The 115,343-nt window shown below is 49.4% G+C and carries 96 protein-coding genes, 1 tRNA gene, 1 other RNA gene and 1 pseudogene (2 of these 99 cut by a window edge); 44 read left to right on the top strand and 55 right to left on the bottom strand.

Annotation, left to right across the window (positions count from 1 at the left end; translation table 11 throughout):
* The 5 genes from ACJJIQ_RS16535 to ACJJIQ_RS16515 all read right to left on the bottom strand — a co-directional run.
* On the bottom strand, nucleotides 1-1,023 hold the 5' portion of the coding sequence (locus ACJJIQ_RS16535; RefSeq protein ID WP_445362463.1) for a tyrosine-type recombinase/integrase. Its footprint begins 207 nt before the window's first position; 1,023 of the gene's 1,230 nt are visible here — the first part of the coding sequence; it begins with the start codon at nucleotides 1,021-1,023; its stop codon lies beyond the left edge, outside the window.
* A 234-nt stretch (nucleotides 1,024-1,257) separates the two neighbouring features.
* Nucleotides 1,258-1,647: a transfer-messenger RNA gene (ssrA, locus tag ACJJIQ_RS16530) on the bottom strand.
* A 172-nt stretch (nucleotides 1,648-1,819) separates the two neighbouring features.
* Nucleotides 1,820-3,166, bottom strand: coding sequence for a sodium-dependent transporter (locus tag ACJJIQ_RS16525; RefSeq protein ID WP_445362462.1), 1,347 nt, complete (start codon nucleotides 3,164-3,166; stop codon nucleotides 1,820-1,822).
* A gap of 40 nt (nucleotides 3,167-3,206) precedes the next feature.
* Nucleotides 3,207-3,686, bottom strand: coding sequence for an SsrA-binding protein SmpB (gene smpB, locus ACJJIQ_RS16520; protein ID WP_282931304.1), 480 nt, complete (start codon nucleotides 3,684-3,686; stop codon nucleotides 3,207-3,209).
* 15 nt (nucleotides 3,687-3,701) lie between these two features.
* Nucleotides 3,702-5,120: a sodium-dependent transporter gene (locus tag ACJJIQ_RS16515; protein ID WP_413663281.1), complete on the bottom strand. Its 1,419-nt coding sequence runs from the start codon at nucleotides 5,118-5,120 to the stop codon at nucleotides 3,702-3,704.
* 190 nt (nucleotides 5,121-5,310) lie between these two features.
* On the opposite strand from ACJJIQ_RS16515, the gene ACJJIQ_RS16510 reads away from it, so the two are divergent.
* Nucleotides 5,311-5,751: a type II toxin-antitoxin system RatA family toxin gene (locus ACJJIQ_RS16510; protein ID WP_445362461.1), complete on the top strand. Its 441-nt coding sequence runs from the start codon at nucleotides 5,311-5,313 to the stop codon at nucleotides 5,749-5,751.
* Entirely contained in the window at nucleotides 5,748-6,101 is a 354-nt protein-coding gene (locus tag ACJJIQ_RS16505; protein ID WP_413663279.1) for an RnfH family protein, read from the top strand. Before ACJJIQ_RS16510 ends, ACJJIQ_RS16505 begins: the two co-directional genes overlap by 4 nt.
* Here ACJJIQ_RS16505 and ACJJIQ_RS16500 read toward each other — a convergent pair.
* Nucleotides 6,098-6,442, bottom strand: coding sequence for an outer membrane protein assembly factor BamE (locus ACJJIQ_RS16500; RefSeq protein WP_413663278.1), 345 nt, complete (start codon nucleotides 6,440-6,442; stop codon nucleotides 6,098-6,100). The two genes, ACJJIQ_RS16505 and ACJJIQ_RS16500, sit on opposite strands and share 4 nt — an antisense overlap.
* A gap of 278 nt (nucleotides 6,443-6,720) precedes the next feature.
* Here ACJJIQ_RS16500 and fur point away from each other — a divergent pair, with 278 nt between their 5' ends.
* Complete coding sequence (fur, locus tag ACJJIQ_RS16495; protein WP_282931309.1) at nucleotides 6,721-7,131, top strand: ferric iron uptake transcriptional regulator; 411 nt, start codon at nucleotides 6,721-6,723, stop codon at nucleotides 7,129-7,131.
* Between the two features lie 50 nt (nucleotides 7,132-7,181).
* On the opposite strand, the gene ACJJIQ_RS16490 is transcribed toward fur, so the two are convergent.
* Both ACJJIQ_RS16490 and recN read right to left on the bottom strand, forming a co-directional pair.
* Complete coding sequence (locus ACJJIQ_RS16490; protein ID WP_413663277.1) at nucleotides 7,182-7,781, bottom strand: 1-acyl-sn-glycerol-3-phosphate acyltransferase; 600 nt, start codon at nucleotides 7,779-7,781, stop codon at nucleotides 7,182-7,184.
* A 280-nt stretch (nucleotides 7,782-8,061) separates the two neighbouring features.
* Nucleotides 8,062-9,729 carry a DNA repair protein RecN gene (gene recN / locus ACJJIQ_RS16485; protein WP_444915566.1) on the bottom strand — a complete coding sequence of 556 codons (1,668 nt, stop codon included), beginning with the start codon at nucleotides 9,727-9,729 and terminating at the stop codon, nucleotides 8,062-8,064.
* Between the two features lie 228 nt (nucleotides 9,730-9,957).
* Here recN and grpE point away from each other — a divergent pair, with 228 nt between their 5' ends.
* From grpE to dnaJ, 3 genes are all read left to right on the top strand, one after another.
* Nucleotides 9,958-10,578 carry a nucleotide exchange factor GrpE gene (gene grpE / locus ACJJIQ_RS16480; protein WP_282931312.1) on the top strand — a complete coding sequence of 207 codons (621 nt, stop codon included), beginning with the start codon at nucleotides 9,958-9,960 and terminating at the stop codon, nucleotides 10,576-10,578.
* 123 nt (nucleotides 10,579-10,701) lie between these two features.
* Nucleotides 10,702-12,648 carry a molecular chaperone DnaK gene (gene dnaK, locus ACJJIQ_RS16475; protein WP_282931313.1) on the top strand — a complete coding sequence of 649 codons (1,947 nt, stop codon included), beginning with the start codon at nucleotides 10,702-10,704 and terminating at the stop codon, nucleotides 12,646-12,648.
* A 228-nt stretch (nucleotides 12,649-12,876) separates the two neighbouring features.
* Nucleotides 12,877-14,001 (top strand): molecular chaperone DnaJ, encoded by a 1,125-nt coding sequence (dnaJ, locus tag ACJJIQ_RS16470; protein ID WP_282931314.1) that lies wholly within the window; start codon nucleotides 12,877-12,879, stop codon nucleotides 13,999-14,001.
* 125 nt (nucleotides 14,002-14,126) lie between these two features.
* Here dnaJ and ACJJIQ_RS16465 read toward each other — a convergent pair whose 3' ends face one another.
* Nucleotides 14,127-14,576, bottom strand: a complete 450-nt coding sequence (locus ACJJIQ_RS16465) for a hypothetical protein (protein ID WP_282931315.1) — start codon at nucleotides 14,574-14,576, stop codon at nucleotides 14,127-14,129.
* A gap of 232 nt (nucleotides 14,577-14,808) precedes the next feature.
* Between ACJJIQ_RS16465 and dapB the strand changes: the two genes are divergently transcribed.
* The 7 genes and pseudogenes from dapB to greA all read left to right on the top strand — a co-directional run bounded on the left by dapB (nucleotide 14,809) and on the right by greA (nucleotide 23,298).
* Nucleotides 14,809-15,624, top strand: coding sequence for a 4-hydroxy-tetrahydrodipicolinate reductase (gene dapB, locus ACJJIQ_RS16460; protein ID WP_444891981.1), 816 nt, complete (start codon nucleotides 14,809-14,811; stop codon nucleotides 15,622-15,624).
* Between the two features lie 224 nt (nucleotides 15,625-15,848).
* Nucleotides 15,849-16,133: pseudogene (locus tag ACJJIQ_RS16455) on the top strand (ATP-dependent zinc protease family protein); the annotation flags it as partial.
* 129 nt (nucleotides 16,134-16,262) lie between these two features.
* The gene (gene rimK, locus ACJJIQ_RS16450) at nucleotides 16,263-17,171 is read left to right on the top strand and encodes a 30S ribosomal protein S6--L-glutamate ligase (RefSeq protein WP_413665891.1); all 909 of its coding nucleotides are present in this window, start codon (nucleotides 16,263-16,265) and stop codon (nucleotides 17,169-17,171) included.
* A gap of 168 nt (nucleotides 17,172-17,339) precedes the next feature.
* On the top strand, nucleotides 17,340-17,915 hold the full coding sequence (locus tag ACJJIQ_RS16445) for a YfiR family protein (RefSeq protein ID WP_413663272.1): 576 nt from the start codon (nucleotides 17,340-17,342) through the stop codon (nucleotides 17,913-17,915).
* Between the two features lie 330 nt (nucleotides 17,916-18,245).
* The gene (gene carA, locus ACJJIQ_RS16440; protein WP_282931318.1) at nucleotides 18,246-19,394 is read left to right on the top strand and encodes a glutamine-hydrolyzing carbamoyl-phosphate synthase small subunit; all 1,149 of its coding nucleotides are present in this window, start codon (nucleotides 18,246-18,248) and stop codon (nucleotides 19,392-19,394) included.
* A gap of 112 nt (nucleotides 19,395-19,506) precedes the next feature.
* Nucleotides 19,507-22,734, top strand: a complete 3,228-nt coding sequence (gene carB, locus ACJJIQ_RS16435; protein WP_282931319.1) for a carbamoyl-phosphate synthase large subunit — start codon at nucleotides 19,507-19,509, stop codon at nucleotides 22,732-22,734.
* 87 nt (nucleotides 22,735-22,821) lie between these two features.
* A complete protein-coding gene (gene greA / locus ACJJIQ_RS16430) occupies nucleotides 22,822-23,298 on the top strand; it encodes a transcription elongation factor GreA (protein ID WP_444918152.1) in 477 nt (158 codons plus the stop codon).
* 50 nt (nucleotides 23,299-23,348) lie between these two features.
* On the opposite strand, the gene ACJJIQ_RS16425 is transcribed toward greA, so the two are convergent.
* From ACJJIQ_RS16425 to ACJJIQ_RS16370, 12 genes are all read right to left on the bottom strand, one after another.
* On the bottom strand, nucleotides 23,349-24,224 hold the full coding sequence (locus ACJJIQ_RS16425) for a hypothetical protein (RefSeq protein WP_413663268.1): 876 nt from the start codon (nucleotides 24,222-24,224) through the stop codon (nucleotides 23,349-23,351).
* A gap of 447 nt (nucleotides 24,225-24,671) precedes the next feature.
* A complete protein-coding gene (locus tag ACJJIQ_RS16420; protein WP_445362460.1) occupies nucleotides 24,672-25,553 on the bottom strand; it encodes a hypothetical protein in 882 nt (293 codons plus the stop codon).
* A 295-nt stretch (nucleotides 25,554-25,848) separates the two neighbouring features.
* The gene (locus tag ACJJIQ_RS16415; RefSeq protein WP_445362459.1) at nucleotides 25,849-26,739 is read right to left on the bottom strand and encodes a hypothetical protein; all 891 of its coding nucleotides are present in this window, start codon (nucleotides 26,737-26,739) and stop codon (nucleotides 25,849-25,851) included.
* A 306-nt stretch (nucleotides 26,740-27,045) separates the two neighbouring features.
* The gene (locus ACJJIQ_RS16410) at nucleotides 27,046-27,930 is read right to left on the bottom strand and encodes a hypothetical protein (RefSeq protein ID WP_445362458.1); all 885 of its coding nucleotides are present in this window, start codon (nucleotides 27,928-27,930) and stop codon (nucleotides 27,046-27,048) included.
* Nucleotides 27,931-28,341: 411 nt separating this feature from the next.
* The gene (locus ACJJIQ_RS16405) at nucleotides 28,342-29,223 is read right to left on the bottom strand and encodes a hypothetical protein (RefSeq protein WP_445362457.1); all 882 of its coding nucleotides are present in this window, start codon (nucleotides 29,221-29,223) and stop codon (nucleotides 28,342-28,344) included.
* Nucleotides 29,224-29,467: 244 nt separating this feature from the next.
* Nucleotides 29,468-30,487, bottom strand: a complete 1,020-nt coding sequence (locus ACJJIQ_RS16400) for a hypothetical protein (protein ID WP_445362456.1) — start codon at nucleotides 30,485-30,487, stop codon at nucleotides 29,468-29,470.
* A 449-nt stretch (nucleotides 30,488-30,936) separates the two neighbouring features.
* The gene (locus tag ACJJIQ_RS16395; protein ID WP_445362455.1) at nucleotides 30,937-31,959 is read right to left on the bottom strand and encodes a hypothetical protein; all 1,023 of its coding nucleotides are present in this window, start codon (nucleotides 31,957-31,959) and stop codon (nucleotides 30,937-30,939) included.
* 468 nt (nucleotides 31,960-32,427) lie between these two features.
* Complete coding sequence (locus ACJJIQ_RS16390) at nucleotides 32,428-32,970, bottom strand: hypothetical protein (protein ID WP_444958607.1); 543 nt, start codon at nucleotides 32,968-32,970, stop codon at nucleotides 32,428-32,430.
* A gap of 59 nt (nucleotides 32,971-33,029) precedes the next feature.
* Nucleotides 33,030-33,902 (bottom strand): CsgG/HfaB family protein, encoded by an 873-nt coding sequence (locus ACJJIQ_RS16385; RefSeq protein WP_413663259.1) that lies wholly within the window; start codon nucleotides 33,900-33,902, stop codon nucleotides 33,030-33,032.
* Nucleotides 33,903-33,934: 32 nt separating this feature from the next.
* Nucleotides 33,935-34,354, bottom strand: coding sequence for a curli assembly protein CsgF (locus ACJJIQ_RS16380; RefSeq protein ID WP_413663258.1), 420 nt, complete (start codon nucleotides 34,352-34,354; stop codon nucleotides 33,935-33,937).
* Nucleotides 34,354-34,782 carry a CsgE family curli-type amyloid fiber assembly protein gene (locus ACJJIQ_RS16375; protein WP_413663257.1) on the bottom strand — a complete coding sequence of 143 codons (429 nt, stop codon included), beginning with the start codon at nucleotides 34,780-34,782 and terminating at the stop codon, nucleotides 34,354-34,356. Before ACJJIQ_RS16375 ends, ACJJIQ_RS16380 begins: the two co-directional genes overlap by 1 nt.
* The gene (locus tag ACJJIQ_RS16370) at nucleotides 34,779-35,210 is read right to left on the bottom strand and encodes a response regulator transcription factor (protein ID WP_282931332.1); all 432 of its coding nucleotides are present in this window, start codon (nucleotides 35,208-35,210) and stop codon (nucleotides 34,779-34,781) included. The genes ACJJIQ_RS16375 and ACJJIQ_RS16370 overlap by 4 nt, the downstream gene beginning before the upstream one ends.
* An 873-nt stretch (nucleotides 35,211-36,083) precedes the next feature.
* Here ACJJIQ_RS16370 and ACJJIQ_RS16365 point away from each other — a divergent pair.
* The 3 genes from ACJJIQ_RS16365 (at nucleotide 36,084) to ACJJIQ_RS16355 (ending at nucleotide 39,441) form a co-directional block, all read left to right on the top strand.
* Complete coding sequence (locus tag ACJJIQ_RS16365; protein ID WP_445362454.1) at nucleotides 36,084-37,526, top strand: hypothetical protein; 1,443 nt, start codon at nucleotides 36,084-36,086, stop codon at nucleotides 37,524-37,526.
* Nucleotides 37,527-37,689: 163 nt separating this feature from the next.
* On the top strand, nucleotides 37,690-38,481 hold the full coding sequence (locus tag ACJJIQ_RS16360; protein ID WP_445362453.1) for a glycerophosphodiester phosphodiesterase family protein: 792 nt from the start codon (nucleotides 37,690-37,692) through the stop codon (nucleotides 38,479-38,481).
* A 57-nt stretch (nucleotides 38,482-38,538) separates the two neighbouring features.
* Nucleotides 38,539-39,441, top strand: coding sequence for an MBL fold metallo-hydrolase (locus ACJJIQ_RS16355; protein ID WP_444896145.1), 903 nt, complete (start codon nucleotides 38,539-38,541; stop codon nucleotides 39,439-39,441).
* Nucleotides 39,442-39,505: 64 nt separating this feature from the next.
* Here ACJJIQ_RS16355 and ACJJIQ_RS16350 read toward each other — a convergent pair whose 3' ends face one another.
* Both ACJJIQ_RS16350 and ACJJIQ_RS16345 read right to left on the bottom strand, forming a co-directional pair.
* On the bottom strand, nucleotides 39,506-42,625 hold the full coding sequence (locus tag ACJJIQ_RS16350; RefSeq protein ID WP_445362452.1) for an efflux RND transporter permease subunit: 3,120 nt from the start codon (nucleotides 42,623-42,625) through the stop codon (nucleotides 39,506-39,508).
* A gap of 120 nt (nucleotides 42,626-42,745) precedes the next feature.
* Nucleotides 42,746-43,864, bottom strand: a complete 1,119-nt coding sequence (locus ACJJIQ_RS16345) for an efflux RND transporter periplasmic adaptor subunit (RefSeq protein ID WP_444896147.1) — start codon at nucleotides 43,862-43,864, stop codon at nucleotides 42,746-42,748.
* 134 nt (nucleotides 43,865-43,998) lie between these two features.
* On the opposite strand from ACJJIQ_RS16345, the gene ACJJIQ_RS16340 reads away from it, so the two are divergent.
* On the top strand, nucleotides 43,999-44,631 hold the full coding sequence (locus ACJJIQ_RS16340) for a TetR/AcrR family transcriptional regulator (protein WP_413663250.1): 633 nt from the start codon (nucleotides 43,999-44,001) through the stop codon (nucleotides 44,629-44,631).
* Here ACJJIQ_RS16340 and ACJJIQ_RS16335 read toward each other — a convergent pair.
* From ACJJIQ_RS16335 to ACJJIQ_RS16315, 5 genes are all read right to left on the bottom strand, one after another.
* Nucleotides 44,612-45,076 (bottom strand): GFA family protein, encoded by a 465-nt coding sequence (locus ACJJIQ_RS16335; protein ID WP_445362451.1) that lies wholly within the window; start codon nucleotides 45,074-45,076, stop codon nucleotides 44,612-44,614. The two genes, ACJJIQ_RS16340 and ACJJIQ_RS16335, sit on opposite strands and share 20 nt — an antisense overlap.
* Nucleotides 45,077-45,134: 58 nt before the next feature.
* Complete coding sequence (locus ACJJIQ_RS16330) at nucleotides 45,135-45,896, bottom strand: ABC transporter permease (protein ID WP_413663248.1); 762 nt, start codon at nucleotides 45,894-45,896, stop codon at nucleotides 45,135-45,137.
* Nucleotides 45,893-46,858, bottom strand: coding sequence for an ABC transporter ATP-binding protein (locus tag ACJJIQ_RS16325; RefSeq protein ID WP_413663247.1), 966 nt, complete (start codon nucleotides 46,856-46,858; stop codon nucleotides 45,893-45,895). Before ACJJIQ_RS16325 ends, ACJJIQ_RS16330 begins: the two co-directional genes overlap by 4 nt.
* A 92-nt stretch (nucleotides 46,859-46,950) precedes the next feature.
* Complete coding sequence (locus tag ACJJIQ_RS16320; protein ID WP_445362450.1) at nucleotides 46,951-48,174, bottom strand: MFS transporter; 1,224 nt, start codon at nucleotides 48,172-48,174, stop codon at nucleotides 46,951-46,953.
* An 18-nt stretch (nucleotides 48,175-48,192) separates the two neighbouring features.
* Complete coding sequence (locus ACJJIQ_RS16315) at nucleotides 48,193-48,348, bottom strand: hypothetical protein (protein WP_445362449.1); 156 nt, start codon at nucleotides 48,346-48,348, stop codon at nucleotides 48,193-48,195.
* Nucleotides 48,349-48,432: 84 nt separating this feature from the next.
* Between ACJJIQ_RS16315 and soxR the strand changes: the two genes are divergently transcribed.
* Complete coding sequence (gene soxR, locus ACJJIQ_RS16310) at nucleotides 48,433-48,921, top strand: redox-sensitive transcriptional activator SoxR (RefSeq protein WP_282931344.1); 489 nt, start codon at nucleotides 48,433-48,435, stop codon at nucleotides 48,919-48,921.
* Between the two features lie 92 nt (nucleotides 48,922-49,013).
* On the opposite strand, the gene ACJJIQ_RS16305 is transcribed toward soxR, so the two are convergent.
* From ACJJIQ_RS16305 to ACJJIQ_RS16295, 3 genes are all read right to left on the bottom strand, one after another.
* Nucleotides 49,014-49,739, bottom strand: a complete 726-nt coding sequence (locus tag ACJJIQ_RS16305) for a dienelactone hydrolase family protein (protein ID WP_444915587.1) — start codon at nucleotides 49,737-49,739, stop codon at nucleotides 49,014-49,016.
* Between the two features lie 80 nt (nucleotides 49,740-49,819).
* Complete coding sequence (locus ACJJIQ_RS16300; RefSeq protein ID WP_282931346.1) at nucleotides 49,820-50,233, bottom strand: VOC family protein; 414 nt, start codon at nucleotides 50,231-50,233, stop codon at nucleotides 49,820-49,822.
* Between the two features lie 82 nt (nucleotides 50,234-50,315).
* Nucleotides 50,316-50,918: a LysE family translocator gene (locus tag ACJJIQ_RS16295; RefSeq protein ID WP_445362448.1), complete on the bottom strand. Its 603-nt coding sequence runs from the start codon at nucleotides 50,916-50,918 to the stop codon at nucleotides 50,316-50,318.
* 375 nt (nucleotides 50,919-51,293) lie between these two features.
* On the opposite strand from ACJJIQ_RS16295, the gene ACJJIQ_RS16290 reads away from it, so the two are divergent.
* Entirely contained in the window at nucleotides 51,294-52,226 is a 933-nt protein-coding gene (locus ACJJIQ_RS16290; protein ID WP_445362447.1) for a LysR family transcriptional regulator, read from the top strand.
* 99 nt (nucleotides 52,227-52,325) lie between these two features.
* Here the strand turns inward: ACJJIQ_RS16290 and ACJJIQ_RS16285 are convergent, their stop codons facing one another.
* The 7 genes from ACJJIQ_RS16285 to ACJJIQ_RS16255 form a co-directional block, all read right to left on the bottom strand.
* Complete coding sequence (locus tag ACJJIQ_RS16285) at nucleotides 52,326-55,088, bottom strand: nitrate reductase (RefSeq protein WP_445362446.1); 2,763 nt, start codon at nucleotides 55,086-55,088, stop codon at nucleotides 52,326-52,328.
* Complete coding sequence (gene nirD / locus ACJJIQ_RS16280; RefSeq protein WP_282931350.1) at nucleotides 55,088-55,534, bottom strand: nitrite reductase small subunit NirD; 447 nt, start codon at nucleotides 55,532-55,534, stop codon at nucleotides 55,088-55,090. The genes ACJJIQ_RS16285 and nirD overlap by 1 nt, the downstream gene beginning before the upstream one ends.
* Before the next feature lie 87 nt (nucleotides 55,535-55,621).
* Entirely contained in the window at nucleotides 55,622-58,159 is a 2,538-nt protein-coding gene (gene nirB / locus ACJJIQ_RS16275; RefSeq protein WP_445362445.1) for a nitrite reductase large subunit NirB, read from the bottom strand.
* Between the two features lie 270 nt (nucleotides 58,160-58,429).
* Nucleotides 58,430-60,211 (bottom strand): bifunctional protein-serine/threonine kinase/phosphatase, encoded by a 1,782-nt coding sequence (locus ACJJIQ_RS16270; protein ID WP_445362444.1) that lies wholly within the window; start codon nucleotides 60,209-60,211, stop codon nucleotides 58,430-58,432.
* Nucleotides 60,201-61,664, bottom strand: a complete 1,464-nt coding sequence (locus tag ACJJIQ_RS16265; protein ID WP_444940816.1) for a NarK family nitrate/nitrite MFS transporter — start codon at nucleotides 61,662-61,664, stop codon at nucleotides 60,201-60,203. The genes ACJJIQ_RS16270 and ACJJIQ_RS16265 overlap by 11 nt, the downstream gene beginning before the upstream one ends.
* A gap of 180 nt (nucleotides 61,665-61,844) precedes the next feature.
* The gene (locus ACJJIQ_RS16260) at nucleotides 61,845-62,909 is read right to left on the bottom strand and encodes a CmpA/NrtA family ABC transporter substrate-binding protein (RefSeq protein ID WP_445362443.1); all 1,065 of its coding nucleotides are present in this window, start codon (nucleotides 62,907-62,909) and stop codon (nucleotides 61,845-61,847) included.
* 7 nt (nucleotides 62,910-62,916) lie between these two features.
* Nucleotides 62,917-63,504, bottom strand: coding sequence for an ANTAR domain-containing response regulator (locus tag ACJJIQ_RS16255; RefSeq protein ID WP_444907338.1), 588 nt, complete (start codon nucleotides 63,502-63,504; stop codon nucleotides 62,917-62,919).
* A gap of 774 nt (nucleotides 63,505-64,278) precedes the next feature.
* Here ACJJIQ_RS16255 and ACJJIQ_RS16250 point away from each other — a divergent pair.
* From ACJJIQ_RS16250 to ACJJIQ_RS16235, 4 genes are all read left to right on the top strand, one after another.
* Entirely contained in the window at nucleotides 64,279-65,826 is a 1,548-nt protein-coding gene (locus ACJJIQ_RS16250; protein WP_445362442.1) for a Re/Si-specific NAD(P)(+) transhydrogenase subunit alpha, read from the top strand.
* 15 nt (nucleotides 65,827-65,841) lie between these two features.
* Nucleotides 65,842-67,233, top strand: coding sequence for a Re/Si-specific NAD(P)(+) transhydrogenase subunit beta (pntB, locus tag ACJJIQ_RS16245; protein ID WP_413663233.1), 1,392 nt, complete (start codon nucleotides 65,842-65,844; stop codon nucleotides 67,231-67,233).
* A gap of 213 nt (nucleotides 67,234-67,446) precedes the next feature.
* Complete coding sequence (locus tag ACJJIQ_RS16240; RefSeq protein ID WP_445362441.1) at nucleotides 67,447-69,054, top strand: S41 family peptidase; 1,608 nt, start codon at nucleotides 67,447-67,449, stop codon at nucleotides 69,052-69,054.
* A 1-nt stretch (nucleotide 69,055) separates the two neighbouring features.
* Nucleotides 69,056-69,430 carry a hypothetical protein gene (locus ACJJIQ_RS16235; RefSeq protein WP_413663231.1) on the top strand — a complete coding sequence of 125 codons (375 nt, stop codon included), beginning with the start codon at nucleotides 69,056-69,058 and terminating at the stop codon, nucleotides 69,428-69,430.
* 34 nt (nucleotides 69,431-69,464) lie between these two features.
* On the opposite strand, the gene yhbY is transcribed toward ACJJIQ_RS16235, so the two are convergent.
* On the bottom strand, nucleotides 69,465-69,767 hold the full coding sequence (yhbY, locus tag ACJJIQ_RS16230; RefSeq protein WP_413663230.1) for a ribosome assembly RNA-binding protein YhbY: 303 nt from the start codon (nucleotides 69,765-69,767) through the stop codon (nucleotides 69,465-69,467).
* Nucleotides 69,768-69,910: 143 nt separating this feature from the next.
* Between yhbY and rlmE the strand changes: the two genes are divergently transcribed.
* The 15 genes from rlmE (at nucleotide 69,911) to cas6e (ending at nucleotide 87,703) form a co-directional block, all read left to right on the top strand.
* A complete protein-coding gene (gene rlmE / locus ACJJIQ_RS16225; protein WP_108734402.1) occupies nucleotides 69,911-70,531 on the top strand; it encodes a 23S rRNA (uridine(2552)-2'-O)-methyltransferase RlmE in 621 nt (206 codons plus the stop codon).
* Between the two features lie 187 nt (nucleotides 70,532-70,718).
* Nucleotides 70,719-72,638: an ATP-dependent zinc metalloprotease FtsH gene (ftsH, locus tag ACJJIQ_RS16220; protein ID WP_444896163.1), complete on the top strand. Its 1,920-nt coding sequence runs from the start codon at nucleotides 70,719-70,721 to the stop codon at nucleotides 72,636-72,638.
* A 90-nt stretch (nucleotides 72,639-72,728) separates the two neighbouring features.
* A complete protein-coding gene (gene folP / locus ACJJIQ_RS16215; protein ID WP_444915602.1) occupies nucleotides 72,729-73,574 on the top strand; it encodes a dihydropteroate synthase in 846 nt (281 codons plus the stop codon).
* Nucleotides 73,575-73,668: 94 nt separating this feature from the next.
* Nucleotides 73,669-75,021, top strand: a complete 1,353-nt coding sequence (gene glmM, locus ACJJIQ_RS16210; protein ID WP_282931361.1) for a phosphoglucosamine mutase — start codon at nucleotides 73,669-73,671, stop codon at nucleotides 75,019-75,021.
* Nucleotides 75,022-75,140: 119 nt separating this feature from the next.
* Entirely contained in the window at nucleotides 75,141-75,875 is a 735-nt protein-coding gene (gene tpiA, locus ACJJIQ_RS16205) for a triose-phosphate isomerase (protein ID WP_444896166.1), read from the top strand.
* A gap of 70 nt (nucleotides 75,876-75,945) precedes the next feature.
* Nucleotides 75,946-76,380: a preprotein translocase subunit SecG gene (gene secG / locus ACJJIQ_RS16200; protein WP_445362440.1), complete on the top strand. Its 435-nt coding sequence runs from the start codon at nucleotides 75,946-75,948 to the stop codon at nucleotides 76,378-76,380.
* Between the two features lie 9 nt (nucleotides 76,381-76,389).
* Nucleotides 76,390-76,475: transfer RNA gene (locus tag ACJJIQ_RS16195), tRNA-Leu, on the top strand.
* A 1,392-nt stretch (nucleotides 76,476-77,867) separates the two neighbouring features.
* Complete coding sequence (locus ACJJIQ_RS16190; RefSeq protein ID WP_445362439.1) at nucleotides 77,868-80,033, top strand: hypothetical protein; 2,166 nt, start codon at nucleotides 77,868-77,870, stop codon at nucleotides 80,031-80,033.
* The gene (locus ACJJIQ_RS16185) at nucleotides 80,023-80,319 is read left to right on the top strand and encodes a hypothetical protein (protein ID WP_444915604.1); all 297 of its coding nucleotides are present in this window, start codon (nucleotides 80,023-80,025) and stop codon (nucleotides 80,317-80,319) included. Before ACJJIQ_RS16190 ends, ACJJIQ_RS16185 begins: the two co-directional genes overlap by 11 nt.
* Before the next feature lie 1,111 nt (nucleotides 80,320-81,430).
* Complete coding sequence (locus tag ACJJIQ_RS16180) at nucleotides 81,431-81,976, top strand: hypothetical protein (RefSeq protein WP_445362438.1); 546 nt, start codon at nucleotides 81,431-81,433, stop codon at nucleotides 81,974-81,976.
* 787 nt (nucleotides 81,977-82,763) lie between these two features.
* Nucleotides 82,764-84,317 (top strand): type I-E CRISPR-associated protein Cse1/CasA, encoded by a 1,554-nt coding sequence (casA, locus tag ACJJIQ_RS16175; RefSeq protein WP_445362437.1) that lies wholly within the window; start codon nucleotides 82,764-82,766, stop codon nucleotides 84,315-84,317.
* Entirely contained in the window at nucleotides 84,317-84,895 is a 579-nt protein-coding gene (gene casB, locus ACJJIQ_RS16170) for a type I-E CRISPR-associated protein Cse2/CasB (RefSeq protein ID WP_444934097.1), read from the top strand. Before casA ends, casB begins: the two co-directional genes overlap by 1 nt.
* Nucleotides 84,896-85,078: 183 nt before the next feature.
* Entirely contained in the window at nucleotides 85,079-86,155 is a 1,077-nt protein-coding gene (cas7e, locus tag ACJJIQ_RS16165; RefSeq protein ID WP_445362436.1) for a type I-E CRISPR-associated protein Cas7/Cse4/CasC, read from the top strand.
* A gap of 8 nt (nucleotides 86,156-86,163) precedes the next feature.
* Nucleotides 86,164-86,922: a type I-E CRISPR-associated protein Cas5/CasD gene (gene cas5e, locus ACJJIQ_RS16160; RefSeq protein WP_445362435.1), complete on the top strand. Its 759-nt coding sequence runs from the start codon at nucleotides 86,164-86,166 to the stop codon at nucleotides 86,920-86,922.
* A 10-nt stretch (nucleotides 86,923-86,932) separates the two neighbouring features.
* Nucleotides 86,933-87,703 carry a type I-E CRISPR-associated protein Cas6/Cse3/CasE gene (gene cas6e, locus ACJJIQ_RS16155; protein WP_413663212.1) on the top strand — a complete coding sequence of 257 codons (771 nt, stop codon included), beginning with the start codon at nucleotides 86,933-86,935 and terminating at the stop codon, nucleotides 87,701-87,703.
* Nucleotides 87,704-88,486: 783 nt separating this feature from the next.
* Here cas6e and ACJJIQ_RS16150 read toward each other — a convergent pair.
* The 3 genes from ACJJIQ_RS16150 to ACJJIQ_RS16140 form a co-directional block, all read right to left on the bottom strand.
* Nucleotides 88,487-89,845 carry a hypothetical protein gene (locus tag ACJJIQ_RS16150; RefSeq protein WP_445362434.1) on the bottom strand — a complete coding sequence of 453 codons (1,359 nt, stop codon included), beginning with the start codon at nucleotides 89,843-89,845 and terminating at the stop codon, nucleotides 88,487-88,489.
* A gap of 343 nt (nucleotides 89,846-90,188) precedes the next feature.
* Nucleotides 90,189-90,692: an endonuclease V gene (locus tag ACJJIQ_RS16145; protein WP_413663210.1), complete on the bottom strand. Its 504-nt coding sequence runs from the start codon at nucleotides 90,690-90,692 to the stop codon at nucleotides 90,189-90,191.
* A 43-nt stretch (nucleotides 90,693-90,735) separates the two neighbouring features.
* Nucleotides 90,736-91,470 (bottom strand): tetratricopeptide repeat protein, encoded by a 735-nt coding sequence (locus ACJJIQ_RS16140; RefSeq protein ID WP_445362433.1) that lies wholly within the window; start codon nucleotides 91,468-91,470, stop codon nucleotides 90,736-90,738.
* Between the two features lie 236 nt (nucleotides 91,471-91,706).
* Here ACJJIQ_RS16140 and cueO point away from each other — a divergent pair, with 236 nt between their 5' ends.
* Nucleotides 91,707-93,278, top strand: coding sequence for a multicopper oxidase CueO (cueO, locus tag ACJJIQ_RS16135; protein WP_444925822.1), 1,572 nt, complete (start codon nucleotides 91,707-91,709; stop codon nucleotides 93,276-93,278).
* A 2-nt stretch (nucleotides 93,279-93,280) separates the two neighbouring features.
* On the opposite strand, the gene ACJJIQ_RS16130 is transcribed toward cueO, so the two are convergent.
* A complete protein-coding gene (locus ACJJIQ_RS16130; protein ID WP_445362432.1) occupies nucleotides 93,281-93,733 on the bottom strand; it encodes a helix-turn-helix domain-containing protein in 453 nt (150 codons plus the stop codon).
* Between the two features lie 76 nt (nucleotides 93,734-93,809).
* Here ACJJIQ_RS16130 and ACJJIQ_RS16125 point away from each other — a divergent pair, with 76 nt between their 5' ends.
* Together ACJJIQ_RS16125 and ACJJIQ_RS16120 are read left to right on the top strand one after the other, a co-directional pair.
* Complete coding sequence (locus ACJJIQ_RS16125) at nucleotides 93,810-95,267, top strand: MFS transporter (protein ID WP_445362431.1); 1,458 nt, start codon at nucleotides 93,810-93,812, stop codon at nucleotides 95,265-95,267.
* A 281-nt stretch (nucleotides 95,268-95,548) separates the two neighbouring features.
* A complete protein-coding gene (locus ACJJIQ_RS16120) occupies nucleotides 95,549-96,076 on the top strand; it encodes a hypothetical protein (protein ID WP_445362430.1) in 528 nt (175 codons plus the stop codon).
* Between the two features lie 164 nt (nucleotides 96,077-96,240).
* Here the strand turns inward: ACJJIQ_RS16120 and ACJJIQ_RS16115 are convergent, their stop codons facing one another.
* Entirely contained in the window at nucleotides 96,241-97,146 is a 906-nt protein-coding gene (locus tag ACJJIQ_RS16115; RefSeq protein ID WP_445362429.1) for a hypothetical protein, read from the bottom strand.
* A gap of 944 nt (nucleotides 97,147-98,090) precedes the next feature.
* On the opposite strand from ACJJIQ_RS16115, the gene ACJJIQ_RS16110 reads away from it, so the two are divergent.
* Nucleotides 98,091-100,526 carry a glycoside hydrolase family 19 protein gene (locus ACJJIQ_RS16110; protein WP_445362428.1) on the top strand — a complete coding sequence of 812 codons (2,436 nt, stop codon included), beginning with the start codon at nucleotides 98,091-98,093 and terminating at the stop codon, nucleotides 100,524-100,526.
* A 147-nt stretch (nucleotides 100,527-100,673) separates the two neighbouring features.
* Here the strand turns inward: ACJJIQ_RS16110 and ACJJIQ_RS16105 are convergent, their stop codons facing one another.
* From ACJJIQ_RS16105 to ACJJIQ_RS16090, 4 genes are all read right to left on the bottom strand, one after another.
* Nucleotides 100,674-101,489 (bottom strand): NosD domain-containing protein, encoded by an 816-nt coding sequence (locus ACJJIQ_RS16105; protein WP_445362427.1) that lies wholly within the window; start codon nucleotides 101,487-101,489, stop codon nucleotides 100,674-100,676.
* Nucleotides 101,490-101,869: 380 nt separating this feature from the next.
* The gene (locus ACJJIQ_RS16100; RefSeq protein ID WP_444937286.1) at nucleotides 101,870-103,093 is read right to left on the bottom strand and encodes a hypothetical protein; all 1,224 of its coding nucleotides are present in this window, start codon (nucleotides 103,091-103,093) and stop codon (nucleotides 101,870-101,872) included.
* 235 nt (nucleotides 103,094-103,328) lie between these two features.
* Nucleotides 103,329-103,526, bottom strand: coding sequence for a hypothetical protein (locus ACJJIQ_RS16095; RefSeq protein ID WP_444937287.1), 198 nt, complete (start codon nucleotides 103,524-103,526; stop codon nucleotides 103,329-103,331).
* A gap of 128 nt (nucleotides 103,527-103,654) precedes the next feature.
* Entirely contained in the window at nucleotides 103,655-105,013 is a 1,359-nt protein-coding gene (locus ACJJIQ_RS16090) for a hypothetical protein (RefSeq protein ID WP_444937288.1), read from the bottom strand.
* Between the two features lie 1,799 nt (nucleotides 105,014-106,812).
* Here ACJJIQ_RS16090 and ACJJIQ_RS16085 point away from each other — a divergent pair.
* Nucleotides 106,813-107,652, top strand: a complete 840-nt coding sequence (locus ACJJIQ_RS16085) for a right-handed parallel beta-helix repeat-containing protein (RefSeq protein WP_413663199.1) — start codon at nucleotides 106,813-106,815, stop codon at nucleotides 107,650-107,652.
* A 543-nt stretch (nucleotides 107,653-108,195) separates the two neighbouring features.
* On the opposite strand, the gene ACJJIQ_RS16080 is transcribed toward ACJJIQ_RS16085, so the two are convergent.
* From ACJJIQ_RS16080 to ACJJIQ_RS16065, 4 genes are all read right to left on the bottom strand, one after another.
* Nucleotides 108,196-108,495: a cysteine peptidase family C39 domain-containing protein gene (locus ACJJIQ_RS16080; protein WP_413663198.1), complete on the bottom strand. Its 300-nt coding sequence runs from the start codon at nucleotides 108,493-108,495 to the stop codon at nucleotides 108,196-108,198.
* Between the two features lie 501 nt (nucleotides 108,496-108,996).
* Complete coding sequence (locus tag ACJJIQ_RS16075; RefSeq protein WP_445362426.1) at nucleotides 108,997-110,091, bottom strand: hypothetical protein; 1,095 nt, start codon at nucleotides 110,089-110,091, stop codon at nucleotides 108,997-108,999.
* A 156-nt stretch (nucleotides 110,092-110,247) separates the two neighbouring features.
* Nucleotides 110,248-110,337 carry a hypothetical protein gene (locus tag ACJJIQ_RS16070; protein WP_445362425.1) on the bottom strand — a complete coding sequence of 30 codons (90 nt, stop codon included), beginning with the start codon at nucleotides 110,335-110,337 and terminating at the stop codon, nucleotides 110,248-110,250.
* Nucleotides 110,338-111,339: 1,002 nt separating this feature from the next.
* Nucleotides 111,340-111,453, bottom strand: a complete 114-nt coding sequence (locus ACJJIQ_RS16065) for a hypothetical protein (RefSeq protein WP_445364823.1) — start codon at nucleotides 111,451-111,453, stop codon at nucleotides 111,340-111,342.
* Between the two features lie 80 nt (nucleotides 111,454-111,533).
* Between ACJJIQ_RS16065 and ACJJIQ_RS16060 the strand changes: the two genes are divergently transcribed.
* Complete coding sequence (locus ACJJIQ_RS16060) at nucleotides 111,534-112,514, top strand: IS630 family transposase (RefSeq protein ID WP_445362424.1); 981 nt, start codon at nucleotides 111,534-111,536, stop codon at nucleotides 112,512-112,514.
* Here ACJJIQ_RS16060 and ACJJIQ_RS16055 read toward each other — a convergent pair.
* From ACJJIQ_RS16055 to ACJJIQ_RS16045, 3 genes are all read right to left on the bottom strand, one after another.
* A complete protein-coding gene (locus ACJJIQ_RS16055; RefSeq protein WP_445362423.1) occupies nucleotides 112,458-113,282 on the bottom strand; it encodes a hypothetical protein in 825 nt (274 codons plus the stop codon). The two genes, ACJJIQ_RS16060 and ACJJIQ_RS16055, sit on opposite strands and share 57 nt — an antisense overlap.
* Before the next feature lie 73 nt (nucleotides 113,283-113,355).
* Nucleotides 113,356-113,727, bottom strand: a complete 372-nt coding sequence (locus ACJJIQ_RS16050) for a hypothetical protein (protein WP_445362422.1) — start codon at nucleotides 113,725-113,727, stop codon at nucleotides 113,356-113,358.
* A gap of 1,138 nt (nucleotides 113,728-114,865) precedes the next feature.
* On the bottom strand, nucleotides 114,866-115,343 hold the 3' portion of the coding sequence (locus ACJJIQ_RS16045) for an autotransporter outer membrane beta-barrel domain-containing protein (RefSeq protein ID WP_445362421.1). It continues 827 nt past the right edge of the window; 478 of the gene's 1,305 nt are visible here — the last part of the coding sequence; the start codon falls outside the window, past its right edge; its stop codon occupies nucleotides 114,866-114,868.

Genomic DNA, 115,343 nt, shown 5'->3' with positions numbered 1-115,343 from the left:
CAGGGTGCGAGCCATAGCGCGGAAGCCGTGGGCGGTCATGGTTTCATTGTCATAGCCCAGTGACCTGAGTGCGGTTCTCACGCCGTTATCGGAGAGTGGACGGCTTTGCCCTCTGGCTGAGGGGAAGACATATTTGCCACGGCCGGTGAGTGGCTCCAGCTCCCGCAGTATTGCCAGCGACTGTTCTGCAAGAGGGATAATGTGTGGCTGGCCCATTTTCATTTTTTCGCTGGGGAGTTCTATTTGCCTAGCATCCCAATTAATTTCGGCCCACTCCAGTTTGCGCAGCTCTCCAGGGCGGCAGAATAGGAGGGGGGACAGTTTTAGGGCTGCTCTTACTACGGGGGTGCCTTGGTATTCATCTATAGCAGTTAGTAGGCGCCCAACTTCAGCAGGGTCGGTAATGGCTGCCAGGTGTTTTTTCTTGGTGGGGGTGAGTGCGCCGGTCAGGTCTGTGGTGGGGTCGCGGTCGGCCCTTCCGGTGGCCACGGCAAAGCGGAACACTTGGCTGGCTACCCGCTTTACCCGGTGGGCTGTCTCCAGGGTGCCCCGGCTTTCAATACGACGCAGACAGCGCAGCACTTCCGGTGGGGCTATCTCGGAGATAGGGCGCTTGCCCAAATAGGGTTTTAGGTCACGCTCTAAAGCGAGGGTGGCGCGGTCCTTTGATGAGTTGGATAGGTGTGCCATCTTGGCGGCGAACCATTCATCACTAACAGCGGCGAAGCTGTTGCGATTGGCTTCCAGGTTGGATTCTCGACGGACGCGCTTTACATCGCGTGGGTCTATACCTTGGGCAACATATTCCTTAGCCTCCCTGGCTGCCTCACGGGCTTTAGCAAGGCTGACCGATGGGTACACCCCCAGCGCCAGGTCACAGCGTTTTTCATGTAAGCGAAAGCGGAATATCCAGCGCTTGGTGCCGTTGGGCTTTATCTCCAAGTAGAGGCCCTTGCTATCACTCTCCAGGTATTTCTTGTCTCTGGGCTTGAGGGCTTTAGCTTTGGTATCTGAAAGAGGCACGCTCTTGTCTCCCTGCGACTATCTGAGGGCGACGGGTCAACCCCGCGTACTTCCTTGCCCTCCGGCAATTTGGTGGGGTCAGTGGCGCAAATCTGCTCGACCCCACAATTAACCCCACCAAAAATGGCTGGATTTGGTGGGTTTGAGTTAGATTAACTGGGATTGGTCAGATAAGCAAAAACCCCGGAAACACTAGGTTTGCGGGGCTTTCGTGGGCTGTCTGAGACAGCAATTTGGTGGAGATGGCGGGAGTCGAACCCGCGTCCGTCAGCACTCTGCCAGAGGCTCTACATGCTTAGCTCCGTCTATTGATTTAACCCATTACAGCCCGGCGGTCAGGACGTATAGGGCGATCCCGAAATTTGTTTAACCGCTTACCCACGGGTATGGCTTGCGGCGATCCAGTTCTGTATAACAGTCTACAGCGCGATACTGGAACCTTGCTGAAGACTGCTAAGGGACGAACCCTTAGTTAGCGCTTCACAAGCTGCTTACGCAGCGAGTTGGGCACCGTAGTTGTCGTCGTTGGCAACTAATAAAATACAGCTTTGGATTTACGAGATTCGCTGCCATCTCGGCATGCACCCAAGGTTTCGTAACCGGCGTCGAATCCAAGTCATCCCCGATAAGAAACACTCATGTGTGTCACCTAAGTATACCTCAAAATTCACGTTAGCAATAAATTTTATGTAATTGGCATTTGAGCGATCAGAGTCGCTTTAGTCAGGCGCTTTGAGGGAGGGCTTAGGTGGGAAGGGAGTTCCCGGCGGTGAGGTACCGCCGGGGGGAGATCAGTTTAGCGAATGGACTGTACGAAAGCGGTCAGGATTAGCAGTGGGCAGACGATGCGCACGTACCAGGGCCAGATCTTCCAGAACAGGGTGTTTTCGATATCTTCATGGCCTTTCTTGAGTTCGCTCAGCAGCTGGTCGCGGCGCCAGATCCAGCCGGCAAAGATACACAGGGCAATACCGAGCAGGGGCTGGCCGTATTCAGTACTGATACTGACTGCCAGTCCGAAGAGGGCGTCGAAGTTGTAGATGATGCCGCAGCTCACGCCAAAGATGATCAGGCCAACGATCGGGGTGGCTATGCGGCGGGGGATATTCAGGTTCTCGATAGAGAATGCCACCGGCACTTCCAGCATGGAAATGGAGGAGGTGAGGGAGGCGATAACCATCAGTGCGAAGAAGGCGATGGCGACGAATATCCCGGCTTCACCCATGGTGTCGAACAGTGCTGGCAGCACTTGCAGGATCAGGCTCGGGCCGGCGATCAGGGAACCGTCGGCAGAGAAGATCTGGGTACCGGCCTCCTGAGCTACGTACATGGCGGGCAGGATCAGCAAGCCCGCTGTGAAGGCGATGCCCACATCAATCAGGGTTACCAGGGCGCCGAGGCGCGGCAGGCTTTCCTGCTGACTCAGGTAGGAGCCGTAAATCAGCATGGTGCCTACACCCAGAGATAGGGAGAAGAAGGCCTGGCCCATGGCGGAAATTAGCAGATCCGGGGTGAAGTGGTCGAAATTGGGCATCAGGTACACTTCCAGGCCGGTCAGGGCGCCGGGCTGGGTGAGTACGTAGCAGATCAACAGCAATAACAGGATGATCAGCGATGGCATCAACAGGGTGGACCAGCGCTCGATCCCCTTTTCAACACCACTGGCGATAATCAGCATGGTAAGACCACTGAAGATGGCAGTCATAATCATATTGCGATCGGTGCTGTTGCCGGCCAACCACTGGGCCGCCTCTTGGGCGCCGAGCAGGCTGGCGAAAGGTTGGGCCAGGTGGGCCACCATCCAGCCCGCCACAATGGCGTAGAAGCTCAGGATCAGGGAGGCCACCAGGATACCGCCGAAGCCGGTCAGGCCTCCGAAAAAGCGGCTGATGGGCCCGTTGGAAATGGAGCGCAGCGCCTGCACCATATTGCGGCGCGCGTGGCGGCCGATGGTGAGTTCGGCCATCAGGGCCGGATAGGCGAGCGCAAAGGCTAGAAATAAGTAGGCGACTACAAAGGCGGCGCCGCCGTTGCTGGCGGCCTTGGTTGGAAAGCCCCAAATATTGCCGAGACCAACGGCGGAACCCGCCGCGGCCATCAAAAAGCCAATATTCGAGCTGAACTGTCCTCGCGGTGCACTCATGGTAAATCCCGTAATTATTCTTCTAATAGTTCACTGTGCACTATTTGTGCGCCGAGCGCATTAGGCGCTGCTTTTCGCGGTTCCAATCGCGCTTCTTCTCAGTCTCGCGTTTGTCATGGCTCGCCTTACCTTTGGCAAGGCAGACTTCGCACTTCACCAGATGCCCTTTCCAGTACATGGCTGTTGCAACCACGGTGTGGCCCTTCTGCTCAACAGCGGCGATCAGCTTGGAAAGTTCGCGCTTGGTGAGCAGCAGGCGACGGGTGCGGTCGGGCTCGGTAACAAAGTGGGTGGAGGCGCTGGGTAGCGGCTGGATGTTGGCACCCAGCAGCCAGGCTTCACCGTTTTTGAAAATGACATAGCTGTCGGTCAGTTGGGCTTTGCCCTCCCGACAGCTTTTGACTTCCCAGCCTTTCATCTCAACGCCCGCCTCAAACTTTTCTTCAATGAAATAGTCGTGGCGGGCCTTCTTGTTGAGGGCGATGGTATTGGATGTTTGTGCTTTCTTTTTCTTGGCCATGAAAACTACGAGTGACTATATAAAACTGTGTCCAAAAAACTTCAGGGCCACGGTATTGATAAAGATAAGCAGCAGTATCAATGGGATAAAAGTGCCCAGGGAGAAGTTAACGTATTTTTGCGAAAACGAGCCTGCAAAGTTGCTGTCACCTTCTTGCAGCTCTTTATCAAAATTGGATTTCTTCCATTTGTAGATCACGAACAGACATACCAGCAGACCGTTTAAAGGCAGGATGGTGTCGTAGAAGATGATCTCCACCAAATCGAAGAACGACTTGTTTGCGCCGGCCAGTTGTACAAACTCTGTAAACCAAGTGGCCATACCGAATGATACGGCGCAAGCGATGGCCAGTACAAATTGAACTGCCGCAACGATGTAGATAGCCTTCTTACGCTCCATGTTGCGCTCGTCGCGCAGGGTGGCGATAGGCACCTCAATAATGGAAACCAGGGAAGTAATGGCGGCAACCAGTACCAGGAAGAAGAAGATGGCCGCTACGGCGCTGGCGCCCATGTAGCCGATTCCGTCTTGCAAAGCGAGGAATATCTTCGGCAGGAACAGGAAGATCATACCGGCGGATGAGTCGCTCAGCTCTGTCGGATCAATCTGCGGGTTAAAGTGGAAAATACTCGGCAAAATCAGCAGGCCAGCAGTAAAGGCTACCAATGTGTCAGTAATCGCTACGGCACGGGAAGAACCGGGAATGGAGTCCTTCTTCTTCATATAGGAACCGTAGGTAATCATGATGCCCATTCCCAGAGACAGGGAGAAGAAGGCCTGGGCCATGGCTTTACTGATTACGTTGCCGTCAATTTTGCTGAAGTCGGGTACCAGGTAGTACTGCAAACCGAGGGCGGCGTTATCCAGGGTCAGTACAAAGAACACCAGTCCCAATAACATTACAAACAGCATGGGCATCAGTGTTTTTGCGGCACGCTCGATACCGTCTTTAACACCCATAGCGAGAATGGCATTGATGATCAGCATCAGGACAACCAGGTAAATAAATACCGTGGGTGTATTGATAAAGTGGATAAAGAAATCCGGGGTGGCGAGCTTATCCAAGTTGCCGGAGAAGATTTCTACCAGGTACCCCATTACCCATACGGTGACCACCAGATAAAAAACCGCGATCATAAATGGCGTGATCAGGGCCAGCCAGCCGGGAATACTCCACAGCGTGGAGCCCTTGGATATCTGCCGATAGGCACCGACGGGGTCTTTATCTGAACGGCGTCCCATAGCGAGTTCGGCCATCATCACCGGCAGGCAGATCAGAAATACGAAGAGAGCGTAGACCAGTAAGAAGGCGCCGCCCCCGCTCTTGGTGGCTGCTACAGGGAATGCGACCAGGTTGCCAATACCGACGGCGGAACCTGCTGCGGCCAGGATAAAGCCCAGCCTTGACCCAAAATGCTCTCTCACTGCGGTCATAAGTACTCTCGCTATTATTTTTTGAATGCGTGTAGTTTTTGTTACTGCGGCTGGGGCTAAGTGTGGCCCACCGGTAAAAAATGCGATTGTTGCAGGAATTGTCTTGCTTGAGTAGCGCCGACTGGCAAAATTAGCCGTTCAACGGTAATCCCAGGTAATTTTGCCTGATGGACTGGGTTAGACAGTAGGAATGACTGAAATAGAACGCAGTGCGCTGGTGATGTACAGCGCGGAACAAATGTTTGATCTGGTCAACGATGTGGCCAGTTACCCACAATTTTTACCCGGCTGTCGTGCTGCGGAGATTATCCACAGCGATGACACGACTTTAGAGGCGCGCCTGGATTTGTCGCGCGCGGGTATAAAGCAGAGCTTTGTGACCCGCAATCAGCTGGTGCGTCCCAAGTCGATGACGCTCAGGCTGGTGGATGGTCCTTTCGAGCAGTTCGAGGGACTGTGGGAATTTACTCGACTGGCTGAAAATGCCTGTAAAGTGAGTTTTACCCTTTCATTTTCGATGAAAAATCGATTGATCGCGGCGGCTGCGGGAAAAATTTTCAGTGGCCTGGCCAACCAGATGGTCGCGGTTATGTGTGAGCGCGCGGAAGAAGTTTACGGGAAACCCCAATGACAGAAGAGAAAACAATCTCGGTGGAGGTGGTGTACGCACTGCCCCACGAACAGCGATTAATGCGTTTGTTAGTGTCTGAGGGTACCACTGCGCGGGAGGCGCTAATTCGCTCGGGAATTCCCAAGGAGTATCCCGAAGTTGATCCGGATACGGCAAAGATGGGTATTTTTGCCCAGGTGCTGGGGAGTAAGGGGCTACCGCCGGCAGAAAGTTATGTCCTGCAACCCGGGGACCGGGTTGAGGTGTATCGCCCCTTGATCGCCGATCCCAAAGAGGCGCGCAAGCAGCGCGCCGAGAAAGCCAAGCGTATGGCTGAGAAGAAGAAAGGCGCCGAGGGGACTTCCGCTTAGGGCCAGCCTGTGGGCTGCCAGTCGCCGCTGGTGGCTACCAGGGAGTCTTCATCAAAGTAAACGCTAAAGGTCTTTTGGGTGATATTGCCTTTCTTATCGCGAAGGCGATTGACGTAATCCCAGCGGTTGGGGTTGTAAGTATCTTCCAGCAGCGGAGTGCCCAGAACAAACTGTACCTGGCGTCGCGTCATCCCTGGCTTTAGCTGATCCACCATCTCCTGGGTAATGATATTGCCCTGCTGCACCTCAATACGGTGTACACCGGGGAATTTTACGAGTGTGCAAGCTCCCAGCAAGCTGCACAGGAAGGCGATAGTGAGAAATCTCAGACTAGGCGGCATTCATTGCTCCATTATTCGGTTTCAAACGGCAGCGCTCACGCTGATTTCTTACAAACAGTCAGTTTAGTCTCAAGTGGAGAAAAAAAGTTCCTCCACCCACCAGTTCTGCCCTAAGTGAGCAGTACGGGGTTTCTCTGACTCCGTAGGGCATGGGATAATACCTGAAGAGTTGGCTCGCTGACAGACGGGACTCCAGGGTCGGAATCCTTTATAAATGGCCGCTGTGGGTTTGGGCAACTTCGGATAACTTTTAAAATCCTGCCGGGAAATATTGATACATGTCGAACGAAAACCAGGAATTGCGCAAGGCTGGCCTCAAGGTCACTCTGCCGCGGGTGAAAATTCTGCAATTGCTCGAAAGCACTAGTGAGCAGCATTTGAGTGCTGAGGATGTCTATAAGCTGTTGCTGGAGGCGGGAGAGGATGTCGGCCTAGCTACTGTGTACCGGGTATTGACCCAGTTTGAGAGCGCGGGCCTGGTAGTGCGCCACAACTTCGATGGCGGCCACTCCGTATTCGAGCTGGACCGTGGCGATCACCACGATCACATGGTGTGCACGGATACTGGTAAGGTTATCGAGTTCCACAATGAAGAGATTGAGGAGCTACAGCGCCAGATCGCTGAAGAGCACGGCTATGAGCTGACTGGCCACAGCCTGGTTCTGTATGTGACAGAAAAAGAGAAGTGATTCTTCCGGGTGCGGTATTCACCGCACCCTTCAAATGCTTACGCTGGGTGTTACGACTGGCAGGGTGGGGTGTAAAGCTCTGGGAACTTGCCAATTTTATCCGCGTAAAATTCCTTGAGCTTCAACAGCTCGGCTTCCAGGTTTTCACTGAATTGCGCTATCGGGCCGATACCCACTTCTTTTTTGGGGAAGCTGATATAGCCAAGTACTACCGGAACCCTGGCGTTGCGGGCGATATGGTAAAAGCCGGTCTTCCAGCGTTCCGCCAAACCGCGAGTGCCTTCGGGGGGAATAGCGATAACCAGTTCTTTGCGCAGTTTGAACTGCCTGGCAGTGGCATCCACCAGGTTGTTGGCTTTGCTACGGTCTACGGCGATACCGCCGAACCAGCGCATGGGGCCACCCAGCGGGAAGGTAAACAGCTTGTCTTTGCCCATCCACTGCGGGGTCATCTTCAGTTTGAGTGCGGCGAGAATAAAGTAATAGCCATCCCAGTTAGTGGTATGGGGGGCGCCGATCAATACGTACTGCTTTAGTTTGAGAGACTGCTCGTCAGCTTTGACACGCCAGCCGTGCAACTTCAGTAGCACCCGTGCAACCAAGCGGAGGATTGGGGTGACAATAGGGGTGTTGAAAATCGTTCTCTGCATAACCTCGGCCGGGACTACTCATACATCGAAAAATAAGCCGCCAAGTATATGGTGACTTTACCTGCCGCTCCCAGTCATATTTGTGCGTTTGTCCTAAATCGGCACATATATCCGACGAAAGGGGTGGTTTACCGGATTGTGTGGCGGTCATTTATTGATCTACGGTATAAGATTGCCTACCAAAATGCACCATTTTTGCCCTTTGGTGACATTTGGCGTCGGAATCGTATAGAGGAAGTGGGGCTGACTCCATAGCCAGCCTGAGAGAGGGGGTGGAGAGTTAAATTCTCTCCAGCATTTCCTCGGCATGAGCCAAGGATTGGGCGGTGGGGGCGCCGCCGAGCATGCGCGCCACTTCTTCGCGGCGCTCGCCGTTGGTGAGTTCGCGCAGTGCCACAAAAACACTTTCGCCATCGCTGTGTTTCTCCACCAAGTATTGGCGGTGGGCTCGCGCCGCTACCTGGGCCAAGTGGGTCACACAGATTACCTGGCCGCTGCGGCCATTGCGGGTTTCTCCCAGTTGACGCAGCAGGCGGCCCACCACATCACCGGTGGCACCGCCGATACCCACATCCACCTCGTCGAATACCAGGGTGGGGGTGCGGGAGGTTTGCGCAGTTACCACCTGGATTGCCAGACTGACCCGGGAGAGTTCACCGCCGGAGGCAATCTTGCCCAGGGGGCGAGGCGGTTGGCCCGGGTTGGTGGAAATTAATATCTCCGCTTCTTCCAGTCCCTGGCTATTGGGCGTATCCAGCTCTTGTAGTGATAGCTCTACTCGAGCGTGAGGCATGGCCAGGTCGGCCAGCTGGCCGTTCACGGCCTCCGCCAGTGAAGCTGCCGCTTTACTGCGCAGTTTGCTGAGTTTGCCGGCCACTTTTCTGTACTGCTTTTCCAGTTGTTCACAATCTGCGGCAAGGCGCTCCAGGGCATCTGGGCTGCCGATATCGTCCAGCTCTGCCTGTAACTGTTGCTGCAGAGCCGGCAGCTCCTGCGGTTGGACTCGGTGTTTGCGCGCAGCCTGGTAGATGGCGCTGAGCCTGTCTTCAACTTCGGAGAGTCGCTCAGGGTCCATCTCGAAGCGATCGATATGTCGGGAGAGGGTGGCTGCGGCCTCATCCACCTGGATGCGCGCACTGTCGAGCATCTGCGCCACCTCTACTAAGGCCGGAGCCTGTCCGGGCATGGAGGACAGCAGTTGCAGGGCGCGGTGCAGTTGTTCGGCGATATCGCCTTCACCGCCGGAAAGGAAAGCGGCCAGCTGGTAGCTGCCACTGAGGATTTCCCCCGCATTGGCCAGCTGTTGCTGTTCGCTCTCGAGGGACTCTATTTCCCCTTCGCTCAAGCCAAGTTGATCCAGTTCCTTAAGCTGGTATTCCAGCAAGTGGCGGCGGGCTTCGGCTTCCTCGGCGCTGTCGGCCAGGGTGCGATAACGGCGATAGTGATCCCGCCAGGTTTTGAAGCGGCTGCGAGTCTCTGCGGCGAGTTCCTGGGCCTGGGCGTATTCATCCAGCAGGCGCAGGTGCGTTTCTTTCTTCAGCAGGGATTGGTGTTCGTGCTGGCTGTGGATATCAATTAGCTGCTCGCCCAGGGCGCGTAGCTGCAATAGCGTGACCGGTTGGCCGTTGATATAGGCGCGGGAGCGGCCGTCGGCGCCGATAGTGCGGCGCAGAATGACTTCCTGCCCGGCGTCCAGCTCCTGGGATTCGAGCCAGCTGGCGGCGCTGGGGTGCTCGACGATATCAAATGTGGCGCTGATATCGGCGCGATTGGCGCCGGTGCGCACAAGCTCCGCGCTGCCGCGACCGCCCAGCGCCAGGCCGAGGGCATCCAAGGTGATTGACTTACCCGCGCCGGTCTCGCCGGTCAGGGTGCTGGTACCGGGACCAAACTCCAACTCCAGTTGGTCCACCAGGGTGAATTGGCTGATAGACAGATGCAGCAGCATAGAGATCGCTTGTGTCCTTGCTAATCGGCGGGCGCCCGGCCCAATTAGTGGTTATTTATACAGTATTCGTTCCCGGTTAGCTATAGGGGCGGGGCCATATTACTCTGAGGATGTGCGCTAGCGCGAAAAACCACTTGAACTGTGCGGGGATGTCCCCATATAGGCTCCAGTGCCCGAGAGACGGGCTCAACTCACATTACTGACAGAGTCGACGCGACGGAGAAAGCAGTGGCCAGAGAGCGCAGCGAAGAAGATCAGATTAAAGAGGGGGCGGAGCACGCACCAGCTACAGACGAGGGCGTTTCAGCAGAGATTGAAGACCCTTCCTCTATAGAAAGCGAACTTGCCGAGGAAGCCCTGCGGGAAGAGGCCGAAGGTGCCGATGCCCTGCACGAGGAAATTATCAAGTTGCAGGAGCAGCTGGCAGCGCACAAGGATATGGCCCTGCGCGCCCAGGCGGAAGAGCAGAATGCCCGCCGCCGCGCGCAACAGGATATCGAGCGCGCGCGCAAATTTGCGGTAGAGAAGTTGCTACAGGACTTGCTGCCTGTAGTGGACAACCTCGAGCGCGCACTGGCGACGATCGATACGGCCGACGAAGCCAACAAGGCCTTGGTAGAAGGTATCGAGCTGACCCACAAATCTTTCGTTGAAACCCTGACGAAAAATGCTGTGGAAGTTGTCGATCCGGCCGGTGAGCCCTTCGACCCTGAGCTGCACCAGGCTATGACTCAGGTGCCCAACGGCGAGGTGGAGCCGAACACGGTTCTGGATGTGTTTCAAAAAGGTTATCGCCTCAATGGCCGCCTGGTTCGCCCGGCCATGGTGGTGGTCAGCAAAGCGCCGTAACGGCAGAAGTGTAAAGCGGCCTTGAAATTTAGCGGCCGGCACCAATATAGCTGACATCAAGAATTATTCGCGCGGTGTAAACAGAACATAGCTGGCAGCGCGCATCAAAAGAGGATTTTACAGATGGGAAAAATTATCGGCATCGACCTGGGTACCACTAACAGCTGTGTAGCGGTACTGGATGGTGACAAAGCGCGTGTAATCGAAAACGCCGAAGGCGATCGCACTACACCTTCTATTGTTGCCTTCACTGACGACAACGAAATTCTGGTAGGTCAGTCTGCCAAGCGTCAGGCGGTGACCAATCCCCAAAATACTCTGTTTGCGGTTAAGCGTTTGATCGGCCGTAAATTCAAAGACGACGTTGTCCAGAAAGATATCAAGATGGTTCCTTACACCATCACTGAAGCTGACAACGGCGACGCTTGGGTAGAAGTGAAAGGCGATAAAAAAGCTCCGCCGCAGATCTCTGCCGAAGTCCTGAAGAAAATGAAAAAGACTGCGGAAGACTTCCTCGGCGAGAAAGTAGAAGCTGCAGTAATTACCGTACCGGCTTACTTCAACGACTCCCAGCGTCAGGCCACTAAAGACGCCGGCCGCATCGCGGGCCTGGACGTTAAGCGTATTATCAATGAGCCGACTGCCGCTGCACTGGCATACGGCCTGGACAAGCAGGGCGGTGACCGCACTGTAGCGGTATACGACCTGGGTGGTGGTACCTTCGATATCTCCATCATCGAAATTGCCGACGTAGACGGCGAGAAGCAGTTCGAAGTACTGTCCACCAACGGTGACACTTTCCTCGGTGGTGAAGACTTCGACCTGCGACTGATCGAATACCTCGCAGACGAGTTCAAGAAAGACCAGGGCATCGACCTGAAAGGTGACCCCCTGGCGATGCAGCGCCTGAAAGAAGCTGCAGAAAAAGCCAAGATCGAGCTGTCCTCCAGCCAGCAGACCGAAGTCAACCTGCCGTACATCACTGCAGACGCTACTGGTCCCAAGCACTTGGTGGTTAAACTGACCCGCGCCAAGCTGGAAAGCCTGGTAGAAGAGCTGGTTACCCGCTCCCTGGAGCCGGTAAAAATCGCTCTGCAAGACGCCGACCTGTCCGCTTCCGGTGTAGACGAAGTGATCCTGGTAGGCGGTCAGACCCGTATGCCAATGGTTCAGCAGAAAGTAACCGAGTTCTTCGGCAAAGAGCCGCGCAAAGACGTTAACCCCGACGAAGCCGTTGCCATGGGCGCTGCTATCCAGGGTGCCGTACTGTCCGGTGACGTTAAAGACGTACTCCTGCTGGACGTAACCCCGCTGACCCTGGGTATCGAAACCATGGGTGGCGTTGCGACTCCGCTGATCGACAAGAACACCACTATCCCCACCAAGAAGTCCCAGGTTTTCTCCACTGCGGATGACAACCAGACTGCGGTAACTATTCACGTGGTTCAGGGTGAGCGCAAGCAGGCTGCACAGAACAAATCCCTGGGTCGTTTCGACCTGGCCGATATCCCACCGGCACCGCGCGGCATGCCGCAGATCGAAGTAACCTTCGACATCGATGCCAACGGTATCCTGCACGTACACGCGAAGGACAAGGCCACTGGTAAAGAGCAGTCCATTGTGATCCAGGCTTCCTCCGGCCTGTCCGAGGACGAGATCGATAAGATGGTTCAGGACGCTGAAGCTAATGCTGAAGCGGACAAGCAGTTCGAAGAGCTGGTGCAGACTCGTAACACGCTCGACGGCCTGATTTCTGCGACCAAGAAAACTCTGGAAGAAGCTGGCGACAAAGCTACCGCTGAAGAGAAAGCAGCTATTGAAGCGGCTGTTACCGAAGCGGAAGAAGCCGTTAAAGGCAACGACAAAGCTGCGATGGAAGCTGCAACTACCAAGCTGACTGAAGCTTCCGGTCCGGTTGCTCAGAAGATGTACGCCGAGCAGGCTCAAGCCGCTGGTGCTGAAGGTGCCGCTGGCGCTGGTGCCCAGGGCGAGCAGCAGTCCTCCGCTGGCGACGACGCGGTAGACGCAGAGTTCGAAGAAGTTAAGGACGACAAAAAAGAAGGTAAGTAAGCGTTCGCTTGCAATTCCGGTGGCAGCTTTTAAAGTGGCCGCCGGAGAACTTCAGGGGCGCGGCGCCTTACTTTCAGAGGCCCGCGCCCTGTGTTGTTTCAGGTATCTGCCAATATTTGCCGAGTTTTCGCAGTTTTGGTGGTGCTCCGTTCGCGGGGCTTAGTTAGAAACCGAGAAGTAGAAAGAGAGTTTGGCCGTTCTTGATGCCGGACCAGAGAACATAGTTTTATGTCGAAACGCGATTATTACGAAGTCCTCGGCGTCGAGCGCGGCGCTTCGGATGCAGAGCTGAAAAAAGCCTACCGCCGGGTGGCAATGAAGTTTCACCCGGACCGTAACCCCGATGACAAGGAATCGGAGAACAAATTCAAGGAGGCCAATGAGGCCTACGAGGTTTTGTCGGATTCCGAGAAACGCGCAGCTTATGACCAGTTTGGCCACGCCGGTGTGGAAGGCCAGATGGGCGGTGGCGGCGCTGGTGGATTCGGTGGCTTCTCCGATATTTTCGGTGATGTGTTCGGCGATATCTTCGGTGGTGGCGGCGGTGGCCGTCGCGGCGGCCCTGCTCGCGGTTCCGATCTGCGCTATGACCTGGAATTGGACCTGGAAGACGCGGTGCGCGGCACCACGGTCAAGATTCGCGTTCCGACTCTGGCAGCCTGTGGTACCTGTAGCGGTTCCGGGGCCAAGCCCGGTTCCTCTCCGCAAACCTGTGGCACCTGTGGTGGTGCTGGCCAGGTGCGTATGCAGCAGGGTTTCTTCTCTGTTCAGCAAACCTGCCCCAACTGTCGCGGTCGCGGTACCACTATCTCCGATCCCTGTGGCAGCTGTCACGGTCGCGGTCGCGTAGAGGAAACCAAAACCCTGTCCGTTAAGGTACCGCCCGGTGTGGATACCGGTGATCGCATTCGCCTGTCTGGTGAAGGTGAAGCCGGGCCCGATGGCGGCCCCGCTGGTGACCTCTATGTACAGGTAGTGGTAAAAGAGCACGATCTGTTCCAGCGCGATGGCAAGAACCTCTACTGCGAAGTGCCGATTAGTTTCGTTTCCGCTGCCCTCGGTGGTGAGCTGGAAGTGCCGACTCTCGACGGTAAAGTGAAGCTGAAGATTCCTGCGGAAAGCCAGACCGGCAAGCTGTTCCGCCTGCGCGGCAAGGGTGTTTCCCCGGTTCGCGGTGGTGCAACCGGCGACTTGCTGTGTCGCGTTGTGGTAGAAACTCCAGTGAATTTGTCCGGCAAGCAAAAAGACTTGCTGCAAGAGTTCTCTAATACCCTCAGCGAAAAGAAAAATTCACCGCGCCAGACCGGTTGGTTTGAAGGGGTGAAAAACTTCTTTGGTGATATGAAGCTTTAATCGCTGTTGGCACCGGCAAAACCTTAAATTGTTTTGCGGGTTGCCTATTTAAAAAGGCTCGGGAGCATTAGCTTTCGAGCCTTTTTTATTTCCAGGCGAGTATTATTCCTTCAATAGAACGCCTTCTATTGGGAAGTTTTGGTTCTCAAGCGGGCTGCGAATTCACTCAGGAATTCCTGTTGGATTTTTTGCGCTTTGCGCAGTTGCTCCTTATTTAAAATACCTTCCAATTCTTTGTGTGTTTCCAGACTGATAGCTGCGAATTGAGCGCCAATTTCGCCGCGTTGCTTGGGGGTTAGGGCGACCTTTTCACCACTGAGTAAACCGTATTTTTCCAGCACCGCTTTTTTCTCTGCGAAGCTTTTTTGCATAATGGGTAATACGGTTTTTTCCTGTCCCGGGGTGAGCTGCAAACGCAGCGTCACCCAATCGGTAATATCATCATATTTCTCCCAAAAGTCTGGATTGGCATTTTGCTGCTGGGCAGATGCCGGCGTGCTGCCAAAAGCCAGGCTCAGAGAGATCACTACCACCATGATGTGTGGTAGATGGTTGGACAGGATCATCAGTCGCATATTGGCGCTCCATTTACCCCTCACAGTAAAGCGTAGCAGTGGCCGCTGATATCGCGTTTTGCGCAAGTATCCTCTTGGCAATTTAAAAATATGTGGATATTTCTTTTTGTTTTACTTTTGCGGAGTGACTAGCGATTTTTAGACACGCTAATACTGGCTTACTGGTATCTATGCGCTCTACCGGGTGCGTTGTAGAATCCAGAACCTTATAGATTTGGACTGGAGTACTGTGATGGCGGTAAAAGTGGCGGTGACGGGATTTGGTGGTCGAATGGGGCGAGCGTTGGCGGAGGCTTTGTCCCTGTCTGATAAGGCCGAACTGTCAGCGGCTATAGTGCGGCCTGGCTCCAGCTTGGTCGGCGCCGATGCCGGCGAAGTTGCCGGTCTGGGCCGCAGCGGCCTCGCTATTGTGGACAGCCTCGATAAGGCAGACTTTGATGTACTTATTGATTTCACTGCTCCTAAAGCGACCGTGGAAAATACTGCCTATTGTGCGGAGAAAAACCTCCCCATTGTAATCGGCACCACGGGCTTCGATAGCGAGCAAAAAAATAAAGTATTGGCTTATGCGGATCAGGTGCCGCTGTGCCTCGCCAGTAATTTTTCCACCGGGGTAAACCTGTGCTTTAAATTGTTGGAAACTGCTGCGCGGGTAATGGCGGAAGAGGCTGATATCGAGATTGTCGAAGCCCATCATCGCCACAAAGTGGATGCACCTTCCGGCACGGCACTGAGTATGGGAGAAGTGATCGCGGAAACTCTGGGGCGCGACCTGGATAAAGTGGCAGTTTACGGCCGCGAAGGTCAAACCGGTGCCCGCGATCGGGATACTATCGGTTTTGCCACAGTGCGCGGTGGTGATGTGGTAGGTGAACATTCGGTGATGTTCCTGGCGGAAGGTGAGCGGGTCGAAATTAGTCATCGAGCCAGCAGCAGGCTCTCTTTTGCTCGCGGTGCTGTGCGCGCGGCACTGTGGATGATGGGAGAGGAAGGGAGTGCGCGGGCACCGGGGCACTACGATATGCGCGATGTGCTCGGCCTTAACTAATCTTACTTAGAGTAAATAAATTCAGCGCCTGCAGGGGCGCTGTGAAAGAAATTTTCGATTTTCATTTGCCCGCCATTTTTGCGGGTAAAACTAAAAGGCCGGCAACATTCGTTCGACCGGTCACCCTGTAACCTTCCTTTGAGGAATCTCGATTGGAAAGAAAGTTGATTGTCGGCAGCGAAGAGTGGTGCGGACTTCCCGCACTCGGCGTCCCGGCGATTAAGGTGCGTGTGGACTCCGGGGCTAAAACTTCCTGTTTGCACGCTTACAACATCCATACCTTCAAGCGCGATGGCGAACCCTGGGTGAGTTTTGAGGCGCATCCATTGCAGCACCAGCGCCGCCCTTCAGTGCGCTGTGAGGCGCGGCTTTTGGATAAAAGGCTGGTGCGTAGCTCCTCCGGAGAAAGCGAAAAACGCCCGGTAATTCGTACCTCTATTTCCATTGGTGGCAGTGTCTGGGATATCGAACTGACCCTGACCAATCGGGACAGCATGGGCTATCGCATGTTGTTGGGGCGCGAAGCCATGATTGGGCGAATGCTGGTGGATCCGGCTGAGAGCTTCTGTATTGGCGATATCCCGAAAAGCCAGTTGGATGAATATTATCGGGATGAGCACCATATTGCCGGTACCGGTCTGCGCATCGGGCTGCTGGCATCGAACCCGGATCTCTATAGCAACCGGCGCATTATGGAAGCGGGGGCCGAGCGCGGACATCGCATGAGTTTTCTCGATATCCGCCAGTGCTACATGAAGCTCGACCCTGATGAGCCGGAAGTACACTACCGGGATGGCCGCATACTCAATAGCCTGGATGCGGTGATTCCCCGTATTCGCCCCAGCCAGACTTTTTACGGTTGTGCGCTGACGCGGCACTTTGAGAGCCTGGATATTTTTGCCCTGAATGGCTCTGCCGCTATCAGTCAGTCGCGGGATAAATTATTTTCCCTGCAGTTGCTGCAACAAAGTGGACTAAATATCCCAACCTCTGGGTTTGCCAATTCCCCAGTGGATACCAATGAGCTGATCGAAATGGTGGGCGGTGCGCCACTGGTGGTGAAGTTGCTGGAGGGAACCCAGGGGCGCGGTGTCGTTCTGGCGGAAACCCGTAAGGCTGGGGAATCGGTGATTAATGCGTTTAAGTCCCTCAAGGCCAATCTTCTGGTGCAGGAGTTTATTCGCGAGGCGGAGGGTAAGGATCTTCGCCTATTTGTTATCGACGGTCGTGTGGTGGCCTCGATCCAGCGTGAGGCGGCACCGGGGGAATTTCGTGCCAATATTCACCAGGGCGGTACGGCTTCAGTAGTGAAGGTCACCGCCGAGGAGAAGCGCCTGGCGGTCAAGGCTGCCAAGGTGTTGGGGCTCAAAGTGGCGGGTGTGGATATTATTCGCTCCCGCAAGGGGCCGCTGTTATTGGAGGTCAATTCCTCGCCGGGGCTTGAAGGCATCGAGAGCGCTACGCGCAAGGATGTGGCTGGGGCCATGATCATATCTATCGAAAAGGCGTTGAAGTGGCGCCCGATATTGCCGGGGGAGGATCTTTAGGCGCTGTAACTCTGGTCCCGGCGGGGGCCTTTGCGTTGGGCTAACCTGAGTAGGTGGCCGGGCTTTTCGCTGGCGCGCAAATAGAGCCGCAGCGAGCTTTGGCCGCTGCGGGTAACAGCCCACCGCAGCTTCCTTTCGGGAGGTGCAAACCGCAGGGTTTGAGCTTCTATGACGATATCCAGCCCAGGTTCATTTCGCATTATTCCTGCCCTGATACTTTTCCTGTCAGTACTTTTCACCGGTGTGGGTGCCCAGGCTGCGGTGCAGCTCTCCGATACGCCTTTGGGGCGGCGGGTAATGGTGGATTACATAGTGCACTTCGCCTACCACCTGCAGTGGCCGGTCAACGCCTTTGCCAACAGCAGTGCCCCGTTCAAGGTGTGCCTGATGGGTGGGGACTCTCTCGGTGAGCCACTGGCAGCCCGGTTCAAAAATCAGCGTATTGATGGGCGGGATGTAGAGCTTGAGAAGATCGAGGTCAAGGAGATGCTGCGGGCGCGCAAGTGCCAAATTGTGGTGCTGAGTACCCTGGATCGCCCCACACTGCTCAAGGCGTTGGTGGCACTGGAATTTTTCCCGGTACTGACGGTGAGCGATGCCGAGCGCTTTGCCGCCACTGGCGGTATGATCGAGTTTGCTGACAGCGGCCGGGAGGTGGCCCTGCGGATGAACAAGACCATGCTGGAGAAGGCGGAGCTGAAAATGGGCAGCAGTCTTTTCCGGTTGGGACGCAAGCCGGAGTGAGATTTTCAGGGAAAGTAGCCTGGCGTATTTTTGCACTAGCGTCCAGAGGTGAATTCGCGTAGAATCTGCGCCCGATTTGGGCCGGTGCCGCGAAGCTGAATCGCGCAGCGTGAGCCTACTAAAAAGCTGGCGGCAACCGTCGGCCACTTTGTGAGAATCACGCGTGAACAGATTTTTAAAGCGAGATGAAGCTGCGATGTTTCATCTCGCTTTTTTATGCGCGCACCAGTCAGGAGCCCGCGTGCTCCGAAGCCCGCAAACCCCGCCCGGAAGCAGTTCTGAAGATTGGAGTTCAATTTGACTAAAGCTGTCCCTACGTCGGAGGCTTTCATGCCCCACAACTTTATGCAGAGTACAACTCCCGCGCTGCTGGTGCTCGCAGATGGTAGTGTCTTTGAAGGACGCGCAATCGGTGCTCATGGCAGTTCTGTTGGCGAGGTCGTGTTCAACACATCCATGACCGGCTACCAGGAGATCCTCACCGATCCCTCCTACGCCCGCCAGATTGTGACTCTGACCTACCCGCACATCGGCAACACTGGCACCAACCAGGAAGACGAAGAGTGCGCTGATATCTGGGCCGCCGGCCTGGTAATCCGCGACCTGCCGCTGCTGGCCAGCAGCTTCCGCAACGAGCAGTCCCTAGAGGACTACCTGCGCGAGCGCAATATCGTTGGTATCGCCGATATCGATACCCGCCGCCTGACCCGCCTGCTGCGCGACAAGGGTGCACAGAGCGGTTGCATCGTTGCCGGTGATAATATCGACCGCGAAGAAGCCCTGGCCAAGGCCAAGGAATTTGCCGGTCTGAAAGGGATGGACCTGGCCAAGGTAGTGAGCACCAAGGAAGCCTACCCCTTTAGCGAAGGTACCTGGGAACTGGGCGAAGGCCACAAGGCCGCGCCGGAACAGCCCTTCAAAGTAGTGGCTTACGACTTCGGTGTGAAGCGCAATATCCTGCGTATGCTGGTGGATCGCGGCTGTGACATCACCGTAGTACCGGCGGAGACTCCGGCTTCCGAAGTACTGGCGATGAATCCCAACGGTGTATTCCTGTCCAATGGCCCCGGCGACCCCGAGCCCTGTGAATACGCGATCACCGCTATTCGCGAAATCCTCGACGCTGGCATCCCCACCTACGGCATCTGCCTGGGCCACCAGTTGTTGGGCCTGGCGGTGGGCGGTAAAACTGCCAAGATGAAGTTCGGTCACCACGGTGGTAACCACCCGGTACAAGACCTGAACAGCACCAAGGTGATGATCACCGCGCAGAACCACGGTTTCGAAGTGGACGCCGACAGCCTGCCGGACAATGTGGAAGTTACCCACAAGTCCCTGTTCGACGGTACCTTGCAGGGTATTCACCTGAAGGACAAGCCGGCCTTCAGCTTCCAGGGACACCCGGAAGCGAGCCCGGGCCCACACGATGTGGCGCCGTTGTTCGACCACTTTATCGATTTGATGAAAGAGCGCGCCTAAGGGCGTAGCCGCCCAGGGTAGGGCAATTAACCGCCGCTTTTGCGGCGGTTTTAACAAGAAACGAATGAAATTTAGCGCAGCCGGCCTTTGCCGGTAGTAGAACGGAAGAAAGATGCCAAAACGCACAGATATCCAAAGCATTCTGATTATCGGCGCAGGCCCCATCGTGATCGGCCAGGCGTGCGAATTTGACTACTCCGGCGCCCAGGCCTGTAAGGCGCTGCGCGAAGAGGGTTACCGGGTGATCCTGGTGAACTCCAACCCGGCCACCATCATGACCGACCCGGCCATGGCCGATGCCACTTACATCGAGCCGGTGGAGTGGCGCACCGTTGCCAAGATTATCGAGCAGGAGCGCCCCGACGCCATCCTGCCCACCATGGGCGGCCAGACAGCACTGAACTGCGCCCTGGACCTGGACAAGCACGGTGTCCTGAAGGAATTCAATGTCGAGCTGATCGGTGCGGACAAAGACGCTATCGAGAAAGCGGAAGACCGCGACCTGTTCGACAAGGCAATGAAGGCGATCGGCCTGGAAACCCCGCGTGCCAAGATCGTCCACTCCATGGAAGAGGCGAAGAAAGTACCGGAAGAGTTCGGCTTCCCGGTCATTATCCGTCCGTCCTTCACCATGGGTGGTTCCGGTGGCGGTGTGGCCTATAACTGGCCGGAGTTTGAAGAGATCTGTAAGCGCGGTCTCGATCTCTCCCCCACCAACGAATTGCTGATCGACGAATCCCTGCTCGGCTGGAAAGAGTACGAGATGGAAGTGGTTCGCGATAAGAACGACAACTGCATCATCGTATGTTCCATCGAGAACTTCGATCCGATGGGTGTACACACCGGTGACTCCATCACCGTTGCCCCGGCGCAGACGCTGACCGACAAGGAATACCAGCTGATGCGCAACGCCTCTATCGCGGTACTGCGCGAGATCGGCGTTGAGACTGGCGGCTCCAACGTACAGTTCGGCGTTTGTCCGAAGACTGGCCGCGTGGTTGTGATCGAAATGAACCCCCGCGTATCCCGCTCCTCCGCACTGGCCTCCAAGGCCACCGGTTTCCCGATCGCCAAGGTCGCGGCCAAGCTGGCAGTGGGTTACACCCTGGACGAACTGCAAAACGATATCACCGGTGGTGCTACCCCGGCGTCCTTCGAGCCGTCCATCGATTACGTTGTCACCAAGATTCCGCGCTTCACCTTCGAGAAATTCGGTGAAGCCGATGCGCGCCTGACCACCCAGATGAAGTCTGTGGGTGAAGTGATGGCGATTGGTCGCACATTCCAGGAATCCCTGCAGAAAGCCTTGCGCGGCCTGGAAGTGGGCAGCTTCGGCCTGGAAAGCAAAATTGATCCGAGCAAAGACGGCGCTGAGACTCGTCTGCGCAGCGAACTCTCCATTCCGGGTGCCGAGCGCATCTGGTACGTGGGCGATGCCTTCCGTATGGGCATGAGCGTCGGCGAAGTTTACGACCTGTCCGGTATCGACCCCTGGTTCCTGGTACAGCTCGAAGAGCTGATCAAAATTGAAGAGCCGCTCAAGTCTCTGCCTACCTCGGCGCTGACCACTGAGCATATGCGCTTCCTCAAGCGCAAAGGCTTCTCCGATCGCCGCCTGGCGGACCTGCTGGGGGTGAGCCAGAAGACTGTGCGCGAATTCCGCCACAAGCTGGGTGTATTCCCGTCTTATAAGCGCGTAGATACCTGTGCTGCTGAGTTCAGCACCTCTACCGCTTACATGTACTCCACCTACGATGAGGAGTGCGAAGCGCAGCCGTCTGACAAGAAGAAAATCATGGTACTCGGCGGTGGCCCTAACCGTATCGGCCAGGGCATCGAGTTCGACTACTGCTGCGTACACGCCGCTCTGGCGATGCGCGAAGACGGTTATGAGACCATCATGGTCAACTGTAACCCGGAGACTGTCTCCACCGACTACGACACTTCCGACCGCCTCTACTTTGAGCCGGTAACCCTGGAAGACGTGCTGGAAATTGTTGCCAAAGAGAAGCCGGAAGGCGTGATCGTACAGTTCGGTGGCCAGACTCCGCTGAACCTGGCGCGCTACCTGGCCAACGAAGGTGTGCCTATTATCGGTACCACCCCAGAGCAGATTGACCGCGCGGAAGACCGCGAGCGCTTCCAGCAGATGATCATGCGTCTCGGCCTCAAGCAGCCGAAGAATGCCATCGTGCGCTCTGTCTCCGAAGCCATCCAGGCGGCGAAAGACGTGGGCTACCCGCTGGTTGTGCGCCCGTCATACGTACTGGGCGGCCGCGCCATGGAGATCGTCTACAAAGAAGACGAGCTGCTCACCTACATGAAAGAAGCGGTACAGGTTTCTGACGAAGCACCGGTACTGCTGGATCACTTCCTCAACGCCGCCATTGAGGTGGATATCGATGCGGTATCCGATGGCAAGGACGTTGTGATCGGCGCCATCATGCAGCACATTGAACAGTGTGGTGTTCACTCCGGTGACTCCGCTTGCTCCCTGCCGCCTTACAGCCTTCCGGCGGATGTGCAGGACCGTATGCGCGAAGAAGTGAAAGCCATGGCCCGCGAGCTGGGCGTAGTTGGCTTGATGAACACCCAGCTGGCCTACCAGGACGGCGAGATCTACGTGATCGAGGTGAACCCGCGCGCTTCCCGTACTGTACCTTTCGTCTCCAAGTGCATCGGCACTTCACTGGCGAAAGTGGCTGCGCGCTGTCAGGCGGGTATCAGCTTGCAGGAGCAGGGCTTTACCGAAGAAATCGTACCGGACTACTACTCCGTTAAAGAGTCTGTATTCCCGTTCAACAAGTTCCCGAAAGTGGACCCGATTCTCGGCCCCGAGATGAAGTCCACCGGCGAAGTGATGGGCGTAGGCGCTACCTTCGCAGAGGCTTTCGACAAGGGCCTGGTTGCCGCTGGCGATCGCCTGCCGGAGTCCGGACGCGCATTTATCTCTGTGCGTGACTTCGACAAGGCCGACGCAGTAGGCGTAGCTCGCGATCTGGTGGAACTGGGCTTCGAAGTAATTGCCAGCCGCGGCACCGCCAAGGTCTTGCAAGAAAACGATATTCCCGTTACAACCGTCAACAAGATGAGTGAAGGTCGCCCGCATATCGTCGATATGATTAAAAACGACGAGATTGCGCTGGTGGTGAATACCACCGAAGGGCGTCAGGCGATTCGCGACTCTGCGGATATCCGCCGCAGTGCCGAGAATCACCGGGTGTGTTACACGACCACCCTGGCAGCGGCCCAGGCCATGGCGATGGCCATGCGTCAGGAGCAGCCGCTACAGGTTCGCCGCCTGCAAGACCTTCACCAGCGTGTCGTAAAGCTGTCTTAATAGCTTTAAAACCAACTTGTGAAATCCAACCGGGCCCCGTGATCTCACTGGGCCCGGTTTCGTCGTAACAATAATGGAGGTCCCACATTGAACCGGGTACCAATGACCGTTGAAGGCGCAGAAGCGCTGCGCTCAGAGCTGGACAATCTGAAAAAAGTTGAACGCCCTACCGTTGTACAGGCGATTGCTGAAGCGCGCGAACACGGTGATTTAAAGGAAAATGCCGAATACCACGCGGCGCGGGAAAAGCAGGGCTTTATCGAGGGCCGTATCCAGGAAATCGAGAGCAAGCTGTCCCACTCACTGGTGATCGATGTGAAAACCATCGAGCCCAGTGACAAGGTAATTTTCGGCACTACGGTAACGATTATTCACCTGGATGACGATAAGGAAGTCACATACAAAATTGTGGGTGACGATGAAGCGGATGTGAAAAAGCACAAGATCTCGGTGAACTCTCCGATTGCCCGCGCGCTGATTGGAAAGGAAGTGGGTGATGTGGTGGTAGTCCAAACACCTTCCGGTGCGGTGGAGTACGAAATCGATGCGGTTGAGCACCTGTAAATTACAGGTGATAAAAAAGGGCGGCCATGGGCCGCCCTTTTTTTTTCTTGTTATTGCCAAACGTAACTTTGGTTAGCATGGCCAGACTGCATTACTGTGGCAGTTTCATAGAGGCCGAACTGTCCCACCAGGCTATTGTTGTTGTGTCCTGATTGGCGCGCCGAAGCGGTGTGTCCAGAACCGATCTGTCCCAGGTACACATCATTGTGGTGGCCTCTCTGGCGGGCGCGTGCACTGTGGTCATACCCAGCCTGGGAAATATCCGCTTCCTGGTTGTGGCCACGCTGACGCATACGGGCGTAGTGATCACCACCTACCTGACGAATATCACCATCATTGGATTCACCGGACTGGCGCATGCTGGCATCGTGGCCAAAGCCGCTCTGGAAGGTATCTGCGTTGTGCAGTTCTCCTCTCTGACGGATAACGGTTTCAGAACCAACGCTCAGAACTTGGGTGGCGGTTGCCGTGTTGTGGCTGTCCATCTGGCTAATCATCACCATGTTGCCAGCACCTGCAAATTGATAGGTGAGAGCGTAGTGGTTGTCGCCGGATTGCTGATGGGCGGAGTAGCTGCCCAGCTGTCCAATCTGGTAGGTCTCAGACACGTTGGTGCTGCCGGACTGAAAGCTGAACGACTCGTTGCCGGCACCACCGCTTTGCAGCAACTCCGCTGAATGGTGATCACCTTCCTGATACTGGTACCCATAGCTGCCGAGTTCAATGCTATGAGTGATCTCTGCATCATTGCTATGGCCATGCTGTTCCTGCATAGCGTTGTTATCCCAGGTTAGCGGCCCGGTCTGATCGATAGTGGCATTGTTGTGGCCGCCATTCTGGTCCTGAGTGGCGGTGTTGCCGCCCGCATAAGCGGTTCCACTGATGGCCAGGGTTAGGGCTACAGCGATAGGGGTCAAAGTCTTCATGAGTGTCTCCATTACTACAAACTTCAATGAGCATCACATGGTGAAATACCAGCCTAAATGGCTGAAAGGGGGTGGCACGTCATCCTGCGCCGAGGGTTTTACAGCAGGTGCACCTAGCCGGAGGGGTAGGTATCACTGTAAAGAGGGGGAGCAGCGTTGCCGCAAAGGCATTGCCGCCAGTCAAACCGGTAAGTGGGAGAGTAGGACTGATACATTTTGATGGCTTCCCTGATACTGCTTAGGAGTCCAAAACTTCGTTCCGTCCTCAATATTCTTGCTGGGAATTGAGGCAGTCGCTATAGGAGAGAAGTTGTAAATCCTTGAGAAGAAAGTTCTATTGCAGAGCTCTAATTTCACTTTTCTCTCTCTATAGCTTTTGCCTGTGGCTATGAATAGCGCGGGGGTTTAAGTCGGATTTTTTGATTGGCAATTTTGCTGCGAGCCTATTTACTGGGAAATATGGCTGCTGTTGGAAATGCCGATCTGTAGGGTGTTGCTGGATGCTCCCGTTCTCAGCTGATTGGTTTGGACCTGGTTAAATAAGCCAATCTGGGTGCTGCTGGCCGTTTGATTCAGACCTAGTTGAGAAAATGAAACGTTATTTTCCAGCCCAATTTGGTTTGATTGGTTGGTATTGCCAATACCAGCTTGCAAAGAATTTGCTGAATTTAACAACCCTTCCTGTGAAGCTGACGATGAATTCCCCGTGCCCAGCTGCTCCATTTCGGAAAAGTTAAGTGCGCCTGTCTGGGTAATTGAAGATTCATGAGCGATGCCAGTTTGCTCACTGACACCTAAATTAAGCAAACCCGCCTGTGAGATTGAGGCATTACCGGTAAAACTAAATACTTGTGCCACGGCGGCGACATTGGCTCTATCTGTCTGCTCAATATTGACGCTGTTATTGGCCCCGGAAATTTGTACCGTGGTGGCAACCTGTCCCTGGCCATCCTGAGTATGCAGGGAGAAACCGTTTATTTGGTTAACTTGCCGGGTGAGTGATCTGCTATTAGAGCCAATCTGTACGCTCTGCCCCGCATTGTCGCTCCCAGTAGATTGGGAGACTCTGGAAAAATGATTCCGGCCAGTTTGAAATTGGGAAATTGTGCTGTTGATTTCTATGGACTGAATGCCGGTGGCGTCATTAAAAAAGCCAATTTGCTCTTGCAGGATGAAGTTGCCCTCATTAAGCGGAAACCTCTGGTTGGCAACGGCATTGTTGCCAATACCAACCTGTATCTGCTCTACGGTTTGGTCATTCCCAAAGGCGGAATTGACGGAAAGAAATGCGATAAATGTGACTACCGGCGAGTAAATAACTTTTTTCACGAATACCTCTACGACTACATAACAAGGAACATGAAAATTACGGCTTTGAAGTGCGGCGTCGGCAGGCAAACATAGAGAAATTACTACAGGAAATTAAATTCCAGACAGTAATTATTAAGAGCGCTAAAAGCGAATTGACCCAACTACCGCTATTTTCATTGTTGATGGCGGTATAGTAAGTTTCTATAGGGCTTTATTCTCAATTTAATGAGAAATAAGTATCAAGAAATGAGTGCTTTTACTTCAGGAATCCAGTCGGAATAAGTTGACCTTACTCCGACTGGTAATAACTCCGTTACTGTAAAACCACTGCCGTATTACCGTTACCGGTTTGGGTAATATTGGCGGATTGGGAGAAACCACTTTGAATCACAGTTGCGTCATTCATACTGCCAGATTGATTGACGATCACCATATGGCCACCGCCTAGTCCACCGTTACCGGATTGCATAATGTTGGCGGAATTCAAGAAACCATCTTGAGTGACAAAGGCACTGTTATACCAGGATACTTGCACGATGGTGGCCATGTTGCCCTCGCCATCCTGATAGAGGTCCAGTTCGTTGTACATGTCGGACTGGGCAACATCTGCGCTGTTGGCGGCGCCGATCTGTTGGATACTGGCGTAGTGCCCGGTGCCTTCCTGGCTGATTATGGCTTCATGACTTGAACCTTGCTGGAAAATCAACGCATCGGAATTAAAGCTTGCATATTGTCCAATTAATGCGCCGTGGAGTTCGCCCATTTGCTCAATAACAGAGACGTTATCGCTACCGAGGTGTTGTTGGATCTCTGCTTCGTTACCGGACCCCACCTGGCGTATTGTCGATTGCCCATGCTGTGTGGCTAATTGATAGCTACTGGCACGATTATTAGAGCCCGACTGGAATATTTCTACGCTATTTGCGATCCCATCCATTTGCAGGCTATAGCCGTCGTTGAGACTGCCTTCTTGTATTTGGATAATTGAGCTTTCAATTTCGTTTTGCTGTATGGCCTCTGCAATATGAGCAGAGCCGTCTTGACTGATCTCCAGGTGATTATCGATAGCGCTTGGGTCAGTTTGATCTGCTACAGCTGAGTTACTGGAGCCACTTTGGGTGATTAATGTAGTATTTTCTGCAGCATAACCCAAGCTGGTGGCAGATATCGCCAATACCAGTGGAATTACGGTAATCTTCTGCACGGCTAACTCCTGTGTATTACCGTCTATTGATAAATCCGGTCGTTAAAACTTTTGCCTGTGTTACCTGTGAAGTGAGTAACGTCAAAATGTGAGAAATCGTTTACATGGAAAACTGTAGACGAATAATTTTGAAACCACTGCTAAGTAAGAAAATATTGATGCAGTATTTTTATCAGGTAAGGAAAGAATGCCATTCTATGGGAAGCTCTGTGAGTGAATCATAAATTAAAGCTGACATTGAAAAATGCATTCTTTCCTCTATCTATATTGAAAATATAACAACCTTCAGCTGGAACGAATATGCCGCTACTGAATGATAAATCCTTGGTTTAACACACCATTCTGAATGCCAACGGCCGTTTGATTGTCAACGCTTTGTGTAATAGTGTGAAGGTTAGTTGTGCCGATCTGGGTACTGCTTGCAGATTGCATTGCTCCAGCTTGATCCACGATGGACATATTGCCAGTACCATTTTGTAGCGTAGAAACCAACAAAATATCTCCCGTCTGGGTCTGGGTACTAATGTTACCATCTCCTATCTGGGTACTTGTTGCTACTAGATTGTCACCTGTTTGTATAGAAAAATAAGTGTTCAGGTTACCCGTTTGCGAGGAAGTCAACAGATTATCAAATCCTGTTTGTTCAGCATCTGCGCTATTTTGATCACCCGTTTGAGACACATTTAGGCTGTTAAACGTGGTGGTAGTTTGAGTCACTAACATCTGGTTATCAAAGCCAGACTGAAAGAGATTGACTGTATCGAAACTACTGTCCGTTTGGGAAAAAATAATGTCATTTGCATCGTCGAACTGAGAAATGTCAACAAGGCTGGAAGATGTACTGTCTTGTAAAGTAGAGGCGAAATTTCCAGCGCCCTCCTGATAGATATTTACCTCTGCATCATCTGAAAAATTAGTTTGAGTTGAGTCAGCTTCATTCCCCAATGTTACCTGTTCATGCCTGATAATACTCAGGGTAGTTGAAGTGTCTTGCAGGCTATTACTTACCTGTGCGTCATCTGCCTGAATAACTTCGATAAGATTGTTAGTTGCTGTTGGGTCTACTTGGTTTGCAGTCACCTGGTGATTGGTGCCAGTTTGTTCCACGGTAGTTGTATTTCCATCCGCATAAGCAATTGACCCGACAAGGAATAGACTGATGCCTACGGAAATTGGTGTATGGGTTCGCATCGATATCTCCGATTGAATGTAAGGTGGATTTTTCTTATCCCCATGATTTCAGTTGCGGTGAAGCATCAAGCCTAGGAAGGACAAAAGACTCCATAGAAAGGGCGTGGCATTTATTGCGCAAGGAGTTTGGCACACCTTGTTTTATTGCTATCCCTAATAGGTATTATCGCTGGAGTACCTGATAATACCCTGATGCTGGTTTGAGTTTTATCGTAAGCCTCAAATATTGCTATGGGAAGTTAGTGCCTAAAAAATAGGAAAAAATTCTTTGTTGTTGTTTTCTGCGTTAACTGGATATGCCTGTAAAGGGATACGATAAACGGATTTAAGCGAAAGGTTTGTAGAGTTATAGAGAGGTTCAGATTGGGCTACCTGTTAGAGTAGCCCGTTAATAAACAACTAAACGTGATGTTATTGAAAAATAAAGCCCATATTATTGCTGCCATTTTGAGTGGCATTGGCTGTTTGGCTGATGCCATTCTGGCCGGTCTGGTGCGTGTTGTTTGTTCCTATTTGCAAGGTGGTTGCCAAGTTATTACTACCGCCTTGATTCATATTAATCATATTCATAGAGCCTATCTGAGTCGATGATCCGGTTGCAAATGTCCCGAACTGTCCATGAAAAGAGGTGTTATTGTCACCATCCTGCATAATGGTGATCGAACCCTGCTGACTACTTTGTACAGCACTGATTGTATTGGAGGTGCCAATCTGAGTGGCATCAATCAAGTGGGCCAGACCTGTCTGCGTATATCCAGCACCATTTGAATCTCCAGATTGTGAAGATATGGTGGTACTTGAGTCGCTATTTGCTTGGGTAACTGTAGCTAGGTTTTGAGTGCCAAATTGCTCAAAGTCGGCATTGTCAGAAACACTATTAACCTGGCTGATGGTGGCAGATTGAAGGGTTCCGAATTGCTCAACACTACCGCTGCTGGTTGTTGTATTAGTCTGGCTTGTAGTTACGCTGTGACTAACGCCGTCCTGGTAGACAGTCGCTGTTGTATTAGTAGCTGCCGTTTGAGTTGAAAAAATGGAGTTGCTGTCTCCGAGTTGTTCCTGATCAATTCCATTAGAGGTGCTGTTTGTTATCTGCGTAGCATTAGCAGTATTTAGATTCCCGGTCTGAATTTGAGTAACTAAATTTCCAATAGCAGTAGGATCACCCTGATCCACAGTGGCGCTATTGGTTAATCCGCTTTGTAAAATGGTAGCGGTATTATTGGATGCGACAGCATTGTAGCTTGGGATACACAGTAAGAGTCCAATGGCTAACGTTTGGTAGCGTATCATTTTATCTCCGTAGAATTTTAATTCTGAATATAAAAGATCTTGAACAGCTTGAATGAAGCGAAGAAGCTGATTATCTAGTAGATATAGTGATTTTTACTTCTTAAATACTATATATGCAGAACTATTGTAGAGTGTTCACTTATGGTGGCTATGAGAACTTAGTATGGATAAATTGAGATTAAAGTTTGTGAGATAATTTTTTCGTTGAAAAAAGGCCGACTTTAACAGTCGGCCTTTAGCTTGATTACTGAATAATTACTGCCACATTGCCATCGCCCACTTGGGCGGGTGCGGCTGCGTTGAAGTCACCTACTTGGGTCACAGTTATGGTGTTGAAGTTGCCAACTTGTGATGATGTAGCGCTATTGAAATCGCCAGGTTGAGTCACTGTCAGGTTATTGAATGTACCATCCTGAGCCGCCTGGGAGAAGTTATCGAAACCACTTTGGGTAACGACAGCAACATTAGTGAGTCCCACTTGTTCTGTGAATGCCCAGTGGTCACCGCCACTTTGATTGTGGACCAAAGTCTGGGTAGTACCGTCTTGGAAACCTTCACTGTAGTTTCCGTCATCAGTCTGGCTGAAGAAGATGGTGTTGAAAGAACCATCCTGGAAGGAGAAGGTTGAGCTGTTGCTCGCAGATATTTGCTGGTGAGCGACAGTGTTAGTATCACCGGCCTGGATCATATTCATGGTGTTCTGCGTGCTATTACTTTGCGTTGCAGAAGCGGTACCATTGGTGCCGGTTTGAGTAATAATTGCGCTATTCAATGAGGTCAGGGTTTGAATGGCAACGGCCACATTACCGTCACCGGATTGATTAACTACAGCGGTGTCATTTGCGCTGGTAGTCTGGGCAATAGTTGCATCTTGCGGGCCACCGCTTTGATTTATCACGGCAACACTGGTATCTACAAAGCTCTGAGTAGTCGATGCAAACTGGCCGTCATTTATCTGGGTGATAGTGGCGACTGGTACATTGGAATCGTTTTGGAATGATTCCGCGTAATTCATATCTCCTACTTGAGTTTGAGTAATTACTCCTGAATCGTTATTGCTGGATTGCTCAGCATAAACTTCATTCGTATCACCAGTTTGAGTCTGGGTGATAACATTGTTGGTTACCGTTGGATCACTCTGATCAGCGGTTGCCATGTTACCAGTACCGTTCTGATTGAGAATGGCGGTATTGTTCGTGGCGAGGGCTCCGGTGCTGGCGATCGCCAGAAGAACACTGGCGGCAATAGGTGTGTACTTGGTCATCTGTAACTCCATATAGATGTCAAATATCGCTGTACAGCTTTTACAAACAAAAGGAAAACAGCATCATTTGATATTGGAAGAGTCTCATCCTCAGGCATATTACAACTGTGTCTGAAGTATGTGAGGAAACTGGGATGAACCCGACTGCTTAATAACCTTCACATTCCTTGTGAAAACCTAGCAATATCATTTAAACAGCAGCTTGATGCTGATTAGAGTTTTGTCGTCTTCTGGGGTTACAGCCATAGGACGGAAGTGCCGAAACCTTAGGAATAAAGTTCTTTTTTGAACTGGCTATGACAAATAATGTCAGCTGATTTGGAGGGTGGCATTAAATACATGAAATGGTTGTTTCATGAGAATTTAGGACTAGTAATAATAATTGAAGCTTGCACTTAGCCCACCAAGTTGAAAATAGGCCGGCCTATTAAGCCGGCCTATTCACTAAATTATTGAATAATAATTGCCATGTTGAAATCACCTACCTGGGTAGGTGTAGCCATGTTGGTGTCGGTTGCCTGGGTCACGTTGATAGTATTGTTATTACCTGTTTGCGATGCAACAGTAATATTAAAGCTGCCAGGCTGGGTAACGGTTAAGCTATTGAACGTACCATCCTGGTAGCCTTCAGAATAGTTATCTAAGCCAGTTTGGGTGATCACGCCAATATTGGTGGTACCCACTTGCTCAGTATAAGCCCAGTGATCATCTCCAGTTTGAATGTGAGTCAAGCCCTGAGTAGTACCATTTTGGAAGCCCTCGCTGTAGTTCCCATCACCTGCTGTCTGTGATGAGGTGAATGTGTTGGAAGTACCATCCTGGAAGGAAACAGAGGTACTGTTGGTGGCCATAGTTTGAATGTGTACTACAGAGTTTGTGGTACCTGCCTGGGTAGCGTTAACAGTACTCGAGGTACTGGAAGTTTGAGCAGAACTTGCAGTATTGGTGGTTCCTGTTTGGGTTAATATTGCGGTGTTAAATGAACCGTTAGTTTGTATAACATTACCCACATTACCATCGCCGGACTGAGTCACTACAGCATTATCATTTGTACTGGAAACTTGGGTTACTGCTGCTGTTTGTGGATTACCACTTTGGGTGACAGTAGCAACGCTGGTATCTACAAAACTTTGTGTAGTTGTTGCAAAGTGACCGTCGTTGATTTGGGTGATAGTAACAATCGCAGTGCTGGAATCATTCTGGAAGGACTCTGCGTCATTCATATCCCCGGCTTGAGTTTGGGTAATTACGCCGGAATCATTAAAGCTGGTTTGCTCTGCATAAACTACGTTGTTGTCACCGGTTTGGGTTTGTGTGATCAGGTTGTTGGATACAGTGGCATCACTCTGATCAGCCGTGGCCATGTTGCCAGTGCCATTTTGGGTGAGAATGGCGGTATTGTTGGCTGCGAGGGCTCCGGAACTGGCGATCGCCAGAAGAACACTGGCGGCAATAGGTGTGTATTTAGTCATCAGTAACTCCATAGGGATGTCAAATATAGCTGTACAGCTTTTTACAAATAAAAAGAATTCAGCACCATTAGATATTGGGAGTGTTTTGTCTCAGGACACGATACGGCTGTGCCAGGCGTATGTGAGTTATCTGGAGTGAAACCGACTGCTTTTAACCTTCACATTCCTTGTGAAACATCTAGCAATATCATTTTTAACAGCAGCTTGATGCTGAATAGAGTTTTGTCGTCTTTGGGTGTTGTGGCTATAGGGCAGAAGTCTCGAAACTTTAGGAAGAAAGTTCTTTTTTTCAGGTGGGGTGATAAAGCTTGTCAGAAAATTCTTTTATACGGCGCGAGGTGCAAATAATCACATTTCTGATGAACTTACTAAGTTGATGTAATAATTATTGTCACTTAATAAGCTTACATGAATTGAAATAAAGAAGTCTAATCAGATGAAGGAAGATCAGAGAAATATTATTAGTTATTAGTCATATTGGCTAATATACGTTGTTGTAGCGGTTCCGGTGACAGTGACCGAGGTGTGAAGGCCATTCCCACTTTGGTAAATATTGACGTTATGAAAACTGCCAATCTCTTCCACATGGGCACTATTTTGTATTCCAAATTGGGATATGCCTGCGGTATTGCCAACTCCATACTGGTCGATATCTATAAAATTCTCAAAACCTATTTGTATCAATATTGAATAATTGTAATCCCCGACCTGGCTCGATGTGACAATATTGTCCTCACCAGATTGGGTGACCGACAAACTGTTTCTATTGCCGTCCTGGTGAGCAGAAGTGTAGTTGTTACTGCCTGATTGACGGGTACGTACGTTATTGTTTCCACCTTCCTGGTTGATTACGGTTAAATTTGTGACGGAGTAAAGATTGGCTGCGCTTAATTCGCTCGCAACAGCCAATTCACTGCTGGAATCCAAGTCTGAGCAATGACCTAAACCCGGAAGGTTAACAACAGCCATTGCTAGGGTGGCAGAAAAAATAGTTCTGAATTTATGGTACATCTTTCCAAGTATCCCAATTTTAAGCCGGGCTTAAAAATATAATTTGTCAGTCATTGATTCTACATAATGACAGTGCTGTCATTGAGGTAGTACTGCAATATCGGATTTTCGATCTCATCCGGATTGGCAAGTGCCCAGGAATTGTGCACAATGCCTTCACTGATCAAATGAATCACAGCGGATTCCATCGCTGAAAGCATAGCAAGCTGTGCGGGTTCGTTATAAGTAGTACCAGCTTCCAATTCCAACAGGCGCCGATATTTTACGTAGCGAAAGACATCGGCACTGATTGCCTTGGAGTAGACGGTTTTAGATGTCAATACGGAGTGGAGTACCCGCCCGGAACGAATGTCTATTGCCCGCAAGTTCACTGTTACCTGATCCACGCGATACTGCTCGTCTGCGCCAATACCAAAATAGCGCGCACCTGCGCCACCGGTTTGAATATTTTGGTCGTAGGCAACAATGCCGCCTTCCAATAGGACATTCGCAGCTACGAGTGTGGGAAGTGGCACGCTGTTATTGACGGGAATGTCCGGCTTGGTTAATCCTGCACGGATAATCTTCCGCTCTGTCAGCAGATTTTGCAGCCCTTCACGTTCCAACGGGATAAACCAGCCGGACTCATTGAGTACGTCCATGAGCATGGCCGCGCCACCTTGGGTGACTGCGGTAGAGAAACTGCTGTTTGGTGCCGGCTTATACTGGCCGGTCTGATCGCGGAAACCGTATACCGCCACCAATATTTTACCCTTCGGTTGCGGAAGGTTGATCAGGTCCCGATAGGTGTTTTTCCTCGGGGTGAGCATTGCATCTGTGATGCCCGGACCAAAAAGTGCATCGCCCACATCTTTGACGGCAGAACAACTACTTAGCGTCATTAATGTCGCTACGATGGGCAAAGCTATCACTTTTTTTATTGCATTACGCATTGCCAAAGAATCCTTTGAAATTTAAACGTTCGTTAGTTTGTCGGGTTTAGCCCGCTTACAACGATTTCGCTTTTATCTCCAGTACTGCGGTCGGTGATAAGTACAGTTAGGACGCCATCGTTATCAACGATTTGTACGATAAAGTCGTCTGTAATCAGTTCTCCACTATTACCATCACCAACATCGGTTAGAAGTTGGTTTAGCAGGCGGGTTTCCAGCGAGTCGCTGAACCTATCCAGAGCACTGGGTTGTTCATAGAGGCTGTCTGGTTTATCCGGATCTTCGTGAGTATCTTGTGACTGCGCATTTTGTAGAAGGTAAGTACCATTGAGTGGGTTGCCACCAAAATTGGGGTTTACCGGTTCATAGATTAATTCGGTGGCCGAGACGTGATGATATGAGAACGCCGCCAGAGAAAAAAAAGCGGTACCCAGTAATGATTTGATCTTCATTAGAATTCATCCTTACCCAAATCAAAGGTGTCTGTGAGTGAGCTGCGAACACGCGCTTGCAGTACTTCCTGGTGAATATATTGCGCGGCCTCATCGGCCAAGCGATGAATATTATTGGTGCTTGGACTGATAAAACGCCTGAAAACAATTTTGTCGTTATAGGTAACCCAGATGAGATTTCCCCAACGTGCTGAGGGTCTTTCGTAAATAGTTAAGTTGTAAGTGGCATCTGGATAATTAAGGTTTCTGTATTCGCTCATGTAGCGGGCAAAATCGTGCCCGGTACGGGTTATTGTTCGATCAATATTGAATCCACTGATTTCGTCTTCGAGTTTTCCAGAATCGGTATCTGCTGGAGGGACCTCTGTGTCATCCTGGCCAAAGGCCAGGGATGCACACAGTGTCAACATCAACAGGGTTAGTCTCATATCCTCTCTTCCTGGAGATTGAGCTTGGCCCAATTACTGGCCTGCAGCCGGTTTTTAACTCCAATTTTTCGGAAAATGTTGTACATGTGATTTTTCACAGTGTGTTCGCTAAGGTGCAATTTTGTTGCGATCACACTATTGGGTTCGCCGGTAGTGAGTTGTCCGAGTATTTCCTGTTCCCTGCGGGTAAGAGGGAGGGAGTTTTGTGGGCTGATATGTTGTCGCCCCTCGGCACTGTGGATCGCGGTATCCAATTTGTGAATAAGATTTTCCTGACTGGTATTGCTGTCACAAAGTAGGTGAAAACCTTTCTGGCGTAACTTTTCCGATATATGAATGGGTAGGTTGGCTGGGAGATTAATCAGTAAAGCTTTTGCATGACTAATCTTCTTTAGATCTGAAAGAAACTGCTTTGAGTCAGAGCTCACACCAATTTGCCAGCAATCTATCACGATAGCCTGATAATGCTGCAGGCAGTTTTTTTGTTTTCCAATGCTAGATTTTTCCCAGGGTATGGGAATAGCTTGTGAAAACAGTGAAAATAATAGATCGCCTTGAAGGCCGGAGTTGCTAAAAAAAAGAACCGGCATATACCTCGTACCTCTCCTTGATACAGATAGATCTCTCTTAAAATAAGAGTTTGACCTTCCATCGACTCCTGTCGTTTAGGTTCCCAAAATTACCCCACGTTATCTGCCATGACGACGTGGGAGTCAGCGTAAAATTGTTTCTGCCGTGTTAGGGAAAAACACTCACTCAATGAGAATTTAGTTTGGAGTGTAGACGTAGGAGGGGTAAGGCTTAGGAAAAAATGTGCCTTATTTATGGGGTTTGAATATTTTTGGTTTGGTTTGGTTTGGCTGTGGTTTTCAAGTTTGGAAATGTATTGTTTTACTTAGTCAGAAATTTGAAAGGTATGCGTGCAATTTATTTTTTTGGCATTTTGTGTCTCGCATATGGTGCTGTTTTTTTCTTTGGCAAGTATTGTGCTTTATTGTTGATTTTCTCTACTCGATGTAGACGTTTATTTTTTTAATTTCTAACGGGATAAAATTAAATTGATGTAAAAGAACAACTGTTTTCAGGTAACTTTATTGATGTCACCTGTATGGTTCCGTATTGTTGGGTCGCCTTAACGGCCCTGCGTCTATATCAGCTTTCCCTGTGTTTCCAATATTAGGGCCTGATCCCAATGGCAAAGCTGTCGTCATACTCCTGTACAAATTGTGAACTTTTGGGCGAATGTGCTGTCCGCAGCTGTTAGGATAGAGGCCAATTGGGCTGATAGTGAGGGGGAAGAAATGAGTCAACTAATGCAAAGTTTACCACTTTGGCTTTGGGGCATCCTGGGATTGATTGTTTTGTTCCTGGCCCGTGAGCCTGTGCATCGCGCCGTATATGCGATAGCGCGTCTGGGCCATCGGGCGTTGCGCTTTATGGCGAGTAATATTGATTCCGCAGAACAAAGACTGGTAGAGCGCAATCGAGAAGTACTTTTTGCCGAAGGCCGGGACACGGCAGAGCGCCAGATTGAAAGAGAATTTGAACGTATTGAGCAAACCGTACAGCGGGATTTGGCACTGTATCCAACCTTGCATCGAAAGCTCTGTGAACAACTCAGCAGCTTGGATGAGGACTATGTACGCAGTGCTGAAATAGCACCGGAACCGTCGAACTGGGCCAGGGCTATTCGAGCTGTTTCGGAAATTCCTGGCAAAGAGGACCCTGTGGTAGCAGATGTTCTCGATACTATTAATCAGTCTATGCGCAAGGCCGAGTCCAAAGCTCTGGAGTCCTATCGTGAGTCCACCCGGGAGAGGCATCAATTACTAAAACGTATGCTGCCCAGTTGGCGTGCAATGCTTTCGACATTGGGACGTATTAACAAAAATGTAGAATCGGTTATTCGGCGGGCCAAAGCACTGGATGGCCATATGGAGCGCTACGAAGAGATTTTGCAGGAAACGGATAAAAGCCTTCACTTGCTGTCTTCATCCTCTTTCAGCCGCTTTCTGACAGCTTCTCTGGTATTAGTGGTTGCTTTAGCTGGCGCTATGGTGAATTTTCAGTTACTGGCACAGCCTATGGCGGCAGTACTGGGCACTGAAGCTTCACTTGGCAGTTATAGTCTCGCCAGTATTTCAGCCGCAGTGGTTATCTTTTTGCAGATCACAGTCGGGTTGTTGATTATGGAATGCTTGCAGGTTACTCGAATGTTTCCTGCGGTAGGTTCCCTTGGTGAGAGTACGCGCAGGTTATTGCTGGGAGTGGCTTTGGCACTCTTATTGGTTTTGGCTGTAGTCGGTGGAAACCTGGCTTTCTCACGTGAGTTGATTCTGCAACAGCAGTTATTAGGTTCTGAGCAGCTTTGGCCAATTCCTCTGGCACAGATGGGACTTGGGTTTGTGCTTCCCTTGATTCTGGCTTTTCTGGCAATTCCTTTGGAGCAGTTTATCCGTTCAGCGCGAACGGTGATTGGTATTGGGGTGGGCTTATCCCTGCGGGGAATGACCTTAATACTGCGATTTTTGGCGATGGCTTCACTGCACTTAGGTGTTTTGGTTAATCGTTTTTACGACATCGTTATTTTTGTTCCCCTCTGGTTACAGGCTTTATATGTCCGTCAGAAACAGGGAACTGGCAGTGAGGCTAAAGAACCGGCGGGGAAAGAAGAGTCCAAAAAGAATACCGTGCTTGCTGACGCTGACGCTGACTCTGTTGCCAAATTAGCGGAAGAGGCGTAAACGAAGCTAACACTATCCAGCTTGAAAACTGACAAAATAATAAGTGTGGTGAAGCATGTTTTGGTTGTCGTTCTTTTTAATTGCCCTAGTCGTTCTATTTCTTTATGCCCGGTCTGCACCGGGCAAACCTTGCCCCCTGTGGTTTCCTCAGGGGGAAGGGCCGATGGTGATCGCACATGGTAATGACTGCGGCAATGGCCTCTATCCAGGAAACACGGCGATTTACCTTGAAAAAATGGTGCAACTGGGCGTGGATGCTATTGAAGTGGATCTGTGGCTCACCGCCGACGGCCATTTAGTGTTGATTCACGACAGGGAGCTAGAAATGTTCTCTGATGGTGCGGGGTTTGTAGAGGATAAAACCTTAGAGCAGCTGCGTCAGTTAAATGTTGCCTATCTCTGGACTCGGGATGGAGAGCATTACCCCTATAGAGAAAAGCCCCTGCGAGTGTTGACTCTGGAAGAGGCGATGGCAATGGTAGGGGATATGCCTATGATACTGGAGATTAAAAGCCGCCAGTATCGCGCTGCAAAAGTGTTGAAGGATGTGCTGGCAAAGTGTGGAAAAGGTGAGCAAGTCGTCGTTTCCTCATTTCACCAAGGGGTGATTAATGAGTTTCGTCGTCTCTGTCCGCAAGTAGCGACGGGCACGCCTACCGTAGAGGCGGTGGTATTTTATATTGCACAGTTACTTCGAGCAGAGAAACTGCTGCGTCCAAGCTATAGCGCGATGCAGCTACCGATGGAGCAAAAAGGTATTCCCGTAGTTACTGAAAGTATGGTGCGCGCCGCTAATAAGAAGAAAGTCCACTTGGCGGTATGGACCGTGAATGGTATGGAGAATTACCGGCGCTATATTGATCTGGGCGTACACGGCATTGTGACTGACCGACCGGATCTGCTGTTGGAGATGTTGGCGCAGCAGCGAGAAACTTTATTGAAGCAGGCAGCCTGAGCTAAATAATCAGTTGCCGATGATATTGGAAAGAAATAATAACAACTGGGAGTTTTTATGAAGAACTTGGTAGGTTCCGTCGCCCTGGCGGTTTCTGTATTGGCTGCATCTTTTACTTCTGCGCAGGATCGGTTTGCCAATGTGGAAATTAGCAGTGAAGCTGTGTCTGGCAATGTTTATATGCTCAAAGGGGCTGGGGGCAATATTGCAGTACTGGTGGGAGAGGACGGCACCTTTATGGTGGATGACCAATACGCGCCTTTGACCGCAAAAATTCAACAGGCAGTAGCTGAGTTAGCCAAGCAACCTTTGCGTTTTGTCATTAATACCCACTGGCATGGAGATCATACCGGCGGTAACGAAAATCTGGGTAAAAGCGGCGCCCTGATTGTGGCTCACGAGAATGTGCGCAAACGGGTAAGTACCGAGCAGTTTATTGAGGCGTTTAAGCGCAAGGTTGAGCCGTCTCCTCCAGAAGCATTACCGGTGATTACCTTTACCGATGCCACTACCTTTTACTGGAATGGCGATAGGGTAAAGGTCCAACATGTGGGGCCCGCCCACACGGATGGTGACTCCATCGTGCATTTTGCCGAAGCCGATGTGATTCATATGGGGGATATTTATTTTAACGGTAACTATCCCTTTATCGATCTCTCTTCCGGCGGCTCGGTGGATGGCATGATCGCAGCTATGGACACGGCTTTGGCGATGGCGGGGGAAGATACCAAAATTATTCCCGGTCACGGTCCTCTCAGTAATCGGGCAGAACTGCAACAGCAGCGCAATATACTGGCAGGGCTTAGGGACAAAGTGAAAGCGATGGTGGATGAGGGTAAGACCCGGCAGGAAGTGATTTCTGCAAAGCCCACAGCGGAATTTGATGCGCAGTATGGCCAGGGTTTTATGACACCGGATATTTGGACCGGGATTGTTTACGACTCCCTGACACAATCTTAGGAAATAAAAAAAGGCGGCGCAGTGAAAGCCTGCGCCGCCTTTTTTGTTGGATTACCCGGTGATTTTAATCTGTAGTGGCATTTGGGGTCATGGGCCCGCCAAATTCAGGGCTATTTTCCACCGCCTCTTCATTGTGTTCTTCCCGCACTCGGAACCAAGCGGCATAGAGTGCTGGCAGGAACAGTAGGGTGAGTCCGGTTGCGACAATCAATCCGCCCATAATGGCGACCGCCATAGGGCCAAAGAAGTCACTGCGGGACAGTGGAATCATCGCCAATACCGCAGTCAGCGCTGTCAAAACAATCGGCCTGAAGCGTCTTACCGTCGACTCGACAATTGCATCCCAGGGGCTGAGGCCCTGGCTGATATCCTGCTGTATCTGGTCCACCAAAATCACCGAGTTACGCATAATCATTCCCGCCAGGGCGATGGTGCCCAGCATGGCGACAAAACCAAAGGGCTTGCCAAACAACAGCAGGAACAGGGTAACGCCGATCAGGCCCAGGGGAGCCGTGAGGAATACCATGGTGGATAGGGACATACTGCGCAATTGCAGCATCAGCAAGGTAAAGACCACCAGCACAAATAGCGGCATACCGGCATTGACCGATTTTTGCCCTCGCGCAGATTCTTCCACGGTACCACCCACTTCCAGCAAGTAGCCCGGCGGTAATTTATCGCGAATGGATTGAAGCTGAGGCCACACGGCATTGACTACGGTCGCCGGTAACTCTTCCCCATAAATATCAGCGCGCACTGTGACGGTGGGTAGGCGATCCCGGTGCCAGATAATACCTTCCTCAAAACCGTATTCCAGGGTGGCAATCTGGTTCAACGGTACACTGCGGCCGCTGTCGGTTTGTACCGCGAGGTTGCCCAACTGGCGCAGGGCATAGCGATCGTCTTCATTACCGCGCACACGCACGTCGATCAGCTCGTTATCTTCCCGGTATTGGCTCACAGTGATACCGGTCAAGGAGCTTTGCAGAGCCTGGGACAAGGTTGCACTGTTGACGCCCATGGCGCGAGCGCGGTCCTGGTCGATATTGAGGTTGATGGATTTACTGGGTTCTTCCCAGTCCAAGTGCACGTTGGTCACTTGTGGATTGTCCCGCAGGCGCTCGGCCACTTCCCGGGCCAGCCCGCGCACTTCGCGGATATGTTCGCCGGACAAGCGGAACTGCACCGGGTAGCCCACGGGTGGGCCGTTCTCCAGGCGGGACACACGGCTGCGCAGGGTGGGGAACTCCTCATTCATCGTATTGATCAACCAGCTGCGCACTTGCTCGCGCTCTTCAACGCTGCGGGTCATTACAACAAACTGGGCGAAGCTGGCAGCGGGCAGTTGCTGGTCCAAAGGCAGGTAGAAGCGCGGGGAGCCGGTGCCCACATAGGCCACGTAATTTTCCACCTGATCGTTTTGCGCCAGCAGGGTTTCCAGCCTTTTGGCCTGGTGCTCGGTGGATTTCAGCGAGGCACCTTCGGCCAGCTTTAGGTCCACCATCAATTCGAGGCGTCCGGAAGAGGGGAAGAACTGTTGCGGAACCAGTTTGAACAAAGCGAGCGAGCCGACAAAAATTGCCAAGGTGGCCGCGATCACGGTTTTGCGATTGCGCAGGCAGCAGGTAATAAAGCGGCGGAAGCGCTGGTAAAAGGGTTTCTGGTAGGGGTCTTTGACTTCACCGCCGTGACCGTGTCGCGCCAGGTTTGGCAGCAGGTAGTGGCCCAGATAGGGTACAAAGACCACGGCGGCAATCCAGGAAACGATTAGCGACAGAGTGACCACCTGGAAAATAGACCGGGTGTATTCACCGGTACCGGACTGGGCGGTGGCAATCGGTAAAAAACCGGCGGCGGTAATCAGTGTACCGGTGAGCATGGGAAAAGCGGTGCTGGTCCAGGCGAAGCCGGCGGCTTTTAGCCGACTGAGCCCCTGCTCCATTTTAATCGCCATCATCTCCACCGCGATAATGGCATCGTCCACCATCAAGCCCAGGGCGAGTACCAATGCCCCCAGCGAGATCTTGTGCAGGCCGATATTGAAGTAGTGCATCAGCGCGAAGGTCATCGCCAATACCAATGGGATCGACAGCGCCACAATTAATCCCGGGCGGCTGCCGAGGGAGAAAAAACTCACCAGCAGTACGATACCCAGGGCTTCGGCCAGCACTTGCAGGAATTCGCCGACGCCGCGTTTTACTGCTGCCGGTTGGTCGGAGACCTTGCGCAGTTCCATACCTATGGGCAGATCTTCCTGTAGTCGGGCAAAGGTTTCATCGAGGGCTTTACCTAACTTTAAAATATCTCCCCCTTCCTTCATGGACACGGCGAGGCCGATAGCGTCCTCTCCCATAAAGCGCATACGGGGCTGGGCCGGATCGCTAAAGCCTCGGTGGACCTGGGCAATATCTCCCAGGCGCTGGGTGCGGCCATCTGCGGTAATTGGAAACTGGCGTATTTCATTGACGGAGGTGAATTGTCCGCTCACACGGATGCGCACCCGGTCGCTGACGGTATCCACAAAGCCGCCATCGGTGACCTGGTTTTGCGCTTGCAAGGCGTTTTGAACCGCAGACAGGGGAATGCCCATGGAGGCCAATTTGGTGTTGGATATTTCCACCCAAATTTTTTCGTCCTGCAATCCCAGTAACTCGACCTTGCCTACATCCTTAACTCGCTGAAGGGCCAGTTGCAGTCGCTCAGCGTAGTCCTTCATCAGTGCGTAATCGAAGCCACTGCCGGTGAGGGCATAAATATTTCCGAAGGTGGTGCCAAACTCGTCGTTAAAAAATGGGCCCTGGATATCCGGCGGCAGGGTGTGGCGAATATCCCCCACCTTTTTGCGCACTTCATACCAGAGATCGGGAATGTCACGGGAGTGCATATCGTCCCGGGCAACAAACAATACCTGGGATTGCCCCGGACGGGAAAAAGAGGAGATACGCTGGTAATCACCGGTCTCCAGTAATTTCTTTTCTACCCGTTCGGTAATCTGGCGGGACACATCTTCGGCGCTGGCGCCGGGCCAGACGGTGTTGATCACCATCACCTTAAAGGTAAAGGGTGGATCTTCACTTTGCCCCAATTGGGTATAGGAAAAGGTTCCCAGCAGTCCCAGGACGATCATTGCGTAAAGCACCAGCGGGCGGTTTTTCAAGGCCCACTCGGAGAGGTTAAAACCCATGGCAGTTTCTCTGTTTCAAGGGCGGCTCTGCTGTTCGCGGCCGCACTTTGGAAATTGTTATCGAGGCTTTATTGGGAATTAATTTGCGCGGGCAGGCATTATTGTTCCCGCGCCTTTAATTTATTCCTGATGGGCGAGAGACGGCCCCTGTTCAATAGGGCGGTTCATACGGTCCACAGGGCGCACCACCATACCTTCCTGCAACAAATGGGTACCTGCGGCCACAATCCAGTCGTTGCGTTCCAACCCGGAAAATACCGAGACAAATTCCTCACCGTAGGGGCCCAGGCTGACCGGGGTTTTATGCAGTGTTTTTGTCTCTGGATTTAAAACCCATACAAATGCGGCGCCATCGTCGGCACTGACTGCTGACATCGGAACCTGCAGTACATCGGTTTTTTCCGCCCTGGGGACAAATGCCCGTGCACTCTGGCCGATTTCTACACCGCTCACTTTATTTTCGAAAGCGACCCTGGCCTCAAAGGTGCGGGATATGGGATCGGCTGCCGGCGATAGTTCGCGGATGCGTGCGGGGAAAGATTGGCCCGGTTGGGACCACAGCTCGACGGTTAGCGGTTGGCCCACTTTAAAGCGGCTGATGGATTGCTCCGGTAGGTCGATACGCACTTCCCGTTCGCCATCGGCTGCCAGCTCAAAAATGCCTTGTCCTGCGGCAACGACCTGGCCGGCCTCGGCCATGCGGCGGGCGATCACGCCACTTTCCGGCGCCTTGAGTACGGCGTAGGCAGCCTGATTGCGGGCAACATCCAGCTGTGCCTTGGCCTGCTGTAGTCGCGCTTCGCTGGCTTCGAATTGGGTTTCTACGGTATCGAACTGGGAGAGGCTCACCAGCTGCTTTTCCAATAGCTTGCGGTGGCGCGAGAGTTCACTGCTAGCCAGGCGCTGGTCTGCCTCGGCGGAAGTATGGCTGGCGCGGGCTGAATCCAGTTGTAGCAGCAGGTCTTCAGTATCCAGTTCCGCCAGGGGCTGGCCCTGTTCCACACGGTCGCCGACATTTACCAGGCGCCGCTGGATTTTCCCGCCGATACGGAAGGCCAGAGCCGGCTCGAAGCGGGCTCTTACCTCACCGGGATAGACATCGGTTTGGGCGCTGGCCAGGGTGGGGCGCACCATAACGGCGGGGCGCGGTTTGGTTTCTTGTTCCTGGGATTCAGAGGGGGCACAAGCGCTCAACAAAAGGCTGAGTGAGAGCGCAGCGAGGATTAGCATTCGGTACATATTGGCTTCCTTCCCCGGCGCTGGCGCGTCGAGGCAGATCCGTGACTGGGTCAAGCATGGCCGGGCGGCCATCAATGTTATACTGGCGAGTATAGTATATTTAATGAACTAACGAGTCTAGTATATGGAGAGCTATGTCTGAGCAGACCCAGACGGCCGCCCAGCGCGGTCGCCCCAAGGATCCGGTGAAACGCCAAGCCATTCTGGATGCCGCCCGGGACCTGTTTTTATCCCACGGTTTTGCCGCTACCAGCGTGGATGCGGTGGCCTCGGCTGCGGGAGTATCCAAGCTTACGGTCTACAGCCACTTCTCCGATAAGGAGACGCTCTTTAGCGCCGCTATTGCCTCTCGCTGTGAAATGATGATGCCCCTGCCCATCTTTGCTTTAGAAGAGGGGGAATCGGTAGAGCAGGTCCTGGAGCGTATTGGCGACGCTTTTATGGGGATGGTGGAGAGCGAGGATAGCGTGCGTCTGTTACGCCTTTTGTGTGCCCTAGCATCCCAGGAGTCGGAAATGGCCCAGCTATTTTTTGACGCAGGTCCCCAGCGGATTTTGGGGGAGATAGAGCAGCTACTGCGCAGAGCCAATCAGTTACAAATGTTGAAGGTGGATAATCCCGCCGTAGCGGCGGAAGACTTTATCGGTTTGTTGCTGGGTTGCCACCATATGCAGGTTTTGATCGGTTGCCGACAAATGTCGACACAGGAAGAGCGCCGTGAGCGCGTACAAAAGGCGGTGAGAACCTTTATGTGTGCCCACCACTAGCGCCGGAATTATTGCCTGTATTCTTGGGCTGCTCCGCCATCGTGGGGCACAGGATAATATCACTGGCGACCTGGAGCCACTCAGGTTTGTTGCGGCTGTAAACATAGCGCTCGGGATAAATAAATTCTGGTGCATCGAAGGCGCCGCCGCCAAAGCCCCGATATTCGGGCAGGAATTCCAGTGTCCAGGTGAGCGTGCTGCCGCAATTGGGGCAGAACTGGCTCTTTATCCAGCGACCGGCATCGGAGTAAAGAGTGTGGGTTTGCAAATGGCCCTGAAGAAAGGCTATTTGTTTCTTTTTGAAGTAGACCGATAAGCCGATGGGGCTACCGCTGCGCTTTCTGCACCACTGACAAGAGCACAGGCTGACCCGGCGAGGGGAGCCGAGGGCGCGAAAGCGCAGTTGCCCGCAAACGCAGCCCCCTTCGTGATATTCCTCCACCATGCTAAGTCCACCGCTGTACCGCCTTTACTAAGGTTGGCACAGCGGCGTGGGGGAGGAATCAGGTTTTGATGCGGTATCCGGTGCGGAAAATCCACCAGACGGTGGTGAGACACAGCACCAGAAAGAGCAAAGTCATGCCGATACTCAGCCCCAGGTTAACATCGGCTACGCCGTAAAAAGCCCAGCGGAAGCCGCTGATCAAATAAACTACCGGGTTGAACAAGGTAATTTTTTGCCACATTTCCGGCAGCATACTGATCGAATAAAATGCACCGCCGAGAAAAGTGAGCGGCGTAATAATCATCAGCGGAATAACTTGCAGCTTCTGAAAGTCATCGGCCCAAACTCCGATAATAAATCCGAACAGGCTAAAAGTGACGGCAGTCAGCGCGAGGAATGTCAGCATCCACCAGGGGTGTACAATTTCGTAATCCACAAAAAAGCGAGCGGTCAGCAATATCAACAGCCCCAATAAAATGGACTTTGTCGCTGCGGCACCCACATATCCGGTGACGATTTCGAAGGAGGATATGGGAGCGGACAGTACTTCATAAATGGTGCCGGAAAACTTAGGGAAAAATATTCCGAAAGAGGCGTTGGAAATACTCTCGCTGAGCAGTGCCAGCATTACCAATCCTGGAATAATAAAGGCCCCATAGCTGACCCCGTCGATATCCCCCATACGCGATCCAATCGCCGCACCAAACACAATAAAATAGAGAGATGTGGAGAGCACCGGTGAGGCGATGCTCTGCATTAGGGTGCGCCAGGTGCGGGCCATCTCAAATTTATAGATGGCGCCAATTCCATACCAATTCATGCCTGTGCCTCCTTACTGAGCTGCTCTTCCCGTTCAAGGCGGGCACCGTGAACCAAGTTGACGAAAATTTCCTCCAGGGAGCTTTCCCGGGTGTGTAAATCGCGGAATTCAATATTGGCGGCATTTAAACGGCGCAGAAATTCCGCAAGACCAGTGTCTTCGCTTTTGATATCAAAGCGATAAACCAGCTGGCTGCCATCGCTGCTGAGACTGAGTGGCAGGTCAGCGAGACTCTCTGGAATTTGTTGCAGTGGTGTGGGCAGTTGCAGGCTGAGTTCTTTCTCCCCCATTTTCTTCATCAGTGCATTTTTCTCCTCAACCAGAACCAGTTGGCCGTGATTGATAACACCGACACGATCGGCCATTTCCTCGGCCTCTTCGATATAGTGGGTGGTGAGGATAACGGTTACCCCCGACTCTTTCAGTTCGCGCACCATTTGCCACATATCCTGGCGCAGCTCTACGTCGACCCCGGCGGTGGGTTCGTCGAGGAAGAGCACATTGGGCTCGTGGGATAGCGCTTTGGCGATCATCAGGCGGCGCTTCATTCCGCCTGAAAGCGTAATAATTTTGTTATCTTTTTTCTCCCATAGGGATAGCTGCCGTAGAATTTTCTCCAGGTAGGCGGGATTGGGAGCCTTGCCGAATAGACCGCGGCTGAATTTCACTGCCGCCCAAACGGTTTCAAAGGCATCGGTGGATATCTCCTGGGGCACCAGACCAATCTCATTGCGGGCATTGCGATAGTCCCGCTGAATATTGTAACCATTGACAGTGACCTCACCGCAGCTCGGATTTACGATGCCGCAGATAATGCTGATCATGGTTGTCTTGCCCGCGCCATTGGGGCCGAGCAAGGCAAAGAGTTCTCCCCGCTGAATTTCCAGGTCGATATTCTTCAGGGCGGTAAACCCCTCGGCATAGGTTTTTCCCAAGCCTTTGATGGAAATAATCGATTCCACTTTTTCTCCTTGCCAAAATTACCGTACGGCTTTGGCTGTGTGTTGTCAGGTGGATTTATCGGGCAGAAAGGAGGAATACCTTTCCTGTCGGATCAGTTTCCCGATTCCAGCCCGGAAGTATATGCCAATGAGAATTCTTTTTTAATTTTAATGATGTATATCAAAGCCGCGCTGGAGGCGGCGAACATCAAAATTAAAGCCATGGATGAGAATGCACTGGAATATCCCATTTTATCTATCCAGGGCTGGCTGATGAAAGGCGAAATAAATTGCCCAAGAAAAATTCCAGTCGTCAGAAATCCCGCAGTTTTCCCTCTTTTTGACTCCGGAGCAGACTCGAGAGCCGTAGAAAAGATATGTGGTATCAGGGTACCCATTCCAAGTCCGTAGAGGGCAATAAAAGCAACTATTTCCGTCAGGTTTTGAGCACCGGCGAGCAGCCCAAAGCTGGCGGCCATAATAGTAAAGCTTGCGATAAAAACGCCGAGCACACCCAGTTGATTCCGGGCTCGCCGGTAAATCAGTAATGAGGCGATGGCTCCCATAATATTACTGGAGGCGATAGCCATAGCAATAAGGCTGGGTGAGGAGATCTCTATCTCGCGCAAGTAAAACGGGATCTGAGTTGGAATCAGGGTAAAAGCCAGGCTATTTAAAGTTGCCGCCGCCAGTAGTGCATAAAATGCAAGCGGGTTAGCCTGCTTTTCTTTTTTGGGGTTTCTGTGCTTGAAAGGCCTTACTCGCACGGGCTCCCAAAGGAAAATTTGAACTGCTGGAACTAGTAGTAAGGCCAACAAATAAATTGCGAAGGGGGCGCGCCAATGTAAGCTGGCCAGTAGTCCGCCCAGGGTTAGAAATACGACCCCACCGATACTGATAAAAGTACTCTGCTGGCTCAAATAAGTTAGGCGTTGCTCCCGGCTGAAATAATCCCCCACCAGGGCTGTTACCGAGGTCATTGTTCCGGCCACGGCAATTCCCAATAGTAGGCGGCTCGTCAGGATTCCTGCGAGACTATCCTGAAATAGGGCTAGTAGACCGGATAGTCCATAGAGTACCAGGGCTGCTTTCAATAATTGCAGGCGGCCATGGCGATCAGTAATCCAGCCTGCTAATGGAGCGCAGAGGGCGATGCTCAAAGCGGGCAGGGTCACTACCAGTCGGCTCCACAAATCACTATTGGGTGTCCCTGAGAAATACTGCTGCAGTGCAGGTAGTGAAGGGGCTACAGTGGCCCCCGACATGATAGTGAGTGCTGCCAGGCACAGTAATGTGGTACGGCTCTGAGACGGTATCCCGCTGGTCGTGTGCTTCATGATTATTAGTCGCTGCTTCTAGGTCCCTGGGTTTCTCTTCGCGGTATCTCCAGACTCGCGTATTTCAGTAGCAAATTTGGGGTTCAGGCTTGCAGCTGCCACTAGTAGTAAGAACAGGTTGGGGTTGGCTTGACCGGCTGGTTGCGCAACGCTGTTTGCTTGGTGCTTTTCCATCACTTTTCTCCCTCGCTTGCATTAGGTTGCGCAGCAGTGTAAAACCTCAACTAATGTTTAGGTCAATGGTTGATAGGCATTTTTATGGCAGCTGAAGAATCGGCCGAAAAAGGAGCGGTAAAGTCAAAGCAAATCAAGCGGGAGCTGACTGTTGGCGAGGTGGCCGAGCGCAGCGGCGTGGCAGTCAGCGCCCTGCATTTCTATGAAAGCAAAGGCCTGATTGCCAGCTGGCGGACCTCCGGAAATCAAAGGCGTTACTCACGGGATGTGTTGCGACGAGTGGCCATTATCAAGGTGGCCCAGAGTACCGGGATTCCATTGTCGGAAATACGCGAGGCCTTCGGGGAGCTTCCCAATAAGCGCACGCCCAATGCGGGGGATTGGTCATCACTCTCTTCTCACTGGCGTGAAGAGTTGGATCAGCGTATCCAGCAGTTAACCAAGTTGCGCGATGACCTTGAGGGATGTATTGGCTGCGGTTGTTTGTCTATGCAGAAATGCCCTTTACGGAATCCCGGGGATGAAGCTGCGGAGCAGGGAGGGGGAGCTCGATATTTGGATTTGACCGAGTAGGAAAGTGGTAGCAATACACGAGTACTGCTACCAACTCCCAAGGCGTACTTTTATCGCGCTAAAAGGCTGATAGCGGTTTTCCGGCGCTCACTTCAGGAGAAAATCTTCTCGTAAAACGCCAGTGTTCCCCGCCAGGCGTCTTCAGCGGCTTCACGGTTATAGGCCAGCGGCAGGCCGAACTTTTCTCCCCGGTCTGTTGCACAGGGGTTGGTGAATCCATGTAGGACCCCCGGGTAACTGACCAGAGTTAATTTGGCTTCGGATTCCTGCATTTCAGTAACAAACTGGCCGACCTGGTCCGGTGGAACCATCACATCGGCGCCGCCGGTGTAGACCTGTATTTCAGCATTAATAGGTTTGTTTTGTGCGGGCGTACTTCTTGCCAGTGCCCCGTGGTAACTGACTACGCCGCGCAAGTCCACGCCGACTCGAGCCATAGCGAGTACGACTCCGCCGCCAAAACAATAGCCCTGTGCTGCGACCTGATCCGGGTCTGCTTGGGGCCGCTGCTGGAGCAGTGATAATGCTGTGCGGAAGCGCGCTTCAAGGGCGACCGGGTCCTTCAGGGCTTCATCCCTGAACTGCTGTGCCTCTTGTGGATCATCGGTCTGTTTGCCTGCGCCAAACATATCCACTGCAAAAGCGAGGTAGCCGCAGTTGGCCAGCTTCTCCGCCTGCTCGCGAACAAAGGCATTGTGCCCCCACCATTCGTGTACCAGTAAAACCCCCGGCCGTTTGTCACTGATATTTTCATCCCATGCGAGATATCCGCAAAAAGTATCCCCGTTTACGGTGTAGTCAATTACTTCCGCTTCCATAGTGAGTCGCCTGGCTGATCGAGAAAGAGTCGTTGGGAAACCGGTAAGGGCCCGGCTACTCCGCAAGCGTGGCACAAACTTCAGTTGTTGCCAGTGGGTGGCCCTTTCAGCTCAATCACATTGTCCTCGGGATCTGAGATGTAAATTGACAGGCCAATTCCATCGGCGCCAAAGCGCTCTTCTGCTGGCGAAAACTTTACCTGTTCCTGCGCTAAAAAGGCCTGGATACTCTCTGGATTAAAGGGTTCAACCCGGAAGCAAAAATGATCCAGGTTCCGCCCTTCCTTTCCCGGTGCTGCTCCCCCTCTCTGGCCGATAGGTTTATCAACTGGCACTAAATCTATCATGCAAGTGCCTGCGCGGAGTTGGTAGAGGCCAATATCGTCCCGTTGGCGCACAATGCTGCATCCAAGAATATTTTGGTAAAAGTCGAGCATGGGTTTTAGGGATTGGACACGCAATACAATATGGTCAATATGGTGGAGCTTAATCATAGGCGGCCCAAGCTTAGTTTTTACTAAGACTAGGTGGACCCTAAGGTAGTTGTCGAGTGAATTAAATGTTAGAAATTTTAAGTTAATCTGTAAAAGCCTGGCTATAGAGAAGGTAGGTAGCGCAAATAATCAGAAGGCTCCCCATGGATCTGTTAAATACTTTGCGCCGGTATTGACTCCCTAATAGTAAGCTAGCTCGATCCCCGGCAATAGCCCAAATACTTAATGATATGTAGCAAACCAGAAAGTAAATCAGGGTAAATGTGAGTAAATTGCTGTGGTTATCGCTGCTGGAAAAAATAGCCACTCCAGAAAGGCAGGCGACCCAGGCTTTTGGGTTAAGCCATTGCAATAAAAACCCCTGGTAAAATCGTGGCTCCTGAATCCGCTCAATACCCGCATGATCAGTAGGTGCAACCGCTGTTTGGTAGCCGATATAGGCCACATAAATTGATCCTGTTATCGCAACATATCGTAGTAACTGGGGATAAATTTCTATTACCTGATAGAGCCCGAGGCCTATAGCTGCAAGTAACAGTGTAAAGCCTATTGTGGCTCCTGTTACAAAGGGCAAAGTGCGGACAAATCCATAATTCACCCCGGAGGAAATGATAACCATATTCACCGGCCCCGGTGTAATGGACATAGCCAGGGAAAACCCAAACATAGCAAGAAGTAGTGACATTCGCTGCTCCTGGCAGTTATCAATTGTTTGGAGACTTTAATGGCCTGGTAGGAAAATGATTAGATACTTAAAACTGAAATATATTGTTTATAAAAATTTACTTACTAAAAAGGGAGAAGGAAAGAATACACTGAGCTCGGGACCCTATGAGGCATGGATGCCGATTAGGAGCTTACAGGGATGTATTCACTGCGTGTCTCGAGTACGGTGCATTCTTTCCTTTCACCCCAGTAGTAAGTATGGACGAGTGTGCTGCACGAGACTGGATGCCGATTAGGCGCTAACAGCAATATATTCACAGATCTTCGCAAGAGCGGTGTATCCTTTCCTGTTGACCCAGAAGCACCTTTAGAGAATTCATAGGGAGTTGCTATTGTGCTAAAGGATATTCGCTATTTACTGGTGTTTGCCAAGGTTGTGGAAAGCGGCTCTTTTAGAGGCGCTTCTTCGGAACTGGATATTTCTGTCGCCAGCGTTAGTTCCTATGTGGCGAGGTTGGAGGAAAGTCTTGGCGTTGCGCTCTTGTATCGCAATACCCGCAAATTGTCCCTGACCGAAGATGGGGAAAAGGTTTATAAAACGGCACAGAATATATTGGATTTGTACGCCGATGGTCTCGGAGAATACAAAGCGCGAGAGGAACGCAGTATCAGTCGGCTTAAAATTGCAATCCCCGCCGTTTTGATCCACAGCCGCTTGCTGAGCAAAATAGTGGGCTTTGTCCGGCGGGATCTGGGTATTCATTTACAACTTCAATGCAGCGACCAGCACGAGGATGTAATTGGCGGTGGTTTTGACTTGGCAATTCGCCTGGGTAATATGCCTGACAGCAATTTGAAAGCGCGTAAGATATTTGAATTAGAGCGGGTGTTAATTGCCAGTGGCGATATGCTGGATCGCTATGGTTTTCCGGGTCATCCTCGCGACCTTGCTGTCTGGCCCTGGATTGGGCTGACCATGCGGCCCAATCACCGGAAATTTCTACATCGGCAGCAGGGCGAATATGAAGTTAGCTACACCCCGGTAGCGACTGTCGACAGCGTTGAAGCGGCTTATCGACTGACGAGCTGCGGTCTGGGACTATCGGCGCCACCTCGATTTTTAATAAGCGCACAGGATGATGTACAAGAGTTATTGCCAGACTGGCAGCTTCCGAATTTACCCGCCTATGCAGTTAGACCTTCAAACGGAGTCTCCAAAGGTCCTATACAGAAATTGATTGATTATTTGGCCGATAGTGATACCCAGCTGGCCGCCTGCCATCCTCGCGATTTAGCGCAAAAGCTAGCTGAAGAAGCGGTTGATTAATTGTCCAGGAAGGTTCTCAATAGTTCGGTAGAGGCCTCTGCCGTCAAGGTTGGTCACTTGCGGACAGAGGTCCTTTTATTCATGGGGGAATTTAAAACCTTACTGCGGAATAAATTCCTGAACGATATTTATTTGGGCATTACAGCTTATTTCTACCGGATCTTGCTTTACCGCAGTTGACTCCATGGATGTGTCTTCAGAGGCGTTAACTGTGCGAATAATGCTGGAAATTTCTGGTTTGCAGGAACCGCAGCTCGTACCGCAGCCAAGGGTTTCTCCCAGTGCTTCGACGGTGTTAATGCCTTGGGCGATGGCCTCCTCTATCTGTGGCCGGGAAACCTGGAGGCAGGTACAAATCATCTTCACACCGGGCTTTATGGGATGAAGCAGTTGCCCCGGTGATTCAGGCAGGGGAGTGGCCAGGTAGTTTTCCAGGTGCTGTCGGCTGGGTAATTGGTGCCAGTCTCTACCAGAGAAAATCAGAAGTTTTAAGCTATTATCGTAGGCGATCCAGCGCTGACTTTTAGGGGTAACCAATTCCTGCCAGAACAATTGGGGCTGCTCGTCCATTATCTTGGATGCCAGTTCCCGCCCGTGGATAAGTTGGTTCGCGGCAATTTCATAGCGAAAGCCATTTTCCAAGGGGACTCGATACCAGTGCAGGATACTGCTGTCGTTGGCCTGCTGTAACCAATCCCATACTCTATCGGCAGTCTCTTCGGCACAGATCATTGTGGCAAAGTATTCAGCTGCCAGGGGACTGACATTAACGGGAACCTGTTTGAATTCAGGTTGGCCGGAGTAGGGATCAATACTGGAGTCCGCCAGGGCACTGGGCTTGGAATCCTGTGAGAAGGTTTCACTCCAGTGAATAGGGGCAAAGATCTCCCCTCTTTTTTGCCCTCCGTTGAGAGCGGCGCGGCCGACCATTTTAGATGAGGCGCTGTTTAACCGAACTAATTCCCCATCGTTAACCTGGAAGCGAGCGGCATCCTTGGGGTTTATTTGTATTTCCGGCAGTTCGCTGTGATCGAGTAATTTTCTTACCCGCCCGGTTCGGGTCATGGTATGCCACTGGTCGCGCATACGGCCGGTATTGAGCCATATAGGATACTCGCCACTGATCTGCTGTTCCGGAGGCTGCGGCGCTATGGGGATAAAGCGAGCGCGCTTGTCCGGGGTAAAAAACTGTCCACTGGTGAATAAGCGTTTGCACCCGGCTGGATGCTCCTGGTTGACCGGCCACTGTACCGGGGCCAGTGCATCGTATTCACTGCGATTGATATTGGCGAGTGCGGAGATATCAAAAGCCCTGGAGCCGTGGTTTTCGAAGCCGGAAAGCTGGGCGTGCTCACGAAAAATATCGGCGGGGTGTGAATAATTAAACTGATCTCCATAACCCAGATGCTGGGCCAGTCCGCACAGGGCTTGCCAGTCGTGGCGAGCTTCTCCCGCTGGGGATAAAAATCCACGTTGCCGAGAGATACGTCGTTCTGCATTGGTGACAGTGCCGTTTTTTTCTCCCCAGCCCGTTGCGGGAAGTAGCAAATCGGCACAGCGAGCGGTATCGGTATTGGCAATGCAGTCGGAGACAATAACCAACGGGCATTTCTGTAGTGCGGCTTTGACTCTATCGGCTTCGGGCATACTGACGGCGGGGTTGGTAGCCATAATCCAAATGGCTTTAATTTTTCCGCTTTCTACCGCGCGGAACATATCCACAGCCTTCATTCCCGGCTTGGTAGCAATTTGATCGGAATTCCAGAATCGTGATACCCGGTCAATATCCTGCTCGTTAAACTCCATATGCGCGGCGAGGGTATTGGCAAGTCCGCCCACCTCGCGTCCACCCATCGCGTTGGGTTGGCCGGTAATAGAAAATGGTCCTGCACCAATTTTGCCCACGCGTCCGGTGGCTAAATGGCAGTTTATGATTGCGTTGTTTTTATCAGTGCCGCTGCTGGACTGATTGATTCCCATAGAATAAAAACTAATGGTCTTTTCTGTTGCTGCAAATGCCTGAAAAAATTCCAATAGTTTTTCGATAGATATGCCACAGGTGGCCGCAGTTAATTCTGGTGACCAGTCTTGAGCCGCAGCTAAGGTATCGGCAAATCCCTGTGTATGATTTTTTATGTAGTCGGTATCTAGATAATAGTGCCGGCTGAGAAAACGCAGAAGTCCATTGAATAGTGCCGCATCAGTGCCGGGTTTAATTGCCAGGTGCAGATCTGCCATTTCACTGGTAGCGCTGCCACGGGGGTCGATAACGACAAGCTTTGCAGCACCTGCCTGCATTCGCTGGAATAAGATCGGATGTGTCCAGGCTGCATTGGAACCGATAAGCACGATAAGTTCAGCCTGTTCCAGATCCTCATAGGAACAGGGTACCGCATCGGCACCAAATGCGCGTTTATATCCCACCACCGCAGAGGCCATACAAAGTCGGGAATTGGTATCAATATTGGCAGAGCCAATAAATCCCTTCATTAACTTGTTGGCCACATAGTAGTCTTCGGTGAGAAGCTGACCGGACAGATAAAAAGCTACAGAGTCAGGGCCATGGTCGCGAATTGTCTGCTTAAAGGCATCGGCCATATAAGAGAGCGCAGTATCCCAGTCACAATCTTTTCCGTGCAGGCGAGGGTGTAGGAGACGGCCGTGTTCGCCCAGCGTTTCGCCGAGCGCAGAACCTTTAACGCACAATTTGCCGAAATTTGAAGGGTGCTGGGAATCGCCACTAACAGTAATCGCTGTAGTATTTGCGCGCTCTTCCCTGTTAACCGAAACCCCACAACCGACACCACAATAGGGGCAGGTAGTGCAGGAGCGGTGCGCGCTCAGAAATTCCTGTACTGCCATTACTGTAGCTTATTGTTGCCGATGTAAACCGTGTTCCCACTAAATGCCAGCGGGTAGGTGGCAAGCTTGATATCGCTGTCTTCCATGCAGACTCCATCGCTAAGGCGGAAATGGTTTTTATACATTGGGGAAGCAATGGTTAATTCCCCTTCCAATTCCGCAATAATTCCTCTTGCAATCACACCAGCTTGTGCGATTGGGTCCCAGTTGTCAACGGCATAAAGCTGTTGTTCCTGGTCGGGTAAAAAAAACAGGGCGATGCTTCTTTGATAGACAGTTTTAGTCACTGTATTCAAAGCCTTCGTTGGGTATACGGAGGTATCGCCCCAAAGCGCACATACCCCAGAGTTGGTGACCAAATCTGATCGCTGACAGATTGGAGACCATTGGGGGTGGGTTATGGCAACTGAATTTGAGGGAGTTTCTTGCAGGGCAGCCAGGCTCATAATAATTTCCTCACAATGGATGGAAAGGATTCAAAAGCAATTTATTAATAAAGGTATAACTGGCGGCTTGCGCCGCCGGGAGAAGCTTTAGGCGGATTCGGCTGTTTCCACTAGCTCGTCAGTGGTCGCCGGACGCGGTTGCCCGCGCTCTTTAACGAAAACAATCTTTTCGTCGGTTTCGTTGCTATTAACGAATTGACGGAAGCGCTTGAGTTTTTCCGGATCGTTAATGGCTGTTTTCCATTCGCATTGGTAGGTGTCTACTACTCGGGCCATCTGGGCTTCCAGCTCGGCACAAATCCCCAGCTTGTCATCGATAATGACTTCGCGCAGGTAATCCAGGCCGCCGTCAAGATTTTCCAGCCACACAGATGTGCGCTGTAATTTATCGGCGGTGCGCACATAGAACATCAGGAAACGGTCGATATAGCGGATAAGAGTTTCGTCATCCAGGTCAGTGGCGAACAAATCTGCATGGCGGGGGCGCATGCCGCCGTTGCCACAAACAAATAGATTCCAACCTTTTTCAGTGGCGATAACCCCGACATCTTTGCTTTGAGCCTCAGCGCATTCACGGGTACAGCCGGAGACAGCCATTTTTATTTTGTGTGGAGAGCGCAATCCCTTGTAGCGGTTCTCTACTTGAAGGGCCATTGAAACGCTGTCCTGAACCCCAAAGCGACACCAGGTGCTACCAACACAGGACTTAACCGTGCGCAGGGATTTGCCGTAGGCATGGCCGGTTTCAAATCCGGCATCAATCAGCTCTCGCCAAATTTCCGGTAGCTGCTCCAGGCGCGCGCCAAACAAGTCGATACGCTGGCCGCCAGTAATTTTTGTATAAAGGTCGTAGCGTTTGGCCACTTCGCCGATCACTATTAATTTTTCCGGTGTGATCTCGCCGCCGGGAATACGCGGAACTACAGAATAGCTGCCGTTTTTCTGCATATTCGCCATGAAAGTATCGTTGGTGTCCTGTAAGCCGACGTGAGTCTGCTCCAGAATATGTTCATTCCACAGGGAGGCAAATATGGATGCGGCTGCAGGTTTACAAATTTCACAGCCGCGCCCTGAACCGTGTTTGCTTAATAATTCACTAAAGGTTTTTATTTCTTCCACCTGGATAATGTGGAATAACTCCTGGCGGGAGAAGGGGAAGTGCACGCATAAGTGATTGTTCACTTCCATGCCGAGCGCCGCTAGCTCTTCATCGACAATATTTTTCAGTAGCCCAGCGCAACCACCGCAACCTGTAGATGCTTTTGTTGCATCCTTAACATCAGCCAGTGAGTGGCAGCCACCGGCAACGGCGTCGATAATCTGGCCTTTACTTACATTGTGGCAGGAACACACGGTAGCCGAAGCGGGGAGTGCAGCAGCACCCAGCCCAGGAGCTGCGCCATCGGTTGCCGGTAAAATTAATTGTTCCGGGTGTTCGGGCAGATCAATATCGTTGAGGTGGTATTGCAGCAGGGTATCGTAGTCATCCGTATCCCCCACCATCACCGCACCCAGCAGCTTTTTGCCCTCGCTATCGGTGATCATACGTTTGTAAACACCGCTCTGCTCATCTACAAAAGTAATAGCGGCAGCGCCGTTGGTGCGACCATGGGCATCGCCAATAGAGCCGACCTGTACACCCAGGAGTTTCAGCTTGGTGCTCATGTCAGCACCGTTAAAACTTTCCTCTCCACCGGTCAGTTGAGCGACAGCAGTACGCGCCATGCTGTAACCGGGAGCGACCAGGCCAAAAATTTTCTGATCGTAAAGTGCGCATTCGCCGATAGCGAAAATATTCGGGTCTGAAGTACGGCAGCAGCTGTCAATTACGATCCCGCCGCGTTCGCCAACTTCCAGCCCGCTGGATTTTGCCAGTTCATCCTGGGGGCGAATGCCTGCGGAGAAAACAATCAAATCGGTAAGCAGTTCTTTATCTCCCTTGAACTGCATACGTAGGCGGCCGTCTACTTCTTCAATCAATTCCGTGGCAGTACTGGTGTGTACCTGAACCCCGAGTGCTTCAATTTTTGTTCTTAATAGGGCTGAACCACCTTCATCCAACTGAGTGGCCATAAGGCCTGGGGCGAACTCGACAACGTGGGCTTCAAGTCCCAGGGCTTTCAGGGCATTGGCAGCTTCCAGGCCCAGTAGGCCACCGCCGACAACTACACCACTTTTTGCACTGGCGGCAATCGAGCGGATGGAATCGAGATCTTCCAGGGTTCGATATACAAAGCAGCGCTGGTGTTGATGACCGGGTATTGGCGGAACAAAAGGGTAGGAGCCGGTGGCAAGTATTAATTGGTCGTAAGAGAGGCTGGCTCCACTTGCCGCAGTAATTGTTTTATTGTCCCGATCAATTTGCACCACTTTGTCATTGAGCAGGATATTAAAACCCCACTGCTGATACTGCTCCAAGTTTCCCATGGACAGGTCTTCAGCTGTGCGTCCGGCAAAGTATTCGGAAAGGTGGACCCTGTCATAAGCGGGACGGGGCTCTGCACAGAATATGGTGATATCAAACTGGTTGGCGTATTGATGGTTGGCGAGCTGTTCCAGGAAATGGTGCCCGACCATACCGTTGCCAATCACAATCAGCTTTTGAGGTTTAACATTTGCCTTCATTTACAATCCTGCCGTCTCAATTCGTTTTATTCGGCAGGAAGAGGGCCCGTCTGAAATGGCAAGGGCGTCTCCTCTTCTGCCGAAGAGTACAGGCGCCGTTGCCTCGTAATGGGGGAATAATTTGTTGGTAATTAAATACATTCAATCTCTATGCCAATTTTATTTTTAGTAATAAAGGGGGTTTGGCCTGATTGTCCACAATTTTTGCGACAAAGTGGTGCATTTAATTAATTTTCTGCGCTGTAAATGTGCTTATTCAAATCTTATGTATTAGCGCCAAAAGAAGTAGAGCAGATGAGAGAGCAGTAGAATTAAAGTTAGTAGCTGCCAGACAAGAACCGGATTTCTTTCTAGCAGGGGACGGCTTTGGGGGGCTTTAAATTCCGGGCTGGGAGATTGCAGATCCTGGATAAATTCTGACAATGCGTTGTAGCGCTTTTTAGGATCAGGAGCACAAGCCTTTTGTAGGGCGCTATCAATCCAGTAGGGAATATCTTTGCGGTGTGCGGATGCGCGAGTAAAGCGCATTTGGTTATAGTTCTTTAAACGGTAGTGGTAGCTGCCAAAGCGCTCGGGATAGGGATATTTGCCCGTGAGCAATTCATAAGCAATGATTCCCAGGGAAAAGATGTCTGATCGATGGCTGGCGCTATCCCCAAAAAAGAATTCCGGAGCTGTATAATTCTTACTGCCGGGCGCTGTTTCACCAGATAGATGTAATTGCTCTCTGAGCCCTGGGCCATCGGCACCACCGAGATCAATGATTGCCAGGCGCCCGTCGTTGCGCATCATAATATTCTCTGGCTTGAGATCGCCGTGAACGATCTCCAACCGCTGTAAACTTCGCAACGCACTAACCAATTGTGCCATTAGCTCCCGCACTTGGGGAATTTGAGGTTGTGGATGTAATTGCATCCACTGACGCAAAGTCTGTCCTTCGATATATTCGAGAATATGATAGAGACAGTGCCTTTCAGAAGTCGGAGCAAAAACTTTAATAATTCCTGGGTGGGAGATTCGTCGCCCGGTCCATTCCTCAGCAATAAATCGTTCGATGTAGTGGGGGTCATCACAGAAATTAACTGAGGGAGTTTTTATCACCCGCAATACTTCGGTATTGAGGTCTCGGGCCAGATAGAGATGGCTGCGGCTGCTGGCATGTAATTCCTGTAAAACAAGGAAATTGTCGAGCTTTTGGCCTGGGCGCAGGTCAGGTGCGAACGGGAGTTCGCGATTGCGCATAGCCAATTCATCGCACTGGGGCAGCCCTACATAATTTATCCGGCAAGTGACAGCAGTCAGGTTATCGGTGGAGCCCGCTGTCAGAGCAGCATCAATAAGCCCTTGTGGGGTTGAACTGGAAAAATTAAGCAATAGCTCAATTAACTCTGTCTCAGGCAGAAAATCGTGAATCCCATCGCTACTCACCAGGAAAATATCCCCGGGTTGCAATTCCTCACAGCGGTAGTCCACTTCAATATGGGCATCCATTCCCAGGGCGCGGCTCAAAAAGGTGCGTCCAGGTCCGAGGCTGTGGCTGTGATCGCTACTCAAGCACTGTAATTTCCTGTCGCGGAGTCGGTAGATCCGGGAGTCGCCGATGTGAACCAGATGTGCGCTGGTGCCTTTGAAAATAACGGCAGAAAAAGTGGTCAGCCAACCCCGTTTAATTTCGGCACTGCCGCCACTCTGTCGAAATAGCCAGCTATTGAGCGAGTGCAAAACCCGAGCAACAGCGTGCTTTGTCGACCAGGTTTGTGGGGTGCTGTAATAATCGGAAAAGAATCCATTGATGGCAGCGCGGGCTGCTTCACCGCCGGCTTCTGCATTGGCAACACCGTCGGCTACTGCCGCAAGGCTGCCGTGGCGCTGTAATTCAGCGCCTTCGGGAAGCCTCACTGCGCAGGCGTCGTCATTGTGTTGGCGAAGTCCGGCGCAGGAGGCAGTGAACAGTTGCAGGGCATCTTCTTTATCGCCCTGCGAACTGTCACTGGCAGCGAGCCCGGACTCTTCTGTGCTCGCTGCAGTGGGTAGATCGTTATTAGGCAACATCGATCATGGATACGCTGCCATCGGGGTGTACTTCTGCCATTTGTCCCTCCGGTTCTTCCAGTAGAAGCAGGGCGGCAAAGCCGAGCAATGCGGTAGCGCAGATTACCAGGAAAAAGGTCTGGTAAGACACCATGCTGAGAACGGTGAGATAGAAAACGGCTCCGACATTGCCGTAGGCGCCAGTCATGCCGGCAATCTGCCCGGTAAGGCGGCGTTTGATCAAGGGCACCACTGCGAATACCGCGCCCTCACCAGCTTGCACAAAGAAGGAGCAGGCCATGGCAGCGGCGACCGCCAGGTACAGGGGCCACTCGGCATCAATCATGCTCATAGTGAAGTAACCCAGAGCCAGGCCAGCGGTGAGGATCAGCAGGGTAGATTTGCGCCCCCAGCGGTCACTAATCAATCCGCCGGCAGGGCGTGACATGAGGTTCATAAAGGCATAGGCGGAGGCCAGCAAGCCAGCTTTTACCGGGTCCAGTGTAAAGGTCTCGGAGAAGAATAAGGGCAGCATGGAAACCACAGCCAATTCGGAACCGAAAGTCGCGAAGTAGAGCAGATTCAAAACTGCTACTTGCTTAAACTTATAGCGGTGTACCGGTGCGGGTGGGTTGCTGAGTACTTCACGGTTAATACTGTAGGTTTTATACGCGTCGAGAAGATACAGTAATACCAGGCCTGCATAGATCAGGTTGGCGGTAAGGTTGGATATTAATGCAACGCCGCTGGATAATTTCCAGGTTAGCAGGGCCAGTGCCGCATACATGGGCACTTTCATCACCAGAAGCAGGATAAAATCCCCGGGACTGGTGACTTCCATAGCACCAATTTTTTTTGGCTTGAAATAGGTTGACCCCTTGGGCGTATCAGTCACAGAGAAGTAATAAACTACGCTGTAAACCAGTGCGATTGCGCCAGTGAGGCCAATGGCATAGCGCCAGCCGTCGTCACCGCCAAAAAACAGGGCGATAGTGGGCAGGGACATGGCTGCTGCAGCTGAGCCAAAATTTCCCCATCCCCCGTAAATACCCTCTGCGGTACCCAGCTGTCGAGCCGGGAACCACTCGGACACCATGCGGATGCCTACGACAAAACCTGCACCAATAAAGCCCAAAAGGAATCGGCCAATGGCTGCCTGTACAAAGTTGTCTGCCAGGGCAAAAATAAAGCAAGGCACACTGCCGATTGCCAGTAATAGCGAATAGGTGAGTCTGGGGCCATATTTATCAGTTAGCATCCCGATTACAATGCGTGCGGGAATTGTCAGGGCCACGTTTAAAATAAGTAGGGTTTTGACCTGGTCCGGAGTTAATGAAAGGCTTTTCGCAATTGCCATTAGCAATGGTGCGTGGTTAAACCAGGCAAAGAAAGTGATAAAGAAGGCCACCCAGGTTAGGTGGAGTACTTTTATCTTCCCGCGGAACGAGAATAGATTAAGTGAGTCACTGGACATGCGCATTTCCTTTGTTTGCTAATTCCGCAGGCACAAAAAAAGCCCACAGCTGCAGCCGCTTGACTGCAGACGATGGACTTCGTTGCCCGTTATATTCGGCGAACAACCGCTTCACCGCGCTGATGCGCCTGAGGGAAGGCAATTGCATCATCGAATTATTTCCATTCAATTAATGTGCCACTATTTTTTTGCGAGCAGGAAATCCACTGTCTGCCGGTAGAGGTCTGGACGATAGGCTTCTGCTGCACGGAGTGTTGAACTCCCCAGGTCTGAATACATCTCCAGCAGCTGCCGTGCTTTTTCCTGAGTTGGACGCCCGCAGTCGTTATCAATATGGGCAAAGAGGTGCCAGCCGGGATTGGCGAGAATCTCCCGGTCCCGGTGGTAGAGAATCTGGTCATTGAGGGAGCGTTGAATCAGCTCCTCAGGCAGGTTGAGGTATTGCCCCAGGGACAAGAGCTTGGCAGCTTCGGCTCTGTTTGCGCGTGCGGCAAGCCAGGTACAGGCCTTGAGAAGAGCGGCCCTTAGGGCCAAGTGGGTCGCAGGGTTGGCTTGGTGCCAGCTCTCAGTGACTGTCAGCACTTTTTCCGGCATAGCTGGCAGCAGTGTATTACAAGCCGCAATAACCACGCCGGACCCTTTGTGGGCGGCCAGGGAGTTCCAGGGTTCGCCTACACAATAGCCATCGATAACGCCACTGTGGAGGTTTTCCAACATTTGTTCAGGCGGTAATACCACCAGTTTTATATCCCGGTCCGGGTCGATATCGGCAGAGCGTAACCAGTATCTTAATTGCAAGCTATGACTGGAGAATGGATAAACCGTGGCGAGCCTGACAGTAGGTGGGTATTTATTGTCGTGAAGGTAGCGCTTTAGCGCCAAGGCGATATCACTTTGTGAGTCACCTTCACAGTAATTTTGCAGGCGTTCGAATAATTCTGCGGAAAGGGTAATAGCGTTACCATTGCAGCTGAGAATTAATCCACTTAACAAGCGTTCGTGGCAATTGGGTAGTGCTTGTTCAAGTGTCAGGGGCATAGGAGCGAGCATTGCTGCAGCATCGGCTTTGCGCGCAATTAACTTGTCTCGCAGGGTGGCCCAGCTTGTTTCTTTTTGCAGCTGTACCTTTAATCCATATTCTTGGAAGTAGCCTAGCTCCTTGGCGACAATTAGCGGTGCGCTGTCGGTCAGGCGCAGGTAAAGCAGTTTGATGGTCTTTTTTTCCGGGCACAGAAGGGCTGACATCGGTACTCTAATGCTCTTTCTGAAAATATTGGATTACTTGCTCGGCAACTGTATGGATGGTCGAGTTGCTGTTCATCGCGAGATTGCGCAAGGTCTTATGGGCATCCTCTTCACTGAGGTTCTTCTTGGCCATTAATAGCCCTTTGGCCCGCTCGATTGCTTTTCGCTCTGTGAGTTGCTGCTGGGTGCGCTCGAGAGACTGACGCAATTGCTGGAAATGTTTAAATTGTGCCATAGCGATTTCTATCGCCGGTGCCACGCGCTCAGGAGTCATTCCCTCGGCCATATAAGCGCTTACCCCGGAGTCGACCGCGCGACTAATAAAGTCTGCGTTTCCGTTACCTGAAAACATAGCCACAGGGGTTGGCGCCTCACGATTGACTATGGCCAGGCTTTCCAGGATATCCCTGTCCGGGGATTCGATGTCTATCAGCACAATATCTGGACGGTATTTTTCCACCTGGAAGAGGAGCCCCTCGGCACTATTGATCTGGGCGAGAATGCTGTAGCCAGCAGCACGTAATCGCTCACAAACCAAGTGGGCGCGCTCGGGATTGTCATCGACCAGCATGATTCCAGGGCTTGGATTAGTCACAATTTACTGCGGCACTCATCTAATAATTTTTATTGGGCTTTACCAACTTTTAATCAATAGTTGTGCCAAATACGCAGAGGTGGGGGAGTGGATGTATGTCTCTAATTCCATGAGATAAATCTGATGTTACTGCTTTTTCCTGGTGCGACATTCTGCGGATATTGTTTTTTTTGCACAAGTAGGGGGCTACTACATATTTTTCAGGCAGAAAAGTGTGACTTGGTACTATGGAAGCAAAATTATCTGCACATTTGTGGTTTGCGTGAATAGACTGTCACATGGCGCGTTATTTTTTATTATAGGTGTAATGTGATGGTCGCCTTTATCGACAATATTTAACTAACACGGTGTGTTTGGTGATCTATTTGCGGTTATTAAAAATAGTCAGTTACCCCTAAATTTTTATAGTTTTTTGTTTGTTTGTAGGTGGTCACTCCACTGTGGGGATTTTCTTGGGTTGAAAATTCATAGTGAATTGAGCGGTAAGGCCATTTAAAAAGGAAAACTCCTTATATTTTGGATAAACAAATAGCAATTTAACTTCAGGGAAAAGGTTTCGCGCAAGACTAATTTTTGCTTATTTCTCTCAGGTCTATATAGCCAATTCAGGATATATAGTCTTATTAATTTCACCAATTACGGCTATCAGGTTATCCCCCTTTTCATCCCCTTTGACGACGTTTACACTCGATCTGTTTATAAATTGGGCAATCCAATACTTTTTGAGGTAGATGTAGCTGTAAGTTCATAAAATCAACTAAGAGGGGCACGGCGGTGATTATAGCCATACCTAGAGAGACCGCAGAGGGAGAAGCACGTGTTGCAGCGACTCCCGATAGCGTAAGACGATTACGCGATTTGGGTTTTTCCGTAGCGGTGGAGAAGGGGGCTGGTAACAGGGCCAGTTTTACTGATGAAGCTTATGCTGAAGCCGGTGCAGAAATCCGTGAGGATATGCAACAGTGCCTGGCTGATGCGGGCATAGTATTAAAAGTACAAGCACCAACTGATCAAGAGTTGGCCCTGATTCCCAAAGGGGCTACGCTGATCGCCTTTCTGAAGCCGGCACAAAATGCCGAGTTCCTACAGAAGCTTGCCGAGCGCGATATCAATGCGCTAGCGGTCGAGTCGATTCCAAGAATTTCCCGCGCGCAAAAAATGGATGCGCTCAGCTCCATGGCAAATATTGCCGGCTATCGTGCGGTTGTGGAGGCTGCCCACAATTTTGGTCGCTTCTTTACCGGACAGATCACGGCAGCAGGAAAAATTCCCCCGGCAAAAGTACTTGTTATTGGTGCTGGTGTAGCGGGGCTCTCTGCAATAGGTACGGCAAAAAGCATGGGAGCTATTGTGCGGGCCTTCGATACCCGCGCTGAAGTACGTGAGCAAGTGGAGTCCATGGGGGCTGAATTCCTTACCGTAGAAATTGAGGAGGAAGGCTCGGGCTCCGGTGGTTACGCCAAGGTGATGTCCAAGGAATTTATTGATGCTGAAATGGCACTGTTCCGCGAGCAGGCCAAAGAAGTGGATATTGTGATCACCACTGCCTTAATTCCGGGGAAACCCGCTCCGAAATTATGGCTTGCAGATATGGTCGACAGTATGCCTAAAGGTTCTGTCGTCGTGGATTTAGCAGCAGAAATGGGCGGTAACTGTGACTATACAGTGCCCCATGAAAAAGTGGAGCAGAACGGCGTCACTATTCTTGGTTATACCAATCTGCCCAGTCGAGCAGCGGCACAATCCTCGCGCCTGTATTCAACCAATCTTGCTCATCTGCTTGGGGAGCTAACTCCAGAGAAAGATGGTGAGATTAATCTCAATTTTGATGATGAAGTGATTCGTGGTGCCACAGTGGTTAAATCCGGTGAGATTACCTGGCCTCCACCCGCTCCAAAAATTTCTGCTCAGCCCAAGCCATCGGCGAAAGCCACTGAAGAAGTGAAAATTGTTGAGGAGACAGCTGAGAAACGAAAATCTCCGGTATCTATTTTTGCATTTTGGGCGATCGCGGCAATCTTATTGCTGTGGTTGGGGCGTGTGGCACCTCCTGATTTCGTCTCGCACTTTACCGTATTTGTCCTGGCAATATTTGTTGGCTGGCAAGTGATTTGGAATGTTACCCATGCGCTACACACTCCGTTAATGAGTGTTACTAATGCAATTTCCGGCATTGTGGTTGTTGGTGCATTAGTACAGCTTGGGATTGCCAATTCGGGTTTGGTGAGCCTGCTTGCTTTCATCGGCGTGTTGGTGGCCAGTATTAATATATTCGGTGGTTTCTTTGTGACCTACCGTATGTTGAAAATGTTTCGCCGGTAACGGGAGGAGGGAGTGATGAACGGTATGATTGCAATGGCTTATCTCTTCTCGGCAGTGATGTTTATCTTGAGTCTGGGAGGTTTATCCAGTCACGAAACTGCGCGCAGGGGAAATATTTACGGCATGGTGGGAATGGCAGTTGCCATTATCGCCACTATTGCTGGAGTGGCCGCCGGGGCTTACTGGATGGTCGCCATCGCCATGATCGTCGGCGCGGTGATTGGTTTGGCACTGGCCAAGCGTGTGGCTATGACTCAAATGCCACAAATGGTGGCTTTGCTACACAGCTTCGTCGGCTTGGCTGCGGTATTAATTGGTTGGGGCGGTTTCCTCGATCCGGTTGTGGAGTTACACGGAGCTGCTCATGTTGTCCACAGCACTGAGATATACCTGGGTGTATTTATTGGAGCAATTACCCTGACCGGTTCTTTGGTTGCTTTTTGTAAGTTGCAGGGATTGGTTTCCGGGAAACCATTAATGCTACCGGCCCGGCACTGGCTTAACTTGATTGCCATTTTGGCCTGTATTGTTCTGGGTGTGTTGTTTGTACCGGCAGATGTGCATGCGGGTACGGTTATTAACTTGCTGTTAATGACCTCAATTGCATTGCTGTTAGGTATTCACCTTGTGGCAGCTATTGGCGGCGCTGATATGCCGGTGGTGATATCCATGCTGAACAGCTATTCCGGTTGGGCCGCTGCCGCTACCGGATTTATGCTGGGCAATGATCTTTTAATTGTAGTGGGCGCCCTGGTGGGTTCTTCCGGTGCCATCCTGAGTTACATCATGTGCCGGGGAATGAATCGCTCTTTTATCAGCGTTATTCTCGGTGGGTTTGGTTCTGATGGTGGTGAAGTCTCCGATGAGGAAGTCGATGGTGAAGTAATTGCCATTGATCAACAAGAGCTTGCGGATGAACTGGATGCGGCGGACAGTATCATTATTGTTCCCGGATTCGGAATGGCGGTTGCCCATGCCCAGCAGGCGGTTAGTGACTTGACTGATCGTTTGAGAAAAGCGGGCAAAACAGTGCGCTTTGGTATTCACCCGGTAGCTGGACGTCTTCCCGGACATATGAATGTGCTCTTGGCCGAGGCTAATGTGCCCTACGATATCGTTCTGGAAATGGATGAGATTAATCCAGACTTTCCCGCTACAGATTTGGTTTTGGTGATCGGTGCTAACGACACGGTAAACCCGGATGCAGTGGAAAAACCGGGCTCGCCAATCGCAGGTATGCCGGTATTGGAAGTTTGGAAGGCCGGTAAGGTTGTTATCCTTAAGCGCTCTATGGCTTCCGGGTATGCGGGAGTTGCTAACCCACTGTTTTACAAAGAAAACTCACGCATGCTGTTCGGTGATGCAAAAGATAGTTTGCAGGGGGTTTTGGGTAAAGTCGGCAATTAGTTGCTGACTCGGGTTATTAATAGTAATTAACCTGTTTTGTACTGAAAGGCCTGGTGGGGTACAAATTGTAATGTGCCTCTTCAGGCCTTTCTGTATTTTGGTTTAGCTATTTCTTTTGATGAAAAACTTGGTTATCGAACCCTTTTTCAAATAGTGGTAGGCTCCACCGCTTTACATATCTTTACTAATAAAAAGGTCAATAGGAGTTTGGGGATGGAAATCCGTCTACGTAAGCTAGCTTTTGCAGGGGTTGTTACTCTGGGAGCTTTAGGCTTGGCAGCCTGTGGGGGAGGCGGAGGTGGCTCTGACTCTGATGGTGAAGATGGTTCTGAGACGCCAACTGCCGTTGGCGGCACTTGGGAAAAGGATAACTTCCTGCCTGTCTCAACTTATGCGAGCCGGTGTGTTGCTCCCCGCAGTGGCACAGACCCAGCAACGGGTTCGGCTTATGCTGATGTAGCGGGCACCCGCGAGGACGAGAATAACTGGCTGCGCTCAATGAGTAATGAGCTCTACCTATGGTACGACGAGATTGAAGACCAGGATCCAGCGAGCTTCGATGATTCTTTAGCTTATTTCGAAGAGCTAAGAACTTTCGCTCTAACTCCCTCCGGTCGAGAGAAGGACCGCTTCCATTATACGGTTCCGTCAGATGAGTGGTACTCACAAACTGAATCTGGTGTGTACGTAGGTTATGGTGTCCAGTGGGCCCTACTTTCCGATAAGCCGCCACGTAAAGCGGTAGTCGCTTATCTGGATGAGGAAAACGGTGGTAATTTGCCGGATATTATCACCCGCGGTGCAGAAGTTATCAGTGTGGACGGCGTTGACCTGGCTTATGGTGATGATGTCGATACCTTAAATTACGGTATGTGGCCGGAAAACGATGGTGAGTCCCATGTATTTGAAATAAGACCTTTGGGTTCTTCAACGATTGAGACTGTCACTTTGGTCGCATCACCAGTGCAATCAGATCCTGTTCAATATGTTAAAACGGTGGACACAAATTCGGGCCGCAAAGTCGGATATATGTTATTCAATGATCATATTGCGACAGCCGAAGCGGAATTGATTGATGCTGTCAGCGAGCTTGAGTCTGAGTCTGTTGACGATTTAGTACTAGACCTTCGTTATAACGGTGGTGGTTACCTCGATATCGCTGCAGAGTTAGCTTATATGATCGCAGGTGATAATACTGCGGGGCAGGTATTTGAAATTGCCCAGTTTAACGACCAGCACCCGGAAACTAATCCAATTACCGGAGCGCCATTGGATGGGACTCCATTCTACTCGACCGGTCTGGGCTTTGTTGATGAGTCTTTATACGGGGAAGAATTGCCGACTTTAAATCTGTCGCGACTGTTTGTCTTAACCAGTGAAAATACCTGCTCAGCCAGTGAGGCCATTATCAATGGCTTGCGCGGAATTGATGTAGAAGTTATTCAGATCGGTGAGACTACTTGCGGTAAGCCTTACGGTTTTTATCCCCTGGATAACTGTGGCACCACTTATTTCACTATTCAGTTCTCCGGTGTGAATGCAAAAGGCTTTGGCGATTACTCCGATGGCTTTGTACCCAATGGTAATTATGGAACTGATGCAGATTTGCCCGGGTGTGTGATTGGGGATGACTTTGACAATCTCTTGGGTGATGCTGATGAAGCGCGATTTGCCACTGCGTTGAATTACATTGAGACTGGCGAATGTGGAGATATTGCGGTTAGCGCATTCTCCATTTCCGGTGAAAGCGAGGGTGCCCCCGCTTTCAAGGCACGAGTGACCAAGGAAGTCTCTCGCAGTAACCGCATAATGGTGAAATAAAATGAAAAAGGCAGCTTTGGCTAAACTTTGTGGTTTTGCATTGATGTGTCTTGGCTGCTCCTCCCAGCAAAATATTGAAACTGCACAACCGGCACTGTTACTGGAAACGAGCCCGGAGATTCAGGACAAGCTGCAGGTGGCAGTTTCGCAAGCGCTGGGCGGGGTTAATGTGACCCTGGGCCCGAGGGTGTTTGTGGACGATACTATTTTGGTGATTGAGAATGATCCCAAAAAGATGGCTCTGATTGGCCGGGATATGGGGCGGCCGATCAAGTTTCAATTAGTCGGCAATGGTGAGAAATGCTGGTTGAGGCGATTGTCCAATGGAGAATCCTGGGAGTTGCCTGTGATGTGTAAGCCAGTTTCCACTGGTTGAGAAAAGAAAGGGGAGCATTAGCTCCCCTTTTTGTTTAACGCAGCAGGTTGGACTTGCGAATATCCGGTTTTTGCGCTGCACGGAAAATCAGGGCAATCTTGCCGATTTCCTGTATCAGCTCGGATGAGGATTTTTCGCAAAGCTCACCAACGATTTGGTGGCGTACTTCCCGGTCGGCGATCATCAGTTTGACCTTGATCAGCTCGTGGTCTTCGAGTGCACGGTTCAGTTCTTCCATCACCCCCTCGCTCAGCCCGTTGCCGGCTACGGTCACGACAGGTTTCAGGTTGTGACCTAGAGAGCGAAGAGCTTTTTTGCGGTCGGCGGTTAAAGGCATACAATACTCCATTACCACTTTGTGGAATTCGATGTGGGAGCGGCCACAGATCGCGATCGTCGCCAGCGTTTGTTCGGCGGACCCGATCGCGGCCAGTGGCCGCTCTTATAATTAAGCTGTAGTGATTGTAGGCATTGTACCCGATGGGCCGATCTAAGAGCAGCCACCGTTGGCTGCGTGAACATTTTAATGACCATTACGTCAAACAGTCCCAAAAAGAGGGCTATCGCTCCCGTGCCAGCTACAAGCTGCAGGAGCTACAAAATAAGGACCGCTTATTCAAGCCGGGAATGACTGTTGTCGACCTGGGTGCGGCTCCAGGGGGCTGGTCCCAGGTAGCGATGGAGTTGGTAGGGCACAAAGGTAAGGTTTTGGCGTCAGATATATTGCCGATGGACCCGCTGGCCGGTGTGGACTTTGTCCAGGGGGACTTTACCGAGGAGTCGGTGCTCAGTGAACTGTTACAGCGCATGGGCGATGAACTGGCAGACCTTGTGATTTCCGATATGGCCCCCAATATGAGTGGGATACGCGATGTTGATCAGCCCGCCTCCATGTATTTGGTGGAACTGGCGGTCGATATGGCCCGGCAGGTACTTAAGCCCGGTGGTGCATTTGTTGCAAAGGTATTCCAGGGAGAGGGTTTCGACGAGTTGATCCGCGACTTGCGTGGGAGCTACAACAGCGTCGTAACTCGCAAACCTGGTGCTTCCCGCCCCCGTTCACGTGAAGTATACGTGGTGGCGCGAGGATTTAAGGGCTGAGAGCGACTGAGAACATCGGCGTATTTCTAGTCTGACTCCCCATATGGTATAAGCGATACCTGTATCGGGGGCGAAGGCTGTTGACCCCCCGCACCTATACTGGTTTTATCCGGTATTGATGTGGCCGGCATTGCCGGAATGAACGGATTTTGATTGCGAAAGCGAGAGGGCTATCCCTTTGAATGATATGGCAAAGAACCTGGTACTGTGGTTGATCATCGCAGCGGTACTGCTGATGGTTTTTCAAAACTTTAAACCGCAGTCACGGGATGAGGCTCTCAGTTACTCCGACTTTGTTCAGGATGTGCAGTCGGGCCAAGTTAAGAACGTGATCGTAGACGGTCTGGTAATCACCGGCGAAAAAGCCGATGGCAGCCGCTTCAAGACTATCCAGCCACAGATTATCGACGATGAACTCACCAATGAGCTGGTTCGCAGCAATGTGCAATTCGTTGGTCGCGAGCCTGAGTCACCGAGTATCTGGCAGCAGCTTCTGGTAGCCAGCTTCCCGATCCTGATTATTATCGCTGTATTTATGTTCTTTATGCGCCAAATGCAGGGCGGAGCCGGCGGTCGCTCAGGTCCTATGGCATTTGGTAAGAGCAAGGCGCGCCTGCTGGGCGAAGACCAGATCAAGACAACTTTTTCCGATGTTGCCGGAGTAGATGAAGCTAAGGAAGAGGTACAGGAGCTGGTCGAGTTCCTGCGCGATCCCACCAAGTTCCAGCGACTGGGTGGCAATATCCCCCGTGGCGTACTGATGTGTGGCCCTCCCGGTACCGGTAAGACCCTGCTTGCCAAAGCAATTGCCGGCGAAGCAAAAGTACCTTTCTTCTCTATCTCCGGTTCTGACTTTGTTGAGATGTTTGTTGGTGTGGGCGCTTCCCGGGTGCGGGATATGTTTGACCAAGCCAAGAAGCAGGCTCCCTGCATCATCTTTATCGACGAGATTGACGCTGTTGGCCGTCACCGTGGAGCCGGCGTTGGCGGCGGTCACGATGAGCGCGAGCAGACCCTGAACCAGTTGCTGGTTGAGATGGATGGTTTCGAAGGTAATGAGGGTGTGATCGTTATTGCAGCGACCAACCGCCCGGATGTACTGGACCACGCCCTGCTGCGCCCAGGTCGCTTTGACCGCCAGGTGTTTGTCGGGCTGCCAGATATTCGCGGCCGCGAACAAATCCTCAAGGTTCATATGCGTAAAGTGCCTATGGACGACAAGGTGAATCCGCAGACTATTGCCCGTGGTACCCCTGGTTTCTCCGGTGCCGATCTGGCCAACTTGGTCAACGAGGCTGCCCTGTTTGCTGCGCGAGCCAATAGACGCACCGTGACCATGGAGGAGTTTGAGCGCGCCCGTGACAAGATCATGATGGGTGCCGAGCGCAAGTCCATGGTGATGAATGAAAAGGAAAAGGTGAATACCGCCTACCACGAGGCCGGTCACGCAATTATTGGTCGACTGGTACCCGAGCATGATCCGGTACACAAAGTAACTATTATTCCCCGTGGCCGCGCTCTGGGTGTCACCCAGTTCCTGCCTGAGGAAGACAAGTACAGCCTGTCCAAGCGCGCGATTGAATCGCAACTGTGCTCCCTGTTTGGTGGCCGTATTGCTGAAGAAATGACGCTGGGTATCGACGGTGTTACGACTGGCGCTTCCAATGACATCGAGCGGGCCACTGACTTGGCGCGCAGCATGGTGACCAAGTGGGGCTTGTCTGAAAAGCTTGGCCCATTGCATTACGGCGAAGATGAAAGTGGTCAGCCCGGCCAGGGTAATCCTGTTTCCGGCAAGACTTCCAATGAAATTGATGTGGAGGTGCGCCGTATTATCGATGTCTGCTACGAGCGAGCACAAAAGCTGTTGGAGGATAACCGAGATATTCTTGAAGCGATGAAAGATGCGCTGATGGAATACGAAACCCTGGATGCGGAGCAGGTGGACGACCTGATGGCTCGCCGCAAAGTTCGCGCACCGAGGGATTGGGAAGACAATAACTTCGGCTCTGGTGGAAACAGCCCGACCCAGGATACTGAAACCACAGAAGCCTCAACTGAGGCGGATAAGAGCAATACCGTCGGCGGCCCATTAAACGGCCACTGATTCTCCGAAGCGACTAACTGGACAAAACCAAATGCCGGGTTGGGGATAGGGCGATAGCCTGTTCCAATCCGGCATTTTTTATTTCAGCCAATGAAAATTATTTGTGGTAACCACACCCTAGACCTCTCCCAACCGGTGGTTATGGGGGTTCTGAATACAACGCCGGACTCCTTTTCCGACGGTGGCAATTACTATGCCTCCGGTAGCCTGGACTTGACCCTGGCTCTGCAGAGAGCAGAACAGATGCTCTCTGAGGGAGCGAAAATCCTGGATATTGGCGGAGAATCGACACGCCCTGGCGCATCGTCGGTCACCGAACAGCAGGAGCTGGATCGGGTAGTGCCGGTGGTGGAGGCGATCAAAGCGAACTTTGACGCGATCATCTCTGTCGATACCAGTACCCCGGCAGTGATGCGTGAGTCAGCTGCGGTAGGGGCGGGACTGATCAATGATGTTCGTGCCCTGGAGCGCCCAGGAGCACTGGAAGCAGCCGCAGAGAGTGGTTTGGCAATCTGCCTGATGCATATGCAGGGTCAGCCCGGCACTATGCAGGATGATCCGTCTTACACTGATGTTGTAGAGGATGTCGCCAGGTATCTGCAGAAACGGGTCGATCTCTGTATCGAGCTGGGGGTGACACGGGACCGGCTCATTCTCGACCCGGGTTTTGGCTTTGGCAAAACCGATGAGCACAATTTGGCGTTGTTGCGTAATTTGTCGCAGCTGGCGCCGGCGGATATGCCCATACTGGCGGGCTTGTCGCGGAAATCGATGATTGGTCGCTTACTCGATCGAGATGTAGATGGCCGACTCCCCGGTAGCCTGGCCCTGGCCATGTTGGCTGCGCAAAAGGGCGCAAGAATTTTACGTGTCCACGATGTTGCGGAAACCGTGGATGTGTTGCGCATGCAGCAATTGGTTTGCAGCGAAATTTGATGAGTGATGTCTTACAGAGACCTTAAGCCGCAGGGTCCTGTTGTGGTTTTCCGACAGAACAGAAAAGCGGCGAAGTACACAATTGAGAAGCGTTATGGAAAGAAAGTATTTTGGCACTGATGGTATTCGTGGTCGCGTTGGCGAGGGAGCAATTACTCCCGATTTTATGCTGCGCCTGGGATATGCAGCGGGCAAGGTACTGGGAAGAATTTCCAAAGCTAAACACCACCGGCGCCCCCGCATCCTTATCGGTAAGGACACTCGGGTCTCCGGCTACATGTTTGAGGCAGCGCTGCAGGCGGGCCTGATTAATGCTGGCGTGGATGTCGCCCTGTTGGGGCCAATGCCGACTCCGGCGATCGCCTACCTGACCCGGACTTTCCATGCCGGTGCAGGCATTGTTATCAGCGCCTCCCATAATCCTTACCACGACAATGGCATTAAGTTTTTCAGCGCTGAAGGCTCCAAGTTACCGGATGAGGTTGAATTGGAGATTGAAGCCGCTCTCGAGCTGCCGATGGAAACTTCTGACGATCTCGGTCGCGCCTATCGAGTTGATGATGCAGCCGCGCGTTACATCGAGTTCTGCAAGGCTTCCACGCCCTGGGGTTTCTCCCTTGAGGGTTTGAAGATTGTTCTCGACTGCGCCAATGGAGCCACTTATCACGTAGCGCCGATGGTGTTTCGTGAGCAGGGAGCAGAAGTCAGCGTAATTGGAGCGGGCCCTGATGGACTCAATATCAATCTAGATTGCGGCTCCACTAAACCTCAGCAGTTGCAACGGGCCGTGGTTAAGCGCGGTGCGGACCTGGGTATAGCCTTTGATGGTGACGGGGACAGGGTGTTGTTCGTCGATGCCAATGGGGAATTGGTCGATGGCGATCAGCTGTTGTATATCATCGCTATGCACCAGCATAAATTCCTGGGCGGTTGTAGTGGTGTTGTCGGCACCTTGATGAGCAATTACGGTTTTGAGCTTGCATTGCGCGAAAACAAAATCCCGTTTGAGAGAGCCAAAGTGGGCGACCGCCATGTGCTTGAAAAAATGTCAGCTAATCAGTGGAAGCTGGGAGGCGAATCCTCAGGCCATATTATCTGTGCCGATGCATCTACCACCGGCGACGGTATCATTGCCGCACTGCAGGTACTGCGTGGCCTGTGTGAATTTGATGAGCCCTTGCATCAGCTTAAATCCCGTATGACAATGTTCCCCCAGCACATGATTAATGTGCAACTGGCTCATCGCGATGGTGTTCTCGATCACACAGACGTTAAGGCCATTGTTGTCGATGCAGAACGTCAGCTCGCAGACAGCGGACGTGTGCTGCTGCGGCCATCTGGCACAGAGCCTCTGATCCGGGTAATGGTTGAAGGCCGCGACAGCGCCTTGGTGGAACAGCTGGCCAAAGATATTTCCTCCGTGGTGGAGCGAATTGGAAATAACTGATCTGCTGCGATTTAACCCGTAGTAAATCGGTCCTCTTGGGGCGCAGAAGAAACTCGTATAATTTTGGTTGTATGTTGGCGTCAATGTCGCTAAGATTTGCGCCCCTTGAAGGAGCACACATGCGAACACCGCTAGTAGCAGCAAACTGGAAAATGAACGGCAGCCGCGAGTTTGCCGAACGTTTTTTCACCGAACTCAACCTCGAAGGTGTGAAGTCCGGTGTTGTTGTTTGCCCATCTTTTCCATACCTCGGCTTGGTGGCTGATGCGGCGGAAAAGAGCGGAGGTTTCAGCTTGGGTGCCCAGGACCTTAGCCAGGAGCCCAAAGGGGCGTTTACTGGTGAGGTTTCCGCTAGCATGTTACTGGACTGGAATACCCGTTACGTTATTGTCGGGCATTCTGAGCGCCGTAGTCTCTACGGAGAAACCAGTGAGTTAGTGGCGAAAAAATTTGTTGCGGCCCAAGAGGCGGGATTGACTCCAATACTTTGCGTCGGGGAAACCCTTGAAGAACGCGAGCAGGAGCGCACTCTCGAAGTGGTTGCAGAACAACTTCAAGCGGTTGCCGATATCATTGATTCGGCTGGCTGGAAGCAGTCCGTGATTGCCTATGAGCCGGTATGGGCCATTGGTACCGGAAAAACTGCTACCCCTGATGAAGCCCAAGCTGTACATGCGTTTATTCGCTCGCAGTTGGGAGATTTAGGTGCTGAAGTACAGATTTTATATGGCGGTAGTGTAAAATCCGCAAATGCCAGGGAGCTTTTTGCCCAGGCAGATATTGATGGCGCCCTGGTGGGTGGAGCCTCGCTGGATGCCGGCGAGTTTGCTGAGATTTGTCGCGCTGCTGTTTAAATTGACAGCACGCGGGTTGGCGAATACTGAATAACGGGTTGTTTAGACCCCGGTAGAGAGTTTCCAGAAGATGGAAAAATTGGTATTAGTTGTACACGTTTTGACCGCACTAGGCATTATTGGCCTGATTTTGTTGCAGCAAGGTAAAGGTGCCGAAGCCGGTGCTTCCTTTGGTGCGGGCGCGTCTCAGACAGTTTTTGGCAGTCAAGGTAGCGGAAATTTCTTTTCCCGCTTGACAGCAATTTTTGCGACGGTATTCTTCGTCACCAGTTTCGGCCTGGCCATCCTGGCTAAGCAAGGTGCAGGCACCAATGTTGATGCGGACCTTCCGCAAATTCCAGCAGCGGTACAGCAAATTGGCCCAGCCGAAGAACTGCCGGCTATCGACAGCGATATCCCGCAGCTCGAAACAGATTTGGAAGCTGGCGATATCCCGCAGATTCCTGCAGACAGTACCGGTTCAGAAGAGCCAGCTGCTAACCAGGAAAGTGAGGAACAGCAGTAAAAGATTTTTGCCCAGGTGGTGGAATTGGTAGACACGCTATCTTGAGGGGGTAGTGAGCTATGCTCGTGCGGGTTCAAGTCCCGCCCTGGGCACCACATCAAGATCCGAAGAAGTTCGGAATCATCCAAAAAGCCCGGTAAATCCGGGCTTTTTGCTATCTGAAGGGTACACAGCCCTCCGTTCTCGTTCGTTGTCACCCGGTGCTATCTGGTGCTACATTTGGTGCTACCTAGTTCAATTTAGAAACTGGTAGAGGCACCAATGGCCCTTACAGATAGATACTCAACTCAAAACAAGCCAGCCAAACCAAGCGGCAAGAATCATTGGCTTGCGGATATCTGGTAGCTCCGAATGCGGCTCTTCCGCTCAGTGCTCAATACGCAAAGTAATGTAATCAATATAGCTTGAGCCCTGAGATCAGCTTTAGATCTCAATTTTGGCCAAGTAGAGAGCTAGTCATTTCAGCAAGAAATGATATGGACTACTAGCTATTTGACTAAGTCAGGGAATAATTATGCCTACCCTACGTAGTTGCTTGTTTATAAGTTTTAGTATATTCGTCCTAATTTATGTCCTGCACTGGCTTCTTGCCTTTCCATGGCTGTGGGTGATTGGCTATCTTGTAGTTGGTGCAATATTCGTCGGTTTCTCAACGTGGCTTTACTCTGGTATGTATAGCGAAGACGAATGAAAATTTTTACAAGCGCGCATATGTATAGCTGAATAGTGCGGTCTTGGTGGTCCATACTGTTTGAAGTCCTGGACCTTGCCAACCACCAAGGGTTGTAAGGGGGGGGCGATTCTGGACTCCCTTTGGGGTCTTTTGAGAACCACTTTTGCTAAAGCCGGCTTGCCTGTTCAGTATTAGGTAACCTCGCACTTTGTCGATTTGGAGTAGGTGAAGTCACGCTTGAATTTCAGCATCACGCTCAGTCGTTGAGGCGCCACAGTAGAGGGAGGATTCAAAGTGGTGTTACTTTTTTGTTGTGCTTTCCTATACGTCCCGTAACCACTGGCTAGAAGTTATTTTTCAAGTCCCGCACTGATCAAGAAACGAAGAAGCTCAGAATCACCCAAAAAGCCCGGCTGGTCCGGGCTTTTTACTATTTAAAAAATAAAAATATTAACCTTTCACTTTGTCAGGAGTTGCCCTGCATAGCCTTGAATATCCCTTCCTGGCTCACTCATTGAAGACCAGGTGCCTCTCCAATAATTTATAAGCCATCTGCAGAGCTCACCGGTGGTTGATGTGATTTTGTAGGCAGGAAACATTCACTAGTAGGCCTGTAATTCTATGTAATAGCTTTTCCGGGAGGTTTGGTTGCGGGTTTATTTGGGGGGATGGATACTGGATTACTCCAGTTGCTCGGTATCAAGTTAGTAACTATTTTGCTTCCCTTTCGCGATCCCTATTCTCGGCACGAGTTCTGAAAGTGAATTAAAAATTGGCTGAGATTTTTGGTAAATATAGAAAAAGGAGTTTTCGATTGAAGTCTTATACCACTAAATACAAAAAGCTTTCGACACTTCGGGGGCTAGTAATATTTGTCGGGCTACTGTCCATGGAAGGTGTATCAGCTGACGCCTCTCTTTCTGATCTTGATATTGATAATGATGGTCTGATTGAGATTCGCAGTTTCAAAGATCTTAATGAGATTCGTAACAACCTAGACGGATCAACTTTATACAGTAGTAACTATGGTTGCCCAGAAAGTGGCTGTTATGGCTTTGAGCTGACCAAAGACCTGAATTTTGATACCAATGGCGATAGTTATGTTGATGCGAATGATGAGTACTGGAACGAGGGCTTGGGCTGGGAGCCAATCGGTACAAGTGAAAACCCGTTTACTGCGACCTTTGAAGGTAATGGCTATTCCATCAGTAATTTATATATAAACTTCAATGGAGGGGAATTTACAATTCTAAATGAACACTCAGGCCTTCTGGGACATGCTCAATCGGCGGAAATACATAACCTTACTACAGTTGATACCGTTGTTTCTTTCATGGGTGTTATGCCCGCAGGAGAAGACTCGGCAAACCCTAGTGAGGGATGCTCGGGCGAAGCGGTTGAGTCTAGTACAATTTCCAATGGAGACTTCGATACGACATGTGTATTCAGTTCGGTAGTGCTGACCTTGGATTTAACAGGTGCTGAGATAGAATTACCCTATATTAATTTCGAATCTCCAGTAGAAGGTAATGAAGTATCTGTTATTGATTTATCTAAATTCCCTTTAGTTGATAACGGGTGCGGTGCTAGTGATTTCTCCGAGGACAGTGATAGCTTTTGTGTTATTGGGTCAACGATTAGTTTCCAAGATTGGGCTGATGGTGACAGTTTAGTTGCTATTTCAAGTATTCCACTTATACCTAGCGCTACATTTAACTTTTACCCCAAAGTTACGGCAAAGCTATTTCAAGCTGGCCAGTTCAGGGCTGTAATTTATGAGGATCAGGGACCGGCAGAGATTCAAGCCTGGGTCACAGATGAGTATGAGCTGGACCCATTTACCTATAGTTGGAACAGCCCAAAGCTAGTTCAGCTCAACGACTCTGGTGAAAGCGTATTTACCTTTGATCCAGCAGGTTTGTCGGGAGCTTTCGAAGTTACTGTTACTGTTACAGATTCTGGTGGTTTGTCAGATACTGCGAAGCTGATATTGCGAGTGGATGGCAGTGCCCCTGTATTGTCCGATAATGAGGATGCTGATCAGGATGGGCTGAGTGACAGCGTTGAGGGATTCTTAGATTTAGATGGTGATCGAATACCGGACTATCTAGATAGGGTAGCGGTTCGTTCCCAGCTGCCGGTAAATAGAACTGGTGCAGTGATGCAAAGCTCTGAAGGGACAAGCTTGAGACTTGGTGATAGTGCCTATATTGCCGGTCAACAATTGGGCCAGGTTACGTTAGAGGATATAGATAATCTCTTTGAGGATAATTTGGCAGGACAGAATAGCTATAAATTCCTGCATGGTATTTTTGACTTTGTTATTTACGATACAGATTTTGGGGAAAGCGCTAACATTGTTGTCCCTTTAAATGCCGCTTTACTCGAAGGTGCTCGTTATCTGAAATACCGCCAAAGTGTTGGATGGGTGGATTTTATTGAGGATGAATTTAACCGCGTATCTTCTGCACTGGGGCAGTTGGGTGATTGTCCTGAGCCGGGTAGTGAGAAGTACCAGCCTGGGCTCCATGAGGGCCATTTTTGCATCCAGCTTAGCTTGGTAGATGGTGGCCTCAATGATGATGACGGAGAGATGAATGGCATTATTGTCGATCCTGGTGCTGTCGCGACCCTCAATGTTAAAGAACCTATTGTAAATATAAAATCCTATGCACTTGAGAATTCACAGTTTCAGTTAGAGGAGGAGGCACCGGTGTTGGCTTTCTCCCTACAGAGTGACTCTGCTGATGCGATGCTGAAGTCACTCACACTCAAGGCCGATGGTGAGTTGGATGAAGTATCGGACATACAGAGGGTGCGTTTGTATTTGGATATGGATAACAATGGAATTGCCAGTAATTCGGAGTTAATCGGCGATGGTCTCTTTTCAATTGATAATGGCTATCTGAAGTTAGATTTATTCAAAAAGTTTCAGTTGCCCGTTGGTGAGGCCCAGTTTCTGGTGACGTATGAATTTTAAAACCTCAGAGAGTTTTTCGGAATTACTGCTATTAATTGGTGGATATATGAAACCTTTAAAATCCAATGTGCGCTTTTATTTTGTTTTAGTTATCGCTGCTTTTGTTGGTGGTTGTGCTGATTCTTCGAATAACATAGTTGAGCCAGAAGAAAAGCCCGTAAGTAAGGCCTTTTCGATTACCCTAGAGTCAGTTGAGGTTGTGAGGCTAAGTAATGGTGAGGCTGTCTCTGTGGATGCAGGTGAGATAAAAAATGAAGCTCTTATTTTGGTGCCAAATTTCGATTAAATAATTCTTAGTCAGTAAACGTAAAGCCCCTATTTTGGGGCTTTTTTAATGTTCAAATGCAGGGGTGCTAAAAGTAATTAGCTAATATTTGTTTCTAATAACTTTGCACTAAAGGGTTTAAGTATCAAAATAATGACCGAAGTTGATGCAATTACCTTGCATATTTTACAGTTTATATAATAGCAGTCGATTTTTGGCTGATAAGCAACCGTACATACACTTCCTTAGTGAGCTGGAAAAGATACCCAGACTTGGGTAAGGTATTTTTTCTAATCAGGGTGACATGCGGTAATAAAGTTAGTGCCCCTAAAGTGACGCTGAGAGACTTAGTTCTCAAAAACGGAGCTGGTTCCTGATATTGCTTTCTCTTTAGGATGGTAGGTCACCAGATTTCGACTTTGAAGGGTATCAGCTGATCATAAGGAAAAGAGTGGATAGTTGGAGTCAATATCTGCTACTTCTTCTCCATCAGTAGATCAAGTGGTGGCAGAAAATTGATTGAAGAGTATTGATGCTAGATTCAGCAATAAAGAAAAGTGGTTGGAGTGAGTGAAATCAACTTAACCAGTTTGAGATAACCCAGGAGCTACCTTGTAATCGAGGTGGTGTACTTTAAGTAAAATAAAAGAGTACTTAATCTGTAATTCGATCGAGAATAAGCTTTAGGCTAGCTGAATTGATATTTTATTACTTTGTTTGTTTTAGCTTTTAAATATCATAAGGCACTTAAGCATGTTGTCGATGTCTGCGATGTGATAGATGTTCCCTTTGCTTTGTTAATTATTGCTTTTTAATCGCGGGGCAATATTCAAATAAAAGCTAAGTTTGTCTTTATGTGGTTTCCTGTCGTTTGATGAGGATGTTGTGATCTGCAATTTTGTGACGATAAAAGATAAATGGAGATTTAAATAATCGGTTAATTTAAGTTTTGATTTATATTTTTTTGAGATTTTTGTAAGGCATGCTGAGTGTGAATGCAGGCTGAATATATAGGTTTTTTTTGCTGTAATTGCTGAAGTATTTATAGTTTTAATTTTTTGTTTGGATCTTCTTGCTAGTTAATATTTGGGTATTTATACTGCCTGCTCGATTATTTTTTTAAGGATGAAAAATGAAATTTTTGAAGTCTGTGTTGCCGGTGTTTGCCTTGTTGTTAGCGAGTCAGTCTTTTGCAGAAATGACTTTTATTGGCGGCGTTAAGCACAATATTACTGAGTACTCTTATACTTCGGATACTCGGCGAATTGCTGAGATTGATATCTTGGGTGATAGTGCGCAAGAAATCAGTTTCGATATTACTGCGATTGTATCTGGTTTGGGACGGTTGAGGCCAGATGTCGTTTGTCGTTATTCCCATAGGGGAGAGCGTTGCTACACTAGAAATCATCCTAGAATTTTTGACTATGTGTATGATGTTTCGATTACGGCAAGTTGTGTTGCCAAAGATGGTACTCAAACTGCAATAGGGGTTGATAGGGACGATAAAAATATTTATACGAATGTGCCCATTTCAGATTTTCGCAATGAAGTAGTCTTAACGATAGATAATGGTTCAATTGCCGCGGATATGTGCGATACCTTGACAGTTGATATTCAGGGTGATTTAGAGGCTATTGAAGATGTAAATTTAAAAGTTTTCACCTACGAAATTTTCTAGTTAATAGTATGAAAGTGTCGGTAATAATTGCCGGCACTTTCACAGTCGAACTCCAATCTAGTATATCCATACAATCAAAAGTAGTGGATCACCGCACATCTAATAGAAATGATGTCAGCTCTGTAGCAGAGTCAGAAGCAGTTAATAAAGTCTTTTCTTTTATCTGAAGTCGGTAAGGGTTGAACGGCTTAGTAGTGGCGATTCAGTGCCGATAACTACCGGCCGGTTAAAAGTGATGAGCTTATATTGAGCTGGATACCGATTCGTTAAATTTCCTTCACAATAGAATCTGTCGCTAGTTTTGAGCCCCATCAAGGGGCTCTTTTGTATCTGTTGATTAACAATTGAGGTCAATAGCTGATACAGGCTAAAGGGTGGGAGAATTGTCTGTACAGGAATACCCGCATATAGAGAAGGGAATGGGATAAGTACCCTTATGTTGTGTGTGGTCTATGTGATAACTGAGCACTTTTCTTTGTGTGAGGTAGTAGGCGCTACCCTGATTTTCGGTGCGGAAAGTGAGAAAGATGCCCAGACTTGAGCCAGATCATTTTTCCCTAGTCAGAGTGGCATAAGGTAATGCAATTAGTGTCCCGGCAGTGACGCTGAGAGATTGAGCACTCAATAAATGAGGCAGAGGCGCTCGCACTGCTCTGAGTGTAACTGTTCCCTCTAGCTCTTGAAAAAAGCATGGCTATAGCAGAGTAAGAGGGCGGAGACTGGATCAGGGAGGATCGTGGTGAATTTGGTTGAAGATTCCTGGCTGCCAATTATCCGGCGATGCGGTATGCAGGAAAGAATTGCTCCTTGGCAAATTGTCGAGGTGGATAATCCTGTCGTAGATATTTGCACGGTACGACCGGATTTTCGCGGGGCGCTGTTCCAGTTTTTAATTGGCCTGTTGCAAACAGCTTTTGCACCTGAAAGTGTCGATGATTGGGGGGGCTACTGGAAAAAGGCGCCTACTGAGGAAACACTAAAATCACGGCTGCAAAGCTACGCTCCCAATTTTGAATTGTTTCAAGAGTCCGGGCCTGCATTTATGCAGGACTTGGAATTGAGCGAGGGAGAATCAAAGTCGATTGCCGCCCTACTGATTGAGGCGCCGGGCAGTAAAACCTGCAGAGATAATCAGGATCTATTTATTAAGGGCGGTAGGGTGCAGGGTGTATGTCCCAGCTGTGCCGCTAGTGCCTTGTTTACTTTGCAAATTAACGCCCCCTCCGGAGGCGTGGGGCATAGAACCAGTTTGCGTGGTGGTGGTCCTCTGACCACATTGATAATACCAGAGGCAGATGATGTCAACCTTTGGCAGAAATTGTGGCTCAATATCCTGCCACAAGAGGAATTTGGGTCAAGGTCTGAAAGCTCTGATAGTTGCATCTTCCCCTGGCTCGCTCCCTCCCGCCTCTCTGACAAACAAGGTTCCTCTACGTCTCCCAATGATACCCATCCCCTGCAAATGTACTGGGGTATGCCGCGCAGGATACGTTTCCATATCCCGAGAGAAGGCAAGGGTTACTGCGATCTTTGTGGAGAGCAGACGAGTCAATTAATTCGGGAATATACCACTAAGAATTATGGTATTAATTACGAGGGTCCCTGGATTCATCCCCTTACGCCCTATCGACGTGATCCCAAGAAAAAAACCCCACCCTTGAGTTTGAAAGGTCAACAGAGTGGCCTCGGTTATCGGCATTGGTTGGGGCTTATGTGGAATGACCATTCAAATGGCGATGAAGCGAGCCGGGCGGTGCGCTTGTTCCATGAGGAGTATGCGGAAATTCTCGAAGAACTGGATTCGAATGTCGATGTGCGCCTGTGGGGATTTGGCTATGACATGGACAATATGAAAGCGCGTTGCTGGTATGAACAGGAAATGCCAGTACTGCCTATTTCCCCTGAGCATCAGTCGCTATTTATTCAGCTGGCAGGGCAGCTTTTAACAGCTGCAAAAGATACTTTGAAAGAGCTGCGCTTTAGGGTCAAGGCTGCCTGGTTTAATAACCCTAATGAGGCTAAAGGGGATTTTTCATTTGTCGATCAGGCATTTTGGATGGCGACGGAAAGCCAGTTTTATCACTCGCTCAAGCAGTTATCCCTCGAATCCAAGAAATCCCTATTTACACCTGCACCGGTGGCTATTGCCTGGGCACACACACTGAGAAAAACGGCTTTAGCGCAGTTTGACCATTGGTCAATGGAGGGCTCTGCGGAAGACCTGAAATTGCAGCGAGTGACTCGGGCACGACGTCTTTTAAGGAGTAAGCTCGCCAGCCTGGCAAGTTTAAAGACTCTGGATAATACAGCCAAAGTTGAGCAACAACAGGAGGAATTGTGATGGCCGGATATCAATATCTTAGCGATACAGATGTGAGCCGACTGCGCGAGTGGCACCGCTGGCTCAATGACAAAGCTGGCCGGGCCGACCGAGCGCGTTTGCGCCGTGCGGTAGAGCCCATGGATGTAATGCCTACTCCCGCCTTTATCCGTTTTTTAAAGGATATGCCCGAGCGCTGGCAGAAAGATGAGCAAATTCGTATCGAAGATGCGGCTCTGGTAGCCACCGTAATTGCACACGTAAAAAATGATAACACCAGCAAAACAATTGATGTTGACAGCAGCGAGGCTATGGATATCAGTTTTGCCCGGTCCCTGGCTATGCCCCGGGAGAGAGGCGGGCGCCCCCCTTTAAGTGAGCTGCGTTTTTTTCAGTTGCAAAAAAGTCGCGATACGGCCGAGTTTTATCGCCGCATAGTACGGGCCCTGGCCCTGCTGGATGGCAGAGCCAATATAGCTTCCCTTGCCAATGATTTGCTGCACTGGCAAAGAGAAATGCGCACGATTCCCGCAAGACATCCACAGGAACGCCTGGCTGTGCGTTGGGCAACTGATTACTACGCCGTATTACCAGACTGAGAAGTATTTAGAGAATTCCAAATTAAAGAGGTCTTAGGGGCCTAAAAATATTTTAAATGCTATTCCCATAACAACACTAAGCACAGAGCAAAGCCAGACCGATTGACAGTGACTGTTGATCAGATACTTGAGATATGAATCGAAGTAATGTGATGGCCTGAAGGTCGCAACAAGGAGAGATTTATGAGCCGCTTTATTCAATTGCATGTATTGACCGCCTATCCCCCTGCGAACCTGAACCGGGATGACTTGGGGCGGCCAAAAACAGCGAAGATGGGAGGTTGTGATCGCCTGCGAATCTCTTCCCAGAGCCTTAAGCGTCACTGGCGAACGTCGGAGTTGTTCCAGCAGGTATTGGCAACGGAGCAGGGGGATAGCCTAATTGGCACCAGAACCAAGCGTCAGGGGGTACTGGCCTATGAGACTTTATTGGATCTGGGGGTCTCTGAGAAAAAGGCCAAATTGTGGGCACAGAAAGTTGCCGAGCAATTCGGTAAGTTAAAAAAGCCGGAAAAAGATAACCCTCTGGCCGATTTGGAAATCGAGCAGTTAGTTCACCTCAGTAGTGCTGAGCAAAACGGGATCATTGCACTACTGAAAACCTTGGCAGAAGAGGGGCGAGAGCCGGAGAAGACAGAGTTGGATTTATTGCGCAAGGAAAACATGGCAGTGGATATCGCCTTGTTTGGCCGTATGCTCGCTTCCAAGCCCACCTATAACGTTGAAGCGGCATGCCAAGTGGCCCATGCACTCTCGGCTCACTCTGTAGTGATTGAAGATGATTATTTTACTGCGGTAGACGACCTGAATGATCGCAGCGAGGATGCCGGTGCTGCTCACTTGGGGGAGGCGGGCTTTGCTGCGGGATTATTTTATTCCTATATCTGCATTAACAAAGAGCTGCTCATTGAAAACCTGGACGGGGATAAACCCCTGGCCGATCTAGCTGTAGCTGCGCTGACTGAGACAATCCTTAAAGTTTCTCCCAGCGGTAAACAAAACAGCTATGCCAGCCGTGCCTATGCCTCTTATGTCGTGGCCGAAGCCGGTGATCAGCAACCGCGTTCTCTCTCTGCGGCTTACCTGAAGCCGGTTGATCGCTATAGCGAGGATTACGCCCATGACGCTATTGATGCACTGCAAAAGCAATTGCAGAGTTTCGATAAGGTGTACGGGGATTGTGCCGATAGTCGCTACGTTCTCAATGCCGTAACTGGCGAAGGTAATATCGAGGAACTTTTGGCCTTTGTCAGCGAATAGGTGGCGCTATGGAATACCTAGTATTTCGTCTTTACGGTGCCATGGCTTCCTGGGGGGAAGTGGCTGTGGGGGAATCCCGCCACAGCGCACACTATCCGGGTAAATCCGCTATTGCGGGACTATTTGGTGCGGCACTGGGGATACCCCGGGAGCGAGAGGATTTACATCAGAACTTGGCCCGGCAATATCGCCAGGCGGTAAAGGTGCTGAATGTCGGTACTTTGCTGAAGGATTTCCACACGGTACAGGTCCCAGATTCCGCCGGCAAGCGCCGTTACCATACGCGCCGGGATGAGCTGGTTGTAGGGAAAGCGCGCCTGGGAACCCTGTTATCCCGCAGGGAGTATCTGGTGGATGCGCAGGCGATAGTGGCCCTGAGATCCTGTGAAGAGGCTAACTGGACTCTGGCCGAATTGTGTGAAGCCCTGGCCCGGCCAAAGTATCACCTCTACCTGGGGCGAAAAGCATTTCCACTTTCAGCCCCCACTGCCGCACGGGTGATCGGTGCGGATAATTTCCGCAGCGCCCTGGATCATTATGAATCCCCGGAGTTGCTGGATTACCAACCGGAATGGGCCCGGCAGGAGCGCTGGTTGCCCACTGAAGAGAGTTGTCGTTACTACTGGGAGGGTAGCTTGGATGATTTCTCTGCGGAAGATGGAGTGTTTTCAGCAGGATCTGTACAGCGGCTTAGCCGTCTCGATCAGCCCCTATCTCGCAAGCGCTGGCAGTTCCAGCCGCGTATTGAAAATCTCTGGCAGTCATAAGGGAGCGGCTATGTATTTATCCAGAGTTCAACTATCTCCCTCGCTGGCGGTGCAGAAGCAGCTGGCACGGTTGCTCAGCGAAAACAGCTACGGTATTCATCAAATCTTGTGGGATCTTTTTGATGGTGATGAGCGTTTTTTATTTCGTGAGGAATCCTCGCGGGAACAGCTGCTTAGCAAACGCAATCTACCGGTGTATTACCTGCTGTCAAAAGTCCGGCCTGCGCAGGACAATCCGATATTTTTGGTAGAGACTAAAATCTTCGAGCCCCGCTTAAACCCCGGCGATCGGCTGGCCTTCCGCCTGCGGGCGAACCCTACAGTTGCTCGTAAAACTGAAGGGCAAAAGCGCGGCAAGCGGCACGATGTGCTGATGGATGCTCAATACCATTGGTTGCGGGAGCAGTGCGAATTGCATGGTTTACCTGTTGAAGGTGGCAAAGGGCAGCTGAAGCAGAGCTTGGTACAGGAAAAGCCGGAGCAGTTTGACCAGGGGCAGATTGAAACCCGGTTACAGGATGTCAGCCAGACTGCCGCCCGCAGCTGGTTAATTCACCGGGGGACGCGCCTCGGATTTGATATTTACCCACCAAAGCTTCACTGCAATGGGTATCGTTGGAATTTGTTACATAAAAAGCAGCGCGGTGCTGGTTTCAGTTCTGTGGATTACCGGGGAGAGCTTTTGGTTACTGAACCCGAATTATTTATAAAAAATATTTTTGCGGGTATGGGGCCGGCCAAAGCATTTGGTTGTGGATTGATGTTAATCCGCCGAATCTGATTGGGATAAATAGAGTTGTTATACAACAGGAAGTGTTTGAGAGCGAGGGCTGGGATTCAAAAGTATCGGCAACGATACTGAGACTTTAGAGGATAGCAAATAGGCATATTTAGAGAGTTCCCCGCATCAGCGGAGATAAATCGACCGGTGAGATGATGGTCAAACCAGCTTCATACTGTTCCCCGTATATACGGGGCTAAACCGGAGGGTATCCTGTTATACACTCCTTTCCGAATAGGTTCTCCGCATAAGCGGAGTTGCACCGGTAATTGCGCAATAAGGCGATCTTAACCGAGGCTGTTCCCCGCCCAGGCGGGGTTAAACCGTGGAAAATCGTCAAAGCTGCACGGTAATGATTCGGGCTATTCCCCGCTGCTGCGGGGGTAAACCGAGTGTGGGGTTGGGTTGTGCCGACACCTGAGTTTGTTCCCCCGCTGGGCGGGGCTGGACCGTAGCCGATAGCGCACGGACATTAGTTCTGAAAATGTTTCCCCGAAGGCTCGGGGATGTAATGAGGGTGTGCTATGATCGCGCTCCTTTTGCGCGACTGTTCCCTGTTTGTACAGGGGTAAACCGGATAAGGCATAGCCTTTGTGCTCTGCGCAAGGTGTTCCCTGAATACTCGGGGATAAACCGACGATGGAGAAGTTGTCGGAGTGCATCCTAGTTGTTCCCCGCTCTCGCGGGGCTGCACAGCGACTTTTCCCTTCTTCTTTTTCCTGTAGATTTCGCAATCGAAAGCCCCGCAGTGTATTACCGGGGGCTTCTGAATTTTGGCTGAAATTATTGGATGATTACGCCGGTATTACTCTCGCCGCCGATCTGGAAGTTAAAAGCGCGGCCATTAGAACCCGTCTGAGTAATTTCCTTGGTGTGATTGTTACCAATTTGCAGGCTAAAGGCTGAGTTGGAGTCACCGCTCTGGGTGATGGTGATGTTATTACTATCGCCAAATTGTCGGGAGCTTATTGAAAGAGACTCACCAGCCTGTTCGAACGTTGCCCGGTTATCGAAACCCAATTGACGGGTGAATATATCTACCTCTGTTCCAGCCTGCTCGATATTGGCAACATTCTGCAACCCGGTTTGTTCATTGGTCGCGCTGATCAGTAAGCCGCCTTGATTAATAACAACCACATTATCAATCAGGAACTGTTCGCTGTTCATGGAGTTGAATTCGGCACCCAGCTGGGAACCCGTAATCTGGTTGGTGGTACCGGTCTGGCGTATATCGATACTGCTACTCAATGCGGATTGTTCTAAAGCCGCGTTGTTGCCCCCACCATTTTGGCGCAACTCAAGGGTATTAAAGGCACCGGTTTGGGTAATCGAGGTGATATTGGCATCGCCGAGCCTTTGGATAATCAGAAGGTCATTGAACAGACTGTCTACTTGGGTTGCAAAGGCGAAGTGGCGATTGTTTGTTTGCCGTAAGGTCATACTGCTGCTGACACTGGCAAATTGTGCGAGCCCGCCATAGATATCGCTGCCATCCTGCAGTATGTCCAAGGTGCCATCGATTGTGGCAACCAAGCTGGCGGTGGCAAAGTCGTCCCGATCAAACTGGAAGATTAAAACGGAACTGCCTATATTGCCTGCGGTTTCCTCTACCACGGCACTTTGCCTTTCGCCGTCCTGGAATACAAAAATGCTGCCGTTAGCACTGGCTTCCTGGCGACCAATAAAAAAGTGACTGTCTCCGTCCTGGATATTGGTAATGGTATTACCGCTGCCAAAGCGCTGTTCGATAGTGGAAGCGTTGGAGGTACCGAGTTGCAGAATAGATACCTGGCTGTCGAGAGAGAGTTCTTGGGTGATCTCGGAAGTATTTTGCGATCCGATTTGTGTATTGGTTGCGCTTAGAGAAGCACCACCGGATTGAGATATCGTGGTCTCGTTTTGACTGCCGATCTGGGAACTCTGAATACTACTGTTAATAATACCGCCACTTTGGGTGGCGGTAGCGGTATTAGTATCACCTATTTGGCGTTTGATAATAGTATTGCCGAAACCCGCTTCAGTTTGATCGGAATTTACTGAGTTACCTGAACCGATTTGTTCCAAGTCAGTAGAGTTGGTGCCCAGCGCATTGCCGCTAAAGGCAACCAGTGCGAGTGTTGCAATACTGGCGCATAACTTCATGAGTAACTCCTTTACTACAAAACTTCCAAGGAGCCCATTTGGGGCTGCTAATGAATATCGTCCACTCGCACTTCACAAGTAGACATCAAAAACTACGAGCCGAATACATCAGTATGGGATCTTAGCTACTTCTAGCCGTCTATCTAAGCGCCAAATTATCCCTAGGGGATAAACGGATGCCAGGTAGCTTTTACTTTCAGTAGCTATTTCCCGCCGAATAGAAAAATTATTGCTGGCATCGAAGGGGTAGGATATGAGAAATAAGTATTGAAAATGTAGGAAGAAAGTCCCAGGGATGTGACTGGGAAATGGCGGCGATAACTGCCTTTCATTCTCTCGGGAATTATCGTGGGGACTTTCGACACTCGCGGTCCACGCGTTTCAATAAAGTGGGGATACGGTGGTCTCCATGCATCTTTTTCATCAAATTTTTGGCTTCCGGCAAAGGGAGACCGAGGCTGCTGATATACAGCGGTTTTATACTTTTTCCCCGCAGCAGCTCCGCCTCTAAAGGGGTGTCCTTAAACGGTTTCTTGGCGACACCGATGATGGGAACTTCCTGCTGGAGAGCAGAGTAGAGATGGGCACCCAGACCCGGTTTTTGTTCCCCTCCGAGAAATACATAACCATCGATAACAATCAGTTCTGCTTCTATCTTGTGCTCCTCGATTAGGGTGAGGATACAGGGGAGTTCTCGCTTGTAGAAAGCACCGGGCTCATAGGCCAAGGTACTCTCTATTTTACTGAGATATAGTTGCTCGGGCTCAGGAGCTGACCAATTCTCAAAGCCGACCCCGGCTACCATTGCTCCGGGGTCCCGGTAATCTACATCTACTGCCAAAATCATATTGGGAGCCTTTTTTTCCATTGAGCCGAATGTTGCGATTGGTTCAGGATACTTCCAGTTTTGCCTGCTTTAACAGCTGCTTATGAGTCGCTTTGTAGTGCTTACCCAGTGTTTTGGATTTATCAAGGATTTCATTGAACAAGACATTGGCCTTTTCCACCTGGGATTGATCTTTCAAGAATAAGGCAAAGTAAAAAGTCGCTTCTGGTCCGCTGTAGTATTGGTACAGCGTTTCATACTCGTGGTAGGCCTCTTTTACTTGCTTCAATGCCGCTAGTGTACGAGCGTAAAGTAAGTGAGCATCCTGATTTTTAAAATCGGGGTTCTTTTCGATTAATTGGTTCAGTGTTTCCTTGGTCAGTTCAAACAGATTGAGAGCAAACTGACAGCGTGCCAACCCAAACATCAGCTCAGGGTCATCCTGATGAACCCCCTGGAGGCACTTTTCATAGAGAGTTTTTGCCTCGTGATAAAGGCCGCGTTTCACGCATTCATCGGCCATGCGCATAGAGTTTTCCACATTATTGGAACGGGACAATTCTTGCGCAGCCTGATGGATATCCCGATTGGGATTTAGAGTTTCCCGCACCGTCCTGCGCGCATTTTTGGCACTGCGTGATTGGTTTACTTCCGGCAGGATTTCCAGGACCAGGTAAGCAATAACTCCGGCCATGGGCAGCATCACCAGAACCCAAATCCAAGTGGTGTTGCGCCCGGTTTTGAGCACGTGAATTACAAAAGCTGCCTGAATAAGGATGGATAGAATAAGAAACGGCATAGGGATTACTCTTCTTATTTTCGCTACTAACTTTTCGAGGGCAAGGTTAACCGAGTTCGCTTAGAACACAAGAGCTGTGGATCACGGAGTTGTGCACCAGGGTACCACTCTGTATTGAGTGCACAGTTGTCGCAATATACTACTGGGCCATTGGAATAAGCCGTCTAAGATTTCTGGGGATAAAAATGACCAGTGCCCTAGACACTTGGAGCTATGGCGCATAGGGAGGTGGACCCATGGCTCAATTGTCGCGACGGGAATTTTGTTTTGCCACTGGCGCATTGGGGGCAGCCTTGCTAACAGGGGTGTCGACTTCCAAAGCTGCCCAGGCACAGAAGGGGCGCCGTCAGGCTTTACCGATTCCCCCGGAGTTGCGTGCAGATGGGCAAGGCCGGATTAAATTGGCAGCGCGCCCGGGCAAGCAGTCTTTCCTACCGGGGGTGACTACACGTACATATGGGTTCAATGGTCCGTTTTTAGGTCCGGCGATACGGGTGCGCAAGGGCGAGAAAGTAACCGTCAGCGTGGTCAATCATCTGCCGCAAAATGTAACTGCGCATTGGCATGGACTAATCGTACCCGGCAATGCCGATGGTGGTCCCTATATGCCATTGAAACCTGGAGAAACCTGGACCGTAGATTGGAACATAATTCAGCCCGCCGCCACCTTGTGGTTTCATCCCCACCTCTACCCGACAACCGCCGAGTTGGTACTCAAAGGCTTGGCGGGATTGATTATTATCGATGATGAAGAAGGCGATGCACTGCCGATACCTTCGCGGTGGGGTGTGGATGACATTCCGTTAGTGATTCAGGATCGCCGCTTTACCGATGATGGTCAGTTCTTCCATCGCTTTAACGAAGTGACGGTTGCGGCGGGCTATTGTGGGGATCGACTTCTGGTTAATGGCGTTATTAATCCGGTGGTCAGGCCACCTAAAGGCTGGGTGCGCTTTCGTATTTTGGATGGCTCCAACGGACGCAACTATCGGCTTGCCACCAGTGACAAGCGACCACTCTACGTGATCGCCAGCGATGGCGGTTTTCTCTCGGAACCAGTGAAAGTAGATGTACTGCCTATTGCTGCAGGAGAGCGCTATGAAGTCATGATCGACACCCGCGATGGCAAGCCTTTCGACTTCCAAACACTGCCAGTGCCCCAGCCAATAATGCGCCTGCCACCATTTGATCAGGCCCACAGTTTTCTCAGTGTGGTGCCTGGAACATCTGAGGGAAAAGGACAGTTGCCGGAGAGCCTGGTATCCCTGCCGACAATTCCCCAAAACCTGCCACCAATCAGTCAGAAGCTGGTGATGCAAATGAACCGACAGAGGCAGGCGCAAGCAGTGATTGGTGCAACGGGGCTACCACAGATGGTTGCCGCCGGTACGACCAACCCCGATGTGGTGGCCAAAGTATTGAAGCTGATTACTGAGGGGCCGGCATTGCCGTTAAAAGAGCAGCTAACTGCGAATGCGATTAATGGGGTTTCCTTTGCATTTACGGAGCCAGGATTTAAGGTTGCGAGGAATAAGGATCTGCGCTGGGAGATCTCAGAGGGACAGGACCAAATGCTACACCCGGTACATATCCACGGCTGCCAGTTTCGAGTCACAAAATACAATAATGCAGAACCGCCACTCTATATGCGCGGCTGGAAAGATACGATGCCCATATCCGATGGCGGCAAAGCGGAAATATTTGTTCGTTTCCCGCTGCCGGCGATGCCGGATATGCCCTATATGGCGCACTGCCATGTTTTGGAGCACGAGGACTCGGGAATGATGACAGAGTTTAGTGTCTCCTGACTTTATTCGCTGCTATTCTGCCAGCGTCGCTTCTGTTTCCTGTCTTCCTTATGCTGTAACTTGGTAGCTTTCCTGATCAGGTTTTGGAAGTTGGGGCACTCCAGCTGATTGACCTCGGGACAGTTGGCCACATGGCGTAGCCCATCGCGCATAGCTTCGAGTCGGCGGATATTCTTTTCCAGATCGTCGGCCCTGGCGAGGAGCTGCTCCCTGTCGATAGCGGGGTTGCCATTAGAGGAAAACATCTCGCCAATTTCATCCAGGGAAAAACCGGCGTAGCGGCCAAGGGAGATAAGGGACAACTGTTCTATCACTGTGGCTTTAAAAATCCGGGTAATTCCCCGACGGCCACATGACTTTATCAGGCCTTTTTCCTCATAATACCGAAGTGTGGAAGAGGGGAGTCCCGACAGTTTGGAGACTTCGCGTATATCCAGTTCTTCCCTGTTATTCATCGCTTATTGACCTCAAGCTCACTTGAAGTTGTATGCTAGTTTCACGCGTCATTACTGGCAAGTCAAAGTTCAGCTTATGCACACCGCGAAAAGTTATTCCGAAAACCCAATTTCCCAAGAGGCTGCTCAGGTTTCCAAAAGGGGAGTCCTGGTCACCTTGTGTTTGGCGACCTTGCTCGCAGCCTTGGGAGTCAGCGCAATTAATATGGCGTTGCCTGTATTAATCGAAAGCTTGGGGGCTTCCTTCAGTAATACTCAGTGGATTACCGTGGCTTACATGATGTGTATGACTGCGACCCTGCCTATTGCCGGCAGTCTCAGCGACAAGCTGGGTCGCAGAAAATTGTTCCTAAGCGGTGGATTGATATTCACCTTATCGACATTACTTTGCGCGCTGTCTTTTAATGTTTGGACTCTGGTTTTTTTCCGCGCAATACAAGGGGTCGGTGCGGCGATGTTCGTGGCTGTGTCTATGGCTATTGCCAGCGACGTTTTCGATAAAAGTGAAACGGGAAAGATAATTGGATTACTGGGCAGCCTGTCTGCGGTTGGGACTGGTATGGGTCCTATTGTGGGCGGCTTGATTGTCGAAAACCTGAATTGGCAGGCTATCTTTTGGTTGGTAGTGCCGGTGGGATTGGGGGTGTTTTTTCTGGCATATCGAACTCTGCCGGAAAACATAGTCAGCGAAGTTGTTGATGGCAGGAGTCGATTCAAACGCTACCTGGCCGCAGCATTCCTGTTCTTTAGCATTGTTTTTTATACCCTGGCAATTAAACCATTGGGAGAGGGATATTCCGCAGTTAATGGCATTGCTATCGCTCTATCGGTGATATTTGGTGTGGGGTTGTTTTATGTCAGGCAGAAAGTACAACCCCTGCGTGAAGGATTTACGGAGTCTTCTGGAAAGCAGACATTCTTGGCGAATGTGGCCGGAAACTTTTTGGTGGCTTCATCGGTAATGAGTAGCCTGATTGTAGGGCCTTTTTATTTGACCCTGGCACTGGACCTGGACCTTTTTATCGCAGGGCTGGTGATGACAACCGGATCATTTATGGTGGCTGCTTGTTCAAATCTTGCTGGTCGAGCCGTGGATCGATTCAATAGTCGAGGTATCGTATTACTGGGTCTGGTAATTTTACTTTGTGGAGCCATGGGAATGGGGCTGCTCAGGGTGGAGCAGGGCTTGGTAGGCTATCTGGTTTTTTCCGTCACTATGGCAATGGGTTACGGAACCTACCTGTCGACAGTTAATACCATGACTATGAATAGCGCCCGGGCCGAAGTTCGTGGGCGCATTTCCGGGTTTCTCAGCCTTTCACGAGGATTGGGTTTATTGACCGGAGCTTCAGTGATGAGTGTGATTTTTGTAGGGCTTGTACCCAGCCAGCCCCTGCAAGACATGAGCCCTTCGCAGATAGCGGATGGTCTCAATGCCGTTTATCGCCTGGCATCAGTGTTCTTGTTAACCGCATTAACAATACAGGTGGTGTCTATTCTTGCCAGCAAGCTTGCTTCCAAAGTGCAAAATTAAAGATGACCTCCAGAGCTATAAAGTAAAGCCATTAGCGAGTGCTTCGTTTTAGTGAGTACTCGCGGGTATTAATAGCTGCTGGAGCTATTAATACCCATCTCTATTTCCTGATTTATTCCTATTTTCCAGGCCAACGCTTTTACACTTCACCCACGACTTAAATAGCAAAAATTCAGGCACAGATCTGGTTGACTTAAAGCTGGCTTCAAGTTGTATCTTGAATTTGTGGATTCGCAGTAATTTTCAACAAGATATCGAGAGAGCTTTAGGAGGACCAATCAGTGACGAATTCTTTGAGACAGTGCGTTGAAGCACTTAAAGCGAATTGGCAGGGACTTGATACTTCATCAATTGTGAGATGTCGAGAAGCCCTGGGAAAATTGGCGGCATCAAATTCTAATGAGGCATGGTTGGCTGATCTACACAGTCGCCAAGAACCCAGTGTAGAGTTATACCGGGATGAAGGTAAGGGTTTTATCTTACTGGCTCATGTGGAGCCTCGTGGGCTCTATCGCCCACCACATAATCATGGCAATGGCTGGGTATTTTACGCAGTGCAACATGGTGAAGTGGAGATGTCTACCTATGGTTTGCTCAATCAAGACGATGGTGAACAACTGGTGAGCCGGGGCTGTTATCAAATGAAGCCCGGTGACTGTAGTGCGTTCTTACCAGGGGATATTCACGATACTCATTGCCTTTCCGAATATGTATTGATGTTTAGGTTGACCAGTTGTGACTTTAGCGAGGAGAAGCGTGAGGGTCGACTTAGAGTGTTTTCACCAAGTTTTGAACCTATCAGCGTATAATTTTTGTTGGCCATTAGGTAGCAGGTGTGCCAGAGAGGAAGTGTAAAGAAAATAATCTCAGGCACAAAAGCCCTTAAAGTATTTCCCTTTGTGTTTGGGGGGCACATTAAGCTCTCTGTAAGTCAACGGAAAGTGAGTGTTCCCCCGGTTTACTCCTACTATTACTACTGAAATATCATTCCGGTATTCCCGTTACCCGCCTGATTAGCGGTGATATTTCCATTCATCTCATCTTGTGAAATTTCCATAAAATTATCCAGCCCATTTTGCTGAGCTGTAGTAAAACTCAAAGAGCCACCCTGATTTGCTGTAATCTCATTAGTCATACCGACCTGTGTCGTGCTTATATTCATAAATTCTCCCTCTTGTCGGGTAAATAAAATATTGTCTGATCCAATTTGACTTGATTGGGCGTAGCTATTTTCAATGAATATTTGCAACACACTCGCATTATTACTATCGCCGCTCTGGGTTATCTCATTCATAATGGATTCGCCAAAATTCTGTGCGCTTGTCGCATCGTTTCCTATTCCATTTTGTGTAACTGTTGCCGTGTAGAAGGCACCTCGTAGTTGAATAAGGGCACCGTCATTTGAAGTTCCTGTTTGGAATAATGACCCGGTATGGAATTCACCACTCGTGGCGCGAACAAAGCCTATATTGCTCTGTCCTGATTGAAATAGGTAGCCAGTATCATTGAGTGAGTCAGTTTGGAGCATCTCAGCATCGTTCAGCTGCCCTTCCTGGTAAATCTCCCCGACAGTATTTTCTGTGAGAAAATGGGTGCTCAATGCAATTTGGTTATCGCCAACCTGTTGTATCAATATCATTGTTGAGTTGCTTTCTTCCTGACTGGAAGAGGCATCATTGCTGTTGCCGGTTTGTGTTTGAATTATCGAGCTAAATGAAGAGTTTACAGTTTGTATGGCTTCAGCTGAATTGGTATTACCTGTCTGCGACTGATCTATCAGGTTGTTTTCAACGGAGGGATCGGTTTGATCTGCGACTGCCAGATTTCCATCGCCCGTCTGTTCCACATTGGAAGTATTGCTGTCGGCGCGAATAGCCATACTTGGCAAAAGAAGTATGGCCGCAAAAAGGATATGGTGTTGCTTCACAGAAAACTCCCAATGTTGAATTGACTAAAATGCATATTTGTTTGAGGCTTATGGCGATGATTTAATAATGTTGATAAGGTGAAGGGTTGCTAGTTTCGGCTTATTACTACTGATATTGCCGACTTAAGTGTCGTATGAAGTGGGGGGAATGCCATGGGATATAAGTACTTTAAACTTGAGAATAAAGTCACTTTTTAGAAGGTTGGTACTTATTGAGTTTATTATTTGCTGACTGTGGGTCACAGTGATATTGGGAGATTATTCTCATTTACCCATAAAATAAGTACATTGTTTCAGTAATAATGACGGATGCGGCTACAGAAGTTCTCAAAGTAACATTGGGTCGCAACTATCTCTTCCCTGTTCATATACTTCCCGGTCGATCGGTTAGGATAATTTGCCAATTAAAGATACATTTTAGGCTTACAAATCCCTTGTGCTGTATTTTTTTGCAATTAATTCCTCTTTTAATAATATTTGCCCACTTGCGCACATCATCTATGTCTAGGTGGTCACGAAATATTTTCTGTATGTCTGGAACCATTCCCCCTGGGGTTTATCGAATTTGCTGTGTACGTATGGGGTTATATGAACAGCGTACAAAAATAAAGTAAGTATTTGTAAAGGTTTTTAAGGGGCGCAAAGGCAGCTGCATTTAATCGAGTGAATAATAACGGGAGAGGGGATGTTGCCCTTCGCTGAGTTCAATGACTTTGATCGCATAAAACAATTTCATAATTGTCTACTGCTCAAATCGCAAACGCTATCCGTTACAGATCATTCACACGAGCTCTTAATCTCTATTTTTACAAGTAATACCTAGCAGTTCGGTGGTTGCCTCATCGCATAAAACTGCGTTTTTAAATAGAACCCTAAAAACGACAATTGGAGATTCTATGAGCCATATTTTTATTCGCACAGCCATAGCATCGGCGCTGATGCTGGGCGCTCAAGGTTTGAGTGCGGCACAACCCGCCGACGACTACGTTGCGGGGCAGAGTTATACCGGTGGCAGCCAGGTTTGCTACGGGGGAAACTTATATAAAGCTCAATGGTGGGCAACAGCTTCTCAAATTCCCTCGGATGCCCTGACAGCAGAAAACCGCTGGGACTCCCCCTGGATTTTGGAGGAGTCAGGTGCGTGCGATACCAGTGGTGACGATGACTCCAATTCTGGTGATGGTGATAACAACGACTCTGATGATGATACTGATACCGGTAATAACGGAGATACGGATTCTGGTAATAATGATGATGCAGGTTCCGGCAGTGGTGGTGGCACTGGTGGCTCCGATGACTCCGATACTTATATTTCTGGTCAAAACTATCGCAAAGGCGAAGAAGTTTGTTACGACGGCGACCTATTTGTTGCCCAGTGGTGGGCTAATGGTGACGACCACCCCACCGATGCATTAACGGCTGAAAATACCTGGGGTTCCCCTTGGCTTCTTAAGGAAGCGGATGGTTGCTCCAGTGATGGCGGCTCAGATGACGACACCGGCACCGGTGGCAACGATGGCGGCAGTGATAACGACGATAACGACAACAGTGACGATGGCAGCGATAATTCCGACGGCACTCCGATTACGGTCAGTGCTTCAGTGTCGCAGACACAAATTACCGGTGGTGGCACTGTAACACTTGATGCCAGTGCCTCCGGTGGGGACGGCAATTTATCTTACAGCTGGGCCCAATTATCCCCGGCCTCACCTGAAGCAGATATTGCCTCTGCAACCAGCGCATCCACCACTGTTACCCTACCATCAAGCACTTTTGATGTGAGCTATGTCTTTAGCCTGATCGTCAGTGATGGTGACACTACTGAAGAAGCACAGATAACCGTGCAAAACCTCGCGGTGGACGATACCGATGAAGACGAGGATGATGATAATACCGATGGTTCTGAAAGCTCAGTAACCGCAAATATCTCGGCCTCAAGTATCAATGTAGGCTGTAGTGGAACGGTTAATCTGGATGGCTCTGGCAGCACCGGCGGCAGTGATATCTCTTACATCTGGAGCCAAACCAGTGGCCCGGTTGTAAAGATGACCAACTATACCGGCAGCGCTACCTCAGTGACCCTGTCTGAGGTATACAGCGATGTAACCTACACCTTCCAGCTGACAGCTTCTGACTCCACTCAAGCCAGTGATGTGGACGAGGTCTCCATTAGCCAGGATGGCTGTGCCACAGCCGATGGCTATGTGATGGGCATCAGCGAACTGGAAGCTGCGGAAGAGTCGATTACCAGCAGTGATTCCCTGCTTCAGGAAGTAAAGGATACTGTCGAAACCCGGGACAACGCCGTGGTTGAGGCGGTGCAACCTGGCCGCAGTGCAAACCCCGAAAATGTCCTCCGCGTTGAGAGCATCCTGTCTGAAGAAGATTGGGATTACCTTTTCGCTCTCAGAGCGGAAGAGTACACCTACACCAATTTTCTCCGAGCCGTAGCCAAGTTCCCAGCTTTCTGTGGTGACTATACCGATGGCCGTGATGCCGAGGCGATCTGTCGCAAGTCGATGGCGGTAATGTTTGCACACTACGCCCAGGAAACCGGTGCCCACGCAACAGGTTGGGAAGTGCCGGAATGGCGCCAGGGCCTGTACTGGTTGCGGGAAATTGGCTGGACAGAAGATACTTCCGGTGGCTACGGCGCCTGTGATGCCAGCAGCAGCTGGGCAGCAGAAGCATGGCCCTGTGCGATCAATAGTGATGGTGGCTATAAGAGTTACTTCGGCCGCGGCGCCAAGCAGTTGAGCTGGAACTATAACTACGGTCCCTTCTCCCAGGCGATGTACGGCGATATTTACACCCTGCTGGAAGCCCCGGAATTGGTAGCGGATACCTGGTTGAACCTGGCGAGCTCTATCTTCTTCTTCGTCTATCCACAGCCACCCAAGCCAAGCATATTGCATGTAATCGATGGTACCTGGGAACCGAATAGTGTGGATCTGGCTAATAACCTGACTTCTGGATTCGGTGTTACCACCAATATTATTAATGGAGCGATCGAATGTAGTTCTGGTACTGAAGACTACCGCTCACAGTATCGGATCGAGTACTACCAGAGCACAGCGGAATACTTCGGTGTAGAAATTCCGGCAGATGAAGAACTCGGTTGTGCCAATATGGGGCAGTTCCAGACTGGTGGTGCAGCCTCCCTGGATATTTACTGGGATAAAGATTGGGGATGGTCTGCGGATACCCCAAATAATGAGAGCTACGCATGTCAGTTGGTGAATTACCAGACTGCCTACTCAGCACTGAATGAGGGCGACTATGCCAAGTGTGTTGAAGGCAACTTTGATATGACCATCGATTACCAAGACTAAAAACCAGGGGGCTGAATAGCCCCCACCCAAACCCTTTCAGTGACCTGGTTCTCCCCCGCAGCCAGGTCACTTTTTTATTGCCTTTCCTTCGGTGTTATCTTTCTCTAAACCTATCTACAGGCATATACATTCCTGTTAGACAAAAATTTAATCCAGGCAGCTGGGGTTAGCAGTTGTAAAAGTGTTAGAGATCCATGTATTGGAAGACGTACAGGCATCCGCATTGGCGTCATTAAGGTCGAAGCCAATGCCGGCGCCGCCCGAATCAACTCTGTTGCCAGTAATAAGGTAATTGGTTTGCGCAAACTCCTGCATCAATATGCCGCTAAACATAATATTTAAAACGGTATTTTGCGTAATAATCCCTCCGGACGAACTTCCGATAACGATACCATTCAATCCTGTTGTGAGACCTCCAGTTATTGGCTCTATGGTGTTTTGTGAAACGAGTGCATAGTCCCCTTGGATAACAATAGAGTCCCTCTCGTTATTTACAATTTCATTTGAAAGTATGCTGTTAAAATCCCCATCGGAAGAGATACCCATTTCGGTATTTAAAGAAATTGTCGAACTGCTAACAAAGTTGTTATTGCTGGTTAGGGAAATACCTATTTCGTTAGTTTGCACTAGGATATTGTAAATTCCATGAAATCCCGAGTCCTCTGCGCTGACGCCGGTATAACAATTTTCAATAGTCCCGTTTGAGAGAAAAGCCCCCTGGCCAGACAAAATGATGCCAGTATTCAGCACGGGAAGTTCGGCACAGTGCACGGTAAACCCGTTCATATCCAGATTGCCGCTGGGACCGGATATGGTGATTGGCGGTGTGGCAGTGCAGAATAATATGTCTTCAGTCATTATTTCAGCGGTGGTAATGGTATCGCCGCACTGAACGTCGGCAAAAGATAGGGCTGGTAAAAGCACGGATGTAAAAATTAACGGGAAATATTTTCCTGCCTGCATGGGTTTCTTCTCTGTCAGTTGCTTTAAGGTGGCGATTAAAAGAGATCCTTTGAGCGGATCTTCTGAGAAAAATATAGATATGATTGATTGGAGGGTGAGGTAATAGGTGACGGAGATCAGGCGTGGAAAACGGGTGCATATTATCGCTATTTACATAGATCCGAGCCAAATAAGTAGGAATAATCAGAGGCTCCGAACTCCCTGGACGGGCCGTTTTTATAGGTACAGATTACTCTTTCCCCTCTGTGGCATCGTGCCCGCGCCATGCGTATAAAGCGGAAATATACAATAGGTTTGATAAACTACAATGCCGCCGGATATTGCAAGGAATATTGGCGGCATGGTGTAGCAAATTATTCAGGGGCTGCTTGAGGTTACTCCTACTGTGCGACCTGGGCAAAGTTGGCGCTGCCGACTTGGATAGTGAAGGAGGATTGACCTACGCCAGTCTGCGATATTTCTTTATAATGCCCATCACCGATTTGAAGCAGTGTCAGGGAATTACCCAGGCCACTTTGGGTGATAACCGCATCATTGGAGCTACCAATTTGGGCGACATCTGCACTGAGAATAACGCCATCCTGTTGTAGGCTGACAGTATTCCCTGTTCCTACCTGTGCAACCAGAAGATGTACGTCAACCCCTAACTGATCAGTATCTGATGAATTTTGGCTCCCCAATTGAGCGATCTCACCACTGCTGATCAACGTATTTTGATCGGCATCAACACTATTTCCTGTGCCGCCTTGGGTAATGATGAGAGAGCCATCTTCCGATAGGCTTTGATTGGTAATTGCTGTATTTAAAGTTCCCAGTTGAGCGATAAATACACTATTGGAATTACTTATGGTCTGGGTAGTTTCGGCAGAGTTCTGTGTACCGGTTTGAAGTATTTCCGCACTATCTGAATTTGCGTCCAGCTGCGAAATTTTTGCGTAGTTATCACCTCCTATTTGGGTAATAGCCCCTTGGGCGGAGTCACTATCAATCTGGTCAATACGCCCCGTATTTAGTGAACCGACCTGAAGTAGGGTTCCAGTGCTACCTGACCCTAACAACTGCAGAATATTCCCCGTGTTTGACACTCCAAATTGTTGAAGTGTGCCACTAGCGGAGCTTATATTCTCCTGGTAAATTTCTGCGGAGTTTTGTTCTCCCAATTGAGTGGTGAGTGATGAGATTGAAGAGGTCACAACTTGTTGGGAGGTAGCGGTATTCGATACGCCGATTTGATTGACGATAATCGATCCGTCTGATGAGCTTCCCTGGCCAGCATTAGCGCTGTTACTATCCCCTGTCTGAGAAGTGTTGATATGCCCATTACTGGTATTTTCCTGGGCAGTCTCACTGTCATTGGCGACACCGATCTGGCTTTGCACGATGGTGCTTTCAGTGGTTCCATCAATTTGGAGGGCATCCTCGCTGTTGTTGACTCCAATTTGAGTTTGTACTATTAAGCTGTTGTTAACATCAGAGTCTGCATTATTGGCTGTGGCGGTATTACCTATGCCAGTTTGGTTTTGGATTACAAAATTGTTTTCGGCAAAAACCACACTGCTGATTGCCAACGCAAGTGAGCTAAAGATAAGTGGTGAGATTTTCATAAGTTACTCCTTTAAACTAAAAATCCCCAAATCATTGTCCGTTCAGTTACTGCTTCCTCCTTGTAAATCGAATTGACCACTGATATCCACTTGAGGCTCTGCCGATGAACGATACTGCATACAGAGCCTAATCCTGTGAGTTTTGGATATAACTATTGCTGCATACTGGCAAAGTTGGCATTACCAATTTGTAACGTAAATGAGGTTTGGTTTACATACACTTTGTGAAGTTTCTTCAGAATGACAGCAGCCAATCTGGATTAATATCATCAAATTTCTCAGATCCGTATGGGTACATGGTACTGCCATTTTGTGTTACAGCGGTGCTCAGAAAGGCCCCACCTTGCTGTGAAGTAACAAAATTATTCTCGGCGATAGCAGCACTGCTGATGGTCAGCGCCAGGGAATCGGTAAGGAAGGAAGAGATTTTCATAAGATACTCCTTGACTACAAAATCTCTATGACAGCATATGGTGATGTTTAGGCGATGTGCTCATTAACTTTTGCATATTGAGTAGGTTAAGATGCCCAAAGGGCACCTTAACGAAAGTCTCTATTAGTCTACTGTATAAATGTAGCGCTATTGCCGTCTCCAAGTTGGGTAACACTGATAGCATCATTAAAGCCAGTTTGCGTAACCGATATGTAGTTACTGCTACCGTCTTGAGATAATGTTGCAGTGTTTTGCATGCCGCTCTGGGCCAACTCAATCAAATTCAAGTTACCTGCCTGCAACATGGTTGCTGTCTCCGTATCTCCATCCTGTGTTGAGGTAATTTCGTTCTCATCACCTTCCTGGGTGATATCCAGTGAGCCACTGAATGCTGATTGGCTAGCTGAAACCATATTCATATTTCCAATTTGTTCAACAGAGGATGTATCCGATGAACCACTTTGTGTGACAGTAGCATCGTTTTGTGTACCGTCCTGGGAAATAATATTGGAGCTATTGTCAGTCGACGCCTGTAAGGCTGTAGCCATATTGGATGAGCCCGACTGATAAATTTCAATGTTGTCACTGGCTCCTGATTGTGTTGCCAAAGCCATATTATTGTCATCACTTTGGCTAATATAAATGTTACTTTCAAAAGCACTACTTTGTGTGGCAACCGCTGATTGATTATCCCCATATTGGTAGATGGATAATGTATTGTCTGCAGTATCAAAACTAGTAGCACTGGCAAAATTGGAGTCTCCGGACTGTACTACGATAGCACTATCGGAACTTGAGGTGTTTCTGTTAATTGAGGCATTGTTGAAATCACCAACCTGACTTATCAAGTCTGAATTGGTAAAGGAGTTAAGGTGAGATATCCCAGCAGCATTTTGTTGCCCGAATTGAATTGTGGTAGCGCTGTTACCAGAGCTTGCTGTGTTTTGCAATGTAGTTGAAATATTTAAGTCACCGGATTGGGTAATGACTACAATATTGCTGGAACTCGTGTCCTGAGTACTAGTAGCCAGGTTTTGATCGCCATACTGGCTGATTGAAATAGAATCAGAATCTGAGGAGGTTTGTTCAGAGCTGGCAAAGTTAGTGTCACCATTCTGGAGGATTTCACTGCTACCGTTTGAAGCGGTTTCCTGACTGGTTAAAACGATATTGTTATCCCCGACCTGGAGTGCTGATGCCGTAGTGCTGGTTGTGGCATCTTGTGTCGAGGTGACACTATTATTATCTCCCTGCTGTGTTTGATAAATGGCGCCGCTGACATTGCCATTAGTTTGACTGGCATCAGCGTCGTTGTTATCACCAATTTGTGTTTGCACAATAAGGTTATCAAATACGGTCGGATCACTTTGATCAGCTGTCGCGTTATTATCTGTACCCATCTGGTTCTGGATGACAGTATTTTCCGCATAGGAAATCCCACTGATCATAAAGGATAAGGCCGTGGCTATAAGGGAATAGGTCTTCATTGGATAACTCCTTTACCAATTTGGACTTTGGGTAGTAAGCATATACTCTGCCTTTAACATCCATATAAAGGCAGAGTGTTTTTCGTGTTTCTACGAAAAATTATGTGCGGTCAATAATGATTGGGAATCTTAAGTGGAGGCTAGTACATAAAAAATATCACTCTACTACACGATGATATGGTTTAAAGCCATAGGTTGGGTTGTTAGCCATTTGATTTATAGCGTCAGATCAATCAAAGGCTACTTTAATTTTTGTCGATGAATTGGTATGTAGCTATGAGAATTTAGTTTGGCAAAGTTAGGAATAAAGTCGAGTTTGCGTTTTGACTGACTACGTACTGGGCTGATCTATATTTTATAGATTGACAAGAATATAGGGAGGTTGCGCCCTGATGATCAAATCAGCTCACCGATCAGCACAGCTTTCGAGACAACCTTGAAAGGGCTAGATTATTGCTGCTGGTAGTTTGCGCTGTTGTCACCACCTATTCGTAGTATGTCAGCACTGCTATTAACCCCCAGTTTGCATCATTTGTATAAAGTTATTGCTACCAATTGGGGAGAGTTCGACAGTATTTTGTCTCACACTCTGGGTTAGACTGAGCCCATGATCGCTACCTATTTGGTGAGTGTAGAGGTGAGTCTCTTCTCCACTCTAAGTGACGTTTACACTATTAATATATCCCTCCTGCAGTAGTTGCAGTTCGCTACTTGTGCCGCCCAAATTCACTGTTTTAATATTACTACTGCCGAGTTGATTAATAATAACCTCATTATTAGCTGTAGAGATAAGACTAATATCGATAGTGCGTCTGGCCCCAGCTTGTATAATCTCTACTTTGTCATTATCACTAGTACTGTGAATTAGAAAAACCTGGTTGTCCGCACCAACTTTCTTGATATAGTCTATTGCCGAGTTTGTCGTGCTAATAAATACCTAGTTTTGATTGGTATCACCGATTTGAGCGGAAAGTGTACTATTATTAGAGCCATTGTTTGAATCTAGTATTGTTGGTTTGTTACTAAGTCCTATCTGATGAAATTGCATTTCTCCATTAATAATATTACCTTGTGAACTAGTGGCAGAATTTTCTGTGTTTTTTTGATAGATAGAAATAGAAGCATTTTTATAGTAGGTTTGAACACCTTGGGCGTTATTTTGATGGTCTAACTGGATATAGTTAAAATGGCTGTTAGTAATGGAGTCTTGTAGTGAACTTCCCTGGTTGCTATCGCCAATCTGGTAGCCAATACTAGTAATATCGCTTTGGTCAGTAGTGGCACTGTTAGCGCTACCCTACTGATACAGTGATGTACTATTTGCTTCAGCCAAAGAATTTGTGGCAATAAATGAAGATAGAGCGACGTAAATACCAGCCTTGGTGTACATGATAATTCCTTTCTATGACCGAACATTAAGTAACAGTTTCCCGAAGTTAGTACTTCTATCATGAGTAAATTTTATATAAATAACCTAAGTTTTTCATAATAAGCTGCATACACTAGCTGGCGAATAAAATCGTACTTTCCCAAGTTGGATCAGAGTATGGTGTTCTGGATTAAATGTTAGTAATACTTAGAAAGTAATTGCGCCAGCTTAGGGTTCTGTTTTTAATCTTTGTTGTCGATTTAGCTGCGTTAGATTCTTCAAAGGAATGACTTGGTTTTTTATTCATTCGAACGTCAATTACTTTGGGCAATTTTTCTTATGGTGGAAGTTATTATTGCATCCAAACTTAGGGGGCTCAGTATCTCTGTGCTGAGGTATATTATTTTTTCTGAACTGATAGGAGTTGGATGTGAAAATTAAGCAATCTGTAGATAAGGTGGCACTATTAGCGATAATGGCTTTTTCGGCGTCTTCATATTCATCAATTACCTTGGCTGAAGTGGCTTGTGGCGATGTAATTACAACTGCAGAAGTACTTACTGAGGACTTATCTTGTGATCTAACAACAGATGAACCTGATGCACTTACTATTGTCGGCCCAAGTGGCAGCTTAAATATGGGCGACTATTCCCTGACCTGTACCACAGGAGGAGACCTAGGTGGTGCAGGAATTCGAATCGAAGGCAATGGCGCCACCCTCACTGGAGGCGTTATTGATGGCTGTTTTGATGGAATTTTCTTAGAGGGAGAGGGGTATCACAAAGTACTTAATACCGAAGTTGTTAATAGTGTTAATGATGGGATAGATATAGATAGTATTTACAATACTATAAATGACTGCGTTATTACTGATAGTGGTAGAGTCGGAGTCGATATGGATGATGACTACAATACTTTTTCTGGCTGTACTGTAACAGGTAGTGTTGCCGACGGAATCCAGGTGGATGATAGTTTTTCACGAGTTTTTAACAACACTTCAAGTGGAAATGGAGGGGCTGGTATTCTAATAGAAGGATCGTCAAATAATGTGATATCACAGAATACAACTACCGACAATGGCAACGGTGATAGCCAAGATGGTGGTATAGTTCTTATTTTTACTAATTCCAACTTCAATATTATTTCTGCGAACTCTTCTTTTGATAATGATCCTTTTGATCTGAGGGATACAGTTGACCCTGATTGCAGTGGTACTAATATTTGGGTAAACAATGAATATCTCACTAAAGATCCAGATTGCCTGGATTGACAATTTTTTCGAGCGAGTCTTTTTTCAAAGTCTCTTAAACTGGTGGCTACATCTTGTAGGATTTCATAGCGGGCTTTATTTAACTTGTCTATAAAATTTATCAATCAGTTGTCTATTGGGAGCTTGTATGTTAAATATATGAGCTTCCTTTTTTGTGATTAGATTCTGGTAGAGTTCTACTGTACTTTCACATAAAGTAAAAAACGTTCAAGATCAGTAGCTTATATAAGGCTCTCGAGTACGTGGCTGGTAGCATTTTCTTTCATTAGATGTTTTTGTATAAATCAAATTATACTTTTTCCTTAATATTAAAGCCTATGGTTCATCTCTTTCGGATAGCTGCATTTTTTAGTGGTTAATGCCTTGAAACTGCGCGATATTGTAAGCAATATTCCAGTTTTGTACGGCTCGGCTGTAAACATCCAATGTCCTTGTAATTTGTACTATAGATTCTGATTTCATCCATAGCTTTACGGTAGTTCGACGTTTTTCTTTCTTAGCGGAAGTGGGTGGTTTTCTTACATCATAATATCCACTTGGACATTATTGGAAATCAGCAGATGCCTCACCATCGGATAGGCGTGCCACAATAAAATAACTGCCATCGTGTGCCTTAGCGATAGCGGGCAGCATGGCATTACTCAGATCGCTGACATCAGACGCTAGCTGCTTGGCCTTTAACGTAAGGACCTTGGTTGCTTGTAGGAGCTGGGTATCAGAAAAGGATTGTCCTTCATGACCAAACTGGTGGGAAAGTTGATCAGGCTCAGCAGGCAATTGATGGAAACGCGCTATGGCAACCAGCGCATGCAATCCTGTGTCGATCTCTGAAACTGCCTCCATCTTACTACTACGCCGCAACATCCATGTTAAATACAACTTTATAGCAAGCAAAAGCCCTGCTATACCATCTGCCATCCCGGAATCATTCCAGAGCGCACGCAGTATAAACAAACTTGAGAATCGATCTCAATAAATAGAAAATAAAATAAAATATAGTTTATGTGACTAACTTATCAGTCATTGTGTAAATAATTCACTTTCTTCGTCGGCCTATGATCTTGCCCCGTTTTAACGGGTACCAAAGTCAAACAGATGAGGTGTCCGTTAAAACGAGGCAAGATCAGTAGGTTTTTGTTCGTTTCGACATACAATGTTCTTTGGTTCAAAAGAGGAAGCTGATGTTTACGTGTACTACTGATCCAGAAGGAATACACTGTTTCTGAGTGCTGCTGTGAATGCACATCGGTAAGCTCGTATTTGGCATCCACAGCTCATACAGCCTTAAATACAGTTTTTCTTTCTCTCCTGACTTCTTGTAGTTGGTAACTCCTAAGGCGTAGCCTACTGCTGTTGATAGCTTGCGCTATTGTTACTGCCAAGTTGCAATATGTTAATGCTGCTATTAATTCCTGTTTGCATCATATAGATATAGTTGCTGTTACCAAATTGGGAGAGTGTGGCAGTATTTTGTCGCCCACCCTGGGTTAGATCCAGCTCATTATTACTACCTATTTGATGGGCGTATAGGTTAGCTCCCTCTCCACCCTGAGTAAGATTGACACTATTAAGATATCCATCCTGTTGCAGTTGCGTTCCGCTACTTGTGCCGCTCAAATTTAAGGTACCAATATTACTACTACCTAATTGATTAATAGTGACTTCATTATCAGCCGTAGAGATAAGACTAATATTGAGCGTTTGTTGTGTCCCTACTTGCAGAATCTCTACTGTATCATTGTCACTGATACTGTGGACCAGGAAAATCTGGTTGTCTGAACCGGTTTGCTGGATATGATCTGTTGCGGAGTTTGTCGCGTTAAGAAACACATTGTTTTGATTGCTGTCCCCGCTCTGGGTAGAAGTTAATCTGTTATCAGAGCCGTTATTGGAATCCGCTACTGTAGATTTATTGCTAATACCGGTTTGGTAAAACTGCATTTCTCCCCTGGTAATAGTGTCCTGCGAACTAGTAACTGTATTTCCTGTGCCCTCTTGAGCGATGGAAATAGAAGTATTGTCGGAATCCGTTTGGACGCCTTGAGCGCTATTTTGACTGCCCAACTGGGTATAATTGAATTGACTATTGGTAACTGATCCTTGTAATGAGCTTCCCTGGTTGCTAATACCAATCTGGTAACCACTGGAACTTGTATCTCTTGTGCCTTCTTGTGAAGCAAAGGCGTTGTTACTATCACCGATCTGCGTCTGTAATATGGAGCCACGCAAATTGCTGTCGCTCTGTGTTGCCTCTAGCGAGTTATTGTTACCAATTTGTATTTGCGTAATCTGGTTGCCAATACTGGTAATGTCGCTTTGATCGGCAGTGGCACTATTATCACTTCCTTCCTGATAGAGAAAAGTATTATTGTTTTCAGCCAGTGAAAATGTGGCAGAGAATGAAACTAGAGCGGCGCAAATACCAACCTTGGTGTGCATGATAACTCCTTTCTATGACTGAACAGCAAATAGCAGTTTCTTGAAGTGAGTACTTCTATCATAAATACAGTTTATATGGAGATATCTAGAATTTCATGGCCTATTTTTTCTTATTTATTTTTAAACGTTGTATCTGGAGATGGCTCCCCACTTTATTTAGGAAAGCCATTTAATCCATTTTTTAGTAAAAATAGCGCTATTGTTATCTCCCAGCTGAGCAATGTGTATACTCTCGTTCGCACCCATTTGGGTAAGCATTAGAAAATTATTGTTGCGATCCTGAGTTCAGGTGGCGGTATTTTGTTGGCCAATCTGCATGAGATCTAACTCGTTCATCATTGCGGTCAAACTTAGTGTTGCTATTTCATTAACACTATCTTGGAGTAAATTGATAAGATTCTATTCTCTATGTTGTTCGGCCAAAAGGTCAAGACCAGAACTGAATTGCTATTACCGCTTTGAAAAATTACTATAGACATATTTGAGGTGCTATCTTGAACAGAAACAATAAAGTTATTATTTCCCTCCCGGGTCTGGATAATACCTCCTCCAGTATTTCCATTTATCTGACGTGCATCTATATCATTTTGATTTCCAGTTTGTGTCTGGTCTATAAGGTTATTACTAATAGTTGGCTCTGGTGTGTGCATTGTGGCCGTATAGCTTTCTGAGCTACTTAGAGGTTCCCGGGTGGGAATATATTTTCAAGTCATAGTTTCCGAACAATCGATTAAATTAAAATATAATACCTACTGAACTTGAGGTGTTAAATTGTCACTCTAAATGGCGATAAAGGTCGATATGGCTTTGCACTGCAAACTTCGAATCCATCTAATTGCTATTGATGTCTTAATCTGCCTTGGTATTACTCGCATACTGGCTGTTTAGATGTGAATCGATAATCTCAAGAGCGCTACTAATATATCCCTAAATCGATATTTCTATATGGGTCACCTCCTATGGTCAATGAGCCAGTCGCATCGAGTGTTGTCAGGCCTGGCTGTACCTTTAATTTGTGCGGATAGTAAATTGCTGATCAGAATCTCTGGGATGTTGAAAATAATGACGCTCTAAAAAGTTATTGTGCAGTAAAGAATTCTTAGCAAGTTGGAAAAGTATGGATTTGTTAGGAAAAAATTCCTGGAGAGATATTGCACATCTCTCCAGGTGTGAGTATTTAATGCGGGCTTAAATAAAATTAGGTTATCGGTAGGGTGCTTGCTGTTTGTTGATTGCCCCTAAATTCAATCACTGGGAAATGGTGCCGCTATTGTTATCCCCCAACTGGATCGCGGTGATAGTATCGCTGGTGCCAGTTTGAGTAACGGTTAAAGTATTGTCATTGCCGTTTTGGGTGAGGATGGCGGTATTCAGCGTGCCGCTTTGGGTCAGATCTACTAGCGGGGCAGAAATAATCAGTACACCCTGGTAATATAAACTGCATGAAATACGATGCCAGAAAACTTAGTACTGAGGAGCAGCACCTCATACGTAAAATTGCTGTTCAGCGAGTATTTGATGGAGAATCTGCGGCGGAGGTTAGTCGTAGCTTAGGGCTGGGGAGCAGAACTATTTTCCCATGGTTAAGGACTGCTCGGGAGAAAGGTATTGAAGCGCTATCTCCAAAAATTAGACCTGGACGCGGTAGAAAACTGTCAGCTATTGAAGAAGAGGAAGTCAAACGATGGATTATTGGTGGCGATCCAAGGCAATATGGCTTTGATTTCGGATTGTGGACACGTCAGATCGTATCGGATTTGATTTTTGAGAGATTCAAAATTGAACTTAGCGTTTCTAGTGTCGGCACACTTCTACATCGACTGGGCCTGACGCCACAAAAGCCTCTACGAAGAGCTTACGAGAGAGATGAGAAGGCGGTGAATAAATGGGTAAAGGAAGTCTATCCAAAGATTAAATCTTATGCGAAAAAAACTGGTGCAGAAATATTTTGGCTGGGCGAGGCTAGTATCAGATCAGACGATCCACTCCAAAGGACATGGGGAGAAAAAGGAAAAACTCCAGTGGTAAAAACGAGTGGTCAAAGACAGTCAATCAATGCGATCTCAGCTTTATCGAATAGAGGTGGCTTCTGGTATCATATTTATAGTGGAAAATTCACGGCAGAAAAGTGCGTAGAATGCTTCAAAAATTTCCAGAGAAGTCAGAAAAGACCAGTGATTCTCATTGTTGATGGGCACCCAGTACACAAATCGAAAAAGGTATTGGAGTATGTCGATTCACAGGATGGAAAGCTTGAAATGGTGTTCTTACCGCCATATGCACCAGACCTAAATCCAGATGAGTTGGTCTGGAATCATATGAGAAATATAGGGACTTCAAAGAGGCCGCTGAAAAAAGGTGAGACACTACTGAGTCGTGCAAATGCAGATTTGCAGAGCATCAAGAAAATAGAAAACTTGTGAAATCATTTTTTCAAGAGTCGACTGTATTCTTTGCTGCTGCCTAGGTAGTATCTCATTGACCGTTCCGATTTGGCTCAACATGGCTATTTCACTAACACCATTCTGCACCGCATCAATCAGATTATCCTCACCATTTTGTAGGGAGTACAGGCTGTTGTTCGCGTTATCTTGGTCGACATCTATTTCATTGGAATCATCCATTTGGATGATGTCAGCTATGTGCCCGGAGCCAGATTGATTGACATTAGCAGAGTTTAGATTATCAGTTTGGGTAATCGACGTATAACTATCTGAAGCGCCACTTTGAAATAATACAATGTTATTGGCAATTCCATCCTGGAAAGTAGCTATAGCACTATTACTTGAGTTGGTTACGGATGCAGAGACGTTGTTGCCATTTCTGTCTTGTACAATATTGTTGGTCTGGTTAGAGCTTGCGCTAATTGTAAGGTTGACTAGGTTCGAATTGCCAAGCTGAGTAATAGTGCTGCTATTGTCTGCTCCACCATTTTGATCTATGAGGGTGGCAACATTATTGTTGCCAGTTTGAAAAGTTATAAAGCTAGTATTTGAACTATTAAATTGGAAGGTATTGGCGTCATTGTCATCGCCATAGCTCTCTACGATTGATATCACTGAATCCGAATCTCGTTGAATTGAACGGCCGCGATTGTCATCGCCTACAAACGTAAAGCTGATACGGCTATTACTGGAATCTTCCTGTGTTGATGTGCCCTCGTTGTTATTCCCCTCAAAGGAATATATCATCGTTGTATCTGAATTCCCTGTTTGCGTATTTTCTATATCATTACTGTTACCTGTTACATAAACGCCAATAAAGCTAGTGGAGACTGGAAGTCTGAGTAGTTTCTAAATCGTTGTTGTCACCGATAGCACTGGTTTCTGCGGTTGAGTTAGTACTGCCATCTTGGGTGCTAAGCGATACATTATTACTGCCCTCCTGATACTTGCTAATGGTGCTACTGTTATTGCCATTGGTCTGCGATGCATCGACGGAGTTGGTCGTTCCGATCTGGACTTGTTCAATCCGGTTGTCGCTAATCGTGGGGTCGCTCTGATCCGCGTTAGCGGTATTGCCGCTACCATCTTGAAACAGAATATATTCATTGTTGTCAGCGTAGGCGGGGCCACTGATGGCTAGGGCCAGTGCGGTTAGGGGTAGTACAGTCGCTGCGATGGGTAAGAGTTTCACAAATAAATCCTTTATGTTAATTAGCTATGACGCATTAATTACGGTCACAGCGCTTCCTGCATCATACAGGCGGCATCGATACCCAACCCGGTGTTGGTTAGTAACAAATTAGTCTGCCGTTGTAATTCGCCCGATATTGGGGAATTTTATTGGCCCATAATGGAGAGAATTAGTGAGACTACTGACTGACACTGGTTTCAAGCGATTATTGTTAGCATGAATATTTGCTTATGCTGGGATATTGACCTTTGACTTTCCTCCTCTACAGTTTCTGGGCGCGAATAAATTTTCGCTTTTTGAATCTCGAATCATTGGTAGAAGTATTAAAAGAAGGCATTGGAAGGGAAATGGGATAAAAGCACTGAAAAACTAGTAATAAAGTAGGGCTGGGCGTTTTCGTAAGTGTGTCTACTCTATATTGATTTTGTAGGATCATAGCTAGATGATAGTAGGAGAGGGAGTCTATATGTGACGTATATAGACTCCCCTACTCAATCTATTGCATATAGGTGGCGCTGTTGTTGTCACCTAATTGGGTGACACTGATCGTATCAATGATTGACCACTATCTTAAGTGATCTGGATAGAATGGAAATTGACCTATAGCGGATAACTCCTTTACTGATTTGAGCTGCCAGTAATTGGTGGTGCTAGGTGCCTTTAATACTATTTTTGCTGATAAAGTGATAGGCAACTATAGGAATTAAGTTTGGCAAAGATAAGAATAAAGTGGTGATTTTCCTTGTTTGTCAGCAATTTAATCTATCTATATGGAAATATTACTGACTAAAAATGAAATTAGATGAATGTCTGAAAATCGTTTTTTTTAGTAATGGTTATATATGCCGTCAGGTATCTGAAGTGAACTACTATCGTAGAAACCAATTAATAACAAAGAAACGAATTATTATTCTAGGTTGCTAGACAAGGGTTGTAAGTAAAATATTTGGATATAGTCATTATTATGATTATTACATGTAAGATAATTCCCTTGGAGTCGCAAGTTAAGGGATGCACGGAATATAGCGGTAGGGCTAAAATTTGAAATATTCAAAGCCTGCTAATTTATCAGTGCATCTCAAGTTATACGTGACAGGTTTTGTACCAGATATTACGTCTGTGGTAATACAGGCGTAAGCTATTGTATTATGTTCCCACTATTGTTATCACCAAACTGCGTCACAGTAGCTGAGGCTGAAGGGTTTGCCTGCATAGCTTGTAGGAAATTATTATTGCCATTTTGTGAAAGTGTGGCCACACTACTCATTCCATTTTGTTCAAGGTCAATTTCATTGAGTGTGCCACTCTGATTGGTATCGGCAGAAATTGAGTCGCCATCCTGAATGATGGAAAGTGTATTTTGTGTTCCTGTTTGAGCACCAAGAAGGACGTTAGATACACCAGTTTGCCCTGCCAGGGCCATATTTTGTTCACCATTTTGAAAAAGAGTTAATACTCCCAAGTCGCTCATAATTTGGAAGGCAATTGCTTCATTCGCAATACCTATTTGAGTGACCTCTACAGTACCATTACTACTAGAGGAATGGCCTGCGCCACCAACTATATTTTGGTCGCCTATTTGTGTGAAGGAGGCGCTAACATTATCGCTGGAGTTT

It is taken from the genome of Microbulbifer maximicatervae (SeqCode) (genome assembly GCF_052468295.1).
The sequence above is the reverse complement of the archived record's forward strand: the minus strand, read 5'-3'. Positions and strand labels throughout refer to the sequence as shown.

Coding starts and splice junctions, on each gene's coding strand:
- cas6e (WP_413663212.1), top strand. CDS start 86,933: ATGTATTTATCCAGAGTTCAACTATCTCCCTCGCTGGCGGTGCAGAAG.
- ACJJIQ_RS16360 (WP_445362453.1), top strand. CDS start 37,690: ATGGTGATCGCACATGGTAATGACTGCGGCAATGGCCTCTATCCAGGA.
- ACJJIQ_RS16365 (WP_445362454.1), top strand. CDS start 36,084: ATGAGTCAACTAATGCAAAGTTTACCACTTTGGCTTTGGGGCATCCTG.
- ACJJIQ_RS16400 (WP_445362456.1), bottom strand. CDS start 30,487: ATGACCAAGTACACACCTATTGCCGCCAGTGTTCTTCTGGCGATCGCC.
- ACJJIQ_RS16270 (WP_445362444.1), bottom strand. CDS start 60,211: ATGTTGCCTAATAACGATCTACCCACTGCAGCGAGCACAGAAGAGTCC.
- ACJJIQ_RS16295 (WP_445362448.1), bottom strand. CDS start 50,918: ATGTCACTACTTCTTGCTATGTTTGGGTTTTCCCTGGCTATGTCCATT.
- dnaK (WP_282931313.1), top strand. CDS start 10,702: ATGGGAAAAATTATCGGCATCGACCTGGGTACCACTAACAGCTGTGTA.
- ACJJIQ_RS16285 (WP_445362446.1), bottom strand. CDS start 55,088: ATGGCAGTACAGGAATTTCTGAGCGCGCACCGCTCCTGCACTACCTGC.
- soxR (WP_282931344.1), top strand. CDS start 48,433: ATGGCAGCTGAAGAATCGGCCGAAAAAGGAGCGGTAAAGTCAAAGCAA.
- recN (WP_444915566.1), bottom strand. CDS start 9,729: ATGCTGCTGCATCTGTCTATCAGCCAATTCACCCTGGTGGACCAACTG.
- dapB (WP_444891981.1), top strand. CDS start 14,809: ATGGCGGTAAAAGTGGCGGTGACGGGATTTGGTGGTCGAATGGGGCGA.
- yhbY (WP_413663230.1), bottom strand. CDS start 69,767: ATGCCTTTAACCGCCGACCGCAAAAAAGCTCTTCGCTCTCTAGGTCAC.
- dnaJ (WP_282931314.1), top strand. CDS start 12,877: ATGTCGAAACGCGATTATTACGAAGTCCTCGGCGTCGAGCGCGGCGCT.
- ACJJIQ_RS16500 (WP_413663278.1), bottom strand. CDS start 6,442: ATGCCGCCTAGTCTGAGATTTCTCACTATCGCCTTCCTGTGCAGCTTG.
- ACJJIQ_RS16090 (WP_444937288.1), bottom strand. CDS start 105,013: ATGAAGACCTATTCCCTTATAGCCACGGCCTTATCCTTTATGATCAGT.
- ACJJIQ_RS16390 (WP_444958607.1), bottom strand. CDS start 32,970: ATGTACCATAAATTCAGAACTATTTTTTCTGCCACCCTAGCAATGGCT.
- ACJJIQ_RS16235 (WP_413663231.1), top strand. CDS start 69,056: ATGAAAAAGGCAGCTTTGGCTAAACTTTGTGGTTTTGCATTGATGTGT.
- cas5e (WP_445362435.1), top strand. CDS start 86,164: ATGGAATACCTAGTATTTCGTCTTTACGGTGCCATGGCTTCCTGGGGG.
- ACJJIQ_RS16340 (WP_413663250.1), top strand. CDS start 43,999: ATGTCTGAGCAGACCCAGACGGCCGCCCAGCGCGGTCGCCCCAAGGAT.
- fur (WP_282931309.1), top strand. CDS start 6,721: ATGTCGAACGAAAACCAGGAATTGCGCAAGGCTGGCCTCAAGGTCACT.
- casA (WP_445362437.1), top strand. CDS start 82,764: ATGCAGGAAAGAATTGCTCCTTGGCAAATTGTCGAGGTGGATAATCCT.
- ACJJIQ_RS16375 (WP_413663257.1), bottom strand. CDS start 34,782: ATGAGACTAACCCTGTTGATGTTGACACTGTGTGCATCCCTGGCCTTT.
- ACJJIQ_RS16305 (WP_444915587.1), bottom strand. CDS start 49,739: ATGGAAGCGGAAGTAATTGACTACACCGTAAACGGGGATACTTTTTGC.
- ACJJIQ_RS16405 (WP_445362457.1), bottom strand. CDS start 29,223: ATGATACGCTACCAAACGTTAGCCATTGGACTCTTACTGTGTATCCCA.
- folP (WP_444915602.1), top strand. CDS start 72,729: ATGAAAATTATTTGTGGTAACCACACCCTAGACCTCTCCCAACCGGTG.
- ACJJIQ_RS16355 (WP_444896145.1), top strand. CDS start 38,539: ATGAAGAACTTGGTAGGTTCCGTCGCCCTGGCGGTTTCTGTATTGGCT.
- ACJJIQ_RS16115 (WP_445362429.1), bottom strand. CDS start 97,146: ATGGCTATTCGCGCCGACAGCAATACTTCCAATGTGGAACAGACGGGC.
- ACJJIQ_RS16265 (WP_444940816.1), bottom strand. CDS start 61,664: ATGTCCAGTGACTCACTTAATCTATTCTCGTTCCGCGGGAAGATAAAA.
- ACJJIQ_RS16180 (WP_445362438.1), top strand. CDS start 81,431: ATGAAATTTTTGAAGTCTGTGTTGCCGGTGTTTGCCTTGTTGTTAGCG.
- ACJJIQ_RS16345 (WP_444896147.1), bottom strand. CDS start 43,864: ATGTACCGAATGCTAATCCTCGCTGCGCTCTCACTCAGCCTTTTGTTG.
- ACJJIQ_RS16185 (WP_444915604.1), top strand. CDS start 80,023: ATGAATTTTAAAACCTCAGAGAGTTTTTCGGAATTACTGCTATTAATT.
- ACJJIQ_RS16320 (WP_445362450.1), bottom strand. CDS start 48,174: ATGAAGCACACGACCAGCGGGATACCGTCTCAGAGCCGTACCACATTA.
- ACJJIQ_RS16240 (WP_445362441.1), top strand. CDS start 67,447: ATGGAAATCCGTCTACGTAAGCTAGCTTTTGCAGGGGTTGTTACTCTG.
- ACJJIQ_RS16150 (WP_445362434.1), bottom strand. CDS start 89,845: ATGAAGTTATGCGCCAGTATTGCAACACTCGCACTGGTTGCCTTTAGC.
- pntB (WP_413663233.1), top strand. CDS start 65,842: ATGAACGGTATGATTGCAATGGCTTATCTCTTCTCGGCAGTGATGTTT.
- ACJJIQ_RS16125 (WP_445362431.1), top strand. CDS start 93,810: ATGCACACCGCGAAAAGTTATTCCGAAAACCCAATTTCCCAAGAGGCT.
- carB (WP_282931319.1), top strand. CDS start 19,507: ATGCCAAAACGCACAGATATCCAAAGCATTCTGATTATCGGCGCAGGC.
- ACJJIQ_RS16075 (WP_445362426.1), bottom strand. CDS start 110,091: ATGCACACCAAGGTTGGTATTTGCGCCGCTCTAGTTTCATTCTCTGCC.
- ACJJIQ_RS16395 (WP_445362455.1), bottom strand. CDS start 31,959: ATGACTAAATACACACCTATTGCCGCCAGTGTTCTTCTGGCGATCGCC.
- ACJJIQ_RS16300 (WP_282931346.1), bottom strand. CDS start 50,233: ATGATTAAGCTCCACCATATTGACCATATTGTATTGCGTGTCCAATCC.
- ACJJIQ_RS16315 (WP_445362449.1), bottom strand. CDS start 48,348: ATGGAAAAGCACCAAGCAAACAGCGTTGCGCAACCAGCCGGTCAAGCC.
- ACJJIQ_RS16145 (WP_413663210.1), bottom strand. CDS start 90,692: ATGATTTTGGCAGTAGATGTAGATTACCGGGACCCCGGAGCAATGGTA.
- ACJJIQ_RS16380 (WP_413663258.1), bottom strand. CDS start 34,354: ATGAAGATCAAATCATTACTGGGTACCGCTTTTTTTTCTCTGGCGGCG.
- ACJJIQ_RS16490 (WP_413663277.1), bottom strand. CDS start 7,781: ATGCAGAGAACGATTTTCAACACCCCTATTGTCACCCCAATCCTCCGC.
- ACJJIQ_RS16070 (WP_445362425.1), bottom strand. CDS start 110,337: ATGGGTGCGAACGAGAGTATACACATTGCTCAGCTGGGAGATAACAAT.
- smpB (WP_282931304.1), bottom strand. CDS start 3,686: ATGGCCAAGAAAAAGAAAGCACAAACATCCAATACCATCGCCCTCAAC.
- ACJJIQ_RS16260 (WP_445362443.1), bottom strand. CDS start 62,909: ATGTCAGCCCTTCTGTGCCCGGAAAAAAAGACCATCAAACTGCTTTAC.
- cas7e (WP_445362436.1), top strand. CDS start 85,079: ATGAGCCGCTTTATTCAATTGCATGTATTGACCGCCTATCCCCCTGCG.
- ACJJIQ_RS16410 (WP_445362458.1), bottom strand. CDS start 27,930: ATGCGAACCCATACACCAATTTCCGTAGGCATCAGTCTATTCCTTGTC.
- ACJJIQ_RS16425 (WP_413663268.1), bottom strand. CDS start 24,224: ATGAAGACTTTGACCCCTATCGCTGTAGCCCTAACCCTGGCCATCAGT.
- ftsH (WP_444896163.1), top strand. CDS start 70,719: ATGGCAAAGAACCTGGTACTGTGGTTGATCATCGCAGCGGTACTGCTG.
- cueO (WP_444925822.1), top strand. CDS start 91,707: ATGGCTCAATTGTCGCGACGGGAATTTTGTTTTGCCACTGGCGCATTG.
- ACJJIQ_RS16385 (WP_413663259.1), bottom strand. CDS start 33,902: ATGCGTAATGCAATAAAAAAAGTGATAGCTTTGCCCATCGTAGCGACA.
- secG (WP_445362440.1), top strand. CDS start 75,946: ATGGAAAAATTGGTATTAGTTGTACACGTTTTGACCGCACTAGGCATT.
- ACJJIQ_RS16110 (WP_445362428.1), top strand. CDS start 98,091: ATGAGCCATATTTTTATTCGCACAGCCATAGCATCGGCGCTGATGCTG.
- ACJJIQ_RS16060 (WP_445362424.1), top strand. CDS start 111,534: ATGAAATACGATGCCAGAAAACTTAGTACTGAGGAGCAGCACCTCATA.
- ACJJIQ_RS16335 (WP_445362451.1), bottom strand. CDS start 45,076: ATGGTGGAGGAATATCACGAAGGGGGCTGCGTTTGCGGGCAACTGCGC.
- nirD (WP_282931350.1), bottom strand. CDS start 55,534: ATGAGCCTGGCTGCCCTGCAAGAAACTCCCTCAAATTCAGTTGCCATA.
- ACJJIQ_RS16140 (WP_445362433.1), bottom strand. CDS start 91,470: ATGCCGTTTCTTATTCTATCCATCCTTATTCAGGCAGCTTTTGTAATT.
- ACJJIQ_RS16525 (WP_445362462.1), bottom strand. CDS start 3,166: ATGAGTGCACCGCGAGGACAGTTCAGCTCGAATATTGGCTTTTTGATG.
- ACJJIQ_RS16100 (WP_444937286.1), bottom strand. CDS start 103,093: ATGAAAATCTCACCACTTATCTTTAGCTCACTTGCGTTGGCAATCAGC.
- glmM (WP_282931361.1), top strand. CDS start 73,669: ATGGAAAGAAAGTATTTTGGCACTGATGGTATTCGTGGTCGCGTTGGC.
- rlmE (WP_108734402.1), top strand. CDS start 69,911: ATGGGCCGATCTAAGAGCAGCCACCGTTGGCTGCGTGAACATTTTAAT.
- nirB (WP_445362445.1), bottom strand. CDS start 58,159: ATGAAGGCAAATGTTAAACCTCAAAAGCTGATTGTGATTGGCAACGGT.
- carA (WP_282931318.1), top strand. CDS start 18,246: ATGCCCCACAACTTTATGCAGAGTACAACTCCCGCGCTGCTGGTGCTC.
- tpiA (WP_444896166.1), top strand. CDS start 75,141: ATGCGAACACCGCTAGTAGCAGCAAACTGGAAAATGAACGGCAGCCGC.
- ACJJIQ_RS16055 (WP_445362423.1), bottom strand. CDS start 113,282: ATGATATATTCCTTTGAGGGGAATAACAACGAGGGCACATCAACACAG.
- ACJJIQ_RS16080 (WP_413663198.1), bottom strand. CDS start 108,495: ATGGAGGCAGTTTCAGAGATCGACACAGGATTGCATGCGCTGGTTGCC.
- ACJJIQ_RS16350 (WP_445362452.1), bottom strand. CDS start 42,625: ATGGGTTTTAACCTCTCCGAGTGGGCCTTGAAAAACCGCCCGCTGGTG.
- casB (WP_444934097.1), top strand. CDS start 84,317: ATGGCCGGATATCAATATCTTAGCGATACAGATGTGAGCCGACTGCGC.
- ACJJIQ_RS16105 (WP_445362427.1), bottom strand. CDS start 101,489: ATGCAGGCAGGAAAATATTTCCCGTTAATTTTTACATCCGTGCTTTTA.
- ACJJIQ_RS16510 (WP_445362461.1), top strand. CDS start 5,311: ATGACTGAAATAGAACGCAGTGCGCTGGTGATGTACAGCGCGGAACAA.
- ACJJIQ_RS16095 (WP_444937287.1), bottom strand. CDS start 103,526: ATGAAAATCTCTTCCTTCCTTACCGATTCCCTGGCGCTGACCATCAGC.
- ACJJIQ_RS16130 (WP_445362432.1), bottom strand. CDS start 93,733: ATGAATAACAGGGAAGAACTGGATATACGCGAAGTCTCCAAACTGTCG.
- ACJJIQ_RS16515 (WP_413663281.1), bottom strand. CDS start 5,120: ATGACCGCAGTGAGAGAGCATTTTGGGTCAAGGCTGGGCTTTATCCTG.
- ACJJIQ_RS16505 (WP_413663279.1), top strand. CDS start 5,748: ATGACAGAAGAGAAAACAATCTCGGTGGAGGTGGTGTACGCACTGCCC.
- ACJJIQ_RS16445 (WP_413663272.1), top strand. CDS start 17,340: ATGACGATATCCAGCCCAGGTTCATTTCGCATTATTCCTGCCCTGATA.
- ACJJIQ_RS16330 (WP_413663248.1), bottom strand. CDS start 45,896: ATGAATTGGTATGGAATTGGCGCCATCTATAAATTTGAGATGGCCCGC.
- ACJJIQ_RS16465 (WP_282931315.1), bottom strand. CDS start 14,576: ATGCGACTGATGATCCTGTCCAACCATCTACCACACATCATGGTGGTA.